Here is an 88,728-nt window from a genome sequence, read left to right as displayed (position 1 = left end):
GCTCTCTGGTGCCGCTACTGCTATGGCACGACGGACAGCGGGGCGGTCATCGAGCCGAATGATCCGTCATGGGATCGCCTGACCAAACAGGCAGCACTTGCCAAGGCTGATCCGGCTGCGTGGCTGGCAATGGATGATATTTTCGGGGCGCTTGCCGCCAATCCCGCCTATGTCGCTGCATTCAGTTCGGCACTCAAAGCAATCTGGCAGGATGGCACGACCAGGACACTGGAACGTTACCTTGCAGGCCAGCCGCTCTGACTAGAGAGGAGCGGCAATCAGATGCCCGGTTGCGGCGTGGCGCATGACTTCCATCGGCACGCCGTAAATCTCTTGCAATGCATCGTTCGACACGTCGCTGGGTTACATCAATCGAACGCAAAATCATGTGTGTTGCTTTGAATACCCGTCCACGCCGCAGCAAATTAATCTGCGCGCGACATCGGTATCGGATTATTGGATTATTGGATTTGAACGTAGAGCCGCCATCGCCATCAACGTTACCGTTGTACAGGTTACTGTAGCGAGTTACTTTGATGGCCAAAGTTCACAGGATACGTTCTCGCGATATTAAGAAAGACTCGATTTTATTTCGAACCGTGCCGACCGCGATCGTCATTCAATTTTGTGCAAAGACAGAGAGACGCAATTTGTTCTAACTCTTTGAAGAATTGTAGTTTATTGGGAAAGGCCCATGTTCTTGACTGGCAATCTGGAGAAGGTTGGCTGCAAGGAAATGCTGACTAAGCTGTTGACACTCGAACTAGAACAGAAACACGCCGATAACCTTCTCCCTTTAGTCGCTTCATGGTTCTATTTTGCTTGTCCAACACGCGAACCTGGTACGCAAAGCGCCCACATTGCCGGGATTGATGCAAGAGCAAGTGCTGTGACGATGGAAAAGAAGAAGCCATAGCCGAGATACTGGGCGACATATCCTGCTGCCACACCACCCGCCATACTGATGAGGGCATCCATACATTGGAACAGTGTGAAATCTACGCCTGCCTGGCGGGGATCTGACCACACCATGAATTGTGCATAAAGCGCCACGAAGCCCAGTGCCACAACACCGGATGAGCTGACAATAGCGACGGCGATCAGTTGAACACTGGCGCTTTTCTCGCTCGCATGCATGGCGAAAAACAGAAAGCACAGTGCCTGAAGCAACAGTGCTGCCGTGAGTATCTTCCGCACGCCGAAGGCGCGCACGAAACCACCACCGGCAAGCGCTGCGGCAAGTCCGACGAACATGCTTCCGGCGCCGTTCAGTAATCCAACAGTAGTGAGGTCGAGACCAGCATCAATCAGGAAGGGACCGAGCATCGCCAGCCCGGCTTTCTGTGCGATGACATAGACGGCCGCTGCGGCGAGCCCGCGTCGAATGTCGCGCCGCCGCAACGCTGCCGCCAGCGACGGCACATGCTGGCGTGTTTCCGCGACGGAGTCCTTGTTGGCGAAAAGTGCGAAAGGCAGGCCGAGCAGCAACAGAATGAGCGCCATTGTCCAGATGGCGATACGCCAGTCGAATGTACCGACGAGAACCAGAAACAGGCCTGCACCGATTGCAGAGCCGAGATAGGCGCCGCCGACCTGTGCGGCATTGCCCCAGCCGTAATTGTCTTCCGACAGGCTCTGCACCGCATAGCCATCGCAGGCGATGTCGACTGTTGCCGTTGCAAAGGCGATCAGCATCAATATGCCGAGAAGCGGATAGACCTGTGACGGGTTGATAAGCCCGATGATCAGCAGGCCAATCACCGAGAAAGCACCGCCGCCGAGAATGATGGTTGCCGTTCGGGCTTTGCCTCTGTGGGGTAGTCGGAAGCGTTCCACTGCCGGTGCCCAAAGAAATTTGAGCGCCCATGGCAGAATGATCAGTGAAACGAGGCCGATGCGATCAAGCGGCACACCGCTGTCCCGCATGATCGCAGGCAAGCCAGTCCATGTAATCCCGCCAATGACGCTCTGCGCGATATAGAGCCCGCTGATCGTCAGGAATACGCGGGCAGGCGTAACGGGCTGTGACGGCATATCGACCTGTTTTTGCATCGAATCCATCAGAAGCGATAACGCAGGCTGCCGAATATCTGGCGGCCATCTTGCTGGTAGCAATAGCCAGCGGTGCAGACTGGGTCGCGATTGTCGAAGATATTCTTCGCATTCACTTGCAGCACCATGCCGTCGAGCTTCGGATTGCGATAGCTGAAGTCGTAGGACAGCGCTGCATCCACCATCACGCGCGAGTCGTTCTTGAAGGTGTTTTCGTCGTCGCCATAGCTGGAGCTGACATAACGAATGCCGGACCCGAAGCCGAGGCCAGCCAGCACGCCGTTCTCGATCTTGTAGTTGCCCCACAAGGACAGTACGTCGTTGGGCGTGCCGGAAAGCTCGTTACCTTCCGTGCCCTCGGTGCCGCCTTCGATCTTCACGCGCAGATGGGTGTAGGACGCGATAATGCCAAGACCGTTATCGAGCGTGGCATTGGCTTCCAGTTCGAAGCCGCGCGAGTTGAGATCGAGCTGGCGCTGCTTGTTGCGATCCGCAGAGGCAACCAGCACAACGCCATCTTGCTGATCGATGTCGAAGACAGACGCGCTGATCACAGCGTTATAGCCGGGGATTTCGTATTTGACGCCGACTTCCTTCTGCTTGGCGATAGTCGGCTTTGCCACATGCTTTTCATCGCTGGCGAGATCGTCATAGACGAAGCCGATATTGGGCGAGAACGAGGTGGAATAGTTCACATAAGGAATGAAGCCCCATTCCGTCTTGTAGGCCACGCCGACACGACCGGAGAAGGCGCTATCCTTCTGCTCGCTTTCGGAAAAATCCACATCGGTCGTATTAGTTTTCACCCAGTCGTAGCGACCGCTGCCGAACAGCGTGAGATTGTCCCACTCAATCTGGTCATGGGCGTAAATGCCGACCTGATTCATCTTCTGGCCGCCATAATAGGGCGCATCCTGCGATCGCGTATCCTCGACGGATACATAGGACAGGCCACTATAGGCGTTATAATCCGACCAGCCATAGTCGATACCTGCAATGGCGTTGTGGGTCATCGGGCCGGTGTCGAAGTCAAACTGCGCCATCGTATCGACGACGAAATTCTTCATCCGCTCGGTATAGTGGCCCCAGTAACGAGAAAGATCTGCACTGCCTGCTGTCGCGTAATGGCCGCTATATTCCAGATCGGCATCGACGTCGCTATAACGCAGGTTCTGACGAATTGTCAGCAGGTCGTTGAAGCGATGCTCGAATTCGTAGCCGATGCGGCCCTGTTTCTGCACAAAGTCATTATAGGCCGGATCGCCTTCGTAAATATCCGATACCTCGCCATAGGCCGGATTGTAGAATGCGGCGGTTCCGCCGGTCTTGGAACGCGAAAACTCGCTCAGAACCGTAAATCTCGTGTCTTCGTCCGGCTTCAGCGTGAAGGCGGGCGCAATATAATATTTGTCGTCCGGATATCCGGGAAGTTCTGTATCGCTCACACGGCCGAGGCCGGTGATGCGGTAGAGAAAGGTCTTCTCGTTATTGGCCGGGCCAGACACGTCGAAGGCGGCCTGATAACGATTGTGGTTGCCGACCAGCAGTTCCACTTCGCGGAAATCTTCGTCTTTTGGGCGCTTGGTGACAACATTGACGATACCGCCGGGGCCGCTGACGCCATAAAGCGACGAGGCTGGGCCTTTGAGCACAGTGATGCCTTCGATGCCGTAAGGCTCCGTCTTCGGCCAGGCCGACGGTCCGTTTATGACGCGAAGGCCATCGCGGAACATGCCGTTATAGTAAGCAGGGAAACCGCGTAGGTAGAACGCGTCATAGCGCGTGTCGAAGCCGTAATTGTTGGGATTGGCGCTTGCCGTATAGCTCAGCGCATCGTTCAGTGTGGTCGGCTTCTGGTCTTCCATCTGGCGTTGGGTGATGACGGAAATCGATTGAGGAATTCGGGTGATTTCCGTGTCGATCTTCGTGCCGTCACGGTCCTTCTTGGCGACATAACCATCCTGAACCAACGTGTCGTTACTCTGTGACTCGATGGTCACAGTGTTAAGCACTAGAGGCTGTGAAGCGTCCTGAGCAAAGGCGATAGCAGTGGAAGCGAGAAGGGCGGAGCTGGCAAGGGCAAAGCGAAGCGGGCCGCGGCGAGCGTGGATTGGCATGGATGTCCCTCGATCAACGAATATTCATCGCCCGATCCGGCGATTCTAATATGAGTAAATCACTCCACTAAAAGAATCTCTTCGTCAAAGTCAAGCATAATAGACCCGACCGACCGCTTCGGGCTTCAACCAAGATCTATGGGGCAAGAACTTGTGGTGTAAGCTTGTCGTTTTGAATATTCTAGCAGCAGAAGGTCCGCTCTCGTGAAGCGTTTCGGGCGCCATAATCTCTAAACCTTTGACTGGCAATCAGATCTGCGCGTGACCACCTTGACGCCTTCATTTCAGTCATTCGAGGCATCAGATCCAGCCCTCATAAGCGGACACCTTGGAAAAGTCTTCGTTTGAAGTAGGCGAGAAATGGTCGGTGCAGGTCTGGCTCACCGTCAGGCCTGCTCTCCCAGATGCTCTCGCATCCAGCGGACCTCCTCGGTAGCACTTCGCCCGAAATGCTTGCGAAAATCGCGGCTGAACTGGGCGGCACTGGCATAGCCGACTTCGGCTGCAACACTGGCGATTGAGCCATGGTTGGACGCGATCATCAAACGCGCTTCGTGCAGTCGCATGGCCTTGATGTAGCGGACTGGAGATGTGCCGGTGAAGGCCTTGAAATGAGCGTGATAGGAAGGAACACTCATACAGGCTGCTGCTGCCAATTCCGGGACGGAAACGCCCGTCGTGAACGATCCGCGAATACGTGCAAGACTATCTACGATCCGGCTGGCAGGGCCCCGGTGACGCAGGGCTGCCTGAAGAGCGCCTCCCTGAGGCCCGACGAGGACCAAGTAATGCAGTTCCCGCATAATGCCGGGTCCGAGGATCGCGCATTCCTGCGGGTCCGTAAGCGCACTCATGGTTCTGCGCAAAAGATCTCGCAACTTCTGAGACAAGGGGCTTGAGACAAGACTCCGAGCCTGCTCTTGCGTCGTATTTCTGCCGTTCTCAAGCATCACAGCGATCTCGGCAGCGAGATGCAGGTCGAATTCCACGTAGAGCGCGAGCAGTGGCATTTCGGGACTAGCTTGCGACGCCATGCGGAATGGCACTGGAACCGATACACCGAGATAGTGATCAGCATCGTAGCGATAGATTTGCCCATCCAGGAAGCCCTGTTTCGCGCCTTGCAGCACAAAGACCGCACTAGGTCTATAGAGAACCGGTACATCCTCCAGAACGGCTTCAGACCGTAAGATGCGTATGCCACCCAAGGCCGTAGGGTTGTATCCAGGGTGCGGTGCTAGTTGAGATGCCTGCCAGGCAAGTTCGTCAGGTTTCATAGGATCGTTCAACTATAACAGAGGATCCGCGCTGTTTGACGGGTTCGTTTCAGAATATTTTACAATCTATCGAAACGCACAGGCAAGGCCCAATCATGACAGCCAAGACGTTCTTCATTACCGGTGCCAATTCGGGTTTCGGGTTTGCCATCGCCAGTGCAGCGCTGCGGGCGGGGCACAATGTGATCGGCACCGTTCGTTCCGAAGAGGCACGCAGCTCCATGTTCGAGCGACTTCCAAGAGCGCATACAGTGTTATGCGACATCACCGAATTTGAGCGCATTGAGGGGGTCGTTCAAAGAGCCGAAGCCGATTTCGGCCCGGTTGACGTACTGATCAACAATGCCGGTTACGGGCACGAGGGGGTGCTGGAGGAATCCCCATTGTCTGAGATGCAGCGCCAGTTCGACGTGAATGTTTTTGGCGCCGTCGCTGTGGCCAAGGCATTTTTGCCGCTCTTCCGCCAGAGGCGTTCGGGATTTATCGTCAACGTAACCTCGATGGGCGGACTTATCACAATGCCGGGGATCGCCTATTACTGCGGTAGCAAGTTTGCGCTACAGGGAATATCGGAAGTTATGCGTACCGAGATGGCACCGTTTGGGGTGCACGTCACCGCGCTTTGCCCAGGCTCTTTCCGCACCGACTGGGCGGGGCGCTCCATGGTACGCACAGAGCGCTCGATCGACGAGTACGACGGGCTCTTTGATCCGATCCGCGAAGCGCGGCAAAAAAAACACGGCGCACAGCTTGGTGATCCGGAAAAGCTTGCTGAAGCAGTGATGTCTCTCGTGATGTCCGAAAGCCCTCCGCCGCAACTGCTTTTGGGCAGCGACGCACTTGGTCTTGTTCGCAATCGGCTTCACGCGATGCTCCGCGAGATCGACGACTGGGAAGCACTCACCCGTTCCACAGACGGGTGACAATCAAGTAGGTAGTCCGCCGCAAGCCTAGTCTCAAACGCCTATAAGTTTTGGGTCGGGGCTTGCGGGTAGCATCTACGTTGCAAGTTCCCTGTCGTCATTCGCGTGCTGAGGCAGCCAGGATATGTCCGTATTTTGGACCGGATATGAAGTTTACCATTGTGTTCGTCACTGGCCGGATCGCTTCGGGCAATCGAGTGTCGGTAAGGGTCGTCAGCGGATCGGTAGCACGACGGTTACGCTAAATGAAGTGTTGCCATATCGTGCTGACCTGCAAGTCGAGATTCAGATTCCAACCGGGATTCTAGCGATCACTTTGATCTCGAAATCGAAGCCGGCGAGCCAGTTGACACCGATCGCGGTCCAGTTCGGATAGGGTGGATGGGAGAATATCTCGCTCTTCACCGCCATGATCGTTTCGAATTGATTTTCGGGATCGGTATGGAACGTTGTTACGTCGACGATGTCATCAAAGGTGCAACCGCCTGCGGCCAGTGTTGCTTCCAGATTGGAAAAGGCCAGCCGGACCTGATTGGCGAAGTCCGGCTCAGGCGAGCCGTCGGCACTGCTTCCCACTTGACCGGAAACGAACAAAAGATCGCCGGACGCGATAGCAGCGGAGTAACCGTGGGCCTCGTAGAGGGCATGGCGGTTCATCGGAAAAACAGCATTGCGTTTGGTCATGGTAGTAACCTTCCTGGAAACTGAGCGCCCGGATAATGACGATCATTGCGGCGTCGGTCGGTGCACCTCATATGTGACACAATTTGACATACGCTACGTATGCAAATAATTGACATACGTGACGTATGTCAAGGAAAATGCGTTCGTTATGTGAAAAGAGAGGCGCTTTTGTCTCCACATTAGCACATTGAATTCATGAAAGGGGACGGTGTTACATTGGTTTCCTCTGATCGCCCGACCCCGTGCCACGCCGTGTCGTCCCGTTGCAACCGATGGCAAATCGCATTTATGCGGTCGAGCCGCTTTGCACCTTCACATCCATTGTTAGATTAAATTTCATGAAGTCCTGAAAGGTGCCGATCCGCATACAATTCCGTTTTGTAAGCAAGTACAGTTTTTAGTTCTATGTAACACTCCATCACAATCCAGGAACGGTCTACTGGGGGCAAGGAGGGGTCGGATATCTACCCGTTCCAGTCGTTAAAGGCCGAAGAATGCAGATGGGCAATTATGTAAAGAGGATGGCAGCGCGAGGTGGAAGCTGTTCATTCTAAGAACTAAACTATTTGCATTCTGGGCGCTTCAACACGCTTCAAGGTCGAGAAAATTGTTGGATATCGCTGGCAAACCATCGTTGTTCAGTGATAAAATCTGGCGCATTGACTCCTCTTAAAAACCAGTTATAAGCGTAGATGCAGACTGAAGATTTAAGACCATCTGCAAGGTTGGTCTTATTGTGTCTGAAATCCGGATAAGTCCTCTTGCAGATGTCATAGCGACGTTGGGAGGACGCCGTAATGCGCGGAAGCAAAATAGCCCTTAGGGGTGTGCCGGATATTATTTCCTATATAGATGCCAATGACGGTATTCGAGGTCGCGCCGGAGTCATCTGGTGGCTCGCGCTCGGCGGCCTGTTTCTGGACGCCTTTGCCAATTCGGCGCTGAGCGCAGGGCTTGGGCCAATGACCCGCGATCTGGGGCTGGATGCGGCGCAGGTCGCGCTGATGACGTCGTTTGCCTCTTGGGTGTCGATCGCATTCAATCCGATCGGCGGTTGGATTGCCGATCGCTGGGGACGTATGCGCCCCCTGATCTTTGCAAAGCTCCTCGCTCTCATCGGAGCGGTGCTGGTGATGACGGCCCATTCCTACGAAGTCATTCTCATGGGCCGTTTCTTTGTGGGTGCTGCCTACGGTATCGACTTTGCAATTGCCATGGCCGTGCTTGCAGAGTTCACACCTGCACGACTGCGCAGCCGTCTCAATACCTGGCAGGGAATTTGGTACACAGCCGTTTGTACGAATGTGCTTCTGGCCATGTTGTTCTATAGCTGGGACGTGGGTGATGCGATCTGGCGCTATTCCGTCGCTGCCACTGGTGTCTTTGCCTTTGCCATTATGGCGCTTCAGGCAGTGTTCATGGTTGAAAGCCCCATCTGGCTCGCCCGGAAGGAACGACTGGAAGACGCTGCTCGCGCAATGACCCGTATCTATCGTCGTGACTTCATCGCCGCTCGGCCCGAAGATCGTCTACCGGTCCTCAATCAGGCCCGTCGCGGCATCGCCAATGTCGCCCTGATTTTCCGTGGCATTTATCTGCCGCGCACCATTCTTGCTGCGACCGTGCAGATCGGACAGTCAATCCAGTACTTTGCGGTGGGCTGGTACCTGCCGCTCATCAGTGCAGCACTGTTCGGCAAGGACTTTCTCTACGCCATGCTGGGCACGCTGGTGTTCAACATATTCGGCATTATCGGTGGATTTTCTTCGCCGGTTATCGGTCGTGTGCTGGGCCTGCGTCGGGCTTCTGCTATCGGCTTTGGTGCAGTTTTTGTGATGTTGGTCATCATGGGCCTGTTCCACGACAGCATGCCGACGTGGCTTGCGGTGATCGTTCCTTCGCTATTCATCCTGTTTCACTCGGGTGGTCCGGGGGCCAACGGCAAGAGCCTGTCGTCACTGTCGTTCCGCAGCGAACTGCGTGCGGGCGCCAACGGTATCATCGGTGCGCTTGGTGCCATGGGTGCTGCCCTTGGACTGCTGGTTTTCCCGATCTTCCGTGAGACCTACGGCCTTGGCACGACCTTCCTGATCCTGTCGGTTGTTCCGTTGATTGCTTGCATCATCTGCTCGGTCATTCAGTGGGATCCAACCCGCTCAAAGATCAGCCCGGATGACGAACCGAATGCGCCGCAGTTCGAAGGCGACCGGTAACAACGGAGGATAATGTGAACGGACCCAGACAGGCCATCCTGGCCATTGATGAAGGAACGTCCGGAACCCGGGCCGCGCTTGTCGCGGCCGACGGTTCGGTCTTCGCGGTCAACTACACGACGCTTGCCGTCTCTTCACCACGTCACAACGTGGTGGAACAGGACGCCGATGTTCTCCTGCAAAAGACCATCGAAGTGTGCGGCAAGACGATTGCCGCAGCACGCGATGCGGGAGTGGAGATCGCTGCAATGGCAATCGCCACGCAACGCGCAACCGGTGTTCTGTGGGATACGCAAACGGGCCGGGCGCTTGTCCCAGCCATGGTCTGGCAGGATTCGCGTTATGCTGAAGAGTTGAAACCGCTCGGCGCTAAATGGGACGCAAAACTCGTCTCGCTCGCCGGCCGCCCGGTTGGCGGAAGAGCTATCTATCTCTGGGCTGCGCGACATATGCAGGAAACGCCCGCCGCGCGTGAGGCGTGGAAGGCAAAGCGACTTGCGTTCGGTACGGTCGACAGCTGGCTGCTTTGGAACCTGTCCGAAGAACGCAAGGTCGTCACTACACCGACGAACGCAACCTCCGCCGGTGCCTATATTCTCGGTGAGAACCGCTATTTCACTGACTGGATCGAGGCGCAGGATTTTCCGCTGGAACTACTGCCTGAACTGAAGCAGGACGCTGACGATTTCGGATATACACGGCAGGATATTCTGGGTATCCGCGTGCCGATCAAGGCGTCGTGCGGCGATCAGCTGGGTGGCCTTGTCGGTCTTGGCTGTCACGATGCGGGGCAGGCCATGTGCGTACACGGTACGGGCAGCTTCGTTGATCTTGTGATCGGAAAGCAGACGCCGAAAAATCCCGGCCTCTATGAAGCAACTTTCACGATGACGGCCTGGCGAAGCGAAAATCTCTCGCATTTCGCGGTCGAGACCTATGCTGCTACCACTGGTTCAGCGCTCAACTGGCTCTGCAACGAAATGCGCTGGTTCGAGAATGCCAAGGAGATCAGCGAACTGGCGGCAACAGTGCGGTCTTCCGATGGCTTGTTCTTCATGCCGACTCTCACAGGATTGCGTCAGCCTAACATCGTTCCGGATGGCCGGGCATCGCTGACCGGACTTTCCATGGCACATAGCCGGGCGCATCTTGCGCATGCCATTTTGGAAGGCATTGCCCATTCGGTTGTTTCTTGCGCGGAGGCGAGTGCGGACGTGGCTGGCGTTCCGGTGCGGGAAGTTGTGGCGGGTGGGGGGCTTTCCTCCAGTGATACGCTGCTTCAGCTACAGGCAGATCTCAGTGGCGTTCCGGTGCGGCGCATGGCCGATCAGGATCGCGCAAGCCTGCGGGGCACCGCATTTCTGGCAGGCAGCGACAGATTATTCTGGAGCGACCTTGCAGAAGCGCGCACTACGCTACCCGAAGGCAATCTTTTTATCCCCAAGACCAGTGAAATGGAACGACAGGACCGTAGAGCGAGATGGCACTCCCTTATGGATGAGGAAGTCGCACGCGTTCAGTCGGGTCACTATCATTAAACAGGAGTTGAAATGCTGAATCTGCGCTCCCGGCGCGCGGACAAGGATCGCGCCCGGATGATCCGCACCGAGCCGCTGCGGCTGAACCGGTCGGAACAGGAAGACCGTCTCGCCACTGAAACCTATGATATTCTGATCGTTGGTGGTGGTGTGACCGGTGCTTATTGCGCCTTCGACGCAAGTCTGCGCGGCTTTCGTGTTGCGCTGGTCGAGAAGGATGATTTTGCATCCGGTACATCATCGAAATCTTCCAAGATGGTGCATGGCGGCCTGCGTTACATTGAACAGGGTAATCTTGGGCTGGTTCGTCATTCCTTGCTGGAACGCCAGCGCCTGCGCCGCAATGCTGGCCATCTGGTGCAGCGCCTGCCTTTCCTGTTTCCGATACTAGAGCGGGACGGTGTATTCGATGCACGCTTCGCCAAGGCGTTCGAAGGCTTGCTCTGGACATATGATCTGGCCGGCGGCTGGCGCGAAGGCATCCTGCATCAGAAACTGACTGCTGCGGAAGTGCTGGCGCATTGTCCGACCTTCAAGGACGAATATCTGCGCGGCGGTCTTATGTATTTCGACGCCCGGGTTGATGATGCGCGCCTGACATTGGCATTGGCTCGTTCTGCCGGCTTTTACGGGGCCACGGTCCTCAATCATTCGAAGGTGGCCGAGATTACACGCAGTTCGGGCCGGGTTGACGGCGCTATTGTCCATACCGTCGAGGGCAAGGAAATCCGGGTGCGCGCCAAGACCGTCATCATGGCGACGGGCGTATGGCTGCGGGACTGGATGGGGCTCGGTAAAGGTGGCGAAAAGCCGTTGCATGTTCGCCCCGCAAAGGGCGTTCACGTGGCGATCCCCTGGCTGAAGATCCGCAACGACTGCACGGTGACGGTTCCCGTGCCAGGCCGCAGCCGCCGCGCGACTATCACACGCTGGGGCAACGTCTCCTATCTCGGCACGACCGACGAGGATTATCAGGGCGATCTCGATGATGTGCATTGCACGCGTCGCGAGCTCGATTTTCTGATCGAGGGCGCGTGCAGCGCGCTCAATATCGATCTGACGCCGGATGATGTCGTCGGCAGCATTGCCGGATGTCGTCCGCTGGTCGCCGCTTCATCGGGCGGCAGCACGATGGACGTCAAACGTGACCATTCCGTGCATGTTGCGCCTGATGGCCTGGTCACGATTGTCGGCGGCAAGCTGACGACGTCGCGCCATATGGCCGAACAGACGGTGGACGCCGCCGCAAAAGTTCTGGGTGATCGCCGTCGCTGCACCACCAAGAAGGCATTTCTGCTGGGGGCTGCCGGTTATGACGCGCAGGCAATCGTCGCTTCGGGTGGCATGGAGGCGCATCTGGGCGAACGTTACGGCACGGAATCACGCTTCGTCAGCGATCTGATGGCCGCTCGGCCTGAACTTGGCCAACCAGTTGTGGAAGGACTGCCCTATACCAGCGGCGAAGTGGTCTACGCGGCCCGGCATGAACTTGCCCGGACCATCGATGATGTGCTGTCGCGTCGTATGCGTGCCCGCCTGATGGCGCGCGATGCGTCCGCCCGTGCCGCTGCCAAGGTGGGCGCTTTGCTGGGTGAGGAGCTTGGCCTCCCCCAGACAGAAATCGACCATCAGGTCGCAGCCTATGTGGCCGCGACCGAAAAAGAAAAATCCATTCTCATAGGAGCGAACTGAACATGATCAGCAAGGAAGCCATCAAGCGCGGTTATAATCGCGGAAACTATGTCGTCGGTGCCCCGACACAGCCGCATTATGCCGGCAGCATCAAGGAAATTGGCACCGAGGCCGATCTGGCTCAGAACACTGTTGCAATAGATGCCGCTCTCGTTGAAAAGCTGCGGGGCGTTGCAGACGAAGTTCTGACCGCGCGCGAAGATGTCGTCATTAACACACGCGACTGGTGGGCGCGTACGATGGTCGCTGAAACGAGTGGAAAGCCTGCAACGGTTGACGGCGTGTTCGTTCGCGTTTCGACGGTGGAGCAGGTTCAGGCCGTTATGCGACTTGCGCATGAAGCCAAGGTGCCCGTCACGGTTTCTGCCGGGCGCTCCAACGTTACGGGCGCGGCGCTGCCGTTGCGTGGCGGTATCGTGCTTGATGTCTGCAATCTCAACCGCTTTGTCAGCTTCGATGCGGACAGCCAGATCGTCGAAGTTGAAGCTGGCATGTTCGGCGATATTTTCGAGGAAATGATCCAGCGTGATTTTGGCATGACCATGGGGCATTGGCCGTCTTCGTTCGGTATCAGCACTGTGGGGGGCTGGATCGCCTGCCGCGGCGCGGGTCAGCTTTCGACACGCTATGGCAAGATCGAGGATATGGTCTACGGGATGGAAGTTGTGCTGGCCGATGGTTCACTGGTGACCGTTGGTAACTATGCCCGCGCAGCAATCGGGCCGGATTTGCAGCAGATATTCATTGGTTCGGAAGGCACGCTCGGCATCATCGTGAAGGCGCGCTTTAAACTGCATCGCCTGCCGGATTATGCTCGCGCGATCGCCTATGGGTTCAAGAGCTTTGCCGTCGGTCTGGAAGCCTGCCGCCGCATCATGCAGGGCGGTGCCAATCCGGCAGCGCTGCGTCTTTACGATGAGCTGGAAAGTGGCGTGCAGTTCGGCTTGCCGGAAAGCAACGTGCTGCTGATCGCCGATGAAGGCGCGCAGGAAATGGTTGATGCCGTGATGGCGATCAGCGAGAAGGTTTGCGCCGAACTCGGTGACAAGCTCGATGGTGACACGATCTTCGAGAAGTGGCTCGATACGCGTTACCTGACCGGCAAGAGCGCCGAGGGCTTCAAGCGCAGCCCCGGCTTTGTTGCCGATACGCTGGAAATGACCGGATGCTGGCGCGACCTGCCTGTTATCTACGATGAAGTCGTGGCTGCCATCAATGCCGTGCCGGGTACATTGGCGGGATCGGCGCACCAGTCGCATGCCTATGTCGACGGCGCCTGCCTTTACTTTTCGCTGCGTGGTGACGTGGAAGTGGAAAAGCGCGCAGAATGGTATCGTGCTGCATGGGATGCTGCCAATGCCGTTCTAATCAAGTATGGTGCGGCCTTGAGCCATCATCATGGTGTCGGACTGCTCCGTGCACCTTACATGAAGGACGCTCTGGGATCGGCATTTCCCCTGTTGGAAACAGTGAAGAAAGCGCTCGATCCGGACAATCTGCTTAACCCCGGCAAGCTCGGCCTTTCGCTCGACATGCCAAGAGACGGAAAATGATGGAATGACTTTGGACAGAACGATCGGTGAGCGGCTTTTGCGGGCGCCAGTCATGGCAACGCTCTACGGCGTGGACAATCTTCAGGCATTTCTGGACAGCAAGGCGGAAGTTGGCATCGTTGCCAATATTGCCTTGCGCCATGTGGCTGAAGTGCTGAATGCGCTTAAGAAGAGCAACAAGCTGATCGTTCTGAACATCGACAGTTGTGAAGGCCTGTCACAGGACAAGGGAGCTATCGAATTCCTTGCCGAGATTGGCATTTCGGTTCTGCTGTCGACCCGTGTTCCAACAATCCAGAAGGCCGCACAATGCGGCCTTCTGACCATGCAAAAGGTCTTTGTGACCGACCGTTCCACGTGGCCCCGCAGCCTGAAGGCAATCTCGCAAAGCGCACCAAATCTGGTACAGATCATGCCATCACCGATGCTGGGTTACCTATCTGCCGAGGACAAGCGCCGCCTCCCGCCTATCGTGGCTTCTGGCTTCATCTGCAACGAGGCCGATGTTGCTACGGCAATGAAGCAGGGTGCCATTGCCGTTTCTTCAAGCAATAAGTCGCTTTGGGATTACAAGCGATAACCGGTGCTTGAAGGCCGTTTTCAACATTCGCACCTGACGCGCAGATCGGGAATTCTGGCGTGACCATCAAGGAAAGCCGCATGATACCTTTCACGTTCAATACCACCGCCCAGATCATCTTTCGTCTGGGCGCGTCTTCCGAAATGGGCGCACTGGTGCAAAACAGATTGGGTGAACGGGTTTTGTTCGTAACGGATCCTGGTCTGTTTAAACTCGGTCTATGCGATCCTGCACTTCAATCCTTGGCAGAATCCGGCGTTGAAACAGTGGTTTTTGATCGTGTCGAGGCTGATCCTTCGCTTGCAACGGTTCTAGCCGCGACGGAGCAAGCGAGAGCCAAGAAAATAACAAGCGTCGTCGGGTTTGGCGGAGGCTCTTCGCTGGATGTTGCTAAGATAGTCGCACTGCTTTGCGGTTCAGGTGAAGATATCAATGCAGTATGGGGGGTGGGGCAAGCGAAAGGACCAAGACTACCGCTGGTTCTGGTGCCCACAACATCCGGCACCGGGTCGGAAGTAACTCCCGTTTCTATTATCACCGCTGGCGATGATGAGAAGCGTGGTGTGTCATCGCCAATCATTCTGCCCGATGTGGCAATTCTTGATGCAGATCTCACTCTGGGTCTGCCGCCTCATATCACTGCCGCTACGGGCATCGACGCTATGGTGCATGCAATCGAAGCTTATACGTCGCAAAATGCTAACAATAATCCGTTGTCAAAAATGCTCGCCAAACAGGCTTTGCAGCTTTTGGGAGCGAATATTGAAAGGGCCGTATTCAACGGGACAGACAGGCAAGCAAGAGGCGCGATGCTGCTCGGGTCGATGCTGGCTGGTCAGGCATTTGCGAATTCTCCGGTCGCAGCCGTACATGCGCTTGCTTATCCTATAGGCGGAACTTTTCACGTTCCTCACGGACTTTCAAATGCGCTGGTACTCCCGCATGTCATGCGGTTCAATGCTCAGAATGCATATTCGGATTATGCAGAGATTGCAGCTGATGCATTTCCAGATATCAGGGCAGAGTTGGGTGAAGAAAAGCGCTGCTACGCATTCATCGAACGACTTTCTGCGCTTTCGGTGAAGCTTGGTCTGCCCTTCCGGTTACGAGACGTTGGCATTAAGGAAGCTCATCTGCATGCGATGGCCCGCGACGCCATGAAGCAAACAAGGCTGCTGGTGAACAATCCAAGAGAGTTGGGCGAAGCCGACGCTCTGGCAATTTATAAAGCAGCATGGTGAAGTCGTTGGTACCATTGGCGGCTGTCATAAGCCATCATTTCGACGCGGGGTTAGGTCAAAGACCATTGCGGCAACGCAGCCCGCGACCCGTGGGCCGTCCGATTCATCAACAGATGGCAAATGAGAGACAAATGCATGTTCGCTTCTAATTAGATAGCCAAACGCTTTAGTAGCCTCTCCGCCGAGTAATTTTTGACCGGCAATCAAGTGGTATCTCTAGCAGGCAACGACTGCCGCATATCTAGATTTTTCGGCTGGACCGGACTGTCTGCTTCCAGCCCCCGTTCCGGTCGTTAGAATCCGAGCATTTCGAACGACAATTATAACGGGGAGTTTTGAACAGTTGGCGTCGAAACGCCCACTGTTCAAGTCCACCTAGTTTGCAGTGTGATATGATGACTTGTGGGCGGGTTTTCGAATGCCCGCCTGTTCCAGTAATGGCAGCACAGTGTCACGGAAATAGGGGAATTCTTCCGCGTAATCGACGAAGGAGAGCGTCGTGCCGGAAAACCCGGCCTTTTGCAGCGATATCAGTCCGTCTGCCACCTGTTGAGGTGTCCCAACCAGTGGGAAGCCGCCATGTCCAGCCGCCATCCGGTCTCGGATCAGCGCTAGGAGATCGTGGGGGAACGAATGGGCGTGGGCGAATTGCAGTTTCACAAGATTGTCTACAGCCACCCAATCGGCATTGTCTTTGCCGAAGTGTTGCAGATATTCAGTGGCTTCTTTCTCGGTTGGCCGGCATACGACGTGAGAGAATGTCAATACACCGACATTTCGCCCTATGTCGGCACCTTTCGCTTTCAGTTCGGCAATTTCAGACCTGGAGCGATCCAGATCGATGGCAGGAGTAAACAGAAAATCGGCATTCCGCAGGGCAAAATCGCGGCCCTGACCGGAACCTGCAGCATTCAGTATCGGCACTTGACGTGACGGACGGGGCGCGCCCAGAATGTTTTTCAAATCGAAGAATTTGCCGATATAATCGAAAGCTTCTGTCTTTTGCCAAAGGACTTTTACGATATCGAACCATTCGTCAGCGTAAGCGTAGCGACTTTCGTGATCGGTTGGCAAATTGAGCCCTAGCGCTTCGTATTCTGGCTGGTTCCAGCCTGCAACGATATTGAGGCCAATACGGCCGTCGCTGATCTGATCGATTGTGGCGATCTGTTTTGCCACGACGGCTGGATGATTGGCTGCCGTGTGAATGGTCGCGAAAATATTGATGTTTTTTGTGCTGGCAAGCAGGCCTGCCGCCCATGTCGTCGTTTCCAGCACATCGCCATGGAAGTTTGTATCGCCGCCGTAACCGATCCAGCGTGCAATCGGCAGCATGAAATCAATACCAGCATCGTCAAGAAGGCGGGCGAGCTTGAGATTATTCTCCCAAGTATTTTTCCACCGCTCCGGCACTTTTGTCACCGACATGCCACTAGAACAATTCGATGCGAACGTGCCAAGCAAAAACTGGTTGCCGGCGAACATAGTGTTCTCTGTCATGGCCATATTCCCCTTTTGTTATAATTTATGATAGAAAGTCTATTTGAAACTTCAAGCTTGTCAATTGCCGATCATACAATCACCATAACATGCGAGGTATCGGAGCGTAGTTCATGAACAAAAACAAAAAAGATGGCGAACGACATGGGATCGATAAAAGCTGGCATCTTGCTTGCACGCCTCTGGAAGTTAATGTCGCCGAGGTGGAATTTGCCTTAATGCGTGCGTTCGAAGCGTTCGGACGATGGCAAGCTGAATGTTTGGGCTCCGTAATCGATTTGGCGGCAAGCGGCCCGGAAAATGCAATGCTCCACATCATCCGCATGAATGAACGACCTAAATCTGTTAAGGATTTGGCGCGACTTTCGAACCGGGAAGACATTCCTAACATCCAGTACAGCCTGCGCAAGTTGATCGCTGCCGGACTTGTAGAGAAGACTGGCAGCGGTCGTTCCGGTGTCAATTATACCATGACGGAAAAGGGTATAGAGGTGACCGACCGATATGCGGAAGTGCGTAGGTCACTTCTTTCGAACGCCATCAGCTCGATTCCCAATCTACACCATCGGCTCGAGGAAACGACCAGAACACTTGATCTCATGACCGGGATTTATGAGCACGCAGCATTGAGTGCGGCAACACATAGGCGTTTGCCGAAAGTGGCAATCAGGTAGTGAACATGGAGTGCCTTAAACCGGTTGGTTTTGGCGCAAGACATGAGGGCATGAGCGTGAACGGTTCTGCGGTGCTCATTCTCAAGCCGTCATCCAAGGAAAATGTTCACAAGCGCACGCGGCGCGAGCCTATAATATCGACCATACGAGCCGGGACCGACTGAATCGGGCGGCTCGAAATCGTAACGGTAATCTCGTTGCATGGAAACTTGGCACACAACATTACGCTTGTGCTAGACAGGTCCTGGTTCCCGGGGCCGATGGTTCGAGTCCATTCAAAGCGTGTGATTGTGTTCGGCACAGTGATAAAGGCGATCCTTGACAGGAATCCGCAGTCCTTGAGAATGAAGCACTTCCGACAATTTCTAAGCTTTCCTGATGCTTCGCGCTTTCGATTAGTAGGTTACCCAGTATTCCCAGTTCAGAAGATTTTGGTTTAACGACACCACAACAGTAGCTTTCCGCCAGACTTTAGGTATGCAAAATCGGCATACCGATCAGCGTACTTTCGATTTCTGCTTTAGAGGTGCGGCTCATATAATGATGTATCATTCATCAATATGTCAAAAAAGCCAAGAGGACACGATTATATGGCGTATGTAACTGCAGAAATTCGAGCTTCGAAAGTATATCATGGATATAATGAGGATCGGAAAGCTGTCATCGATGATCTTGGCGCGGGAGGATTTGTAACAAAACTTATAAAGGTTTCCAGAATTTTGTCGGTTACCGAAGATTATATTTTTATTGAGTGTCCTCACAACACCGTTCAGACGTGGGAGTATAAGGGAACGCTGGAGGATTTCAGGTTGAAACTGCGTCAGGCGGGGGTCGCGGCGGAATGAGTGCTTCTCCTGCACGTGGGGTTTGAAAAATGAAAATTGTGTCCGTCAACGTTTACTATGTGCGCGGACAGGGCCTGAAGCCCGTTCTGGTGAAAATTCAGACGGATGAAGGCATATCCGGATTAGGCGAGGCCGCCATTTCCTATGGAAGCGGTGGCACAGCTGTAGCGGGTATGATTAAAGATCTGAGCGAACGGTTTTTGCTGGGGGCTAATCCGCTGTCCATCAATCGGATCGTTTCGGACATGTACGACCAGGCGTTCTGGTTAAAGAACCCCGGCGGAATTGCTTGTGCCGGGATGAGCGCCATGGAACAGGCGCTGTGGGATATTCGCGCCAGAGCGTTGAATGTGCCAGTATATGAACTCTTTGGCGGAAAAATTCGCGATGAACTGAACTACTATGCGAATGGCTGGTATTTTGGAGCGACATCCAACTCAGACCTGATTAGAAAAGCTGCCGACGCTGTTGACGACGGACATTATGCCCTGAAGATGTATCCGTTGGCGCAGATACAGCCAAATGGAACATTGCGGCATCCAAATGGTCGATACTCTGACAATCGTGATGCCGTCACCGCTGGAATCGAACGCGTGCGCGACGTACGAAAGGCGATCGGTTCCGATATCAGGCTTATGCTTGATTTCGGTGGCGGCATTTCTATCGCTGACACCATGCGGTTTTGTGAGCGTATCAAAGAATATGATATCGAGTTTGTGGAGGAAATCACCGATCCGGGCGACCTCGGTGCGTTGTCTCAAGTCGCTTCGTCGATTGATATTCCGATTGCGACTGGAGAGCGGCACTATCTCAGACAAGGTTTTCGCGAGCTTCTTGAGAGACGTGCGATCAGTATATTGCAGCCCGATATTGGCAATGCGGGTGGTTTCGCGGAAGTCCATAAAATATCAGCGATGGCTGACGCCTATGGTTTGAAGGTGCAGCCGCATGTATGCGGAAGTTCTATCGCAGCCAACATCGCGACCCACATGAGCGCCTGTTTGCCCAATTTTTATATTCAAGAACATTTCCCATATTGGGCTGACATACCCGGATATATTGAAGTGGCTACCGTGCCCTTTGAGGAAACGGTCAGGAACGGACGCCTTCCGATCTCAGAACACATTGGGTTTGGAGTCGAGCTGCATGAGGCTGTCATGAAGGAACATCTTTGGGCTGTTATCCGATAAACGCCGTTACTTCATACTGACGGGTGAACTGCAATCTAACATCGCTATTGTCTGCTATTTCGTTTGCCCTTGGCACTGTTGTAGGCGAGTGTGTGCCACAACTGAAGTGCTGGGATGATATTTGATGAAAAAGCCAGGGAAACAAAACTGGGAAGTAGGGATGAACCTCATCTACTTTTCAGCCTTCCGGGCAGTGATGCTAACTGGAACGGTAAGCGCCGCTGCTGAACTTATAGGGCGCAGTCAACCCGCCGTCAGTCGGCTTCTGAATAAGCTTGAAACCGAGTTGGGTGTCACTCTGTTTGAGCGCAGAAAAGGATTGATCACGCCGACATCGGTTGCCCACCTTCTTCTGGATGAAATCGATAGAGCGTATACATCTCTCGATTCTTTGCGAAATTTTGCGGCAACTGTTGCCGAAGGTGAAACCAGCCGTATAACTGCGGCTGCTATGCCCGCCCTTGGGATAAGTTTCATGCCCCAGGCGCTAAAGAAGTTTAAAGATAGCTGGCCTCAAACACGTGTGCAGCTGAATATACGGCTTTCTGCCAAGATCGAAGAATGGGCGGCGTCCCAACAGCTGGATTTTGGTCTTGCTGAACTCCCATTCCGCAGATCTGGCTTTCAAACAGAAGTTTTCAGCGATGCCGCTTATATTGCTGCGGTTCCACGTGACCACCATCTCGCGAGCCGCGACAAAATTGAACCACCGGATCTTCGAAACGTACCATTTGTATCATTTGCGTCATTCACCGCAGCTGGCCCGATTATCGCACAGGCATTCCGCGCGGCGGGTGAAAAACTAGACCCAGCTTATGAAACAACGATTTCCGCTGCGGCATATGAATTTGCCAAAATTGGCCTGGGGGTCGCGCTTATAGACCCTTACACGGCCATTCACCAACTTGATGATCGGGTAACGCTGGTGCCATTCCTGCCTAAAATACCGTTCAACGTGGCGCTTCTTCGCCCTTACTCCCGTCCACAAAGCTGCGTATCGGAAGCGCTTCTGGACCTTCTTTTCAGCGAGCGAGACGCAGTGTTGGCGAAGTTGCCGCACTTTTGACGGATAGGAATCTTTAAGTTGCCAGACTTCCGGGGTCTCAATCCATTATGCATTTACTGCATAATGGAGGCCAATTTTTCTATTTTGAGCATTCCAAATTAGCTGCTGTACTCGCCCGACGCCGAGGAAGGAAGTAGTTAAATGAATATGGAGGCCGCACGGGACGAAAGTTATGATGTGATTGTCATTGGCGGCGGTATCAACGGTACCAGCGCTGTCCGCGAACTCTGCGCCGCTGGGTATAAGGCCTTGCTTGTTGAAAAGGGTGATTTCGCAAACGGCGCGTCGAGCAGATCGTCCAGGATACTCCACTGCGGTCTCAGATATTTTGAGACGAGACATCCGGTCCGCACGTTCGCATCCTCGCCTTTGAAGTTGAAGAACGCGATTTCCATGGCGCGCGCCGCTATGAATGCGCGGGAAGAACTGGTGCGTCTCCAACCAATGCGATGCAAGCCTTTCAAAATGTGCTTTCCTTTATACGAAGCGGATGATCTGCGTGGATGGCACCTGGATATTGGGCTTTCGCTCTTGAAGCGTCTTGGATCGGGTCGACTCCCGCTGGAGTACCAACGGCACAAGCGCAACTTTGATAGCTCAGTGCCTTTGGCAAAGGACCTTCGAGATCGTAAACAACTGAAGTCGATAGCGACTTACCGCGAATACATCATGGACTGGCCCGATAGGCTTTGCGTCGATGCGGCCATCGAAGCAGAAAAGCTCGGCGCTGATGTCCGTTTGTTCACCAATGCGAGCATCAGAGAAAAAAACTCTGATGGGCTGTGGCGGGTCGATCTTAGCTCTGCAGATCGTGAAATGAGCAGCGTGTTCGCACCTATCATTCTCAATCTTGCCGGAACTTGGATCGATGACGTTCTACAGGTGGTGTCCGGGGAGAGGAATGATCGTCTGATTCACGGGACGAAAGGCGCGCATATAGTCGTTCGTCTTCCGGATTATTATCGTGGTCATGGGGTTGCGGCGCTTAACCGATTGGGAATGCCGATTTATTGTCTGCCGTTCAAGGAGGACCTGTATCATATTGGCCCGACCGAAACCTATTTCGAAGGCGACGCTAGTAACGTTAGGGCCGAAGACGTCGATATTGAGTTTTTACTCGATGAAATCAATTTTCTTCTCCCAGCCCTCGAACTGACGCAACAGAAGGTCGAATTTACCTGGGCCGGTGTGCGGCCGTTGACCTTCAATCCCAAAAATCCTGACGGCGACAGAGTTCGGCAAATTCATGATTTGAAGGGCAAAGGCCATTCGGGAATTTTCGCGATGACCGCCGGACCGGTTATGAGCCATATGAGTGCAGGAAGGGAGCTGCTGGCAACGGTAGATGCAAACATCCCGATGCGGCCTCACCGGCAAAGAAGGCAAACGCAGCAGACGAATACACCGTTGAAGACCGATGAAGGCACGTTGTCGTTTCGGCATTATGTCTCGCGAGAACACGCCCAGGATCTGAAAGGTATCTTCTATACCCGTAGCGGCATAGGTTGGGGGCGGCACATAGACCGAGCCACTGCAACTGATGCGGCCAGTGAAATCGCGGATTTGCTAGGATGGGAGCCAGAGCGGATCGAGCGCGAAGTAGACAAGTTTCTTCAATACCAACGGGAAATTCACCGTTCGGGAGAGCCTGCAAAATCCTAACGAAACAAAAAAGAGGAGTGAACTGAAATGGGTATGCGCAGACATCAAAATCTTGCTTTGGTGGCAGTTTCCACGCTTACTATGGCGATTTCGCTTTTTGCAAGCCAGGCTCGTGCTGATGGCGAGCGATTGAAGGAAATCCTGGAGCGTGGCACTCTCCGTGTTGGTTTGCAAGGGGCTTTCAAGCCCTGGTCTTTCCCAGGTGCGGACGGCAATCTTCAAGGTATCGAAGTTGATCTCGCCAAGAGCGTCTCGGATGCGTTGGGTGTCAAACTAGAGCCCGTCATTATAACATCTGCGAACCGCATGCAGTTCCTCCAACAGAACCGGATCGATCTGATTGTCGGCGGTATGTATGATACTGCGGAACGTCGTAAGGTCATCGGCATTATTGAACCCGCTTACTGGGCCTCGGGGCCGACCTTGCTTGCCAAGAAGGGTGTCATCAAAAGCTGGGACGACATTGCTGGAAAGCCGGTGTGCGGAAAGCAGGGAAACTACTATAATCAACAAGTCGAACGGCAACTGAAAGCAAAGTTGATTGCGTTTACCGGAAATTCCGAAGGTAAGGAAGCGCTGCGCGCCGGACGTTGCATTGCCTGGGTCTACGATGATGTCAGCATCATGGCTGATCTCGAGACACCAGAGTGGCAAGATTACGAAATGCCTGTTCAGGCCCTTTATAATAATCCGTGGGCTGCTGCTGTTCCGCTTGAAGAACGCGATAAGGGCTGGGGCGCATTCATGGCGGGTATGGCATATCGCTGGCAAGCTGATGGTACGCTGATTGAACTCGCCAAGAAATGGAGTGTCGCACCGTCTGATTGGTTCACCGAGCAGAATAAGAAGCTCCATTGGGATACCGCTTACCTCGAGCCGAAAGAGTAAGGCCGGTGCTTTCTCATCAGCAGTAGCTCGGAGTGATGATGATCGAACATATATCAAGTTTCTTCCGCAATCTGAACGAGACTGCGGGCTTGAACTTCATCGTCTTCTATGACGACTACGAGTTCAGCCGCTTTCTCGAAGGGGCGTTGATTTCACTGCGGCTTATGGCGTTTTCCATCTTGCTGTCGCTGGTGATCGGCGTGTTGGGAGCTTGGGCACAAACGTCAAAAAGCGCGATAATTCGCGTGGCGGTTGATGCCTATATCCAGGCGTTTCGAAATACACCTCCGATGATCCAGCTTTTGTTCTTCTACTTCGGCCTAGGCGCGTTCACGCCAGCCGTGGACATGGGCGGATATTACGAGCCCATTATCTCTTCTTTTGGGTGGGCTGTAATCTCGCTTGGTATCTTTGGGGGGGCGTTCAACGTCGAGATATTCCGGGCCGGCCTGGAAGCCGTTCCTGAAACGACAAAAGAAGCCGCTGAAAGCCTCAGCTTTTCGAACTGGCAAATCTATATGTATGTGACACTTCCACTGGCGTTTCGCATTAGCCTGCCAGCTTTGACGAATAACCTGGTGAGTTTGGCCAAAACAACCTCGCTTGCTTATGTTATCGCCGTTCCAGAAATGACCTATGTTCTCAATCAGGTTTGGTCGGACAACATCAACGTGCCTGAGATGATCCTCGTGCTTTTTTTGTTCTATGTCGCGGTCGTGAGTATTCTCGCCAGGGGCCTCCACGCTCTCGAACGCCGTTTGGCACTACCGGGGTATGGACATGAATAAGCGCGCTTTCACAATCGTTCCTTCGCACTACGGCGTAACGGCATTCTCTACCGCTCTGTCGTTGCGATACGGAATTGGTCTCGTTGCAATGTTTTTCGGATCATTGTGTGTTGCTTATGCGCAAACAATGAATGCCGGAACGCCGACCGCAGTCGAGACACTTTTCGGGTGGGTTCCATTTATCTTGCGTGGCTTTTTGCTGAACCTTTATATGAGTTTTTTAGCGATGGCCTTGGCGACGGTTCTCGGAATTCTAATCGGTCTCATGCAGATCAGCTTGTTCTGGCCGGTAAGAGCCATCGCGCGCCTGGTGACGCATCTCCTGAGAAACTCGCCTTGGCTCGTTATTCTCTTCATCGCCATGTATATGATGCCAGAGGATTTTCGTCTTCCGGGCGGGATTGTGATACCGTTTCCTGGCTGGATGAAAGCGACCGTCGCTTTTGCGCTGCCCGTCATGGGCAACATAAGCGAGATCGTCCGTGGCGCGGTTCGTTCCATTCCGTCGGGGCAGTGGGAATCGGCCGAAAGTCTTGGCTTTACCCGTGTTCAGACACTTTGGAACATCATATTGCCACAGAGCTTCCGGCGTTCAATACCCCCATGGATGAACTGGTATGCGCTACTCACGCTCTCCACTCCGATGGCCTCTATTTTCAGCGTCAGAGAGTCTGTTGCCAACGCACAGGCTGCAATGGAAGCGTCGGGCGGACGACCGGAATTTCTCTTTCCGTTCTATCTGTTCCTTCTCTGTCTGTTCTTTGCGTACATCTATCCAATCGCGCTTCTGACAAGGAAACTGGAGAAAAGATATGCTGCATAAAGAAAATATCGATGCACCCCCTCTGGTTTCTCTAAAGGATGTGCACAAGGCGTATGGCGATCTGGAAGTTATCAAAGGGATAAGTCTTGATGTTAGCAAGGGTGAGGTGATCTGCATCATCGGTCCGTCGGGTTCGGGCAAATCGACTCTCATACGTTGTATCAATGGTCTAAGCCCAGTGCAGAAGGGCTCGATAATCGTCGCCGGGCAGGAGGTGAACGATCCCAAGCTCGACAAGCTCGCATTGCGGCGAAAGGTCGGAATAGTCTTTCAGCAGTACAATCTGTTTCCGCATAAGACGGTTTTGCAGAACGTCATGATGGCGCCGATCAAGGTCCTGCGTGAACCAAAACAGGAAGTTGAGGAACGGGCGCGTGCTCTGATTGCAAAAGTCAAACTTACTGGCAAGGAAAACCAGTATCCCGGCCAGCTGTCAGGTGGTCAGCAGCAGCGCGTCGCCATCGCGCGAAGCCTGGCCATGCGTCCTGACGTTATGCTTTTCGATGAAGTTACCGCAGCGCTCGATCCTGAAACCGTCAAGGAAGTATTGGCGACGATAAAGGAACTCGCGTCCGACGGGATGACCTGCATTCTGGTTACCCATGAAATGGGCTTCGCACGCGAAGTGGCCGATCACATCTACTTCACGGATCGAGGTGTGATTGTCGAGCATGCTCCACCGAAAGAGTTCTTTACCTCAGCCAAGGATCCTCGGACCCAACAGTTCTTAAGTCAGATATTCTAGCCGAATTACGACACGACAATCATCAGTAGCATCAGGAACATGCCAGGCCGAGCGCCAGGTGTGAACGGGGTTCTATAAACCAAAGGGAAAAGCGATGTACCAGCAAGCCTCCAACGGTGTCAAAAATGACCCACTGCTGCAGCCGCTGAAAATCAAGCATCTTGAACTTCGCAATCGCATCATGAGCACCAGCCACGCGTGTGGTCTGGAGGTCAGCGGGCTACCGCTTGAAGCCTATCAACGGTATCATGAAGAAAAGGCCAAGGGTGGAATAGCCCTGTCGATGTTCGGTGGATCCTCCAATATCGATATCGATTCCCCGAATGTCTTTCGGCAACTGAATGTTGGAACAGATGACATCATCCCACATTTTCAGCAGTTTGCCGAGCGTATGCACCGACACGGTGCAGCGCTCATGTGTCAGATAACACATCTCGGCCGACGCGGCGAAAGTTATGGCGGCGATAGGCTGGCGATGATTGCGCCGTCGCCCCTCCGTGAGACGCTTCATCGCAGCATACCCAGAGAGATGGACGACCATGATATTAATCGCGTTGTGAAGGCATTTGCTGCTGCGGCGCTGCGATGCAAGGAGGGAGGGCTGGATGGCATCGAGACGCATGCTGGTGGTCACATGATAGGGCAATTCCTGTCTCCGATTTCCAACCGCAGAACCGATCGCTTTGGCGGATCGCTCGAAAACCGAATGCGGTTTCCGCTGATGGTGCATGAAGCTATCAGAAAGGTCGTCGGTGATGATTTCGTCGTTGGTATCCGCATGGCCGTGGATGAAGGACCCGATGGCGGCATGGGTTTCGAAGAGTCTCTGAAGGTTGCACAAGCACTTCGTGATATTGGCGGGATCGATTTTTTCAATGCGATTTATGGCATGATGGACACGACCCGTGGTCTCGCGGAAGACGCTATGCCTGGAATGGGATCGCCACTTGCGCCTTGGGTCGAGCCGGTCGGACGTTTCCGCCGGGAGCTCGATATTCCGGTATTTCATGCTGCACGTATTTCCGATGCTGCTTCCGCCCGATACGCTATCCGCGAAGGCAAAATGGATATGGCGGGCATGACCAGAGCGCAGATTGCTGATCCATACCTTGCAAGTAAAATAGCGTCAGGACGAGAAAGCGAAATCCGGCCATGCGTAGGCGCTACACATTGCCAGTCGCCGCATCGTCCTGCATGTCTTCATAATCCGGCAACGGGAAGAGAGACCATCCTGCCTCAGGTCTTTACGAAAACCGAAAGCGGCAAACGTAAGGTCGTCGTGGTAGGCGGGGGGCCTGCAGGCCTTGAGGCTGCCAGAATATGCGCGGAACGGGGTCATGAGGTTTCGTTGTTTGAAGCGGCGTCCGATTTCGGCGGTCAGCTTCTTCTTGGCGCGAAGGGATCGTGGCGCGGTGACCTCATCGGCATCGTTGAGTGGCGAGTGGCTGAACTTAATCGTCTCGGGGTGTTGCTTCAAACGAATGCCTATCTTGATGAAAATGAAATCCTGGCGCTGAATCCTGATGTTGTCTTGCTAGCAACGGGCGGTATGCCGCAAATTGATCTTCTGCACGGCGGTGATCATTGCGTTTCGACGTGGGATATCCTGGCTGGTCAGTCCAAGTTATCGGGTGAAGTCCTCGTCGTCGATGGCACCGGGCGACATCCGGCTCCACTGGCGGCCGAGAAGGCCGTTGGCTTTGGAGCCAAGGTCCAATTTGTCACCATAGATGCCCAAATCTGTGAAGAACTGACTTATGCCGAACGGGTACGCTGGAAAAAGCTCTTTCTGAAATTCGGCCTTTATCCCAAAACTGAAACACGTTTGACTGCAGTCCACCGCCAGAACAACCGCCTGATCGCGACGCTTTTGAATGATATTACGCGAGAAACAGAGACAATTGTGGTCGATCATGTTATTGTGGAGCAGGGAAGTGTTCCGTCTAACGAAGTTTTTGAAGCGCTTCGATCCAATTCATCAAACGACGGTGTGACCGACTTGCGCGCCATGGTTGACGCCAGGTCTCAGCCTATCCGCGAAAGACCTGGATTTGAGCTTCACCGGATAGGAGATGCTCTTGCCAGTCGGAACATTCACTCCGCGATGTTGGACGCAATAAGAATATGCAGCTCGCTTTGAGAATTTTGGGAGCGTATTCAGCGTCCGAAGTTATCCAGCAGCTGATACCATGCGGCTACTGTACGGACAGCTGGCGCTCTCATCGAGAAAAATGGAATGTCTACCGGTTTCTGGCGCCGCATCAGCGCCAGATCAGGCTTTTCGCCTTGCAAAAGATCAATCGCGTAGCGTCCGAGAAGGCTCGACATCGCGATTCCCGTTCCATTGTAGCCGAGCGAAAAGCCAATATTCTTATCGATCAACCCGATTTGTGGGAGACTGTCCATCGTCATGGCAACAAGCCCCGACCAGCGATTGGCGATCCCGTAGTCTTTCAACTGCGGGAAGATATCAGACATTGCTCTTTCAAGGGTCGCATAGGCGGCTATGGAGTCATTTTTGCCGAATGCGCCCCTACCGCCAAAAAGCAAGCAGTCGCCGCTACGTCGGAACCATCGCATCATTCTTCGCGTCTCGCTGTAGCTCCGATTGTTGCAGAGAATTTCATCAAAAACAGAACTGGGCAACGCTTCCGTCGAGATGATCGCACTCCTGAACGGTATGATGGTCTTACGCACATTGCCGGTGGCAGGCGTGATGTCGGAATAGGCATTCGTTGCGATCATAATCTGTTTGCACCTGATCGATCCGGCTTTTGTACAAACGAGTTTTGCCGGGCCTTCTTCCACGATGCGAAGAGCGGGACTATTTTCGTATATGAGGCCTCCGGCCAAAAGAACGGCGTTGGCCAAACCCCGGCAGTAACTAAGAGGATGTATGGTGCCAGCATGGGAGTTCAACACTCCTCCATAGAAGCGCGTACTTCCGGTCTCTGTCGCAACCTCATTCGCCCCAAGCACTGTTATGCTCGTATCGCCGAATATGTCCATGATCGTCTTCGCTTCTTCCACGAGCGCCGCGAAGGCGGCCTCGTTATGCGCACAGCGAATGTTCCCGGTTTTCGTCAGATTCGCTTCTCGGATCTGAAATCGCTCGACATAGCTTTCAACGCAATTCATCGCTTCGTGACCGAGCGCGTTCATGCGTTGAGCGACTTGTCTGCCGTGAGTTCGCGCCATGACGCTAAGTGATACACGATACTTCGTCGATACCACGCCGCCATTTCTTCCAGAGGCGCCGAAGCCGACTTCCTCTGCTTCGAGAACAATAGGTTTCAAACCAAGTTCAATTGCTCTTGCGGCGGCCGACAAGCCCGTATACCCACCTCCGATGATGACCAAATCAGCGGCAATGTCGTCCTGCAATGTCTTGCAGTTCAGAGGTAGTGTTGCAGTCTCACGCCACAAAGATCGGGGTAGTACGAGTTCTCGCATCTGGAAAATACCTAGGCTTACTTACAGTTTATTTTCTCTCGCTTTCGACAGCATCGGCGAGTTCTCGCAGGGTCGAGAAATGGAAGTCCGGCGTCGTCACTACTTTCGGAACAGGTGTTCCACCGAAACCCTTGAGGCCCTTTCGACGCTCGATCCAGCAGACTTTGTACCCCAGCTCTCTAGCGACGCCTATATCGTGGTACTGGCTCTGGGCAACATGCAGGATTTCATCTTGCTTGAAACCAAATGCCGATTGGCGCCCAAGATTGTAGAAAAAGAAGCGTGGATCCGGTTTTGGATACTGGGCGTCGTCAGCAGTGACGCTGTCGTGAAACGGGTTGCCGAGTTTGTTCGAATTGGCGCTGAAGCCGACACGATCATAATTGGTCATCGCGACCAGTCTAAAATGCCTACGCAATCGTCTGAGCGCTTCAGCGGAATCCTCGAATGCGGGAAAATCAAAAAAGTGGCTGTGGAATTTGTCACCCGCGGCGCTGTCGTCCGACAGTCCAAGTTCCTTCGCAGCGTAGAGATAAACGTCGCGCATGACCTCACTTGCGCGGCCTGGAAATTTCTCTCTTGCTTTCAGATAGGGCTGGAAAATCTGATCATCAGTCAGCGTCTTCGCAGCCTCTCCGCCTGCGGCGCGGAAACCATCCAGAATACCCTTCTCGAAGTCGATGCAGGTCCCGACGATATCAAAAGTCAGAACTTTAAAATTTTCGAAGGCCATGAAAATTGTCTCTCCTGTTCCGGGCAAAAGCCAGTTGTCTGGCTACATTGGGATACTTGAGACAAATCCATCAATTCCAAAAATAATCACCTCTGGGGTTACATTTTGTAATGTCACATATTCGACGGCTCCTTCCCTCGCTCAACGCACTCGTCGTCTTCGAAGCGGCAGTCCGATGCGGAACATTTGCAAACGCAGCACGGGAACTTGGGGTTACAAGTCCCGCAGTCAGCCGCACCATCGGGCGTCTGGAGCTTCATCTCGGAATGCAGCTCTTCAAGCGAACGCCGACGGGAGCAGAACTAACGGAACATGGAGGTGATCTTTTTGCGGAAGTTTCGAAGAGCTTTTCAAACATTGAACGTGTTTTGGCTGGACTAAGACAAAATGCGCAAACGAAGCGACGTACAGTGCGAATATCAGCCTCGGGGGCTTTCGCGACGCATTGGTTTATGCCACGGATGAACCAATTCCAGGCGCTGTTTCCTGATGTAGACATTCAGTGGCAACTGATCATTGGGCCGCTCGATTGTCCGGTTAACGACGCCGATATCGCGATGCGGTTCGATCCCAACGTGGATGACCGGTATCGAATTTTTCCACTCATGCCAGAGCTTCTGTTGCCTGTGCGATCTCCTGCTTTGGATTTCAGTTCGACACAGTCCCAATCGGGTTTGAACCAGGTGATTACTCTTAGCGGGTCGCAGTTCAGATGGGCAGATTTGTATTCTGTTGATGCACTGAAAGAGATAGCCCGGGAACTTCAATTCTCGGACTACAATGTCGTTGTACAGGCCGCGCTGATGGGACAAGGCAACGCTATCGGCTGGTTAAGTGTGGTGTCAACCTTGCTGGCCAACGGCTCGCTCGTTCCATCGCATCCTGTTGTGGTTTCGACTGGCCGAAGGTGTAATCTAGTGACTTCAATCAAACCGGATGAATGGATCATTCGCGACATTTGCGACTGGATCATCGATGAATATCGACGGGATGTGAGAGAGATTAATAAAGCATACGAAGGACTGATCAACGAATTCTGAGATTTGCCGCCCGTAGCGGCAATCCAAACTTCGCTGTCGCATTGATCAAAAAGTAAATGGTCGCGGGTTTCTATCCGATGCGCGTATGATGTGCTCTTGACTGGCAATCAGGCAGGTTTTGTCGCAAACTTTTTACTCGTGCCAATCTATGCCCCAGTTAGGGTTCCGTTGCAAAAATTCGTTTGGGACGTAGCGTGTCTTATGTGCAGGCGCAATTATGCTACGAGCGCTGTGAATTGTTGTTTTAAGGGAAAGCGGTGCCGTTGAGGTGAAGATGCCTTGCTGCTTTCGCATCATGTGAACCAGTTCGATGCTGGCAAGAGTGATCCCGGCGGCTTGTTCGGATTTGAAAAAGAGCATGGATCGTATCCGACGTTTGACGCGGCGATGGTCCTGCTCGTCACCATTTCAGGTCTTTGCGGAGCTCGCAGCATAAGCGCGCGCAAAGATAAGGCGCACTTAACCAGCCCAAAACTTTGCGACAAAGCCGTTCCATTTGCGTGTGGCTTGACGCTTCTTCCGATTGAAACGCTCAAGCAGCACGGGGCCGAAATGCAGAACCGAGTGGTGCACCGTCGAATGGTCAATTGCAATGCCGCGCCCGGCAATTATCTCCTTCAAATCACGCAGGCTCAGGTTGTAAGTCAGATACCATCGAACACACAGAAGGATGACGGACTTATCGAAATGGCGGCCTTTGAACATCGAACAATCCAGTTTCTAGAAAGCTGAAAACCTATATCAGTGCTCGTTGACGAAACGTTTGCAACAGAACCGCAGAATTAACTTGCATACGTAAAACCCGCTTCGAATCCGGTTTGAAGGGGTATGGAAACATCGAAAGCGCACTGCGTTGTTAAGCCGACGCAATGCGCTTTCTCTTGCCCGATCGACTACTTCCCGATTTGTCTCGCAGCTTTTGCGATTACTTCCGCAACTTTCTCGGGTTGGGAGGCAAACACCGCGTGGCTTGCTTCGATCTCGGTCACATCGCTGCCAGCACGTTTTGCCATTTCGCGTTCGAGTTCGGGATTGATCGAACGATCCTGGGTCGCAACGACTGTCCAGCTCTTCTTTTCTTTCCAGGCTGGATCGCTGACCTTCGCCGAAAAAGTCGACTTGGAAGCGAAGACCTGAGACTTAGACAGGAACTTAACCTCAGCCTCTGGCAAATCGGCGGCGAAGTCCTTTCCGAACGCCTTCGGATCGAGGTAGAGAAATTTCCCGTCATTGGTTTCCTTGATGTTCGTTCCGGCAGGCGGCTTCGACCCCGAGAGCGATAACAGGCTTTCTCCCTTGTCAGGCTGGAAAGCTGCAACATAGATAAGGCCTTCAACCTTCGGATTGTGGCCTGCCTCGGTTATAACCATGCCGCCATAACTGTGACCGACAAGCAGTGTCGGCCCATCTTGTAGCTCGAGCACTCGATTGGTAGCAGCCACGTCGTCTTCCAACGAGGTGATTGGCTCCTGCACGATCGAGACGTTAAATCCCTGTTTTTCCAGAATTTCGGTTGTCTTGCGCCAGCTCGATCCGTCAGCGAGTGCTCCGTGGACGATGACGATGTTTCTCACATCGGCAGCTTGTGCCGCAAATGCAGTCACGCTGGTTGCTAAGACAAGCACAGCTATGGGAAGGAAGCGGTTTTTCATTGAATACTCCTGTTTTCTGAGGGGATAGGGAGAAGGCTTCAGCCAAAGGTAAAGGCGTAGGCTTCGGCACCAGGATCGAGAAACCTGATTACGAAATTATGGGCTTTCACATCGCCCGATTGACGGACGAGTTGATAGAGCCGGGTCGCCGTGACAGTCCCGTTGCCTTCGGCATCTGTGTCGGCACCGTGATCCACATCGGGAGCTTTGCCGTCCATGGTTACGTGAAAGCGGATCGGCTTGCCGGCAACTCCCGAACCCAGGACCAGATGAAGGTCCCGGGCCTGAAAATGATAAGCGATGGCACCATCCGGCTGGTCGAGGGTTGCCTGCTCAGCCCCGACGGTCCATCTGCCGGAAAGGCCCCATTGGTTAAGACCCAGTTGCCCGAAAGAGTAGTTTGAAGCTTTGTCGGCGCGCAGACGCTCGGGAGAAGCGAAGTTGTCGGCACGCTCATAACCGAGATAGGTTTCCACCGAGCGTATGTTTTGCAAATCCGGGCTTGCTTCCGCACCCTTAGTGGTGGGTACCACCGGAGCACTTGTAGCTTTCTCTCCGCCAGCCTCACGCAGCAGATCCTGAATGGCCTGCTCCGTCTCGCGATAATTGCCCTCGCCAAAATGATGGTAGCGAATCTGGCCTTTTGCATCGATGAGATAATGTGCAGGCCAGTAACTATTGTTGTAGGCGCGCCAGATTTGGAAATTACTGTCGATTGCGACCGGATAGCCGATCTTGAAGTCCCCGACGGCCTTTTTCACGTTATCGATCTTCTTTTCGAACGCGAATTCGGGAGTGTGTACGCCGATAACCACCAGGCCCTGTTCCTTGTATTTTTCCGCCCATGCGCGAACGTAAGGAATAGTGCGTATGCAGTTGATGCAGGAGTAGGTCCAAAAATCGATCAGCACGACCTTGCCCCTGAGTTGCTCCATGGTTAGCGGCTCGGAGTTCAGCCAATCTACCGCGCCATTGAGCGAGGGCGCGCGCGCCTCCACCGGCAGGTCGCTGCGGAACGGCTCGTCGGCTTTTGCGGCCGTGACTGGCGCGCCATTACTGGCTACCTTGAACGGCTTTGATGCATCCTGTCTGCGGTTCACTTTGTCCAAGACAGCCTGTTCGAACGAGGCCGTCTTCGCATAAGACAACTGTGCAAGCACACCGGTATCGAGGCCCAGCGCGATTGCTGCGACGCCGGCCAGCACAGCGACCCCGACTGCCTTGCGTATACCTTCGCTAAATCCGAGCGAACGCTTCATTGCAGCAAACAGTCTGCCGCCGACACTCAGGGCAACGGCAAGCGAGGTGGCGGCACCCGCCGCATAGGCCAGCAGTAGGAAGGTTGTCTGGAGATTTGCGCCCTGGAGAGCTGCGCCTGTCAGAACAAGTCCGAGTATCGGCCCGGCGCACGGTGCCCAGAGCAGACCCGTTGCAATGCCAAGTATGAATGAGCCCGCAATGGTCGGAACCTTGCCGGGTGTGGACGAGGCATTCAACAGTCGGTTGCCGAATTCGACGACCGGCTGGGTAACGATGCTTGCGACACGCGGCGAGACGAGACTTACACCGAAAACGGTGAGGAGGAGGATCGCCGCGAGGCGACCATAGCTGTTTGCGTCGATCGCCCAGCTGCCGCCGATTGCAGCAAGTGTCGCAACAAATGCAAATGTGGCTGCCATGCCGATAAGCATGGGCAGGGTACTGCGCATGAACGGTTGGGTGGCGCGGGCAAATACGAAGGGGAGGATAGGGAGGATGCAGGGACTGAATACGGTCAGCGCACCTCCAAGATAGGCTATAACAAGAAGCGTCATCATCGTTTCCTTTGGAACCGGGTTGCGGGTTCTGGACGGCGATGCGGCGCGACCAGCAACGAGGCCAGTCTGGAGAGGGTGCGTATCCCTGATGTGTCCGGTTTTCGCCCGAAATGTAACGCAATGTAGAAAATCCGGTCCGTCTCTACAGGACGCACAAAATGGGAACCGGGGCCTCGGAGTTTCCAAAGGGCACGAGAAACATTTGTATCTGAATGTATCAGGGCGCCTCTGTGCTACATCCGCTTTCAATCGATAAGTGGAAGGGACACATTGGGGATACATGCGGAGCGCTTTTTTCCGATCATAACTCAAGCAGATCGGAGAAACTCTATGTCGAAGACAACAGACGTCAACACTATCGATCACCAGCGCCGCCGCTTTTTCGGCATGGCGGCGGTTACTATAGCAGCCATGGAGCTTGGTCTGCCCCAGCTAGCCAACGCACAAGCCGCGGTATCGCAGATTGCAGCCAAAGCTCGGTCACATACGTCCTTCGCACCTCTCAAGCAGGTCGAGGCGGGGGTTCTCAATGTCGGTTACGCTGAGGCCGGTCCTTCCGATGGGCCGGTGGTAATGCTCCTGCACGGCTGGCCTTACGACATTTACAGCTATGTCGATGTCGCTCCCATCCTGGCGGATGCGGGCTATCGCGTTCTTATTCCTTATTTCCGCGGTTACGGCACGACGCGTTTCCTCTCCGAAATGACACCCCGTAACGGCCAGCAGGCAGCGCTCGCGGCTGATATGATAGCGTTCATGGATGCGCTGGGCATCGAAAAGGCAATTCTCGGCGGGTACGACTGGGGTGCAAGAACCGTCAACATCATGGCAGCTCTCTGGCCGGAGCGTTGTAAAGCAATGGTCTCCGTAAGCGGCTATCTTATCGGCAGTCAGGAGATCAATAGGAAGCCGTTGCCGCCGAAAGCTGAACTGTCATGGTGGTATCAGTATTATTTTGCCACCGAACGCGGGCGCTTAGGTTATGCGGCCAATACCCGCGATTTCGTCAAGCTCATCTGGGAGACGGCTTCGCCGACATGGAACTTCGATGATGCAACTTTCAATCGCTCTGCAGGCGCATTCGATAATCCCGACCATGTGGCGATCACCATTCATAACTATCGATGGCGTCTGGCACTTGCGGAGGGAGAAGCGAAATACGACGCTTACGAAAAGCAGTTAGCCGCTGGACCGGTCATCGCAATCCCGACGATAACGATGGAAGGTGACGCAAATGGCGCGCCTCATCCGGACCCGTCCGCCTATAGGCCAAAGTTCTCCGGAAAGTATGAGCACCGGACAATAACGGGCGGTATCGGTCACAATTTGCCGCAAGAGGCGCCGCAGGCTTTTGCAAAAGCCATTCTGGATGTGGCGAAACTCTGAAAGTTATTCGGCTGCTGCAAGGAAAAAGCTTTACTCGCAGCTGCCGATCACGGAACTAATAAAGACCTTGAGGGAAATATCTGAAAGAGCATCGATGGAGCATATCGATCATATTCTGGTAGTCGATGACGACCGCGAAATTCGTGAACTGGTCTCGAGCTATCTGAAAAAGAATGGCTTGCGGTCGACCGCCGTTGCCGACGGTCGCCAGATGCGCAGCTTTCTTGAAGCGAATGCGGTCGATCTGATCGTGCTCGACGTCATGATGCCGGGAGATGACGGGCTGGTGTTGTGTCGAGAGCTTCGCGCGGGCAAACACAAGTCAACGCCTGTGATCATGCTTACAGCGCGCGATGATGAAATGGATCGTATCATCGGTCTCGAGATGGGTGCCGACGACTACCTTCCAAAACCATTCGCCGCTCGTGAACTTCTTGCACGGATCAAGGCCGTTTTGCGCCGCACACGCATGCTGCCCCCGAATCTGCAGATCAGCGAAGCGGGACAATTGCTCACTTTCGGGAACTGGCGGCTCGATACGGTCGGCAGACACCTTCTTGACCAGGACGGCACGGAAATCGCACTGAGCGGCGCAGAATACCGGCTGCTGCGTGTTTTCATCGATCATCCGCTGCGTGTCCTCAACCGCGACCAACTTCTGAATCTCACACAGGGGCGCGATGCGGAACTGTTCGATCGCTCTATCGACCTTCTGGTCAGCCGCCTGCGCCAACGGCTCGGGGACGATGCGCGTGAACCGGTCTATATCAAGACTGTACGGGCGGAAGGCTATGTCTTGTCAGTCCCTGTCGAGATATTGGAGCAACGAACGTGAGCACATTCGATGGGGGAAACGGCCGTCTGAAATGGTGGCCGAAGACACTGCGTACGCGCCTCTTTCTCGTCCTGTTCGCTGGGCTGATCGTAGCCTATGGCTTGTCGTTTAGCATATTGTTCGCCGAACGCTATATATCGGCCAAGGCCGTCATGCTGGGAACCCTTGAAAGCGATCTTGCAACGTCGATTGCGGTGCTCGACCGTCTGCCGACCAATGAGAGAGCGAATTGGCTTGACCGGCTCAGCCGCGGCAACTACCGGCTGGTTCTAGGCCCAGGGGAGGCAGGAGTGCCGGATATGTCCGGGCGCGGCGCAGAGATCGCTGAAAGGATAGAAGAAGCGGCTGGTCACAAATTTCCGTTGCGGGTTGAATCGATACCGGGCGATGGCAAGCGCCTTCAGGCTCATCTGACATTGTCCGACGGGTCGCCGCTAACAATCGACGTAACACCAAGAGGTGTGATGCCGACAGCCGCGTGGCTTCCCTATGTATTTGCTCTGCAGATGACGCTGCTGATCCTTTGCGTGTGGTTTGCCGTGCGTCTGATCGTCCGCCCGTTGAGCGAACTGGCTGCCGCCGCCGAAGCGCTCGACCCGAAGAAAAATGAACCGCCCATGGCTGAGGTCGGACCAAGCGAAGTGGCGCACGCGGCGCGCGCATTCAATGCCATGCATGGGCGGATTGCCCATTATCTCGAAGAGCGGGTCCAGATTCTTGCCGCTATATCGCACGATCTGCAAACCCCTATCACACGGATGCGTTTGCGGGCCGACATGGCGGATGACACGACAGACAAGGAAAAGCTCGTCAGCGACCTGCGTGAGATCGAGCAATTGGTTCAAGACGGCATTGCCTATGCACGCAGCACGCATGGCAGTGGTGAAAAGCCATCGCGTATTGACTTATCTTCCTTTATCGACAGTATCGCCTATGACTATCAGGACACGGGTAAAGCGGTAACGGTGCAGGGCATTGTGCAGGGCACAACAACCACCAAGCCGCATGCCTTGCGGCGCATTCTCACCAATTTCATAGACAATGCCATCAAATACTCTGGTGCAGCCGAAATCAGCGTCGTGCGAAAAGAGGACGGCTATCTGGTCATTGCGGTTTTGGACCGCGGCCCCGGCATTCCCGAAGATAAACTGGAAGCGGCCATGCAGCCGTTCTTCCGCCTTGAGCAATCACGAAACAGGAATACAGGTGGAACTGGTCTTGGACTGGCCATTGCTCAGGAACTCGCGACCGTTATCGGCGGTTCCGTGCGGCTTTATAACCGCACCGACGGTGGTCTGGCGGCGGAAGTGAGATTCCACTGAGGCCCAGCGGGGCCAATTTATGCGCGGTTTTCTGTAAGCGAATATGTACAGTCAGACTGTGGCTACGTTTTGATACATTTCGAGTTACTTCGGAAACATCCCGGATACACTGAGACCCTAAAAGCCTTCTGGTCGACGGTTCGTGTCGACTGCGGCTTGGACCGCGACAAGCGAAAGAAGGAATGTTTCATGACAAAGATTGAACAGGTTCTCTATACGGGAAAGACGCACACCACGGGTGGGCGTGATGGCTTCACACGCAGCGAAGACGGGGCGCTCGACGTCAAGCTTTCACCACCCGGTAGCGGTAAGCCTGGAACCAATCCTGAACAGCTGTTCGCATCTGGCTGGTCGGCATGTTTCATCGGCGCCATGACCAAGGCCGCTGGCAAGCGACAGCTTCGTCTGCCAGCCGACACGGCGGTCGATGCCGAGGTCGATCTCGGAATGACAGACGGAGAATATTTCCTGCAGGCACGTCTCAAAGTGAGCTTGCCGGGACTTGAGCCGCAGATTGCCCGGGCGATCATTGGGGATGCTCACGAGACCTGCCCTTATTCGAAAGCAACACGTGGAAACATTGCAGTCGAACTGGATCTCACCTGAGTTCCGGTTCGCAATAACGGAGGTTGAGATGAAGATTTTCATTATTACAGTATTGGCTTTCGCAACGCTTGCCGCTGCGTGCCCCTACGATCTCACATCTCAAGAGCCGTCTCCTCTTGCCGGTCTGCTCGCAATGACAGTCGGTCCGGATAAGCTCTGACGATTACAGGACTCATCGGCGCCGGCTTCCGGCGCTGATGATATCCATATGGCAGGACAAACGAACGTCAAGGTATGAGCAGGAGCTTGCCGGTTGTAACCCGGCTCACCATATCAGTTTCGGTACTTCGCACACTTTAATGCGAACGAAACGCGCAGCGCACGCCAATTGCGCGTTTAGCTATGAGATTTCCCAAGGAGAGAAGCTCGGATCAATTCTCTTTTGCTATGAGCTTCCGAAGCGGGGGAGGCGGCTATCGATGAGTTCAGAACCTGGTTCGTTTGTTGTCCGAAGGCGGACAGACACTCCTGAGCATTTAGTCTGTCAGCGTCTGAAATGGGCTCGACAGGGTTTCCATCGAGGTCATGACGCATCGCGTCTACCTGGCTGCAGCTGAGATAATAGCGTTTCGAATGAACATACGCGCCGATAGCGCAACGAAGGGTAGTGACGCTTGCATCCGGCTTGAGGAGAGGAGAAACCTGCTGAAAAAAACCGATCGTAACCGGACGGATCGGATCACCGATCTCAGTGGGTAAAACGTCCAAAGGCCGTACCAGCAAGCTTTCGATTGCCTTGGATCTGCGAAGATCCTTTTCTGTGGCGACGGGCGGCTTTGAGACAGTAGGCGCGCTCATATTCATTCTCATTCATTCCAAAAATATGTGCTCGTCAATATGAACCTGACATCAGCATTTGCTTTTACCGGATCGTCCATTGTGCTGAGGAAGCGGCGTAATTGGGCTTCAGTTCTTCGTTTACTGGCGGTACGGGAAACCACATGTCGCCGAATTTGCATACTCAGTTCAATTCGGTAAGCATGTCGTCGTAAAGCTTGCAGGCGCCTTCAAGATCGGTCGCAGTCTGAGCTTGAGCCTTACATTTCGCTTCCTGAGCGTAAAATAATTTAAATATATGAGTAAATTAATTGCAATTAAACGTCGTTGACGGGAGAAATATTTTCATCTTTACTGAAGTAAGCTTGGCGATTTCGACAATTATTGTTATTGTCCTAGGAGGTTGCAGACGTGATCGAACGTCCTGAAGATGCGCGTGCTTCTGATCCGCAGTCTAGCCACGATGTCGATCGAATCTGGGATATACCAGAGAAAGCCTGCTCTGGTTCACCCTTTGTCGCCTCCCATGTCGCGATTGGCGGAGCCGCTACCGACGTTGATGACCTGATCCAAGGTGGACCTGGCGCTGATTGGTTATGGGGTGGCGGTGGCGCTGATATGCTCTTGGGTGGCGAGGGCGATGACTACCTTGACGGTGGAACCGGCAATGACTTCCTGGATGGCGGTGCTGGCCGCGACTCGCTGAATGATGGCGTCGGGGACGATATACTCCTTGGCGGCGATGGAGGGGATGTCCTGTACAGCTATGGCGGTGACGACTATCTCGATGGCGGCAACGGAAACGATCGGCTTGCCAGTTTTGGAGGCAATGACGTCATCCGGGGCGGCGACGGGGACGATTGGATCGATGCGTCCCGAGACTGTTTCGTGGATGGTGGCGCGGGCTACGATATATTGGCGATCGAGTTTGGTAACTCGGAGACCCCGATCGTTTTTGATGCGGCGAGCAGAACGACCGCGACTGGGCTCACCTTCCTCAATATTGAAGGCATCTCCGCTCATGTGGCCGGCGATCAGGACAACCAGCTTCTTGGTTCCGATGCGAATGAGGCGTTCTTTTCGTCATCCTCTGGTAATGACGTGCTTGACGGGGGGAGCGGAAACGATACGCTCGTCGATCAGGGCATTTTGGAGGGCAGCGGAGACGATCGCCTTTTCGGTGGCGAAGGTAACGACAGGCTTCAGAATGATGGTGGGGGCGGTTCGGATGAGCTCACTGGCGGTCCTGGTGCTGATACCTTCTCCTGGTTCCTGATTCCACCATCTGGCGAAGGCGTTGATCGTATTCTCGACTTTGATGGTGCAAGCGGCGACAAGATCGAGTTTTCCGAAACCGCGCAAGGGGTTACAGGTATAGACGACTTTGACGCTTTCCTTGCGGCATCACACAACGTGGAAAACGGTGTCTACATCTCCTTCAATGGCAATGATGATTTCGGCATCCTCGTCGAGAATGTGTCGCTCGCGGACCTGTCGTCAAGCGACATTGTGTTTGACGTTGGCGGTGCGTAGTGAAAAGAGAAACGCTGTTGTTGACCAATCCCTCGATGATTGGCTCGGTTGCAAAAACCCGAGTTGGTTAGAAAGGAGTGGGTTTCGTGGACGCCAAGCAGTCTGACCTTTCTTGGCAATCAAGGCGACCGCTTCCAGCTGTGCTTGGTCCAATGCCGAAGTCTCGTTCAGCATTCCGTTCTATTAACAGCAAAGTCTGAACAGACCGCGTTCTAGACTGGCAATCCAGAAAAACAGTGCCGCGATCTAAACTAAGAGGCTTCCCGCATCACTTCGCTCTCGTAAGTATCCCTCGAGCTCGTTCGAACATTGGTGCATCGATCATCAGGCCATCAACCTGCGCAACTGCGCCTCCTGCTTCCCTTTCTACGGCCAGAACACGCCTTGCCCAGTCGATTTCCTGTTGTGTAGGGCGAAACGCTGTTCGTATGGCTTCGATCTGCGCAGGATGAATTGCCAACTTGCCGCCAAAGCCCATAGCAGCGGCATGGTTGCTGTCAGATGCAAGCAGGGCAACATCGTTAATAGCGACAGTTACTCCATCGAGTGGGGCTGGCAGTCCATGTACGCGCGAATAAAGGACCACGTTTCCTCTTGCCATTGAGAGGGCTTCTCTTTGGTGAGCCGCACCGATATCCAGCGCATAGTCAACCGACCCAAAGGCGATCTGCACGAGGTTCGACGACACGCTGAGTTGGCTAAGATGCGCAATGCCGCGTGCGGTTTCAACCAATGCAATGATAGGCATGGTTGAATCAATTGTCTTGGCAACATGGTCCAGATCGCTGGCGCTTTCCGTTTTCGGGAGCATGACACCTGAAATCGGGAGCTTGGAAGCAACAGCGAGATCGGCTTCATGCCAAGGTGTAGCCCTACCATTGACGCGAAGAAATACCGGGACTGAAATGCCGTCTATATGACCTGCAAGGTCTTCGCGAGCCCTGTCTTTTTCGTGAGGCGCAACCGAATCCTCAAGGTCAATGATGATTGCATCGGCTCCGCTCTCAGCAGCTTTGCGAAACCGGTCCGGGCGCGTGGCGGGCACGAACAATGGACATGTGAGAGGCTGGAAAGTCACCATGTTGCGATTGCCGTCATTGCTGTGACGTCCCCCGCTGTTATCGTGGCAAGTTCCAGGCCGTTCTCGGTTTTCCATGCCCGAGCTCGAAGCGTTTGCGTACCGCATGCAGCGCTTACACCTCGGAAGGCAAAGCGCCGAGGGGTGCTGCCTCCCACTGCTATCGACAAGTTCAGCAATACCGTGGCCTGAAGCGGGCCGTGGATAACCAATCCGGGGTAAAATTCGACATCACGGGCATAGGCTTCGTCGTAGTGGATACGGTGCCCATTGAAGGTCAGCGCTGAGTAGCGAAACAGCAAAACGGGGTCGACGGTGATCGACCATTCAGCGTCTGCATCGCCACGTGCGTCGGGATGAGCGGGCGCAGTAGGTGCGGTGGCAGCCGCACGGTAGACGATATCATGTCGCTCACGCATTGCCGTGCCACGTTCCGTGTTGATTTCGTGGTGGACTGTCACGAAGCACAGTGTGCCGCTTCGACCGGTCTTCGTCTGGACATCGCCGATCCGCGAAACCCGCGTCACCTCATCTCTCTCGCGAAGCGGGGCGATGAACTCGATCTCCCCTCCTGCCCACATGCGGCGAGGTAGGGGAACAGGTGGTAGGAAACCACCCTTGGCAGGATGGCCGTCTGGCCCTAGCCCCACTGCCTCAACAGCGTGTGGCGACAAGCACCAATGTATGCCAGCCGGCGCTGCGCCGATTTCGGTAAGATGGGGAGAAAGTGAGGCCCTAAACCGGTCCAGAAGACGAGGGGTTAGCGTTTCGGAAGGCGACGTCTCGATCCGGCCGATCCAGGCGGAGAAATCGGGTTGTTCCGTCATCATTCTCTTTCCAATCTTACTTAGCGATCATCGTTCAGCCCGCGCTCTGAAGGAGAATTCAGCGCGAACCGTAGCCGTTGCCGTACCAAGCCCAGGAACCGGACCGGGCTGGAAACGCCGATCTCGGCCTGCGGGACGTGGTACGGATGCCATCTGTCCGTCCGGTAAAGTAATCTCCACGGTATGAAGCGCAGGGTGTGAACCAAGGTCGCGCACCTCTGAATAGCGCCCCCAAGCCACGCCAGCAGTTTCAAGCCGGGTAATCGCATCGGCAACGTTGAGGCCGGTGAATACCGGTTCCAGCTCCTGATCGACGGCGGCGCGGTTAGCCACGCGCAACGCATTCGTCGCGTAGGCGGGATCCTCACCAAGCTCCGGGCGCCGGACCACATCCGTGCAGAGATTTCTCCATTCCCGGTTAGTCTGCACAGCGATGATTACCACGCCGTCCCGACAGGTAAAGGGACGGTAAGGATAGATCGTCGCGTGTGACAGACCATAGCGGCCGGTTTCCTTTCCGGCATAGCGGTGGTGCAGGAGCGGTACGGCCATCCAGTCAGCCATCGCGTCAAACATAGCAATCTCGATCTGCTGTCCGCGGCCAGTCCGTCCACGCTCTATCAATGCTTCCAAAATGGCGGCATGGGCATTCATACCAGTCGCGATGTCGGCGGCAGATACACCAATTTTGGAGGGTGTGTCCGGCGTGCCGGTCACGGCGCAGATGCCGCTTTCGGCCTGCACCAACATGTCGTAAGCGCGCATAGGTGCATAGCACGTGTCCTGCCCGTAACCGTTGATCGATACGGCAATCAGACGAGGAAAACGCTTTTCGATGACTTCGGAAGACAGTCCCAGGCGGGAGAGCGCCCCGGGGACCAGATTCTGGACCAAGACGTCAGCACGTTCTAGCATGGAAAACAGAATGTCGAGGTCGGTCTGATCCTTGAGGTCAAGCACCGCGCTTTCCTTGCCCCGGTTCAACCAGGCGAAATATGCCGAAGTCCCGTGGACCGTTGAATCGTAGTTGCGGGCGGTTTCGCCACCCTCGCGCTCGACTTTGATGACACGTGCGCCAGCGTCGGCTAGTCGCACTGTGCAGAGCGGTGCTGCGACTGCCTGCTCAATGGCAACCACCAGAATTCCGGAAAGAGCGCCCTCAGACATTGCGTTGTTGTCCCGAACGAGCGAGCACTCCGGGCTTCAGTCGCTCGTTCTGCCCATAGTCATCTGCCGGATGGAAGAACAGACGAGGGGTCTGCTCGATGGTTTCAAGCCGGTGCCGATAGGCAGACAATTGCTTGACCCGCGTCGCCTCATCTTCACGCGCAGGCATATAGGCGAGATAGGGCGGCAGAACGTCGAAACCAGTATAGCGCAGCAGCCCGTTATGAATCGGCCAAAACACAGTGAGTATATCGCCGTCGATTCCATCCGGCGCATAAGTGTCGGCTGACGTACCCGTTGTGGCAGCAAGCATCGCGAGTTTGCCCTTGAACATGCCCGTGTCATATTTGCGACCGGGCAAGTAAGCAAAGCCGCGCGCGAACACACGGTCCGCCCATCCTTTCAGGATCGCTGGCATGCTGAACCACCAGACCGGAAACTGGAAAATTACGAAATCGGCTCGTATCAGTTTTTCCTGCTCGCCGGCGATATCGTTCGCGATCGTGCCGTTCTCCATCGCTACCGTCTGTTCACGCGCGAGGCTGAAGCGCGAGGGTTCCGAGCGTGGACCGTCTATATCGCCCGGCCCGGCGACGGCGTTCCAGTCCATGGCATAGAGATCGGACACTTCGACCGAATGCCCCTGTGCCTTCAGCGTTTCAACTGCAACATCGCGCATAGCTCCGTTGAAGGAGTTCGGTTCAGGGTGGGCATAGACAATCAAGACGTTCATTGAAAACCTCAGTAAGAGCGCGGCAGACCCAGCACATGCTCGGCGATATAGGACAGGATGAGATTGGTCGAAATCGGCGCAACCTGATAGAGGCGCGTTTCGCGGAACTTGCGTTCAACGTCGTACTCCTCTGCAAAGCCGAAACCGCCAAACGTCTGCACAGTGGCATTGGCCGCCTCGAAGCTGGCATCGGCGGCCAGCATCTTGGCCATGTTCGCTTCTGCGCCGGGGTTATGGCCTGCCTCATAGAGGGAGAGGGCCTCGCGGATCATCAGTTCCGCTGCCCGCATGTTCGCGTAGGCTTTGGCGATTGGAAACTGGATTCCCTGGTTCTTTCCGATGGGACGGTCGAAGACCGTGCGTTCCTTGGCATAGGACACTGCTTTTTCAATGAACCATTTCGCGTCGCCCACGCATTCGGCGGCAATGAGAATGCGCTCGGCGTTCATGCCGGAAAGTATGTACCGGAAGCCTTTTCCTTCCTCGCCGATCAAGTTCTTTGCTGGGACACGCAAGTTGTCGAAGAACACTTCCGTGGTCGCATGGTTCATCATGGTGCGGATTGGCCGGATGGTCAGGCCGTTGCCCTTGGCCTCACGCATATCGACGAGGAGAACCGACAGTCCGTCCGTCTTCTTCATGCCATCTGTGCGCGGTGTGGTTCGGGCAAGCAGAAGCATCAGATCAGAGTGCTCAGCCCGGCTCGTCCAGATTTTCTGTCCGTTGACGATGTAATGATCGCCCTCCAGGCGTGCGGTCGTTTTCAATGCACCGGTATCGGTGCCACTAGTCGGCTCGGTCACACCGAAGGCCTGGAGGCGCAGTTCTCCGCTGGCAATTTTGGGGAGATACTCGTGTTTCTGCTCGTCCGAACCGTGGCGCAGCAGGGTGCCCATCGTATACATCTGGGCATGGCAGGCGCCGCCGTTGCACCCGGCGCGCTGCATTTCCTCAAGAACAGCCGCGGCGGCTGAGAGTGGGAGGCCAGCGCCACCGAATTCCTCCGGGATCAGAACCGACAGCCAGCCGGCTTCTGTCAACGCGTCGACGAACTCCTGCGGATAGGCCATGTCGCGATCGAGCTTACGCCAGTACTCGCCGGGAAACTTCGCACAGAGCTTTGCCACGGCGTCACGGATATCGGAATATTTCTCGACGGCGTCGGTCACTGTACTCACTCCTCTGGCTGTGTGCTTATGATGCTTGCCAGAGACGAGGCATGCCGACAACGACCAGTCTTATAGATCAGCTATAAGGAAATTCTATCGCTCGAACTCCAGGCTTACTCGTCGGCCATTAGGGCAGCCTTTTTCACCCGAGACAGGGCTCCCGTTTCGTCAGCTTCTGGAGGCAATTGGCCGGGCCAGACACCCTGCCTGACCATTTGCCTGACATTCGAAGCGATGATCTCGCCTGCGAACCGCGCAAGTCTGGGTACGGGTCTATCCGTCGGATAGGAGAGAATAAGCCGGCGCACTGGGACAGGATTTCGCAGGGGGGCGGCGCAAAGTTGCCCGGCAGCAAGGTCTTTGTGAATTGGCGCCAAGGGAAGGATTGTTGAGCCATGTCCGCTCCGGACCAATGATTTCAACGTCGAATAACTGTCGGCCTCGACTGGTACATGCAGAGCAAAGCCGCAATCGTCTGCGCATTTATCAAGGATCACGCGCAAGCCGTGCCCCTTGCTTGGTAACAGAAGGCGCGTATTTTCCACGTCTGCGAACTCTACCGCGACTTCCTGAGACAATCCCGATCCTGGCGGACCGATGAGAAAAAGAACCTCTTCCAACAGGGGCTGAACACGCAGGGTCCGCGCTGACTTGGGATCGTAGAGGATTGCCGCATCTATTTCGCCACGGTGCATCCAGTCCAGAAGATATCCGAAATAGGCGCTGACAATTCGCAATGTCGCGTCGGGGTGACTGCTGCGAAACGCAGCGACGAGCGGCTCAGACAGGATGTCAGCCACCGTGGGGGGCATTCCGATGGAAACGTGTCCTCGAAGGGGGGCATTCTCATTGGATACTGACGCCCGGATCTCATCGAGCTCGACCATTACCCGCAAAGCGTGACGCAGGACATCCTGCCCCTGGTCGGTGACGATCATGCCTCGACCGTGACGGTCGAACAGACGGACCCCAAGTTCTTCCTCAAGCAGCCTGATCTGCCGGCTGAGCGCAGGCTGGGCAATGTGCAACCGGTCGGCTGCCTTGGACAGACTGCCGAGTTCGGCGACGTGGATGAGCGTTCTGAGCTGAGATAATTCCATGCTATACAATACCGCTATATCTGTTCATGAAAAAGGGTCGATGTAGATAATCTTCGGCAAGGCTATACGGTAAATATCAAGCCACGCCGGGAGACCTGCAATGACTGTCGCTGAGGCGATCCCCATGAAAGAACGAAACAGAGATTTGGCCAAGAATTGGCCGATTGCTCTTTATCAAGTGTTGAAGGACGCGGGTGTCCGCCAGATGTCCTATGTGCCGGATGCCGGTCACTCTACGCTGATTCGGCTGTTCGGCGAGGACAGGGATGTGACGACCAATGTCCTGACGACCGAGGAGGAAGGGATCGCGATCGCGACAGGCGCTTGGCTCGGCGGCCAGCGTTCGGTGGTGCTAATGCAGTCGTCCGGTGTGGGCAACTGCATTAACATGCTGTCGCTTCCAGTGCAGACCCGCACACCGCTCTTGATGCTCGTGACGATGCGCGGCGAATGGGCGGAATTCAATCCATGGCAGGTGCCGATGGGGCGAGCGACGGAAGCCTCGCTCAAGGCGATCGGTGTGACCGTCCTGCGTGCGGAAACGGGCGAGGCTCTGGTGGAGGTCGTTGAACAGGCGGCTAGTATGGCCTTTGATGCCGACCAGCAGATTGCGGTGCTGATAGGCCAACGCCTGCTTGGCAAGAAGAAGTGGTGAGATCTATGACGCAAGAAGTGATGGATCGCCGCGCGGCGGTGAACAAGCTTTTGGCAGCGCGCGACGGGGCGCTGGTGGTGACCGGTCTTGGCTCGCCCAGCTATGATGTGCACGCCGCCGGGGACGTAGATAGCAATTACTATCTCTGGGGTGCGATGGGCGGTGCGGCTCTGACCGGCCTTGGCTTGGCACAGGCTCAACGCGACAAGCGAGTGATTGTCATTACCGGCGACGGGGAGATGTTGATGGCCTTTGGTGCGCTGGCCACGATCTCCGTAGCAAAGCCGGCCAATCTCGACATCATTGTACTGGATAACGAGCATTTTGGGGAAACCGGAATGCAATCCAGCCATACCGGACGGGGCATCACATTTGACAAAATTGCCGCTTCTGCAGGGTTTGCGGATACGGCCGAGTTACGCAGTCTGGATGAAGTCGATGGACTGGTCGAGCGTTTGGCCAAGCCCGCCAAAGGTCCGCGACTGTTTGTCCTCAAGATCAAGGCGGAAAATCTGCCGCGCTCATTGCCGCCGCGCGATGCGACATTCGTCAAAAATCGCTTTCGCGCCCATCTGGGTTTTGCAAACTGCTGAGGCAATTCTGGAGAGGGCAGTTGATGACGACTGCCCTCCCATCGTTTTTTGGAAACGGCGGGAAGGGCCGTAAGAGGAGAGACGACATGGCACTACAGCAGTTTCACAATACGATCGGCGGTCGGCTCCAGCCTGTGCGCGATACGTTCGAAACTTTCGATCCCTTCACCGGCAAGCCGTGGGGGCTGATCCCATTGGATGGGCCCGTCGAAGTTGAGGCTGCCGTTGCTGCGGCCAAATCAGCATTCCGATCCCCGGTTTGGGCTGGCCTGACGGCGAGCGCGCGTGGAAAACTGCTGGTGCGACTGGCAGACCTGATTGCGGAAAACGCAACGCGCCTAGCGGCACTCGAAACACGCGACAACGGCAAGCTCATTGTCGAGATGGAAGCGCAGTTGCGCTACATTCCCGAATGGTTCCGCTACTTTGGTGGGCTGGCCGACAAGATCGAAGGCGCGGTCTTGCCGATCGACAAGGCGGGAATGTTCGCCTTCACCCGGCGCGAACCTATCGGCGTCGTTGCGGCGATCGTGCCGTGGAATTCACCGCTGATGTTGCTCACATGGAAGCTGGCGCCATTACTGACCGCCGGCAATACCGTGGTGATCAAGCCCTCGGAACATACCTCTGCTTCCGCATTGGAGTTCGTCAAGCTGTTTGAGCAGGCAGGCTTTCCGCCTGGCGTCGTCAATACAGTCACGGGCATGCCAGTGGATGTCGGCGTGCCGTTGGTCAATCATCCCGATGTGTCGAAAATAGCGTTCACTGGCGGCGAGCCGGGCGGCATTGCCGTCTATCGTGCTGCTGCGGATGGCCTCAAGACTGTCACGCTCGAACTCGGCGGCAAATCCGCCAACATCGTCTTTGCTGACGCCAATATCGACAATGCAGTGAATGGCGCGATCTCGGGCATCTTCGCGGCCTCGGGCCAGACCTGTATCGCCGGTTCGCGCCTGCTCGTTCAGCGCGCGGTCCATGACCGCGTGGTCGAGGGCGTGGTCAAGCTGGCCGGAACGGCGCGTCTCGGCAATCCTGCCGATAAGACAACGCAGGTTGGTCCCATTACCACTCAGGCACAGCGTTCCAAGGTTCTGTCTTACTTCGATATCGCTCGCGGTGAAGGTGCCGAAGCCGTACTTGGCGGCAAGGCGCCGGATGCGGAAGAACTTAGTACCGGATGGTTCGTTGAACCTACGATTTTCTGCGGCGTCAACAACCAGATGCGCATCGCGCGCGAGGAAGTGTTTGGACCGGTTCTGTCTATCATTCCATTCGATGATGAAGAGGAGGCCTACGCCATCGCCAATGATAGTCCCTATGGGTTGGCGGCGGGTCTGTGGACCGGCGACATCGCGCGCGCTATTCGTGGCAGCGCGGCGCTTGAGGCGGGCACGGTCTGGATTAATTCCTATCGCGCGGTGAGCTATATGGCGCCATTCGGGGGTTACAAGCGAAGCGGCGTCGGACGCGAAAGCGGACAGGAGGCTATCAATGCATATCTACAAACCAAGACGGTCTGGATCGATACCGCTGGTGCAGTCGCTAACCCTTTCGTGATCCGCTGAGATGGCTATGACTGATACTAAAAAGGCAAGGATTGTTATCGTCGGTGGCGCAATCATGGGGAGCTTCGCAGCGTGGTTCCTTCGTCGCGAAGGATTTGCAGGCGAAATTACGGTGGTCGAGAAGGACCCGACCTATCAGTTCTGTTCTACAGCACTGTCGGCAGCGTCAATCCGCACGCAGTTTGGTACACCGGTCAACATCTACATGAGCCTGTTCGGCGTGGATTTCTTCCGCCGCATCAAGGAGACCTTCGGTGCTTCCGCGGACATCGGTTATGTAGAAAACGGCTACCTGATCCTTGGCGGGCCGGAAACGATAGAGGCCCGCCGCATAGCCGCAGAAATGCAGCGCGCGGAAGGGGCCGATGTCATCGCCCTGACGCCAGAAGAGGTTGTTGCTCGCTTTCCCTATTTGTCGGTAGAAGACATTGGCGTCGGAACTTTCGGGGTGAGCGGTGAAGGATGGTTCGATGCCTGGTCGCTTCTTTCCTTGGTGCGCGGTGCGGCAAAGGATTTGGGCGTACGATATGTCTCCGCTCGCGCCGACGGCTTCGACATTGAGGGCACGCGCATAAGCGGCGTTCGGTTGAGCGATGGCATGGTTCTTCCCTGCGACTGGTGCGTTATGGCGGCAGGAGCGGCTTCGGGAGCTTTGATGACGGCGCTCGGCCAGCCGTTGCCTGTTACACCACGAAAGCGCACCGTGTTTTCCTTCCGCGTACCTCTGAAGGCTGCGAACTTTCCGATGCTGTTCGACTCCTCGGGCATCTGGATCCGTCCGGAAGGGGAGGGTTTCATTGGCGGCATCCAGCCGCCCTTAGACCGCGACCATGATGCAACAGGCGATTTCGAGCCGCATCACGAACTGATGGAAGAGATCTTCTGGCCAGCGCTCGCAGCGCGCATTCCTGCCATGGAGCAGTTGCGACTGGATCGGTCCTGGGCGGGCCATTACGAGATCAATGCGCTCGATCACAACGGCGTCGTCGGCCTGCATGACGAGATATCCAATCTTGTCTTTTCGACCGGTTTTTCGGGCCACGGCGTCATGCATGCGCCCGCAGCCGGGCGGGGTGTGGCGGAGCTTATCGTAAATGGTGCCTATACCAGCCTCGATTTGTCGCCATTGGGATATCATAGGATTCGCGCGGGCCAGCCGATGCCCGAAAGCATCATCTACTGAAGGAGATTGCCATGAGGTTTGGGGGAAAAGTCGTTGTTATCACGGGTGCTGCGCAGGGAATTGGTCGGGCCACGGCTGAACGCTTCCTCTCGGAAGGCGCCAATGTGGTTATCTCGGATGTTAACGAAGAACGCCTCAAGGTAACGGCGCAAGCAATCGGAACACCTGAAACGCTGCTGTCTGTGATCGCAGATGTAAGCCGCAAGGATCAGGTTGATGCGCTGATCGCCAAGGCGGTCGAGCGGTTTGGTCGGCTTGACGTCATGGTGAACAATGCCGGCATTTGTCCTATCGTACCGTTCCTTGATGTGACCGAGGAAACGTATGACCAGGTGCTCGACGTCAACTTGAAGGGCGCGTTTTTCGGCACCCAGGCCGCTGGTCGCCAGATGATCGCGCAAGGCGGTGGAGGTGTCATCATCATCATGTCATCGATTAATTCGGGCCTCGCTAACCCCAATGTTGCACCCTACGCAATCTCCAAGGGCGGCATGAACCAGATCACGAGCACTGCGGCTGTCGCTTTCGCGCCGCATAACATCCGCGTGGCGGGTGTCGGGCCGGGTACGATTATGAGCGAGATGGTCGCGGGCGATTTCGTCAACAGCGCTGGTCACAAGGCGATCATGATGCGCACCCCAATGGGCCGATATGGCGAACCGAAGGAAATCGCCTCAGTCGTCGCGTTCCTTGCCAGCGACGATGCATCGTTCATCACCGGTGAGACCGTCTATCCCGACGGTGGCCGGCGTGTGCTCAACTACATCATGCCTCTGGCGGAGAATTGATCATGAACCCTGTATTCGAGAAGCTGCATCATATCTGTCTCGTCGTCCACGACATAGACAAGACACAGGCCTATTACGAGTCGATTGGTGTCGGGCCATGGATCGCCTATCCGCCATTGATGGAATATACCGACCTCCACGTGCCCAATCCCGTTGCCTTCGGTAAGATGCAGTATCGTATCTGTAATCTCCCCAACATCCAGTTACAGCTTTGCCAACCAAGCGAGGATCCGTGCCCGCAGCGCACCTTCCTAGAAGAGAAAGGCGAAGGCGTCTTCCATCTCGGTTTCGAGGTGCCGGATGCGGACGCGGCGGAATCGGAGGCCGGAATTCCGGTCAAAATGTCGGGACGCCGCGAGAACCGCACGGGCTTCACCTATTTTGATACGGCGGACGTTGGCGGCGTCGTACTACTGACGCGCTCGACCAACAGGCCCGGTACATGAAATGAAGATAGACCTGAATTCCGATCTTGGTGAGGGTTTCGGCCCATGGACCATGGGCGACGACACGGCAATGCTTGATGTGGTCACCTCGGCCAATATCGCCTGTGGCGGTCACGCCAGCGATCCAGAAACCATGTTTACCGCGCTGCGGCAGGCGACAGCTCGTGGCGTGGTCATCGGTGCGCACCCCGGTTATGCAGATCGCGAAGGGTTTGGTCGACGGGTAATCCCGATGGAGCGGGGCGAGATCGGGCGCATGGTCGCGGCGCAGGTCGGCAGCCTTCAAGGGGTTGCAGCGCTCGCCGCGGCGGAGGTGCGCTATGTGAAACCTCACGGTGCTCTGGGTAATCTTGCTGCGGATGATCGGGCGGTTGCCGAGGCCATCGTCACGGCAGTCGCGGCTTTGCCGGGAAAGCTGGCAATCCTTGCCATATCGGGAACCGAACTGGAGCTGGCTGCGAGGATGGCCGGGCTGGAGGTGTTTTCTGAGATCTTCGCCGACAGGGCCTATATGCCGAACGGACGTCTGGTTCCCCGCTCTCGCGGTGGCGCCGTCTTGTACGATGCTGACGCGGCTGCTGAACGGCTTGTCCGTTTTCTAGACACTGGTCGGATGCCGACGATTGAGGGCGAACCAATCGCACTCGCGGCGCAGTCGATCTGTGTTCACGGCGATACGGCAGGCGCGCTTGCCATGGCACAGACAATCCGAGCAAGACTTGAAAAAGCTGGCGTTTCGGTCGCGGCTTTCCTGAATGGTGAGATGGAATAAAGACAATGGCCAAAGGATATTTGTTTGCCCGGTCCATTGTTGCCAATGCGGTTGCGCTTCACCGGGGAGCTGCTTGACGTGCACGACGTTTCCGGTTTCGAGCGCTCCTATCCCTTCTACAGTCACATCGCCGAACACAGCCTGCTTGTCGAGTTTGGCGACCGGATCGACCACGATATTCATGACGCGGTTCTGCGGCTCGACAACGCGCTGGCGGCGGAACCGTTTGACGGGTTTCTCGAAGCCGTTCCGGCTTACGCCGGAATTCTCATTCGCTTCGATCCGCTATTGATCGATCATGCGGTGGCGGAACGCGCGACGCGACATTTGCTTGGGCGCGCCAACGTCGGTGCTGCAAAACCCGCGTTCCGCGAAGTTCTCGTCTGTTACGACGATGATTTGTCACCTGATCTCGATGTTGTCGCGGATATGAGTGGTCTTGGGCGAGACGCGGTGATCGCTGCGCATCTGGCAGGGCGATACGATGTCTTCATGTATGGCTTTGCACCAGGTTATGCCTATCTTGCCGGTGTTCCAGAGACGATCCATCTGCCGCGCAAGCCAGCGGCTGTGCGCGGGGTTGCAGCGGGCAGCGTGCTGATCGCGGGTCCGCAATGCCTGGTCTCGACGATCACTATGCCGACCGGCTGGTGGATCATCGGCCGCTCTTCCACCCGCATTCTGACCGGCAACGACGACAGGCCGTTCCTTTTCGATGTTGGAGACCAAGTTCGATTTCGCCGCATAAGCCGGGCGGAGTATGATGCGGGGACAGGCGCATGAGTGAGGCAGTCCTGTCCGTTAGCTTTGCTGGCCCACATGTTTCGGTGCAAGATGGCGGCCGTCCCGGCATGATGCGCTATGGCGTTCCCCGATCGGGACCTCTGGACCGCAATTCTTTTGTTGCTGCGAACGTGGCTCTCGGAAATGCGCCAGACGCGCCGGGCATTGAGATTTCCATGGGCGGGCTGACCCTGGAGTGCCTCACCGGCATCGTTAGCTTTGCCGTGGCTGGTGGCGGGTTCGTCGTTGAACATTCTGGACAAAAACGCGGATCCTGGAGCATCGCGACCTTGAAAGCGGGTGAAAAGCTGACCATCCGTCCCGGTCCATGGGGGAGCTGGAGCTATCTCGCGCTTGCTGGCAGGCTTGAGGTGTCGCAATGGCTGGGCAGCGCTGCGACCCATGCGATGTCGGGATTCGGTAGTGGACGTCTGACATCTGGTCAGCGATTGCATGTTCTGGACGCCGGCTGGCGCGAGGAGCACGAGGGTCCGATACCATGTCCAATTTCTGCCCGCCCTCCAAAGGAGGTGCGGGTGACAATGGGACCGCAACAGCGTTTCTTCAGTCCAGAAGCGATTGCAAGTTTTTTATCCGACGGCTGGCGGATGACGGATGCCTGGGATCGCATGGGCGTGCGTCTCGCGGGTCCGGCCATACCGCCGCAATCTACGCTCGACATGCCGTCGGAGCCGATCATGCGCGGCTCGGTGCAGGTCGCCGGAGATGGTGTGGCAACCGTGCTTCTGTCGGACCATCAGACCACCGGCGGTTACCCCAAGATTGCGACGGTTCTCGAATGCGACCTCGATGCATTTGTCCAGCTTCGGCCCCGCGAGCCTATACACTTCCGAGCGGTGACGCCTGCTGAAGCTGTGAACATTGCGCGCATGGCCGCAAGAGGAAATGAGATCTATCAACGGGCAATCTCAAAGGCGCGCGGCACTCTTGCACAGCGCCTGATGTCCGAGAACCTGATCGACGGCGTTGTAAAGGCCGATTGACCCTTCGCGATATCAAGTTGGTGTTGCTACGGCTCTCTTAGACATGGCCCGGCTCAGATAGTTTGAGCTGGGCTGAGAGATTGCACGCGACACTTGGTAGGACTGGCTCTGCGCCAATCTTTGAAATTGACTCCAGTACGGGCGCTCATTGGTCGTGAGCGAGGGAACGCTGTCGACCTATGTCGAAATACGCCTTGAGGGATACAATGTGGGTATAGCGCTTATCGCAGGATTATAGTTTTGCGAACGCTGTATCCCGGCGACATTACATTCAAGAAAAAGTAGCTGGAACGGCTTCAATAACAGAGGGGACGAGCGTCAGGCCAGTACCTGCGTATCATCCATACAGTTTTATCGCTCTTCGTTGAGAACGACAGCACGACTGATGACGCTCGTCATCGGGAGTGGAGCTGCGTGCGCAGCGGGTTACGCGGCACCACACCAAAGTGGGCCGATGAACAACAAGCAAAAGGGGACAAATATGAAATCGGTGATACGCTTCTTTTCAGCTGCTGCATTTTTGGGGGCGGCGATGCCCGCGCAGGCAGATGTTGTGATCGGCACTGTGCTGCCGCTTTCGGGTGTCAATGCCAGCGGCGGCGAGGATTTGCGACGCGGCATGGAGCTTGCGCTCAAGGAGATAAATGCCAAAGGCGGTGTTCTCGGCGAGCCGCTGCGGATCATCTATGAAGATTCAGGCAACAACCCGCAACGTGCGATTGATGCTGCACGCAAGCTCGTTTCCGTCGACAAGGTTGCGCTGGTAATTGGTGAATATTCTTCAGGGATCACAATTCCGCTCGGCCAGTATCTGGTTGGGGAGGGCTTCCCCCACATTAATGCTGTCTCGACTTCCGGTCTGGTGCGCAACATCGGCGCAACCTCCTTTTCGATGGTCGGCCTCGACAACGTCTCCACCAAGTTCGCTGCCGAGGACGTGCTTGCCCATGGCTGGAAGAAGGTTGCCCTGATGGCGATGAACAATGCGTTCGGACAAGGCATCGCCTCGAACTTCGAGCGTCAGTTCAAGGAAATGGGCGGCGAGATATCGACGACAATCATTTATACGTCGGGTCAGACGTCGTACAAACGCGAGCTACAGCAAGCTGAAACCTCGAAACCCGACGCATATGTGTTCACAGCTTATGGCGCGGATGGTGGTTTAATCGTTCAAGAGGCCTATGAACTGGGTCTTCGGGATGAAAAGCCGTGGTATTCGATCCAGATGACTATGCATGACGCGGACACGCCTGCCGAGTTCAAGGAAGGGCTCTTCGGTATGGACGTTGACTACACTGCAGCTGGTAACGACAGCTATCTCAAGTCCTATGAAGCTGCCTACGGTCAGGCCTTTGCATCGGCCTGGAGCGGCTATGCTCATGACACGATTCTGTTTGCAGCAGCGGCATTGAACAAGGCGGGCAGCACAGACCGCGCCGCCGTTATCGATGGTATCAGGAAGGTCGGGGCTGAAGGTATTTCGGGGGTCACCGGCGAGATCAAGCTGGACGATGATGGACAACGCGTCTGGCAACCCTATCAGAAGCTGGTGGTCAAGGACGGCAAACCGACCCGCGTCGAGTAACAGTGGTTCGGCCTGGACGGCGATCCGCCCGGGCCGACAGTGGCGGAAGGTTCGCATGATACAGTTTCTTTTCGATGTGCTGTTCAGGGCAGTGGATCTAGCCTTGATCGCTGTGGCGCTCAGCGCGGTTTATTCCTTGATCCGGTTTCCGAATGTTGCCTTGGTGCAATATGCAGTTGTTGGTGCATTTGTGGGTATGATGCTCCAAAAGATAGGTGTTCCTCTCATCCTCTCCATCATGGTTTCTGCGCTGCTGGTGGGGTTCCTCGCACAGATCTTCAACCAGCTGCTTTTTGAGCGCCTTTTGCGCCGCGACCCGGCTATCGCCCTGATTGGGTCTTTGGCCTTAAGCATGGTGCTTTCCGCGATCTTTCTGTTGGGCTTTGGTCCGGCGGCCCGGCGGTTTTCCGTTCCCGTTACCCCTGCCACCCGCTTCCTCGGCGTGCGTATCACCGAAATGCAATTCATCACCCTCGGTTTGACGGCGGTGATCCTCGTCGGCTTTGCTCTGCTTCTCTTCCGCACGCCACTGGGAAGGGAAATGCGCGCCGTATCGACCAATCCAGTGCTCGCAGCCGCCACGGGGATCAATAACCGTCGGGTGACTGGCTTCGTTATCATCCTGTCCGGAGTGTTGGCGGGCCTTGGTGGTTCGATGCTCGCCCTGCGTGGTTCTGTCAGCATCGATATGGGAACCAACATGCTTCTATCTGTCTTCGCAGCCGCCATTCTCGGTGGTTTGGGCAATGCATTCGGTGCTGTTGTTGGCGCTGTCGTTATCGCAGCAGCCGAAACGCTCATCACCAACGTCAATCTTGGCCCAATTGTCGGTGAGGAGTTCTTCTTCCTCCCGGCAAGCTATGCGCCGGCGGCGTCCTTCGCCCTGCTCATCGCAGTTCTGCTGTTCCGCCCGAGGGGCATCTTTGTCAGCGAGGTGACTCGTGTCTGATTTTCTCGTCCATGTCGCCTCGATTTCCTGCATCTATGCAATCCTTGCACTCAGCCTCAATCTTCAGGCGGGCTATGCCGGGCTGATGAATTTCGGTTTGGTCGCCATGTTCGGTTGCGGCGTTTACGGCGCTGGCCTTGTGCATCGCTTCGGCTTTCCCGTAGCTGCCAGTCTCCCGTTCGCCTTGTGCATGGCTGCGCTGTTGGGTTTGATATTTGCGCGGATCGGGCGCAAGCTGTCTTCGGACTACTGGGGGATCGCGACGCTTTCTATCGCGGAGATTGTCAGAATTTTCGCAACCAATCTTGAAGGGGTCACCGGAGGCGCGCAGGGGATCGCCGGACTACCAACCCTGTTTGCCGAGGTACGCCCATGGGACGGATTTGCCCGGTTGGCATTGTTCTTTGGACTTCTGCTGTTTGTTTGGTGGCTTAGTGACCGACTGATGAAATCGAATTTCGGACTAGGCGTGAAGCTTATGCGCGAGGAGCCCCAGTTCGCGCGGGCGCTTGGCTATGATATCGACGGCATGCGCTCGATCATCATGGTGATTACCTCGATGATCGCAGCGCTCGCGGGTGTGCTATACGCACATTACCTCAGCTTCGTTGGACCGGAATTACTGGTCGCTCCAGAGACGTTCCTGATCTGGTCCATGATCATCGTCGGCGGCATTGCGAACAATAAAGGTGTCATCGCTGGAGCCTTCGCTATGCAATTCATGATGGCCTATGTGCCTTTCGTGAAAGACTATTTTGAGTTGCCTTCGGACTTCGTCGCGGCGGCTCGCCTCCTGTTGACCGGAGGGGTAATCCTGGCCTTCCTTCTCCTTCGTCCGCAAGGAATCTTCCCCGAGCGTATAGGAGGTACTCATGGATGCTGATCTTCTTAACGTCGATGGTCTTGCCGTATCCTTTGGCCTGTTCAAAGTGCTCGAGAACGTCTCCTTCTCAGTCCGACAGGGCGAGATCGTCGGTCTACTGGGACCAAACGGCTCTGGTAAGAGCACGGCGCTCAATGCAATTTCCGGCTTTCTCCCTCGAACTGCGGGAAAAGTCACCTTCGCCGGACAGAACATCTCCGACGCGCGAATACAGACGATCACGGATCTTGGTCTGGTGCGGACATTCCAGCTCCCCTCTATGCCGCATCGGATGACAGTGCGTGAGGTGCTGAAAGCCGGCAGGCGCGATGAGGGCGGTCGCTTCGCAACCGTCTCCTACGGCCAGGAGATTGACGCGCTGCTGGAGGAATTCAAGCTCTCGCATGTTGCGGACAATGCAGCCAGCGCCCTCTCGGGCGGCCAGAAGAAACTACTTTCGGTAGCGGCGGCACTGCGCTCCAATCCAAAGCTCCTTTGCCTTGATGAGCCGACGGCCGGTGTGCATGTGTCGCTCCGGTCAGAACTCATCGCCGTGCTCCGACATTACGTAGCACGTGGTGGGGCTTGCCTGGTGGTCGAGCACGACATGATCTTCATCCGCGAATTATGTACCCGTTGCATCGTGCTGGATCGGGGTGAGATTATCGTCGATTGCGCACCGGGCGAGCTGGAACACAATCCGCGCGTCGTTGAGGCCTATCTCGGTAAAGCCGTCGAAAAAGGGGGAATGGTGCAATGATCGACGCTCAAGACTTGCGCGCCGGTTATGGCGATGGTGCTGATATCCTGAACGGGATTTCCATTACGGCCAGTCAGCGTGAAATCGTGACGATACTCGGCCCGAACGGCTGTGGAAAATCCACACTGCTGAAGACTATCGCCGGGTATTTGAAGCCCCGGGCTGGTGTGGTGACAATGCATGGCAGCGATGTCAGTGCGGTTCCCATTCACAACAAAGTCCGCCACCATAGGGTGGGCTATGTGCCGCAGACGGACAATGTTTTTGGTACGTTGACCGTTGGCGAAAATCTGAGGCTCGGCTCTCGGGCGTTGGATCGTGATATCGCGGGAAAGCGTTACGAGGCGCTGATGACACAATACCCAGCATTGGCATCGAAGCAAAATCGCAAGGCGTCCGCACTGTCCGGCGGCGAGCGTCAGATCCTCTCGCTCGCCCGCGCGCTCATGGCTGGTCCGGAGATCCTTCTTCTTGACGAACCCTCTGCCGGATTGTCGCCCCTGATGTTGCATGAGGTTTTCGACGCTATCGCCTATATTCGTGACACTCAAGGCTTATGCATCGTCATGGTTGAGCAGAACGCTTTTGAGGCGCTCAACGTGGCCGACCGTGCCTATGTGTTATCACTGGGACAGGTGGCAATCCATGCATCTGCTCGCGATCTCCTCGCCGACCCGGCAATGAGAGCTTTGTATCTTGGTGGTCATGTCGAATGAAAGCATCGACATCCATTCGATTGAACAAGATCGTAAGTGTTCAAAAGTTCGGGTGCGTGTCACTTCAGTGATCACAGGCACATACTTTTGGCCAGTTCTCGCAGCCTTCCCAAATGTTGACTGGCAATCAGGTGCGGTTGAAATTCGTTTTGCGCGGCAAGGTCAGCGATTCACGCTACCTAATCGTCGCGTCAAAAAGCAATCATGAAATCTGCAAGATGATTTCGTGTAGGTCCATAAGGACGCTTAACTAGTTGTACTGAGGCTTGTACTGATATGATGCATGAAGGCCTCGGTTGCCGCGGATAGTTCACCATTGGCGAGCGTCAGTTTCATGCCAAGCACGGGGAGAGGTGGCATGGGCGCTCGTATTACATTGAGATCCGGCGGCACCGCGTTCTTGGTCATCACGCTGATAGCGAGTCCCGAGCGCGCTACCGCGATCAGGCCGGCAATGCTGTTACTAGCGTAAGAGATGCTATGTTGCAGCCCGGCTTTGGTCATGGCTTCACAGGCCGCCCGGTGATCCATCGCATTGGAAGCAGGCAATGCGAGCGGTATCCTGTCGCCAAACTCGTGTTCTTCCAGTGTTGCCTTCGCGCCGACCCAGACCATTGCCTCCGTTCGGATGACATCGCTGGCGTCGTTCGGGTTGAGGGTCGAGACTAAAGCTAGGTCAACCTGACCCGAGTGCAACAGGCCACGCAATTCGACCGTGGGCGCGGCGACGACCTTGATATCAACATTGCCGTGGTTGGTGCCAAAGCTCCTGAATATCTTAGGAAAGAAAGCCAGAAGATAGTCTTCCGGGCAGCCAAAGACGATGGACCCCTTAAGACCGCGATCTGAGAAAGCTGCAAGCGCTTCATCATGTGCTTTCAAGATACGCTCGGCATAGGTGAGAAATTTTTCGCCCGCGCTCGTGAGCCGAACACCGCTTCCGCTGCGATGCATAAGCGTTTGCCCAAGCGCCTCTTCAAGCCGCTGCATTTGCATGGTCACAGCCGATTGCGTTCGCCCGACCTGCAGCGCTGCCGTGCTGAGCGAGCCGGTTTGTGCGGCGCGAACAAATGTCTGCAACAAGCGGGGGTCTAAGGATGCCTGCATATCAATTTTCCTGATAACTCAAAGCCATGATTATCAAATTTACTTGGAACTATCCAGCTGCAATGGTTGTTGAAAATCCGGCTGGAGAACCGTCATGTCAAACAACCTAGAGCCTGAATTCTGGACCAATGTCGACAAGCACCTGATCCGATATGGCGGCGTGTTCGACCCGGCGATCATCGAGCGGGCTGAAGGCTGTTTCGTTTACGATGCCGACGACAGACCTATTCTCGACTTCACCTCCGGACAAATGAGCGCTCTGCTCGGCCATTCTCATCCGGCAATTGTCGAGAGAGTAAAAGGACAGGTTGAAACTGTCGCCCATCTGTTCAGCGGCATGCTTTCGCGACCCGTCGTCGAGCTTGCAAGAAGGCTTGCGCTCGTGGCACCTGGTCTCGATAAAGTGCTGCTTCTCTCCACCGGTGCTGAATCGAACGAAGCTGCGATTCGCATGGCAAAGCTGGTAACTGGCAAACACGAAATTGTAGCGTTCTCCAAGAGTTGGCACGGCATGACGGGTGCTGCCGCCTCTGCGACCTATTCCGCCGGGCGCAAAGGCTATGGCCCGGCAATGGCCGGATCGATCACCGTTCCGGCACCCAACACATTCCGCCCGCGCTTCAAAAAGGCCGACGGCTCCATTGATTGGCTTGCTGAACTTGACGACGCCTTCGCCTTGGTCGACGCCCAGTCAATTGGTAGCCTCGCTGCGTTCATCGCCGAACCTATCCTCTCCAGCGGCGGCATGCTGGAACTGCCTGAAGGATATCTCGGCGCACTTAGAGAAAAATGCCATGAACGCGGCATGCTTCTCATCCTTGACGAAGCGCAGACGGGAATTGGCCGCACCGGTGAAATGTTCGCCTATCAGCGCGACGGTGTGACACCGGATATCCTGACTATCTCCAAGACAATCGGTGCGGGGCTGCCGTTGTCAGCCGTGTTGACGACGACCAAGATCGAGCAGGAGGCCTTCGAGCGTGGCTTTCTCTTTTATACGACCCACGTATCAGACCCGCTGCCGGCAGCGGTTGGTCTGGCGGTTCTGGATGTTGTCGCCGAACAGGATCTGGTCGAGCGCGCTCGCCATCTTGGCAATAGGCTGATCGATGGCCTCAATGCCATCAAGCAGCGTTACGAATGTGTAGGCGATGTTCGCGGTCGCGGGCTCTTTGTGGGCATGGAAATTGTAACGGACCGCACGAGCCGACAACCGGATCATGAATTGGGCGCACGCATCGCGAAAGAAGCATTCAATCGCGGCTTGAACATGAACATCGTAAAGCTGCCGGGCATGGGCGCCGTCTTCCGCATTGCACCGCCATTGATCATCACCGAACAAGAAATCGATCTCGGCCTCGATATCATCGCCCAATCCATCGAACACGAACTCATGACATATCAAAAGGCAGCAGCAGAATGATAAACGCGGCAACGCCAGTTCCTGCGGAACAAGAACAGCCGCAGACAATCCGCGTCTTGGTAGCAAAACTTGGCCTCGACGGTCATGACCGCGGTGCAAAAGTCGTTGCGCGCGTTCTGCGCGACGCCGGTATGGAGGTCATTTATACCGGGCTCTACAAAACGCCGCTTCAGGTCGTTCAGGCGGCCATTCAGGAAGACGTTGACGTCATCGGCGTCAGCTTGCTTTCAGGCTCCCACGTGCCATTGTTTCGCGAACTCGGACGCTGCCTGAAAGAACAGGGCGCAGGGCACATCTTTGTCGTTGCAGGCGGAGTGATCCCTGAACAGGACTATGCGGCTTTGCTTGAAGGAGGCGTGGATGCCATCGTGCCGCAAGAAGCGCGTGTGGAGACAATCGTTACAACCATCACCGATCTTGTAACGTCCCGTGGCCGCATATGACAGCAGTCGCTCAAGCCACCACACGGACGAAAGCCACCTACAGACCATCGCAGGAATTCGTCGCCGATGTGCTTGCCGGAGACATTCTGGCTATCGCCCGGATGATTTCGCGGGCCGAGACAGGAATTGCCGAAGCAAGTACTGCATTGGCGGATATCTACCGGCATGCGGGTAAGGCTCATATCATTGGCATCACCGGTGTACCGGGTGCTGGAAAATCGACACTCGTTTCGGCACTCATAAAGGCATTTGCCGCTGACGGTCACAAGGTCGGCGTGGTTGCAGTAGACCCCAGCAGTCCCTATTCCGGCGGTGCGATCCTTGGTGACCGCGTGCGCATGAGCGACAATGCTCAGGCGAACAACGCATTCGTCCGCAGCATGGCGACACGCGGCCATCTGGGGGGGCTTGCACCCGCCACCTTACAGGCTGTCGATGTGCTCGATGCCGCAGGCTATTCACCGATCATTATCGAAACCGTTGGTGTCGGCCAAGATGAAGTTGAAGTCGTTTCTGCGGCGCACACGGTTGTGGTGCTTTCCGCACCAGGTCTTGGTGACGATGTTCAGGCGATCAAGGCAGGCATTCTGGAAATTGCCGATATCCATACAGTCAGCAAGGCGGACAAGCCGGAGGCAGCCGCGACACTTGCGGCACTGAAAGCCATGATGACCCTAGGGGGACCGGCGGAACAGACATCCTGGACTGTTCCAGTTTTCGCGGTCAGCCCGGTTACAGGCGACAAGGTGAGCAATCTCAAAGAACTGATCCAGCAGCACTGGATTCATCTCAATAACACTGGCGAGCTTGCGGCCCGCCAACGAAAAATCTGCATGACACGAATATTGGGTGCCGCGCGTCGCTTGTTTCACAAGCGTTTCGTAACTGGCGCAACCGAGATCGAAAACCTGCTGCAATCGGTGTTGGAGCGGCGAGACGATCCGGAGACGGCGGCACGCACTCTTCTCAGCCGTAGAGAGGCTTTGAAATGACAAAACTATATCGGGAAGAAGCAATCGGGAACATCAGTGCGGCGCAGGCCACATGGGAAGCCAATGAACTTGCCGCCATACTCGCCAATCGTCCCGAAGAGAAAGCCGAATACGAAACCGAATGCGGCATTCCGCTGAAGCGTGTCTATACGGCGGCAGATGTCGCCGATATCCCTGCCGATGCGCTCGGCTTTCCCGGAGCCTATCCTTTCACGCGTGGACCCTATCCAACCATGTATCGGGGACGTCCCTGGACAATCCGGCAGGTTGCCGGGTTTGGAAATCCGGAAGCCACCAATCAACGCTACAAATACATGGTTCAGACCGGACAGACCGGCCTCTCCACCGATTTCGATCTACCCACGCTGCTCGGTCTTGATTCAGACGATCCGATGGCATTTGGCGAAGTAGGCCGATGCGGTGTTGCCATTGATACGATCGATGATGTCGATCGCCTGTTCGACGGGATCGATCTCGAACAAATCTCAGTATCCCTCACGATCAATCCATCGGCCTGGGTCATCTATGCCATGTATGTGGCCGTTGCCGAAAGCCGTGGCTACGATCTGACGAAGCTTGCAGGCACTTTGCAGGCTGATCCGCTGAAGGAATATGTCGCGCAGAAAGAATGGATTTATCCGGTTCGCCCCGCTGTGCGGCTGCTGCGTGACCTGATCATGTATAGCGCCAAGGCCACGCCGAAGCTCAATCCGATCAGTCTCAGCGGCTACCACCTTTCCGACGTCGGCGGCAATGCGATCCAGGAGATCGCCTTCATCATGGCCTTCACCACAGCCTATTGCGAAGAGGTGATTGCCGCCGGCATGGACATCGACGACTTCGCGCCGCGTCTCTCTTTCTTCTTCATCAGCCAACAGGACTTCTTCGAACAAATCTGCAAGTTCCGGGCCGCAAGACGGGTCTATGCCAAACTGATGGCTGAACGTTTCGGCGCGAAGAAAGCGGAGTCGATGCGGTTGCGTGTGCATGTGCAGACCGCTGCCATGAGCCTGACCAAAGTCGAGCACCAGAACAATCTGGTGCGCACGGCAATTCAGGCACTCGGTGCCGTTCTGGGTGGATGTCAGAGCATGCACACCAACGGGCTGGATGAAGCTTTTGCTATTCCGACCGAAGAAGCCATGAAACTCGCCATCCGCACCCAGCAGATTATTCGTGACGAAATCAATGTAACGTCTGTGGTTGATCCTCTTGGCGGTTCCTTTTTCGTTGAGCGCCTGACGCACGATATGGAAGAGGAAATCTGGAAGGTCCTGAACAAGGTTGACGAGCGCGGCGGCGCAATCAAGCTTGTCGAGGAAGGCTGGTTTCAGCAACAGCTGGCCGATTCCGCCTATGCGACATTCAAGAAGATCGAAACTGGTGAAAAGGTTTCCGTCGGCGTCAATCGTTATGTCGATGAGACGGCTACGAGCGCTGATGTCGACATCCATCCCTATGACGAGGAATGCACCCAGGTTCAGATCGACCGCCTCAATGCCGTGCGTGCAAGCCGCGATAATGAGCATATCAAGACCTTGATGGCGGAACTGGTTGCGCAGGCGCAAACCGACGACGCAAACCTTTTGCCGAAAACCATAGAACTCGTGAAAGCAAAGGCGTCGCTCGGCGAGATATGCCGCGCGTTGCGCGACACCTGGGGCGCTTATGACGAGCCAATGATCGTATGAGACATAAAATGGGAAATACTGTTGTCGTTCATGTGGATGGCGTCATTGCCTGGGTCAAGCTCAACCGACCTGACAGGCTGAACGCCATGAACCGGGCTTTGGTGGATGATCTTTCTGCTGTACTGGATCAAATCGAGGCTGACGAGAATATCCGCGCCATCATTTTGCATGGCGAAGGGCGCGCATTCTGCTCAGGCGATGACCTGCAGGATCTCGATAATCAGACCACGTCGGCTGATGCGGCGCAGGCATGGGTTGAATCCATTCAGGCGATCACTTTGAAGATCATGGGATCAAAAAAGATCATCATCGCCGCCATTCATGGCTGGTGCGTCGGCGGCGCGCTCGAATGGGCTATCAATTGCGATTTCCGGATATTTGCCAAAACAGCACGCTGGTTCTTTCCCGAAGTCACCTACGGGTTCTTTGTCACCGGCGGCGTCACCGCCTTGCTGACCAAACACATTGGTCCGCAGGCTGCGAAGGAACTCATCATTCTGGGCGAGCGTCACGATGCCGCCAAGGCGCTTCAAGTAGGGATCGCCTGGAAAGTCGTTCCAGACGAAGAATTGCTGAAGGAAGCGCGGGCGCTCGCGCTAAAAATAGCTGACCGTCCGGCAGCATCAGTTGCAGCAATCAAAGAGGCGATTAACGAAGGTTTCCATTCGTCGCTTGAACAGGCCATGGCGCGTGAAACACGCGCTACCGTCTCCGGTTTCCTGTCGCCTGACGCGCAGATGCGCGCGAAGCACTATTAAGCAGATGGGGTTGGCGATGGATCAAATCCCCCTGCAAACGGTCATTCCTGGACAGAGCGATAGTGCTATCGAGATGCGGGTACTGCCCAAAATTCTTGCGCATCAGGCAGAGATGCTGGGCGACAGGCCCTTTATCGACGTCTGTGGTCGCAAAGCCAGCTTCCGGGATATGCACCACATTTCGAACCGGCTCGCCAACGGCCTGCGCGCTCTTGGCGTCGAAAGATCGGACCGCGTGGCACTTTTGCTGCCCAATTGTTTTGAATTTGTCGCGATCTGGTTTGCCGTTGCAAAACTGGGTGCTATCGAAGCCCCGAACAATCCAGACCTTAAGGGCGAGCTTTTAAGCCACAATCTGAACAATTGCGGCGCGAAAGTGCTGGTTGCCGATGCGAAAAGGCTGAGCGACCTTGCCAATATTCAGGACCAGTTACCGCTTATCGAAACGCTCGTCCTGATCGATACGACTGCCACTGCCGCGCGAGCAGCCGGTTTGACCATCGAGCAAATCGTCACTTTCGACGAATGCATGACCCAACCGGATGAGTTCGACACGGTTGATACTCACTATTCTGATCCAATGGCGATCCTCTATACGTCTGGTACGACCGGCCCTGCTAAAGGCGTTTTGATGTCGCATCATCATTGCTATTGCTGGACCATGGCGATGGCCCTCAATCTCGGCTACACAGCAGCCGACAGCTATTTCTGTACGTTGCCTCTTTTCCATACCGACGCGCAGATGTTTGGGGTCTATCTTCCGCTCATCTTTGGAACGCAAACCACTCTGGTCGAAAGTTTCAGCGCATCGCGTTTCTGGGAACAGGTACGCACCAGCGGGGCGACAGCCACGAACCTGCTCGGTGCCATGGGTGTCATTCTCGCCCGGGCAGAACCAAAGGCGGGCGATGGCAATAATCCTCTTCGGGTCTGTCAGTGTATTCCAATGGTTCCTGATAAAGCCGCGTTTGAGCGCCGCTACGCCATGAAACTCGTCACCGGCTACGGCCAAACCGAAACCAGCTTCGTGACGCTCGATACACCTGGCACAACGCGCGACGGATCATGCGGAAAACCTCATCCCGACTGGGAAGTGGCAATCGTTGATAAGCACGACCGACCCGTTGCAGCCGGCGCGGTTGGGGAAATCGTCTCACGCCCGAAAAAGAACTGGTACATGTTTTCCGGCTACTATCGGGCCGAAGCCAGAACCGTCCAGACGCTGCGCAATCTCTGGTACCACTCCGGTGATGCCGGCTATCAGGATGAGGATGGCTGGTTCTATTTCAAGCATAGGCTGAACGAAGCAATTCGGCGACGTGGGGAAAATATCTCCGCTTTTGAGGTCGAGACAATTGCCGAAGCGCATACCGACATTGTCGAGAGTGCTGCATTTGGGGTGCCCTCAGAGTTCACCGAAGAAGACATCATGCTGGTGGCCATGCGCCGACCGGGATCTGCACTGACACCAGCTGACTTGGTGGAGCATTTTCGCGCTCAGGCGCCACGTCATATGACCCCGCGTTACATCGAGTTTACCGAAGGTCCGCTGCCGCGGACCCCAACGGAAAAGATTGCCCGCAGCGAACTAAAAAAGAGGGGAGTGACTGCGGAAGCATTTGACCGTGGGACACGCTAACGCGCGTCACCCGGCCCAAGAGGTCCTGAAAACAAGGGAAATCTACGCATGTGGGCAGCGTAGGCAGGGACACAGTTTATGCCCGCGAATAAAATGGGAGACTTTCATGAAACGGATACTGCTTCCGGCAATCAGTTTGTCAGTCGTACTTTCTCTGGCCGGCGTTGCCTCCGCCGATATCGTGGTTGGCGTGGCTGGCCCAATCACCGGCCCCAATGCTGCATTCGGTGCCCAGTTTCAAAAAGGCGCGGAACAGGCGGCGAACGATATCAACGCAAAAGGCGGTATACTTGGCCAGAAAATCAAGGTTGAGATCGGCGATGACGTTTCCGATCCAAAGCAAGGGATTTCGGTCGCCAACAAATTCGCTGCTGATGGCGTGAAATACGTCATCGGTCACTATAATTCGGGCGTTTCTATTCCTGCGTCAGAAGTCTATGCAGAAAACGGTGTGCTGGAATTCTCACCAGCGTCCACCAATCCACAATATACCGAACGCGATCTTTGGAACACGTTCCGCACCTGCGGCCGCGATGACCAGCAGGGCAAAGTGGCCGGCGACTATATCGTCGAGCATTTCAAGGACGCCAAAATCGCCATCGTTCATGACAAGACGCCTTACGGGGTCGGGTTGGTCGATGTCGCCAAGAAGGTGCTGAACGACGCTGGCGTCAAGGAAGTGCTCTATGAGGGCATTAATCAGGGTGATAAAGACTTCTCAGCACTCATCAGCAAGATGAAAGAGTCGGGCGTTTCGCTGATCTATTTCGGCGGTCTCCATACGGAAGCCGGGCTGATCATGCGCCAGTCTGCCGATCAGGGGCTGAAGGCTACGCTTTTTTCCGGCGACGGCATGGTCTCCAATGAGCTTGCCTCCATCGCAGGCGATGCGGTCATCGGCACATTGAACACATTCGCGCCCGATCCGCGCAAGAATCCGGCGGCGAAAGAACTCGTTGAGAAGTACCGCGCGCAGGGCTTCGAGCCGGAAGCCTATACGCTTTATTCCTATGCCGCGATGCAGATCATCACACAGGCCATCGAAAAACTTGGCTCTGCCGACGATGCGCAAAAAGTGGCCGAGACAATCAAATCGGGCGGAGCCTGGCCAACAGTGATCGGCCAGATCAGTTATGATGCAAAAGGTGACATTACCCGGCCGGACTATGTTGTCTATGAGTGGACGAAAGGCGAGAACGGCAAGCCAAGTTATGGGGAAAAATAGTTCAAGTCGCCTTCTGTGTTGAGGTCAATACTTGAGTTCTCTTTCGCACCATTCACCACTATTCACCTGGATGGTGCGGGCCCCATTGCGCTTTTGGACCTGGATTCGCGCTGTTGAGTTTGTTTTAAGATCAATGATAATTTCACACCTCACCGGGCGAAGACATAGAATCTTGACTGGCAATCTGTAGAAATAAGACCTCGCCTTTGATCAGCATCGTTGATTCATGTTGTTGCTCAACAATCTAGAAAGAGCTGATAGGCTTCAGTTGCGACGGTAGGGCTATTTAGGGCACACGGGAAAACTGCTGCATCTCCCCAAAATGGCCTGTTATCGCATGTCTGCATGCCGATATTATTTGGGACTCATATCTAGAAGACGTCGATAAAATACTGCTTGAGAACCTTGAGAAATATTTCGACCGACTTTGGCCGCATATCGCCATAATGATCTACCGTAATAATATTGGCACCCGGTAACTTTTCTATAATTGGAATTCTTAGCGTTTGGGCTTCGATCGAAAGCGGTTCGCGCGGCCAAAGATTAAGAACTGCAACGCCAAATCCGGCTGAAACCGCCCGGATGATAGTATCATAGTTCTGACTTTTAAATACAAAGTTTGGGCGCTTTTTTGCAAAATCAAACATCATCATATTATAAGTCACTGTTATTGGCATGTTGAGCAGCATCACCGGATAATTCACTATTTCATCAATACTGATCGATTGTTTACGCGCTAGTGGATGTGTGATTGGTACAATCGCGTGCGGAGTTGAGCGGCCAATTTGCTCGATGGTTCCATTGAAATCCGGTCCCAGATCATAGACCAGAATAATATCGACTTCGCCCTTATCGAGCATCCGCTTAAGGCTTGGCTGGTCAGCTTCGAAGAGCTCGATGGAGATGTCTGTCAGTTCCGCTCGCAAGCGCGTTAGAACATCCACTATGAGGATCGAGCTGAAGGGCTGGTACAATCCAAGCCGGAGCTCTCCCCGGGTTAGACTTTCAGATTGAACTTCACGGTTGAACTCGCTTTCTGCACTGAGCAAGCGTTGTGCCGCGGCGATGAACTTGTCGCCCGCCGGCGTGACAATGACACCTCGGCCTTTCTGCCGCGAAAAAATCTGAAATCCGAATTCTTCTTCTGCGGCATCGACAGCTGCCAGCACCGATGATTGTGAAATGTTCATTTTCTGCGCAGCCTTTGCAAAGCTGCCAAGTTCACGTACGGCGCAAATATAAGATAATTGCTTCAGTGTCTGCGACATAGGATACCTAAAAAATGTAATTACTCACTCAAATAAATGTATTTTACAATTATTTACAAGTGATCAAAACTGAGGCTCAGCCTGATCGGCGAGTGTGTTGAATCCGCTCTCTTCCTGTAATCCCTGAACAAAGTACCGAGCCAAATGGACAGTGCAAATATCTCCGTTCCAGATAGCGTTCGTCGTCTCGACATTGATCCCTACGACGATTCTACGCTGGAAAATCCATTCCACATGCATGAGACCGTCCGCACAGCCGGTTCTGTTGCCTTCATGGCACGCTATGGCGTTTATGTTATGGGGCGTTATGCAGACATTCTCCCGGTTTTGAAGGATTGGCAGCGTTTCTCGTCAACCTCCGGATCAGGTATTGCCGATATTCGCAAGCCCGGCGCCTGGCGCGCTCCAAGCCCGATCGTGGAAGTTGATCCCCCAGACCACACCCGAGTTCGCATGGCTTTGCAACGCGTCTTGACACCGATGCTTATCCGCGAATGGAAGCAACAGTTTGCTGATTATGCGCAGAAATTGGTCGATGAACTGGTGGATGCAGGTGAAGTCGACGCCGTGAGCGAACTTGCGGAACGTTTTGTGGCTGATGTATTTCCCCAGGCCATTGGATGGGCTGACAGCCCTGGTCGTTCTGAAAAACTATTTTTGCTGGGTCAGTTGAATTTTGATGGGCAGGGTCCGCGTAATGCGCGCTTCAACGCCACGGAAGCAGCAGCCGCTAAGATCATCGATTGGAACAACGCCCAGATGCAGCGTGATGCTCTAATGCCGGGTGGTTTTGGCAAGAAGATTTACGAAGCGGCTGACCGAGGTGAAATCGAGCCGGAAACAGCGCCTCTCCTCATTCGTTCGTTTCTACGCGGCGGTCTTGATACGTCGTCATCAATGATTTCTTCTGCAATCCAACTCTTGGCAGAAGCGCCAGACCAATATGAATTGCTGCGTCAGGATCCGACAAAAATCCGCAATGTGCTTGATGAAGCCATGCGGCTAGAAACGCCGATTCAGACCGTCTGTCGCCTCACCATGGAAGACGTGACATTCGATGATGGGCGGACAGTGCCGAAAGACAATAAGATTATCATTCTTCTCGCCTCTGCCAATCGTGATCCCGCTGCTTGGGAACGACCTGACGAAATGGACATTACGCGGAAGACACCCGCCCATCTAGGGCTTGGCGTGGGCGTGCACATGTGTATTGGGCAGATGATCGCGCGCATGGAGGGGGAACTCATCTTGAAGGCCCTGATTGACCGCGTTGCTTCGATCCGGTCGGTGGGGCCAACCCGCCGCCATCTCAATAATAACCTGCGTAGCTTTGCCTCTGTGCCCGTCGAATTGAAGTCATAAGTATCGGAAACTGAAATGCCAAAAGTTATATTTGTGTCGAATGGCAATAGTGAAGTGATCGTTGACGCTAGTGCAGGCAATTCGATCATGACAATTGCAGTGCAAAACGATGTAGCCGGTATAATCGGCGAATGTGGGGGAGCGCTTTCCTGCTGCACATGCCATGTCTATGTCGATGATGAATGGGCACATTATATTCCACCGGCATCGGAATTTGAGCACGAAATGCTCGAAATGACGGCGAGCCCGCGTAATCCGACATCGCGGCTTTCCTGCCAGATCGAGTTGACCGGCGATCTGGACGGCATCCGCATCTTTTTGCCAGATAGCCAGTGCTAAGCCTCCCATGACGGCATGTTCGAGCAAGCAGTCTGGTATTTTGATCGTCGGTGCCGGGCAGGCGGGCACTCAACTAGCGTTTTCGCTACGCGAGGAAGGCTTCTCCGATCCGATTACGCTGATCGGCGACGAAGCCCATTTGCCATATCAGCGTCCACCATTGTCTAAGGGCTACCTACTCGGCAACGTGATCCGCGACAATCTTATACTGCGTCCCGAGCAGCTTTTCCAGAAAGGTGGCATCATTCTAAAACTTGGCTCGCTTGTAAGCGCGATAAATCCGGAATTGGGCACAGTTCGGCTTTCAGATGACACTGAGTTGACAGGAAGCGCAATCGTGCTGGCGACTGGATCGAGCGCGCGCCCAATGTCCTCAATCGCGAAAGCAGAGAATGTCCACTATCTTCGTAATCTTGAGGATGCAGATCGTCTTGCAAGCGGATTAAAGGATGCGCGACATGTGACGATTGTGGGCGGCGGCTTTATAGGGCTTGAATTCGCTGCTGCTGCGCGATGTAAATTTGGCTGCGATGTAACGGTCATCGAGGCGGGGCCGCAAATTCTGGGCCGCATGTCGTCACGCGCGACTGCGAGCCACATTCATCAGCGTCTTACCGAATGGGGTGTCACGATTATTGTCGGAGCGCGAGCAGACTGTGGGGCCATTGATGAGCGTGAAAGGGTCTCGTTGTTGCAACTTGGCGACGGGATGCAAATCGAAACGGATATGGTTCTGATTTGCATTGGTGGCATCGCTAATGGTTCGCTAGTCGGTGCGCCACTCGGCGTTACTGTTGACGGTAGACTTTGTGTGGCACCCGGGCTCTACGCCTTGGGTGATTGTGCTTTGTTTCCAGATGCAGATGGAACACTGCACCGCGTTGAGTCGGTACAAAATGCACTTGACCAGGCGCGGTATTTGGCAAAGCGGTTTACCAACAAGGAAGACAAACCGTTCACCGCATTGAATTGGTTTTGGTCTGATATCGGTGATATGAAATTGCAGATAGCGGGACGCGCCTCAGAGAGGGACGATACGCTAAGTTATCCGCGTGGGGAAAACCGTCAAACGGTGTTTCGCTTCCGCAATGACGAACTGACTGCGGTAGAAACAATCAATTCTCCTGCCGATCACATGCTGGCTAAGCGGCTCTTGGCAGACAATCATGTTGTTCGCAAAGAACAGATCGAAATTACCGATGGTGACTTGAAGCGCTGTGTCGCCTGATGATCGCGGACCGTAAGGGCAGTACAATTGGCATACGTGCCTACAACTCCATTGGAAGGCAGATGAAGCTTTGCCTTTACGGCTGGACTGAGCGTCGTGCGACTGGCACATTCGATGCGGGCGGAGGTCTTTAGGACATACGAGACCTCCGATGAAGCTACCGCTTGGTTTCTATCGCATATAGCGGATGAATTTGGTGTTGCGTGCGATGCGGTCATAGAGCAGACGCGCTGTCGCATTGTGTTCCTGCGTCAACCAATAAACGCTACCTAAACCAAGCTCGTCCGCTTTTGCGTAGACGGCCTCTATCAGCGCACGACCAACACCAGTGCCGCGGGACTCTGGGTCGGCGAAAAGATCCTGTAAATAACAAACATTCTGCGTCATCCAGCATGAACGGTGCGGGATGTAATGAACCAGTCCGACAGCCTTACCGTCGCTCAATGCAATGAAGCCATTGGGTTCGAACTCGCCTTCAACGATGAGGCGGCGGAAAGTTTCCTCGTAGACTTCTTCGGGCACAGCCTTTTCATAAAACTCGAGATACGCACTCCAAAGACGAGCCCATTCTGGCTTGTCGGCAGCTTCAATCGGGCGGATGACGAGATTGGTTGTTGTCATAGTGTTCTCGCAAAAAAATGTAAGTGTAGAGTGGTATTCACGACCTGTTGGAAATGATGTGAGCTGCCGACGTCACGAGCGGTACATGCTTTTGCAAAAAGGCGTCTGGGGTCCAGTCAGACAGTGATGCGGCAATGTGGACCGCTCCTATTGGCGTGTTGCGCTCATCAAAAATAGCACTGGCGATCACGATTTCTCCCTGCAACATCTGTTCGATGCAAAGGGCATAACCAAGTTGCTTGGCTTTTTTGATTTCGGCAATGATTTCTGCGCGATCAATGACCGTGCGCGGCGAATATTTGGTCAGGTTTGAGCGATCCAATATGTCTTCGACCGTCTCATCTGGCAGATGTGCCATGACTACGCGTCCGCCTGACGCGGCAAAAGCCGGAATCCGTCGTCCGGTCAGAGTGGCGAAAAATGTTTCCCGCTTGGATTGGCGACGTAGCGCATAAACTATATCGGTATCCTCAAACAGGCTCAAATCGATACGTTCGCCGGTTTCGTGCTGAAGATCCATAAGAACCGGGCTAGCACGCTGTACGAGCGTCGAATGCCTGAGATACTCAAACGTGAAATGCAGGACTTTCTTGCCGAGCGCATAGGTGCGGTTCGGCCCGCGCTCAAGATAGCCAAGTGCGACAAGCGTATGCGACATACGCTGGATGGTGCTGGCGTCTAGCCCTGTCAGCTCTTTCATCTCTTTATGGGAGAGCCTCCCGCCGTCACTGCTTTTTTCAAAAGCCTCCAGAAGCTCAAAGGCCTTTCCCAGCGATTTCACAAACAGTGTTTCTTCGCGCATTCGCCCACCATGTTTTTGGCTTGACTGCCATTTAAACTCATAATAAGCTTTTTAATATCGCAATACAATATAAAATATTCAATATAAAGAGGCGAACATGGCGATCAGAATAAAGGCAGCAACGGTTGTGCTGTTTTCCGCAGTCATTTCCACCGCGTCGATCTCAGCCGCATGGGCGGAACAGTTGAAGCTTGGCGTTTCACTGCCGTTGTCCGGTTCGGCTTCGCTTGCTGGCACGTCGATCCGCGAAGGAATTGAGTTTGCTGTTAAGCAAGCCAATGCCAAAGGCGGTGTTTTCGGTGAAAATGTTAAGATCTTCGTTGAAGACGACGAAGGTAATCCGACCAAGGGTGTTACCGCTGTTCGTAAGCTGATTGAGCAGGATGGCGTAGTTGGTATTAGCGGTACTTATGTCAGCGCCGTTGCGGCCGCGCAAAATAAAGTTGCTAAAGAATACAAAGTTCCAATGATATCTGCGGGCTCGACCTCATCGGCGGTCACGGATGCCAATGCTGCTGGTGATCCATGGTTCTTCCGCGCTTTTCCAGGTAGCACAACTCAGGCTATGCAGACGGCCAAGGATACATTGGGCAAGCTCAACGCAAAAACCGTTGTCGTATTGTTCGAAAATTCGATCTATGGCAAATCGCTTGCTGATGAATTCAAGGCGAATTACGAAGGTATGGGTGGCAAGATCATTTCGGTTGAAGCCTACAATCCGGGCGAGAAGGACTTCTACTCCGCACTCACCAACGTGCGCGCCCAGGCGCCTGAAGCAATCTATATCGCTGGACTGATGGATTCCGGCGCACAAATCATCAAACAGGCTGGCGAACTTGGCCTCCAGGTTAAGATTGTTGGCTCGGGCTCGATGATGAGCGATAAACTAATTGAACTTGCTGGCCCAGCCTCGGAAGGCTTTGCTGTTTCGTCTATGTTCGAACCGAGCACGCCAAATGTTTATGGTGCAGAATTCGCAAAGGAATTCCGCGCGGCGTACAACAAGGAGCCGGACGTTTACAACGCTATCGGCTTTGACTCCATCGGGCTTCTCATGGAAGCCGCTCGCCGCGTGGGCAAAGCTGATGGTGCCGCTATGCAGCAGCAATTAATGAAGATGGGCGATTATCCACTCGCGCAGGGCCCAGCCGGCACCACTGCAAAATTTGATGACAAGGGCAGCGTTCAATTCACGGTCGGTCTTGCAATTGTGAAGAATGGCAAACGCGAATGGTTGCCCTTCGACTGATGGGCAAGTGGCGGTTCTTCCTGGCAAAGAGCCGCCGTGACCTTTGCCTTCAGGTGTTTCCGGCAAGCGCGTCTATCTTCTTTTCTGCTGGAACCGCTTTGGAGCGTGGATTAGCTCTCGCGAGTTGAGTCGCGCACAAGCTTTTGATCTGATGCGCATCCCCGGCGCTTCGGTCGCGCTTTATTGGATGCAATTTTGCAAGGAACCCACCCTTGATACTCTTCCAGCAATTTTTGGCCAACGGGATCGTGGTCGGGTCGAGCTACGTTCTCGTAGCGATCGGCCTCACGCTCATTTTCGGCATTCTAAAAATTGTAAACTTCGCTCATGGCGAGTTTTACATGCTCGGCGGTTACCTGGCCTATGTCGGCACCCAGTTGCTTGGGCTTGGACCAATATCGTCACTGGCACTCGTCATTATCGCCATGGCGCTGTTTGGATGTTTTGTTGAACGCGTGATCTTTCTGCCGATTGGAAAGAAAGATCCGACGAACGTCATTATCGCCTCGTTTGGTTTGGCGATCTTATTGCAAAATCTTGCGCTGAAGATTGCAGGTCCTGAACCTTTGATGGCCAAGAGCGGACTGCCGCGTGGCGCAATTCAGATCGGCGATGTCTTCCTTACCAGCGAGCGACTGGCAATTGTGGCGCTGGCAATAGTTACAGTGTCAATTCTGCTGGTTGTATTACGCTATACATGGGTTGGGCTTTCTCTGCGTGCGATGTCGGAAAATGCAACTGTGGCCCGTATCAGCGGCATCAATGTGCGCCGTGTTGGCGTGGTTACCTTTGCGATCGGCGCCGCACTTGCCGGTCTGTCAGGTGCACTGATGTCGACCGTGTTTACCGTACAGCCAACTGCTGGAAGTCTAATCGTCATGAAGTCATTCGTGATTGTCGTTATTGCCGGTATGGGCAGCATCGAGGGCGCGATCATTGCAGGTCTGGCACTCGGTATCATTGAATCGCTTGTAACGGGCTATATGGGAAGTGAGTTGCGCGACATTGTCGGCTTCATCTTTGTCATGGTCATTCTAGCTGTGCGCCCGCAAGGTCTCTTCGGCATCAAGACGGATCGGTCCTGACATGCGTCAAATTCTTTTCATCCTACTTGCCGCAGCCCTTTTCGCGTTGTTTCCAAATGCAGTTGGCGGTGGCTACTTCATCAATATTGCCATCGTTGTATGCGTTTATGTGGTGCTGGCTTCGAGCCTCGACATCGTCATGGGCTGGACCGGACTTTACTCGTTCGCACATGCGGCGTTCATGGGGATCGGTGCCTATACTGCCGCAATTATGGAACGTGATCTTGGCACGGGTTTCTGGATCAACCTGCCGCTTGGTATGGTAGTCGCAGGCGTGTTCGGCTTCCTGCTTGGTCTTCCGCTTCTACGCACACAGGGGCACTTCCTTGCCATCATGACCATTGCGTTCCAGACGATTGTCTATCTGGTTATGTCGCAATGGACGGGCTTTACCGGCGGCCAGTATGGCATTGAAGTGCAACCCGTTGCAGGGTTTACCTCGCTTTCATCCTATTTCTACCTGGTGTTGGCCGTTTCCACGGTGCTCCTGGTGGCTAATGCGCTCCTTACACGTTCGCGGTTTGGCGACACGCTGCAGGCGATCCGTGACGATGAAACTCTGGCGCGCACAATCGGGATCAATTCCAAAGTGATGAAACTTGTGGCCTTTGCGATCTCATCAGCTTTCGCGGGCGCTGCTGGTGTGCTCCTGGCCTATCATATTCGTGGCGTGACACCCGACGATTACACTGTAATGGCTTCTGCAACCATCGTTGCAATGGTGGTACTCGGCGGTCGTGGGTGCTTTTGGGGGCCGGTTCTAGGTGCAGTGCTGCTGATCGCGCTGCCGGAACTTCTGTCCAGTCTTGCCGACTACAAGCATATTTTCTATGGCGCGGTTCTCATCCTCGTCACGATGTTTGCGCCCAAGGGCCTGGTTGGCAGCTTTCAACGGAGGGCAAAATAATGGCCCCAATTATTAGAGCTGAGGGTCTGACCAAGGCCTTTCAGGGTATGGTTGCGCTGAATTCCTTTGACTTCGAAGTCAATGAAAGGGAAATTGTTGGCCTGATCGGCCCAAACGGTTCCGGCAAGTCCACGGTGGTCAATCTGTTGAGTGGTGTATTGGCACCGACCAGTGGTCGGGTGCTGATCGACGGCAAGGATTTTTCTGGCGCTGCTCCGCACAAGGTCGCAAAACTCGGCGTTGTTCGTACGTTCCAGATGATACGTCTATTCTCCAGCCTGACAGTGGAAGAGAACATCATCCTGGCGCTGCAGGAACAAGACGGTCCGGGCTATGTGTCTTCATTTATAAACAGCGGCAAAGCAAAAACTTGGCGTGGTGAAGCTGTAGCTAAAGCACATAAAACCCTTTCTTTGTTCGAAATGGAAATGCACGCCAAGAAGCTTGCAACTGATCTGTCGATCGGCCAGCAGCGCATGGTCGAGCTTGCTCGGGGTCTGGCAACCAACCCCCGCATATTTATTCTTGACGAACCGGCTGCGGGTCTTTCGCCGATTAATGTCGATCGACTGATCGAAATGATCCGCCGCATGCGTGATGAGTTTGGGGTTACCATCCTGTTGGTCGAGCATGTTATGCGCGTGGTGCAATCGGTCTGTGACCGCGTCGTGGTTCTCGATTACGGTCAAAAGATAGCAGACGGTAAGCCGGACATCGTGGTGCAGGACCCTAAAGTTATCGAAGCCTATATCGGACTAGGACGGTCTGCCCATGCTTGAGTGCAAAATGGTTGATGCCGGTTACGGTAAAGTTCAGATTCTGTTTGGTCTCGATTTTGTCGTGCCAAAAGGTGGGCTCAGCGCAATTCTCGGCTCCAACGGTACCGGTAAATCTACCGCGCTGAAAACACTGGCCGGTCTTGTCCAGCCAACGAGTGGTGAGATCAGACTCGACGGAAAGCGCATTGATGGCAAGGGTGCTCATGCAATGGCGGAAGCGGGGCTTTGTCTCGTCCCTCAAGGCAAGGAAGTTCTGGCGGGTCTATCCGTGCACGAAAATATCCTGATCGGTGCTTATCATCGGCGAAAAGACAAGGCTGGCATCGCTGAAGATATTGAAATGGTTTATCAGGAATTTCCTCGCCTCAAAACACGTTACAAGGCGGCAGCGGGTCTCCTTTCTGGCGGTGAACGTCAGATGTTGTCGCTTGGGAGGGCCTTGATGGCACGTCCCAGCCTGCTCCTACTCGATGAGCCATCGGCGGCCCTGGCACCGAAGGTAGTGGGTGAAATTTCCGATATTATTCGCAAGCTGCGCGAACGCGGCCTGACCATGCTGCTGGTTGAACAGAACGTGTCGATGGCGTTGGAACTTGCAGATGAAGTGCACATTCTGCGGGAAGGCCGGTTTGCCTATTCTCGCAGGAATGGACCTGACCTCAATGTTGAGGAACTGCGTGAATTCTATCTTGGAAAGGGTAAATCCTGATGCGCTTTGCTGGTAAAATCGTTTTGATAACGGGTGCCGCAGGCGCGCTCGGCTCCGATCTATCTCGTGCTTTTGCACGTGAAGGTGCGGCTCATCTGATCCTTATCGACCGTGACGTAGAAAAACTTCAGATGTTACAAACCGAAATAGGTGGAAAGGCAGAAATCGTTGATTGCAATATTGTGTCGTCCGACGATATGCGCCGCGTCTGGGGGAGCCTCGATCTCACTGATGGTCTCGATGTACTCGTGACCGCTGCCGGAACGCTTGGCAGCGGCACAAATATTCTGGAAATATCACCGGAAGAAGTCGACCAGATGTTGACGCTGAATGTGCGCGGTACGCTACTTGCCGTTCAACTCAGCATAACAGCACTGCGTAAACGTAAAGGCAATGTTGTGACCTATGGCTCGACTGCTGGCCTGACAGGGTCCCGTGCTTTGGGTGTTTACTCTGCATCGAAAGGGGCGGTTGCACTTCTAAGCCGCAGCCTCGCTCTGGCACTGGCCGATGAGGGTATTCGTGTCAATTCGGTTTGCCCTGGATCTATCACTTCACCGATGCTCGAACGTAATTTTGCGTCCGCTGGAGCCGAAGCTGAACAGCGTCGGGAAATGTATAAAGAGCTCCATCCCCTGAAGCGCTTTGGCGAATTGCATGAAGTGAGTGAAGCTGTGCTTTATCTTGCCAGCGACGCCGCGTCGTACACAACAGGCATTTCCCTGCCGGTCGACGGAGGGCGGCTGGCATGACGACGCTATGTAAAACTGCAGTCGTTACCGGTGCCAACAGCGGGATCGGTAAAGCAACGCTCGATCTGCTTCTGCAAAGAAGGTATTCAGTTATTGCGGTGGATCTGAACGTCGATCAACTTGATGGCAGTCGAGCAACCGTTATCGCTGGCGATCTGGCCTCGAATGATACGCCTTCACTTATCGCCAAAGCAGTCAGTGCTTCGGGTTCTCTGGATCTGCTGGTTAATTGCGCCGGCATAGGCGGCTCCCAAAAGCTTATCGATTCAGATGACGAACTGCTCGATCGTATTGTCGGTGTCAATTTGCGTTCAGTGTTGCGACTGACCAGGGAACTGTTACCCTTGCTTCGCCGTCCAGGTGGGGCAATCGTCAATCTCGCGTCGGTCTATGGCGAAGTAGGCCGGATTGGCACCACAGCCTATGCTGTCAGCAAGGCCGGAATTTCACAACTTACTCGTCAGTTGAGCGCCGAGCTTGGATCAGATGGCATCCGTGTCAATGCGGTTGCACCGGGTTGCATCGTAACCGCGATGACGCGCGACAAGATCGAAAATGATGCGGAATACCGCAATGCAATGATTGCGGGTACACCATTGAAACGCGTTGGTGATCCGAGCGAAGTAGCTGAAGTGATTACGTTTCTTGGTTCAGATGGTGCTTCGTTCGTGAATGGTCAGATCATCGCTGTGGACGGAGGATGGTTGTCCTCACGCGGCTCGTTCTAAGAGGTTAGCATTATGGAACATTTTGGCTCAATCAATTGGCCGGACGGTCACCGTGTCGCCGTTATGCTGTCATTTGACTTTGACGCGGAAACACTCTGGCTGTCGCGTGATCCGGAAAACGCAAAGCGTCCAGGAACGTTGTCACAAGGCGTTTACGGTGCCAAGGTTGGCGTGCCGATGATCCTCGAAACGCTGAAAGAAGCAGGCGTTCCGGCCACTTTCTTCGTTCCTGGTTGGACGGCAGAAAAATACATCGACCGTTTGGAAATGATTATCGCCGGGGGACACGAAGTTGGCCATCACGGTTATCTGCACGAATGGGTCGATCCCGACCAACCCGAGCGAGAAGAAGAGGTTTTCGTTAAGGGACTTGAAGCCCTGAAGTCTTCCGTCGGCGTCGTGCCGAAGGGCTATCGGTCGCCTGCATGGGAATCCTCGCCGAACATGATGAATCTGGTTAAACGTTATGGTCTGACCTATGACAGTTCATTCATGGACACGATCAATCCTTATCGCCATAAATTGGCGGATGGTTCGGATGGCCCTATTGAACTTCCTGTTCATTGGAGTCTGGACGATGCGCCATTTGCCCTGTTTTCCATTCGCACGCCACGCACGATTTGCTCTAACGAGCACATACTGCAGATATGGCAGGATGAGTTCCGTGAAATCTATCGCTGGGGTGGTATGTTCAATCTGACCATGCATCCGCAGGTGACAGGTCGCCCATCGCGCATCGCCTTGCTTAGGGAATTCATCCAATGGATGCAGACCTTCCCAGGAGTTTGGTTCGCACGTGGCAATGAAATTGCCGAAGCCTGGGCCCTGACTGAAAAATAGAAATATTAGCATCCGTTTAATTGGACGCCCCGCAGGACCATGCGTCCTGCGGAATGGAGTTGTGATGAATTTTGAAGAATATCGGTCCAAGGACGGCATCGAACTAGCCGAACTCCTGGTGTCGAAAGATGTGAGCCCAGTGGAGCTAATGCGCATCGCCATTGAAGCTGGTGAGCGCTTTGACAGTTTAACGAATATGCTGACCTACCGTGATTATGAAGGCGCATTGGTGCGAGCGGCAGCCCATCAGATTGTCCCAGGCAAGTTCAGTGGTTTGCCATTCCTGTTGAAGGATTCAGGGTTGGCTTCGACTGACCTGTCAACCAGCATTGGTTCCTCACTGTTCGAAGGTGCGAGCTCGCTGGTAGATGCGACCTTGACCGCGCGATTCCGCGCGGCAGGTTTCATCACATTTGCCCGCTCTACGGTGCCGGAACTCTGTATGGCTCCGACCACCGAAGCCCGCCGCAATGGTGGACCAACACGCAATCCTTACGATCTCAGCCGCTCACCGGGCGGTTCGTCCGGTGGTGCGGCCGTCGCTGTTGCGGCAGGTGTTGTGCCTGTCGCACACGGTAGCGACGGCGGCGGTTCGATACGTATACCAGCTTCTTGTTGCGGTATCTTTGGGCTAAAGCCATCGCGCGGGCGCGTGCCGATGGGGCCGTTTCGAGGCGAGGGGTGGGGTGGGCTAGCCTGCGACGGCGTCTTGAGCCGCTCGGTGCGGGATACGGCGCGCTCCCTTGATCTGATCGCCGGTATGGAAACTGGTGCGCCTTACGCAGCACCGCCGGGTGGAAATTACGAAGCAGAACTCAATCAGCCATTTGATCGCCCACTGCGTATTGCGGTCTGGAGTGACCCGTGGGGCATTCCAGTGCAACAGGCTTGCCTCATGGGCCTGGAGCAAACTATTGAAACGCTTGGAGCGCTCGGTCATGAAGTCGTCCGTATTTCTGCTCCAGACTTTGATTACGCGTCGTTTATTGATGCAATTGTAGCTGTCATGTCGGCCAACATCGCGTTCTCGGCTCGTACAAAACTCCTTGCCGATGGGCGCGATCCGCGATCTGACGAGTTCGAACCGGCGATTTTGGATGGCTACCGCATTGGCACACGAATGTCGGCCCCTGATTATGTGGCGGCGATCAACCGCCTTCATGCGACGGGCCGTATGATGGCGGGCATGATCGATGGTTACGACCTTGTTATTACACCGTCGCTTGCAACCGTTCCAGTGAAGCTTGGCACGCTTTCCATGGCAGAGCCAGATTTTCGAGCGTTTCGCCACAAGGTTGGGGAGGTTACACCGTTCATGGCGGTGGTTAATGCATCAGGTCAACCTGCGGCTAGTCTCCCGTTATGGCGCCATGATGGCCTGCCAGTCGGCGTCCAGTTGATTGGTCCATTCGGTCGTGAGGACCAGATATTGAAACTATCGGCTCAGTTGGAGAAGACTGCGCTATGGAAGAGCGCTCAATACTGGCCGGGAGACCGATTGGGCGATTAGTCACCTTATAAAGATGATGTTGCAAAGTTGTGCTTTTAGATATCCACCCTGCGAGCAATGCCCATGTTCGGGGGGAATTGAGGGTCATGAATGCCGACTGAACGTTTCCGCTGAATGTAGATCACCTAGAAATTTCATAGCAAGGGATGGTGGTACTGCGTACTTTTCTTGACTGGCAATCAGATGGCACGACCAGCAGCGAGTGGGAACAGTTGTCTGCAAACCGGTTCCTGACGCTCCGCCGCAACTTAGTAGGAGGGGCGGCATGTAGCTTATGATATTAACGAATGCGCAGAAGAGGGTCTTCACCTATAAAGCCGGGTAGAGCCGCTTACTCCCACGCCCGCCCGTGCTCCGATCAGGTGTTAGCTCTCTTGGGCGGGCAAGTGCTCATAAGACGGTTGAGCGTAACGGACCTTGGCTGCTTTAGGCAACGCAAACGCCTCTGAAGTAAAATGGTTGCCTATTCATACCTTCGGGCATAATACACGCATCACCAGAGGTGGAGAACTAAATCTTCTCCGCTGTTTCTGAATTTAACGAACGGCGTTCCGAAGTGATCGTTATATACAGAGCTGGCAGAAAGATAAGAGTTAGAAGAGTAGCTACGAGCAAGCCGCCCATTATCGCGAATGCCATCGGTCCCCAGAAAACAGTGGGGGCGATCGGAATCATTCCCAATACCGTAGAAATGGCCGTCAGCATTATCGGTGTAAAGCGAGCAGAAGATGCGTCTAGCACGGCCTCATTTATACCCTTGCCCGCTTCTCGTTCAGCTTCAATTTGACCAATTAGAATGACTGCGTTCTTAATGATCATACCGACAAGGGCGAGCACCCCGAGTATAGCCACGAAACCCAATGGCCGGTTTGATATTAGCAGAGCGAGCACGACTCCGATTAGACCTAAGGGCGCGACGCTGACTACTATTAATGTCAACGAGAACCGCCGCAGCTGGAACATAAGTACGGCAAGCATGATCAGTAGCATCACCGGTACGACTGCCATAACGGATGCCAGAGATGCCGCACTTTCTTCAACTGTTCCGCCCGTTTCGATCCGGTAGTCCGTCGGTAATGTATCGGAAAGTTCTTTGACGCTTGGAGCGAGTTGTTGCACGACCGTTTCAGGCAATGTTCCGCTGACGATATCTGATTGTACCGTCAAATTGGGCGTTCTGTCTCGTCGCCATACCATGGGATATGTTTGATCGAAATCGAAGGTGGCAAACTGGCTGAGAGGTACTGTTCTCCCCCCGTTGATGGGAATTGGGACCGTGCGCAGAGTGTCGAGCGAGACACGCTGTTCGTCTGTAGCGCGCAGTGTCACGTTCACTAAATATATGTCGTCACGAACCTGTGTAACGGGCACTCCAGTTAAAATAGTGTTCAGTACACGTCCGATTGCTTCGCTGGAAAGCCCTAACAAGCGTGCCTTATCCTGATCAACACGGACTCGAACTTCGCGCGAAGGTTCAATCCATTCATAATTCACCGTTTTTGTCAGGGGACTTTTCGCGATGACCGCAGCGAGCTTATATGCGATATCACGGACCTGTCCCAGATCTGGGCCAAGTACACGATATTGTATGGGCCACCCGACAGGTGGGCCCAATTCGAGTGGAGAAACCCGCGTCACCACATTTGGAAATTCCTTTTCAAACAGCGAAGCAAGTTTTTGCTGTATGCGTAAACGGGCGTCGACATCCTTAGCAACCACGACGGCTTGTCCAAAAAAATCATTTGGCAGTTTTGCGTCAAGTGGAAGATAGAAACGAATTGCCCCGCGGCCAACATAACCGCTCCATCTTTCAACATCGATGTCTGGGCGCAGTGCGTCGTCTAATCGCTGCATTACACGCTCGGTGGCATAGATGGAGGAGTTTTGGGGGAGCTCAAGGTCAACCAGAAGTTCCGGGCGATCTGACGCAGGAAAGAATTGCCGTGGAATCATGGGCAGGAGAAAAATCGAGATAGCAAACAAAACGAGAGTAACCGCAATAGTCAGCCATCGAGCTTTTAACGCAGCAGAGAGGAAGCTGCGATAAATGCGCATAACGCGGCCTGGACTGTCCGTCGTTTTCTTTGCTGGTTTCAATACATAGATTCCAAGCAGAGGGGCAAAAATAACAGCGACGAACCACGAAACGAGAAGCGCTATGCTTACGACGGCGAACAGCGAAAAAGTATACTCGCCAGCTGAACTTGCGGCAAAACCGACCGGCACGAAACCTGCGATGGTGACAAATGTGCCGGCGAGCATAGCAAAAGCATAGGTTTTGAAAGCGTATACTGCCGCTACTTCCTTTGGTTCCCCTAGGGCAAGCCTTCCCAGTGTGGCATCCGTTGTGGTCATTGCATCGTCAACCATCAGCGCCAGCGCAATGATCAGAGCGCCCAGTGAGATGCGTTGCATATCAATGCCAACCAACCACATAATTGAGAATACGGCAGCGAGGGTGAGTGGGATGGTGAATGCAACCATCAGGCCAGCGCGTATACCCAATGCAACAAAACTCACGACGAGAATAATTGCGATAGCCTGCCAAAGAGATTCCATGAATTCCGAGATCGCACCGCGTACGGTAACAGCCTGGTCCGCGACGAGATGGGGTTCAATGCCGAGCGGCAGATCACCTCTGATCTCGTACATAGCTTCGTCTATGTTGCGGCCAAGACGAAGTATATCGCCTCCTTCGCGCATCGAAATAGCTAATCCGATTCCCGGTTGACCATTAACTCTGAACAACGGTGCTGGAGGGTCCGAATAGCCGCGGCGCACTGTTGCGATATCAGCAAGTCGGACCATTCTGCCGTTTACGGCGAAATTAATGTTTGCAATGTCCTGCTCGGTCTTAAATGCTCCGGATACGTCGACAGAGAGATTTTCATAGCCGGTGAGTATTGTCCCGGACGGCTGCACGACATTTTGAGCGCGCAGTGCCGCGATTAGAGCAGACCGATCAATTCCCAGGCTGGCAAGCTCCTGCATTGAGAACTCGACAAAGATCTGCTCATCCTGTTCACCAAGCAGTTCAATCTTGGCGACGTCGGTAACCTTGAGTAGACGGGAGCGTGCTTCTTCGACGTAGTCCCGCAATTGCCGGTGAGTAAACCCGTCAGCGGTAAAGCCATAAATGAGGCCAAATGTGTCGCCGAACTCGTCATTAAAGCCAGGGCCAACAACACCTTGCGGGAGTGTGTGGCGCATGTCGCCAACGCGTTTGCGAACGTTATACCAGGTGTCTTCTACCTCCCTAGCGCTTGCGCTGCCTTCCAGATTCACAAAAATGGTTGTAACGCCTGCGCGAGTAAAACTGCGAATATTATCGAGATGCGGCGTTTCCTGAATTGTCCGTTCCAGTCGCTCGGTCACTTGTTGAAGCGTATCGGTGACGTTCGCTCCGGGCCAACCGGCCTGTACAACCATTGTTTTTATCACAAAAGATGGATCTTCTGCGCGACCGAGACGCGTATAAGCAAAAATCCCGGCTCCCAGCACCACGATCATCAAGAAAATGACTAACTGCCGTTCGCGAACGGCCCATTCAGAAAGATTGAATCGCATCACGACCCCGACGAACCTAGCAGACGGACCTTCTGACCAGGATGTAAAGCTTGAATTCCTGCGGTAACCACGATATCGCCAACGCTTAGACCCGACTGCACGCCGACATTGGTATTACCAAACCGAGCAACTTCAATATTTCGCAGCGCGACAGTTTCGGCTTGGGGATCAACCACCCAAACCGCAGGAGAACTATTTACCGCAGTTAAGGCGCTCGCGGGGATTTCAATTTCAGCGTCGTTCTCGATCTTAACGATCCCGTTAACTGTGGAGCCGAGGCGCATAGCATCGGGGGCATTATCCAACCCCACTCGAACCCGAAAAGTTCGCGTCACAGGGTCAGCCTGCGGGGATACTTCCCTCACACGACCAGAAGTGAATACGTTTGGATCATTGGCGAGGCTAACGGTAATTACTGAATCAGGATCAGCCGCTCGCAAAATTTGTGGGGGTACATCGAATACGCCGTCTCTGCCTCGCTCGCGTGCCAGTCGAACAATCATCTGGCCAGCTTGCACAACTTCCCCAGGTTCTGCACCTCGCGCAGTTACCGTTCCTCCAGCATCAACGATGAGGTTAGAGTAACCTACATTATCTTCAGCTATCTTCACCTGTGCTTCAGCGCGGTCGACTGCCGAACGGGCGTTTTCCAAAGCATTACGGGCTTCATCATGAAACGCACGTGTGGTAAACCCTTGTTGTAATAACCGATCCTGTCGCGAGAAGGCATTTCTCGCAGTAACCAGCTGACTTTCCGCGGCTGAAAGAGCCGCTCTCGCGGATCGCAGAGAATTCTGCGCGCTCTGAGCATCTAACCGCGCAACAATTTGCCCTGCTGCGACTGTATCACCAACATTGACGCTTCGCTCGATCATCCGTCCTGATACACGGAATGCGAGGGATACTTCTTCTTGAGCTTGAATTTCGCCCGTAAAAGTAGAGGTTTGTCCAGGTGCGCCCTTCTGAACAGTTACGACTTGAACAGGGCGTATTTGGGGCGGTCGGGCTTCCGTTTCTTGAGAACATGCGCTTAGCGACGTAATCACGAGAGCAAGTACCAGTGCCCGGTTTATACTGGCGCTTGAACGCTGGCACTTTTCCACTTGGACCGCAAAAATATCCGATCGTGTCATCATTTGCTGAGATGTCCCCTTCCTCCGCACTTCAAGGTCAACTTCCCCTGTAGGACGTACTCAAAAAGCGATTACATAAAAGTAACGTAGAAACAGACCAAAGCCTGATGCAAGGCGACAGGACTTCAAGTAATATGGCTTGCAAGCTAAACGCTCGAAAAGCATGCTGTTCAGCTCCGACAGACCAGTATTCGGCGCGCGATTAGCGGCCTCTTTCCACACAACCTCGCATTAATATTCACTAAACTGCTTAACATACAATTTTTCACCCAACCAGCCAATTTTGTCTAATTGGAAGCTATCAATTGCCACTCATGTAAAGAGTGTGGCCGGTGAAACAGTCTGTGCATGAAATTACGTTACCTACGCTTCGACACATTGCTGGGTTTTCAAAAAGCGAGATCTCGTTATTTTACTTTTTGTAATATCGTTGCAGAATGGAACGCGTCTGCAAGGTAATTTCTGGCTCTTCTATCTTGCCTTCGAAACGCAGGAGGTCGTTATGTTCACAAAAATATTGTCTCTTAGCCGATATATAAGAGCCTGTTCCAAAAAGGATTGAGCGATTTCAGTCGGTTATGATTCAATCGGATTGCTTACATTCGATGGAGATCATGATGGCCTGGACTGC

General features: G+C 54.6%; 79 protein-coding genes and 2 pseudogenes. 58 read left to right on the top strand and 23 right to left on the bottom strand.

Features of this window, described 5'->3' with window-relative positions; genetic code table 11:
* A pseudogene (locus tag FHW03_RS23230) lies at window positions 1-261 on the top strand (mannitol dehydrogenase family protein); the annotation flags it as partial.
* A gap of 552 nt (window positions 262-813) precedes the next feature.
* On the opposite strand, the gene FHW03_RS23225 reads toward FHW03_RS23230, so the two are convergent.
* The 3 genes from FHW03_RS23225 to FHW03_RS23215 form a co-directional block, all read right to left on the bottom strand.
* On the bottom strand, window positions 814-2,052 hold the full coding sequence (locus FHW03_RS23225) for an MFS transporter (protein WP_377515552.1): 1,239 nt from the start codon (window positions 2,050-2,052) through the stop codon (window positions 814-816).
* Window positions 2,053-2,060: 8 nt separating this feature from the next.
* Window positions 2,061-4,169, bottom strand: coding sequence for a TonB-dependent siderophore receptor (locus FHW03_RS23220; RefSeq protein ID WP_182522796.1), 2,109 nt, complete (start codon window positions 4,167-4,169; stop codon window positions 2,061-2,063).
* Between the two features lie 386 nt (window positions 4,170-4,555).
* The gene (locus tag FHW03_RS23215) at window positions 4,556-5,446 is read right to left on the bottom strand and encodes an AraC family transcriptional regulator (RefSeq protein WP_182522795.1); all 891 of its coding nucleotides are present in this window, start codon (window positions 5,444-5,446) and stop codon (window positions 4,556-4,558) included.
* A 95-nt stretch (window positions 5,447-5,541) separates the two neighbouring features.
* Between FHW03_RS23215 and FHW03_RS23210 the strand changes: the two genes are divergently transcribed.
* Complete coding sequence (locus FHW03_RS23210; protein ID WP_182522794.1) at window positions 5,542-6,369, top strand: oxidoreductase; 828 nt, start codon at window positions 5,542-5,544, stop codon at window positions 6,367-6,369.
* Between the two features lie 285 nt (window positions 6,370-6,654).
* On the opposite strand, the gene FHW03_RS23205 is transcribed toward FHW03_RS23210, so the two are convergent.
* On the bottom strand, window positions 6,655-7,053 hold the full coding sequence (locus FHW03_RS23205) for a RidA family protein (RefSeq protein ID WP_182522793.1): 399 nt from the start codon (window positions 7,051-7,053) through the stop codon (window positions 6,655-6,657).
* A gap of 797 nt (window positions 7,054-7,850) precedes the next feature.
* Here FHW03_RS23205 and FHW03_RS23200 point away from each other — a divergent pair.
* The 6 genes from FHW03_RS23200 to FHW03_RS23175 all read left to right on the top strand — a co-directional run bounded on the left by FHW03_RS23200 (window position 7,851) and on the right by FHW03_RS23175 (window position 15,870).
* Window positions 7,851-9,266 carry an MFS transporter gene (locus tag FHW03_RS23200; RefSeq protein ID WP_182522792.1) on the top strand — a complete coding sequence of 472 codons (1,416 nt, stop codon included), beginning with the start codon at window positions 7,851-7,853 and terminating at the stop codon, window positions 9,264-9,266.
* 14 nt (window positions 9,267-9,280) lie between these two features.
* Window positions 9,281-10,804: an FGGY family carbohydrate kinase gene (locus FHW03_RS23195; protein WP_182522791.1), complete on the top strand. Its 1,524-nt coding sequence runs from the start codon at window positions 9,281-9,283 to the stop codon at window positions 10,802-10,804.
* Between the two features lie 12 nt (window positions 10,805-10,816).
* Window positions 10,817-12,496 carry a glycerol-3-phosphate dehydrogenase/oxidase gene (locus tag FHW03_RS23190; protein WP_182522790.1) on the top strand — a complete coding sequence of 560 codons (1,680 nt, stop codon included), beginning with the start codon at window positions 10,817-10,819 and terminating at the stop codon, window positions 12,494-12,496.
* A 2-nt stretch (window positions 12,497-12,498) separates the two neighbouring features.
* Window positions 12,499-14,049 carry an FAD-binding oxidoreductase gene (locus FHW03_RS23185; RefSeq protein ID WP_182522789.1) on the top strand — a complete coding sequence of 517 codons (1,551 nt, stop codon included), beginning with the start codon at window positions 12,499-12,501 and terminating at the stop codon, window positions 14,047-14,049.
* 4 nt (window positions 14,050-14,053) lie between these two features.
* Window positions 14,054-14,629 (top strand): glycerol-3-phosphate responsive antiterminator, encoded by a 576-nt coding sequence (locus FHW03_RS23180; RefSeq protein ID WP_138784347.1) that lies wholly within the window; start codon window positions 14,054-14,056, stop codon window positions 14,627-14,629.
* Window positions 14,630-14,709: 80 nt separating this feature from the next.
* On the top strand, window positions 14,710-15,870 hold the full coding sequence (locus tag FHW03_RS23175) for an iron-containing alcohol dehydrogenase (RefSeq protein WP_182522809.1): 1,161 nt from the start codon (window positions 14,710-14,712) through the stop codon (window positions 15,868-15,870).
* A gap of 375 nt (window positions 15,871-16,245) precedes the next feature.
* Here the strand turns inward: FHW03_RS23175 and FHW03_RS23170 are convergent, their stop codons facing one another.
* Window positions 16,246-17,376: an LLM class flavin-dependent oxidoreductase gene (locus FHW03_RS23170; RefSeq protein ID WP_210277401.1), complete on the bottom strand. Its 1,131-nt coding sequence runs from the start codon at window positions 17,374-17,376 to the stop codon at window positions 16,246-16,248.
* 107 nt (window positions 17,377-17,483) lie between these two features.
* Here FHW03_RS23170 and FHW03_RS23165 point away from each other — a divergent pair, with 107 nt between their 5' ends.
* The 10 genes from FHW03_RS23165 (at window position 17,484) to FHW03_RS23120 (ending at window position 28,191) form a co-directional block, all read left to right on the top strand.
* Window positions 17,484-18,044 carry a winged helix DNA-binding protein gene (locus FHW03_RS23165; protein ID WP_182522788.1) on the top strand — a complete coding sequence of 187 codons (561 nt, stop codon included), beginning with the start codon at window positions 17,484-17,486 and terminating at the stop codon, window positions 18,042-18,044.
* A 590-nt stretch (window positions 18,045-18,634) separates the two neighbouring features.
* On the top strand, window positions 18,635-18,889 hold the full coding sequence (locus FHW03_RS23160; protein WP_182522787.1) for a hypothetical protein: 255 nt from the start codon (window positions 18,635-18,637) through the stop codon (window positions 18,887-18,889).
* A 29-nt stretch (window positions 18,890-18,918) separates the two neighbouring features.
* Window positions 18,919-20,079, top strand: a complete 1,161-nt coding sequence (locus tag FHW03_RS23155; RefSeq protein WP_182522786.1) for a mandelate racemase/muconate lactonizing enzyme family protein — start codon at window positions 18,919-18,921, stop codon at window positions 20,077-20,079.
* 124 nt (window positions 20,080-20,203) lie between these two features.
* Window positions 20,204-21,145: a LysR substrate-binding domain-containing protein gene (locus FHW03_RS23150; protein WP_377515546.1), complete on the top strand. Its 942-nt coding sequence runs from the start codon at window positions 20,204-20,206 to the stop codon at window positions 21,143-21,145.
* 141 nt (window positions 21,146-21,286) lie between these two features.
* Complete coding sequence (locus FHW03_RS23145) at window positions 21,287-22,807, top strand: FAD-dependent oxidoreductase (protein WP_182522785.1); 1,521 nt, start codon at window positions 21,287-21,289, stop codon at window positions 22,805-22,807.
* 27 nt (window positions 22,808-22,834) lie between these two features.
* On the top strand, window positions 22,835-23,695 hold the full coding sequence (locus FHW03_RS23140; RefSeq protein ID WP_308669823.1) for a transporter substrate-binding domain-containing protein: 861 nt from the start codon (window positions 22,835-22,837) through the stop codon (window positions 23,693-23,695).
* A 38-nt stretch (window positions 23,696-23,733) separates the two neighbouring features.
* Window positions 23,734-24,483 (top strand): amino acid ABC transporter permease, encoded by a 750-nt coding sequence (locus FHW03_RS23135; RefSeq protein WP_182522806.1) that lies wholly within the window; start codon window positions 23,734-23,736, stop codon window positions 24,481-24,483.
* Window positions 24,476-25,306, top strand: a complete 831-nt coding sequence (locus FHW03_RS23130; RefSeq protein WP_182522784.1) for an amino acid ABC transporter permease — start codon at window positions 24,476-24,478, stop codon at window positions 25,304-25,306. The genes FHW03_RS23135 and FHW03_RS23130 overlap by 8 nt, the downstream gene beginning before the upstream one ends.
* On the top strand, window positions 25,296-26,051 hold the full coding sequence (locus FHW03_RS23125) for an amino acid ABC transporter ATP-binding protein (RefSeq protein WP_377515543.1): 756 nt from the start codon (window positions 25,296-25,298) through the stop codon (window positions 26,049-26,051). Before FHW03_RS23130 ends, FHW03_RS23125 begins: the two co-directional genes overlap by 11 nt.
* 94 nt (window positions 26,052-26,145) lie before the next feature.
* On the top strand, window positions 26,146-28,191 hold the full coding sequence (locus FHW03_RS23120) for an NADH:flavin oxidoreductase (RefSeq protein ID WP_182522783.1): 2,046 nt from the start codon (window positions 26,146-26,148) through the stop codon (window positions 28,189-28,191).
* Window positions 28,192-28,208: 17 nt separating this feature from the next.
* On the opposite strand, the gene FHW03_RS23115 is transcribed toward FHW03_RS23120, so the two are convergent.
* Both FHW03_RS23115 and FHW03_RS23110 read right to left on the bottom strand, forming a co-directional pair.
* Window positions 28,209-29,435: an NAD(P)/FAD-dependent oxidoreductase gene (locus FHW03_RS23115; RefSeq protein ID WP_377515541.1), complete on the bottom strand. Its 1,227-nt coding sequence runs from the start codon at window positions 29,433-29,435 to the stop codon at window positions 28,209-28,211.
* 97 nt (window positions 29,436-29,532) lie between these two features.
* Window positions 29,533-30,237 carry an HAD-IA family hydrolase gene (locus tag FHW03_RS23110; protein ID WP_182522781.1) on the bottom strand — a complete coding sequence of 235 codons (705 nt, stop codon included), beginning with the start codon at window positions 30,235-30,237 and terminating at the stop codon, window positions 29,533-29,535.
* Window positions 30,238-30,347: 110 nt separating this feature from the next.
* Here FHW03_RS23110 and FHW03_RS23105 point away from each other — a divergent pair, with 110 nt between their 5' ends.
* Window positions 30,348-31,277 (top strand): LysR family transcriptional regulator, encoded by a 930-nt coding sequence (locus FHW03_RS23105; RefSeq protein ID WP_182522780.1) that lies wholly within the window; start codon window positions 30,348-30,350, stop codon window positions 31,275-31,277.
* 270 nt (window positions 31,278-31,547) lie between these two features.
* Here the strand turns inward: FHW03_RS23105 and FHW03_RS23100 are convergent.
* The 3 genes and pseudogenes from FHW03_RS23100 to FHW03_RS23090 all read right to left on the bottom strand — a co-directional run.
* Window positions 31,548-31,982: pseudogene (locus tag FHW03_RS23100) on the bottom strand (IS6 family transposase); the annotation flags it as partial.
* A 188-nt stretch (window positions 31,983-32,170) separates the two neighbouring features.
* Window positions 32,171-32,929, bottom strand: a complete 759-nt coding sequence (locus tag FHW03_RS23095; RefSeq protein ID WP_182522779.1) for an alpha/beta hydrolase — start codon at window positions 32,927-32,929, stop codon at window positions 32,171-32,173.
* Between the two features lie 38 nt (window positions 32,930-32,967).
* Window positions 32,968-34,743 (bottom strand): cytochrome c biogenesis protein DipZ, encoded by a 1,776-nt coding sequence (locus tag FHW03_RS23090; protein WP_182522804.1) that lies wholly within the window; start codon window positions 34,741-34,743, stop codon window positions 32,968-32,970.
* Window positions 34,744-35,076: 333 nt separating this feature from the next.
* On the opposite strand from FHW03_RS23090, the gene FHW03_RS23085 reads away from it, so the two are divergent.
* From FHW03_RS23085 to FHW03_RS26160, 5 genes are all read left to right on the top strand, one after another.
* On the top strand, window positions 35,077-36,132 hold the full coding sequence (locus tag FHW03_RS23085; protein WP_182522778.1) for an alpha/beta fold hydrolase: 1,056 nt from the start codon (window positions 35,077-35,079) through the stop codon (window positions 36,130-36,132).
* Window positions 36,133-36,226: 94 nt separating this feature from the next.
* Entirely contained in the window at window positions 36,227-36,967 is a 741-nt protein-coding gene (locus tag FHW03_RS23080) for a response regulator (protein WP_182522777.1), read from the top strand.
* On the top strand, window positions 36,964-38,289 hold the full coding sequence (locus FHW03_RS23075) for a sensor histidine kinase (protein ID WP_377515537.1): 1,326 nt from the start codon (window positions 36,964-36,966) through the stop codon (window positions 38,287-38,289). The genes FHW03_RS23080 and FHW03_RS23075 overlap by 4 nt, the downstream gene beginning before the upstream one ends.
* A 189-nt stretch (window positions 38,290-38,478) precedes the next feature.
* Window positions 38,479-38,895, top strand: coding sequence for an organic hydroperoxide resistance protein (locus FHW03_RS23070; protein ID WP_182522776.1), 417 nt, complete (start codon window positions 38,479-38,481; stop codon window positions 38,893-38,895).
* A gap of 28 nt (window positions 38,896-38,923) precedes the next feature.
* Window positions 38,924-39,055: a hypothetical protein gene (locus FHW03_RS26160; protein ID WP_377515535.1), complete on the top strand. Its 132-nt coding sequence runs from the start codon at window positions 38,924-38,926 to the stop codon at window positions 39,053-39,055.
* A gap of 176 nt (window positions 39,056-39,231) precedes the next feature.
* Here FHW03_RS26160 and FHW03_RS23065 read toward each other — a convergent pair whose 3' ends face one another.
* Window positions 39,232-39,693 carry a ProQ/FinO family protein gene (locus tag FHW03_RS23065; protein WP_182522802.1) on the bottom strand — a complete coding sequence of 154 codons (462 nt, stop codon included), beginning with the start codon at window positions 39,691-39,693 and terminating at the stop codon, window positions 39,232-39,234.
* A 390-nt stretch (window positions 39,694-40,083) separates the two neighbouring features.
* Between FHW03_RS23065 and FHW03_RS23060 the strand changes: the two genes are divergently transcribed.
* Window positions 40,084-41,205, top strand: a complete 1,122-nt coding sequence (locus FHW03_RS23060) for a calcium-binding protein (protein WP_182522775.1) — start codon at window positions 40,084-40,086, stop codon at window positions 41,203-41,205.
* Between the two features lie 268 nt (window positions 41,206-41,473).
* Here the strand turns inward: FHW03_RS23060 and FHW03_RS23055 are convergent, their stop codons facing one another.
* The 6 genes from FHW03_RS23055 to FHW03_RS23030 all read right to left on the bottom strand — a co-directional run bounded on the left by FHW03_RS23055 (window position 41,474) and on the right by FHW03_RS23030 (window position 47,279).
* On the bottom strand, window positions 41,474-42,286 hold the full coding sequence (locus FHW03_RS23055; RefSeq protein ID WP_182522774.1) for a CoA ester lyase: 813 nt from the start codon (window positions 42,284-42,286) through the stop codon (window positions 41,474-41,476).
* Window positions 42,280-43,113: a MaoC family dehydratase N-terminal domain-containing protein gene (locus FHW03_RS23050; RefSeq protein WP_182522773.1), complete on the bottom strand. Its 834-nt coding sequence runs from the start codon at window positions 43,111-43,113 to the stop codon at window positions 42,280-42,282. The genes FHW03_RS23055 and FHW03_RS23050 overlap by 7 nt, the downstream gene beginning before the upstream one ends.
* Before the next feature lie 24 nt (window positions 43,114-43,137).
* Window positions 43,138-44,277: a CaiB/BaiF CoA-transferase family protein gene (locus FHW03_RS23045; RefSeq protein ID WP_182522772.1), complete on the bottom strand. Its 1,140-nt coding sequence runs from the start codon at window positions 44,275-44,277 to the stop codon at window positions 43,138-43,140.
* A complete protein-coding gene (locus FHW03_RS23040; protein WP_182522771.1) occupies window positions 44,270-45,010 on the bottom strand; it encodes an NAD(P)H-dependent oxidoreductase in 741 nt (246 codons plus the stop codon). The genes FHW03_RS23045 and FHW03_RS23040 overlap by 8 nt, the downstream gene beginning before the upstream one ends.
* A gap of 8 nt (window positions 45,011-45,018) precedes the next feature.
* Complete coding sequence (locus FHW03_RS23035) at window positions 45,019-46,179, bottom strand: acyl-CoA dehydrogenase family protein (protein ID WP_182522770.1); 1,161 nt, start codon at window positions 46,177-46,179, stop codon at window positions 45,019-45,021.
* A 113-nt stretch (window positions 46,180-46,292) separates the two neighbouring features.
* On the bottom strand, window positions 46,293-47,279 hold the full coding sequence (locus FHW03_RS23030; protein ID WP_182522769.1) for a LysR substrate-binding domain-containing protein: 987 nt from the start codon (window positions 47,277-47,279) through the stop codon (window positions 46,293-46,295).
* 100 nt (window positions 47,280-47,379) lie between these two features.
* Here FHW03_RS23030 and FHW03_RS23025 point away from each other — a divergent pair, with 100 nt between their 5' ends.
* From FHW03_RS23025 to FHW03_RS22960, 14 genes are all read left to right on the top strand, one after another.
* Complete coding sequence (locus FHW03_RS23025) at window positions 47,380-47,934, top strand: thiamine pyrophosphate-binding protein (protein ID WP_377515531.1); 555 nt, start codon at window positions 47,380-47,382, stop codon at window positions 47,932-47,934.
* A 5-nt stretch (window positions 47,935-47,939) separates the two neighbouring features.
* A complete protein-coding gene (locus FHW03_RS23020) occupies window positions 47,940-48,527 on the top strand; it encodes a thiamine pyrophosphate-dependent enzyme (RefSeq protein WP_182522768.1) in 588 nt (195 codons plus the stop codon).
* An 86-nt stretch (window positions 48,528-48,613) separates the two neighbouring features.
* Entirely contained in the window at window positions 48,614-50,092 is a 1,479-nt protein-coding gene (locus FHW03_RS23015) for an aldehyde dehydrogenase (protein WP_182522767.1), read from the top strand.
* Window positions 50,093-50,099: 7 nt separating this feature from the next.
* Window positions 50,100-51,275 carry an FAD-binding oxidoreductase gene (locus tag FHW03_RS23010; RefSeq protein ID WP_182522766.1) on the top strand — a complete coding sequence of 392 codons (1,176 nt, stop codon included), beginning with the start codon at window positions 50,100-50,102 and terminating at the stop codon, window positions 51,273-51,275.
* A gap of 11 nt (window positions 51,276-51,286) precedes the next feature.
* Window positions 51,287-52,063 carry an SDR family oxidoreductase gene (locus FHW03_RS23005; RefSeq protein WP_182522765.1) on the top strand — a complete coding sequence of 259 codons (777 nt, stop codon included), beginning with the start codon at window positions 51,287-51,289 and terminating at the stop codon, window positions 52,061-52,063.
* Between the two features lie 2 nt (window positions 52,064-52,065).
* Window positions 52,066-52,509 carry a VOC family protein gene (locus FHW03_RS23000; protein ID WP_182522764.1) on the top strand — a complete coding sequence of 148 codons (444 nt, stop codon included), beginning with the start codon at window positions 52,066-52,068 and terminating at the stop codon, window positions 52,507-52,509.
* Window position 52,510: 1 nt separating this feature from the next.
* Window positions 52,511-53,281 (top strand): 5-oxoprolinase subunit PxpA, encoded by a 771-nt coding sequence (locus tag FHW03_RS22995; RefSeq protein WP_182522763.1) that lies wholly within the window; start codon window positions 52,511-52,513, stop codon window positions 53,279-53,281.
* A gap of 126 nt (window positions 53,282-53,407) precedes the next feature.
* The gene (locus tag FHW03_RS22990; protein WP_377515554.1) at window positions 53,408-54,064 is read left to right on the top strand and encodes an allophanate hydrolase subunit 1; all 657 of its coding nucleotides are present in this window, start codon (window positions 53,408-53,410) and stop codon (window positions 54,062-54,064) included.
* Window positions 54,061-55,068 carry a biotin-dependent carboxyltransferase family protein gene (locus FHW03_RS22985; protein WP_182522762.1) on the top strand — a complete coding sequence of 336 codons (1,008 nt, stop codon included), beginning with the start codon at window positions 54,061-54,063 and terminating at the stop codon, window positions 55,066-55,068. Before FHW03_RS22990 ends, FHW03_RS22985 begins: the two co-directional genes overlap by 4 nt.
* A gap of 481 nt (window positions 55,069-55,549) precedes the next feature.
* Window positions 55,550-56,653 (top strand): ABC transporter substrate-binding protein, encoded by a 1,104-nt coding sequence (locus FHW03_RS22980; protein ID WP_182522761.1) that lies wholly within the window; start codon window positions 55,550-55,552, stop codon window positions 56,651-56,653.
* A 55-nt stretch (window positions 56,654-56,708) separates the two neighbouring features.
* Window positions 56,709-57,602: a branched-chain amino acid ABC transporter permease gene (locus tag FHW03_RS22975; RefSeq protein ID WP_182522760.1), complete on the top strand. Its 894-nt coding sequence runs from the start codon at window positions 56,709-56,711 to the stop codon at window positions 57,600-57,602.
* The gene (locus tag FHW03_RS22970; protein WP_182522759.1) at window positions 57,595-58,485 is read left to right on the top strand and encodes a branched-chain amino acid ABC transporter permease; all 891 of its coding nucleotides are present in this window, start codon (window positions 57,595-57,597) and stop codon (window positions 58,483-58,485) included. Before FHW03_RS22975 ends, FHW03_RS22970 begins: the two co-directional genes overlap by 8 nt.
* Window positions 58,475-59,224 carry an ATP-binding cassette domain-containing protein gene (locus FHW03_RS22965; RefSeq protein WP_182522758.1) on the top strand — a complete coding sequence of 250 codons (750 nt, stop codon included), beginning with the start codon at window positions 58,475-58,477 and terminating at the stop codon, window positions 59,222-59,224. The genes FHW03_RS22970 and FHW03_RS22965 overlap by 11 nt, the downstream gene beginning before the upstream one ends.
* Window positions 59,221-59,940 carry an ABC transporter ATP-binding protein gene (locus FHW03_RS22960; protein ID WP_182522757.1) on the top strand — a complete coding sequence of 240 codons (720 nt, stop codon included), beginning with the start codon at window positions 59,221-59,223 and terminating at the stop codon, window positions 59,938-59,940. Before FHW03_RS22965 ends, FHW03_RS22960 begins: the two co-directional genes overlap by 4 nt.
* Before the next feature lie 246 nt (window positions 59,941-60,186).
* Here the strand turns inward: FHW03_RS22960 and FHW03_RS22955 are convergent, their stop codons facing one another.
* Window positions 60,187-61,047: a LysR family transcriptional regulator gene (locus FHW03_RS22955; RefSeq protein WP_182522756.1), complete on the bottom strand. Its 861-nt coding sequence runs from the start codon at window positions 61,045-61,047 to the stop codon at window positions 60,187-60,189.
* Between the two features lie 94 nt (window positions 61,048-61,141).
* Here FHW03_RS22955 and FHW03_RS22950 point away from each other — a divergent pair, with 94 nt between their 5' ends.
* From FHW03_RS22950 to FHW03_RS22920, 7 genes are all read left to right on the top strand, one after another.
* Window positions 61,142-62,470, top strand: coding sequence for an aspartate aminotransferase family protein (locus tag FHW03_RS22950; protein ID WP_182522755.1), 1,329 nt, complete (start codon window positions 61,142-61,144; stop codon window positions 62,468-62,470).
* Window positions 62,467-62,913 (top strand): cobalamin B12-binding domain-containing protein, encoded by a 447-nt coding sequence (locus FHW03_RS22945; RefSeq protein ID WP_182522754.1) that lies wholly within the window; start codon window positions 62,467-62,469, stop codon window positions 62,911-62,913. Before FHW03_RS22950 ends, FHW03_RS22945 begins: the two co-directional genes overlap by 4 nt.
* Complete coding sequence (meaB, locus tag FHW03_RS22940) at window positions 62,910-63,905, top strand: methylmalonyl Co-A mutase-associated GTPase MeaB (RefSeq protein ID WP_182522753.1); 996 nt, start codon at window positions 62,910-62,912, stop codon at window positions 63,903-63,905. The genes FHW03_RS22945 and meaB overlap by 4 nt, the downstream gene beginning before the upstream one ends.
* Window positions 63,902-65,596 (top strand): methylmalonyl-CoA mutase family protein, encoded by a 1,695-nt coding sequence (locus FHW03_RS22935; protein ID WP_182522752.1) that lies wholly within the window; start codon window positions 63,902-63,904, stop codon window positions 65,594-65,596. Before meaB ends, FHW03_RS22935 begins: the two co-directional genes overlap by 4 nt.
* An 8-nt stretch (window positions 65,597-65,604) precedes the next feature.
* Window positions 65,605-66,354, top strand: a complete 750-nt coding sequence (locus FHW03_RS22930) for an enoyl-CoA hydratase/isomerase family protein (protein ID WP_182522751.1) — start codon at window positions 65,605-65,607, stop codon at window positions 66,352-66,354.
* A gap of 16 nt (window positions 66,355-66,370) precedes the next feature.
* The gene (locus FHW03_RS22925; protein WP_377515523.1) at window positions 66,371-67,993 is read left to right on the top strand and encodes an AMP-binding protein; all 1,623 of its coding nucleotides are present in this window, start codon (window positions 66,371-66,373) and stop codon (window positions 67,991-67,993) included.
* Window positions 67,994-68,099: 106 nt separating this feature from the next.
* Window positions 68,100-69,218: a branched-chain amino acid ABC transporter substrate-binding protein gene (locus tag FHW03_RS22920; RefSeq protein WP_182522749.1), complete on the top strand. Its 1,119-nt coding sequence runs from the start codon at window positions 68,100-68,102 to the stop codon at window positions 69,216-69,218.
* A gap of 371 nt (window positions 69,219-69,589) precedes the next feature.
* Here the strand turns inward: FHW03_RS22920 and FHW03_RS22915 are convergent, their stop codons facing one another.
* On the bottom strand, window positions 69,590-70,486 hold the full coding sequence (locus FHW03_RS22915) for a LysR family transcriptional regulator (protein ID WP_182522748.1): 897 nt from the start codon (window positions 70,484-70,486) through the stop codon (window positions 69,590-69,592).
* A 273-nt stretch (window positions 70,487-70,759) separates the two neighbouring features.
* Between FHW03_RS22915 and FHW03_RS22910 the strand changes: the two genes are divergently transcribed.
* Genes FHW03_RS22910 through FHW03_RS22900 form a run of 3 tightly spaced genes read left to right on the top strand, consistent with a single transcriptional unit; the run spans window position 70,760 to window position 73,415 of the window.
* Window positions 70,760-71,848, top strand: a complete 1,089-nt coding sequence (locus tag FHW03_RS22910; protein ID WP_182522747.1) for a cytochrome P450 — start codon at window positions 70,760-70,762, stop codon at window positions 71,846-71,848.
* A 15-nt stretch (window positions 71,849-71,863) separates the two neighbouring features.
* Window positions 71,864-72,187: a 2Fe-2S iron-sulfur cluster-binding protein gene (locus FHW03_RS22905; protein WP_182522746.1), complete on the top strand. Its 324-nt coding sequence runs from the start codon at window positions 71,864-71,866 to the stop codon at window positions 72,185-72,187.
* Between the two features lie 40 nt (window positions 72,188-72,227).
* Complete coding sequence (locus tag FHW03_RS22900) at window positions 72,228-73,415, top strand: FAD-dependent oxidoreductase (protein WP_182522745.1); 1,188 nt, start codon at window positions 72,228-72,230, stop codon at window positions 73,413-73,415.
* 171 nt (window positions 73,416-73,586) lie between these two features.
* Here FHW03_RS22900 and FHW03_RS22895 read toward each other — a convergent pair whose 3' ends face one another.
* Together FHW03_RS22895 and FHW03_RS22890 are read right to left on the bottom strand one after the other, a co-directional pair.
* The gene (locus FHW03_RS22895; protein ID WP_182522744.1) at window positions 73,587-74,036 is read right to left on the bottom strand and encodes a GNAT family N-acetyltransferase; all 450 of its coding nucleotides are present in this window, start codon (window positions 74,034-74,036) and stop codon (window positions 73,587-73,589) included.
* 37 nt (window positions 74,037-74,073) lie between these two features.
* Window positions 74,074-74,838 (bottom strand): IclR family transcriptional regulator, encoded by a 765-nt coding sequence (locus FHW03_RS22890; RefSeq protein ID WP_182522743.1) that lies wholly within the window; start codon window positions 74,836-74,838, stop codon window positions 74,074-74,076.
* A 127-nt stretch (window positions 74,839-74,965) separates the two neighbouring features.
* On the opposite strand from FHW03_RS22890, the gene FHW03_RS22885 reads away from it, so the two are divergent.
* The 9 genes from FHW03_RS22885 to FHW03_RS22845 all read left to right on the top strand — a co-directional run bounded on the left by FHW03_RS22885 (window position 74,966) and on the right by FHW03_RS22845 (window position 83,397).
* A complete protein-coding gene (locus FHW03_RS22885; RefSeq protein ID WP_210277399.1) occupies window positions 74,966-76,087 on the top strand; it encodes an ABC transporter substrate-binding protein in 1,122 nt (373 codons plus the stop codon).
* 212 nt (window positions 76,088-76,299) lie between these two features.
* Entirely contained in the window at window positions 76,300-77,172 is an 873-nt protein-coding gene (locus tag FHW03_RS22880; RefSeq protein ID WP_182522741.1) for a branched-chain amino acid ABC transporter permease, read from the top strand.
* Window position 77,173: 1 nt separating this feature from the next.
* Window positions 77,174-78,079, top strand: coding sequence for a branched-chain amino acid ABC transporter permease (locus FHW03_RS22875; RefSeq protein WP_182522740.1), 906 nt, complete (start codon window positions 77,174-77,176; stop codon window positions 78,077-78,079).
* A complete protein-coding gene (locus FHW03_RS22870) occupies window positions 78,079-78,858 on the top strand; it encodes an ABC transporter ATP-binding protein (protein WP_210277398.1) in 780 nt (259 codons plus the stop codon). The genes FHW03_RS22875 and FHW03_RS22870 overlap by 1 nt, the downstream gene beginning before the upstream one ends.
* On the top strand, window positions 78,851-79,567 hold the full coding sequence (locus FHW03_RS22865) for an ABC transporter ATP-binding protein (protein WP_182522739.1): 717 nt from the start codon (window positions 78,851-78,853) through the stop codon (window positions 79,565-79,567). Before FHW03_RS22870 ends, FHW03_RS22865 begins: the two co-directional genes overlap by 8 nt.
* Window positions 79,567-80,319 carry an SDR family oxidoreductase gene (locus FHW03_RS22860; protein ID WP_182522738.1) on the top strand — a complete coding sequence of 251 codons (753 nt, stop codon included), beginning with the start codon at window positions 79,567-79,569 and terminating at the stop codon, window positions 80,317-80,319. Before FHW03_RS22865 ends, FHW03_RS22860 begins: the two co-directional genes overlap by 1 nt.
* Window positions 80,316-81,047 carry an SDR family NAD(P)-dependent oxidoreductase gene (locus FHW03_RS22855; RefSeq protein ID WP_182522737.1) on the top strand — a complete coding sequence of 244 codons (732 nt, stop codon included), beginning with the start codon at window positions 80,316-80,318 and terminating at the stop codon, window positions 81,045-81,047. Before FHW03_RS22860 ends, FHW03_RS22855 begins: the two co-directional genes overlap by 4 nt.
* Window positions 81,048-81,059: 12 nt before the next feature.
* The gene (locus FHW03_RS22850) at window positions 81,060-81,887 is read left to right on the top strand and encodes a polysaccharide deacetylase (RefSeq protein ID WP_210277397.1); all 828 of its coding nucleotides are present in this window, start codon (window positions 81,060-81,062) and stop codon (window positions 81,885-81,887) included.
* A gap of 64 nt (window positions 81,888-81,951) precedes the next feature.
* Window positions 81,952-83,397, top strand: a complete 1,446-nt coding sequence (locus tag FHW03_RS22845) for an amidase (RefSeq protein WP_182522736.1) — start codon at window positions 81,952-81,954, stop codon at window positions 83,395-83,397.
* A 510-nt stretch (window positions 83,398-83,907) separates the two neighbouring features.
* On the opposite strand, the gene FHW03_RS22840 is transcribed toward FHW03_RS22845, so the two are convergent.
* Together FHW03_RS22840 and FHW03_RS22835 are read right to left on the bottom strand one after the other, a co-directional pair.
* A complete protein-coding gene (locus tag FHW03_RS22840) occupies window positions 83,908-86,964 on the bottom strand; it encodes an efflux RND transporter permease subunit (protein ID WP_182522735.1) in 3,057 nt (1,018 codons plus the stop codon).
* Window positions 86,964-88,100, bottom strand: coding sequence for an efflux RND transporter periplasmic adaptor subunit (locus tag FHW03_RS22835; protein ID WP_377515516.1), 1,137 nt, complete (start codon window positions 88,098-88,100; stop codon window positions 86,964-86,966). Before FHW03_RS22835 ends, FHW03_RS22840 begins: the two co-directional genes overlap by 1 nt.
* Window positions 88,101-88,728: the final 628 nt, after the last annotated feature.

It is taken from the genome of Ochrobactrum sp. RH2CCR150, assembly GCA_014138095.1.
Classification (GTDB): Bacteria; Pseudomonadota; Alphaproteobacteria; order Rhizobiales; family Rhizobiaceae; genus Brucella; species Brucella gambitense.
Note: the sequence above shows the minus strand (reverse complement) of the source record. Positions and strands in the feature narration are given on the sequence as shown.

Coding starts and splice junctions, on each gene's coding strand:
- FHW03_RS23225 (WP_377515552.1), bottom strand. CDS start 2,052: ATGCAAAAACAGGTCGATATGCCGTCACAGCCCGTTACGCCTGCCCGC.
- FHW03_RS23220 (WP_182522796.1), bottom strand. CDS start 4,169: ATGCCAATCCACGCTCGCCGCGGCCCGCTTCGCTTTGCCCTTGCCAGC.
- FHW03_RS23215 (WP_182522795.1), bottom strand. CDS start 5,446: ATGAAACCTGACGAACTTGCCTGGCAGGCATCTCAACTAGCACCGCAC.
- FHW03_RS23210 (WP_182522794.1), top strand. CDS start 5,542: ATGACAGCCAAGACGTTCTTCATTACCGGTGCCAATTCGGGTTTCGGG.
- FHW03_RS23205 (WP_182522793.1), bottom strand. CDS start 7,053: ATGACCAAACGCAATGCTGTTTTTCCGATGAACCGCCATGCCCTCTAC.
- FHW03_RS23200 (WP_182522792.1), top strand. CDS start 7,851: ATGCGCGGAAGCAAAATAGCCCTTAGGGGTGTGCCGGATATTATTTCC.
- FHW03_RS23190 (WP_182522790.1), top strand. CDS start 10,817: ATGCTGAATCTGCGCTCCCGGCGCGCGGACAAGGATCGCGCCCGGATG.
- FHW03_RS23185 (WP_182522789.1), top strand. CDS start 12,499: ATGATCAGCAAGGAAGCCATCAAGCGCGGTTATAATCGCGGAAACTAT.
- FHW03_RS23180 (WP_138784347.1), top strand. CDS start 14,054: ATGACTTTGGACAGAACGATCGGTGAGCGGCTTTTGCGGGCGCCAGTC.
- FHW03_RS23175 (WP_182522809.1), top strand. CDS start 14,710: ATGATACCTTTCACGTTCAATACCACCGCCCAGATCATCTTTCGTCTG.
- FHW03_RS23170 (WP_210277401.1), bottom strand. CDS start 17,376: ATGGCCATGACAGAGAACACTATGTTCGCCGGCAACCAGTTTTTGCTT.
- FHW03_RS23165 (WP_182522788.1), top strand. CDS start 17,484: ATGAACAAAAACAAAAAAGATGGCGAACGACATGGGATCGATAAAAGC.
- FHW03_RS23160 (WP_182522787.1), top strand. CDS start 18,635: ATGGCGTATGTAACTGCAGAAATTCGAGCTTCGAAAGTATATCATGGA.
- FHW03_RS23155 (WP_182522786.1), top strand. CDS start 18,919: ATGAAAATTGTGTCCGTCAACGTTTACTATGTGCGCGGACAGGGCCTG.
- FHW03_RS23150 (WP_377515546.1), top strand. CDS start 20,204: ATGAAAAAGCCAGGGAAACAAAACTGGGAAGTAGGGATGAACCTCATC.
- FHW03_RS23145 (WP_182522785.1), top strand. CDS start 21,287: ATGAATATGGAGGCCGCACGGGACGAAAGTTATGATGTGATTGTCATT.
- FHW03_RS23140 (WP_308669823.1), top strand. CDS start 22,835: ATGGGTATGCGCAGACATCAAAATCTTGCTTTGGTGGCAGTTTCCACG.
- FHW03_RS23135 (WP_182522806.1), top strand. CDS start 23,734: ATGATCGAACATATATCAAGTTTCTTCCGCAATCTGAACGAGACTGCG.
- FHW03_RS23130 (WP_182522784.1), top strand. CDS start 24,476: ATGAATAAGCGCGCTTTCACAATCGTTCCTTCGCACTACGGCGTAACG.
- FHW03_RS23125 (WP_377515543.1), top strand. CDS start 25,296: ATGCTGCATAAAGAAAATATCGATGCACCCCCTCTGGTTTCTCTAAAG.
- FHW03_RS23120 (WP_182522783.1), top strand. CDS start 26,146: ATGTACCAGCAAGCCTCCAACGGTGTCAAAAATGACCCACTGCTGCAG.
- FHW03_RS23110 (WP_182522781.1), bottom strand. CDS start 30,237: ATGGCCTTCGAAAATTTTAAAGTTCTGACTTTTGATATCGTCGGGACC.
- FHW03_RS23105 (WP_182522780.1), top strand. CDS start 30,348: ATGTCACATATTCGACGGCTCCTTCCCTCGCTCAACGCACTCGTCGTC.
- FHW03_RS23095 (WP_182522779.1), bottom strand. CDS start 32,929: ATGAAAAACCGCTTCCTTCCCATAGCTGTGCTTGTCTTAGCAACCAGC.
- FHW03_RS23090 (WP_182522804.1), bottom strand. CDS start 34,743: ATGACGCTTCTTGTTATAGCCTATCTTGGAGGTGCGCTGACCGTATTC.
- FHW03_RS23085 (WP_182522778.1), top strand. CDS start 35,077: ATGTCGAAGACAACAGACGTCAACACTATCGATCACCAGCGCCGCCGC.
- FHW03_RS23080 (WP_182522777.1), top strand. CDS start 36,227: ATGGAGCATATCGATCATATTCTGGTAGTCGATGACGACCGCGAAATT.
- FHW03_RS23070 (WP_182522776.1), top strand. CDS start 38,479: ATGACAAAGATTGAACAGGTTCTCTATACGGGAAAGACGCACACCACG.
- FHW03_RS26160 (WP_377515535.1), top strand. CDS start 38,924: ATGAAGATTTTCATTATTACAGTATTGGCTTTCGCAACGCTTGCCGCT.
- FHW03_RS23065 (WP_182522802.1), bottom strand. CDS start 39,693: ATGAGCGCGCCTACTGTCTCAAAGCCGCCCGTCGCCACAGAAAAGGAT.
- FHW03_RS23055 (WP_182522774.1), bottom strand. CDS start 42,286: ATGGTGACTTTCCAGCCTCTCACATGTCCATTGTTCGTGCCCGCCACG.
- FHW03_RS23050 (WP_182522773.1), bottom strand. CDS start 43,113: ATGATGACGGAACAACCCGATTTCTCCGCCTGGATCGGCCGGATCGAG.
- FHW03_RS23045 (WP_182522772.1), bottom strand. CDS start 44,277: ATGTCTGAGGGCGCTCTTTCCGGAATTCTGGTGGTTGCCATTGAGCAG.
- FHW03_RS23040 (WP_182522771.1), bottom strand. CDS start 45,010: ATGAACGTCTTGATTGTCTATGCCCACCCTGAACCGAACTCCTTCAAC.
- FHW03_RS23030 (WP_182522769.1), bottom strand. CDS start 47,279: ATGGAATTATCTCAGCTCAGAACGCTCATCCACGTCGCCGAACTCGGC.
- FHW03_RS23025 (WP_377515531.1), top strand. CDS start 47,380: ATGACTGTCGCTGAGGCGATCCCCATGAAAGAACGAAACAGAGATTTG.
- FHW03_RS23020 (WP_182522768.1), top strand. CDS start 47,940: ATGACGCAAGAAGTGATGGATCGCCGCGCGGCGGTGAACAAGCTTTTG.
- FHW03_RS23015 (WP_182522767.1), top strand. CDS start 48,614: ATGGCACTACAGCAGTTTCACAATACGATCGGCGGTCGGCTCCAGCCT.
- FHW03_RS23010 (WP_182522766.1), top strand. CDS start 50,100: ATGACTGATACTAAAAAGGCAAGGATTGTTATCGTCGGTGGCGCAATC.
- FHW03_RS23005 (WP_182522765.1), top strand. CDS start 51,287: ATGAGGTTTGGGGGAAAAGTCGTTGTTATCACGGGTGCTGCGCAGGGA.
- FHW03_RS23000 (WP_182522764.1), top strand. CDS start 52,066: ATGAACCCTGTATTCGAGAAGCTGCATCATATCTGTCTCGTCGTCCAC.
- FHW03_RS22995 (WP_182522763.1), top strand. CDS start 52,511: ATGAAGATAGACCTGAATTCCGATCTTGGTGAGGGTTTCGGCCCATGG.
- FHW03_RS22985 (WP_182522762.1), top strand. CDS start 54,061: ATGAGTGAGGCAGTCCTGTCCGTTAGCTTTGCTGGCCCACATGTTTCG.
- FHW03_RS22980 (WP_182522761.1), top strand. CDS start 55,550: ATGAAATCGGTGATACGCTTCTTTTCAGCTGCTGCATTTTTGGGGGCG.
- FHW03_RS22975 (WP_182522760.1), top strand. CDS start 56,709: ATGATACAGTTTCTTTTCGATGTGCTGTTCAGGGCAGTGGATCTAGCC.
- FHW03_RS22965 (WP_182522758.1), top strand. CDS start 58,475: ATGGATGCTGATCTTCTTAACGTCGATGGTCTTGCCGTATCCTTTGGC.
- FHW03_RS22960 (WP_182522757.1), top strand. CDS start 59,221: ATGATCGACGCTCAAGACTTGCGCGCCGGTTATGGCGATGGTGCTGAT.
- FHW03_RS22955 (WP_182522756.1), bottom strand. CDS start 61,047: ATGCAGGCATCCTTAGACCCCCGCTTGTTGCAGACATTTGTTCGCGCC.
- FHW03_RS22950 (WP_182522755.1), top strand. CDS start 61,142: ATGTCAAACAACCTAGAGCCTGAATTCTGGACCAATGTCGACAAGCAC.
- FHW03_RS22945 (WP_182522754.1), top strand. CDS start 62,467: ATGATAAACGCGGCAACGCCAGTTCCTGCGGAACAAGAACAGCCGCAG.
- meaB (WP_182522753.1), top strand. CDS start 62,910: ATGACAGCAGTCGCTCAAGCCACCACACGGACGAAAGCCACCTACAGA.
- FHW03_RS22935 (WP_182522752.1), top strand. CDS start 63,902: ATGACAAAACTATATCGGGAAGAAGCAATCGGGAACATCAGTGCGGCG.
- FHW03_RS22930 (WP_182522751.1), top strand. CDS start 65,605: ATGGGAAATACTGTTGTCGTTCATGTGGATGGCGTCATTGCCTGGGTC.
- FHW03_RS22925 (WP_377515523.1), top strand. CDS start 66,371: ATGGATCAAATCCCCCTGCAAACGGTCATTCCTGGACAGAGCGATAGT.
- FHW03_RS22920 (WP_182522749.1), top strand. CDS start 68,100: ATGAAACGGATACTGCTTCCGGCAATCAGTTTGTCAGTCGTACTTTCT.
- FHW03_RS22915 (WP_182522748.1), bottom strand. CDS start 70,486: ATGTCGCAGACACTGAAGCAATTATCTTATATTTGCGCCGTACGTGAA.
- FHW03_RS22910 (WP_182522747.1), top strand. CDS start 70,760: ATGGCACGCTATGGCGTTTATGTTATGGGGCGTTATGCAGACATTCTC.
- FHW03_RS22905 (WP_182522746.1), top strand. CDS start 71,864: ATGCCAAAAGTTATATTTGTGTCGAATGGCAATAGTGAAGTGATCGTT.
- FHW03_RS22895 (WP_182522744.1), bottom strand. CDS start 74,036: ATGACAACAACCAATCTCGTCATCCGCCCGATTGAAGCTGCCGACAAG.
- FHW03_RS22890 (WP_182522743.1), bottom strand. CDS start 74,838: ATGCGCGAAGAAACACTGTTTGTGAAATCGCTGGGAAAGGCCTTTGAG.
- FHW03_RS22875 (WP_182522740.1), top strand. CDS start 77,174: ATGCGTCAAATTCTTTTCATCCTACTTGCCGCAGCCCTTTTCGCGTTG.
- FHW03_RS22870 (WP_210277398.1), top strand. CDS start 78,079: ATGGCCCCAATTATTAGAGCTGAGGGTCTGACCAAGGCCTTTCAGGGT.
- FHW03_RS22865 (WP_182522739.1), top strand. CDS start 78,851: ATGCTTGAGTGCAAAATGGTTGATGCCGGTTACGGTAAAGTTCAGATT.
- FHW03_RS22860 (WP_182522738.1), top strand. CDS start 79,567: ATGCGCTTTGCTGGTAAAATCGTTTTGATAACGGGTGCCGCAGGCGCG.
- FHW03_RS22855 (WP_182522737.1), top strand. CDS start 80,316: ATGACGACGCTATGTAAAACTGCAGTCGTTACCGGTGCCAACAGCGGG.
- FHW03_RS22850 (WP_210277397.1), top strand. CDS start 81,060: ATGGAACATTTTGGCTCAATCAATTGGCCGGACGGTCACCGTGTCGCC.
- FHW03_RS22845 (WP_182522736.1), top strand. CDS start 81,952: ATGAATTTTGAAGAATATCGGTCCAAGGACGGCATCGAACTAGCCGAA.
- FHW03_RS22840 (WP_182522735.1), bottom strand. CDS start 86,964: ATGCGATTCAATCTTTCTGAATGGGCCGTTCGCGAACGGCAGTTAGTC.
- FHW03_RS22835 (WP_377515516.1), bottom strand. CDS start 88,100: ATGATGACACGATCGGATATTTTTGCGGTCCAAGTGGAAAAGTGCCAG.